Consider the following 115,343-nt stretch of genomic DNA (forward strand, 5'->3'; position numbering starts at 1 on the left):
ATAAAGTGATAACGCTATAATGATTTTAACGTGACACAGAATTCTGAACGCTCTCCTTATAACGCCCGATGGACTACATCGGGCGTTTTGTATTTCAGCGACAGTGTCACTGCCGCTGAAATAAGTTGTCACTCTGAAATGAATAAACGTCAGGTATTCATTGACCATCGCATCCAGAAAGACATTATCACCGGAAGCTTGGGATTAATTACTGCCAAATACGCGGTTTTCTTGCTCTGCTACACGGATAAACGTAGTGCGTTTGGTCAGCTCTTTTAAGTGTGAAGCACCGACGTAAGTACAGGCTGAACGCAGGCCGCCCATGATGTCACGTACTGTGTTATCAACCGAGCCACGCAATGGCAATTTAACGGTTTTGCCTTCGGCTGCACGATACTCAGCAACACCACCTACATGGCGTTTCATAGCAGATTCAGAGCTCATACCGTAGAACAGCATGAACTTCTCGCCATTCTCTTCAACAACGCGGCCTTCACACTCATCATGTCCAGCCAGCATACCACCCAACATAACAAAATCAGCACCGCCGCCGAACGCTTTTGCCACATCACCCGGTACTGAACAACCGCCATCACTGACAATCTGTCCACCCAGACCATGCGCCGCATCAGCACACTCGATAACAGCGGATAGCTGTGGATAGCCAACCCCAGTTTTCACTCGCGTAGTACAAACTGAACCTGGCCCAATGCCAACTTTAACAATATCAGCGCCCGACAGGATCAGCTCTTCTACCATCTCGCCAGTGACCACATTACCCGCACAGATCACTTTATCCGGGCAAGCTTCACGGGCTCTTTGCAGGAAAGCGACAAAATGTTCTGAGTAGCCGTTGGCCACATCGATACAGATGAATTTTAAGGCGGGTGATAACGCCAAAATTTGTTTCATTTTGTCGAAATCAGTAGAAGAGGTGCCCGTGGAGACCATAACATGGCGCAGTACTGATTCAGGAACACGTTTCACAAACTCGCCCCACTGCTCAACAGTGTAGTGCTTATGAACCGCGGTAAGGACATCGAATGAGGCCAAAACTTCAGCCATGCGGAAGGTGCCAACAGTATCCATATTAGCGGCGATGATAGGTACACCGGACCAATTCCAACCTGAGTGTTTGAAGGTAAACTGGCGCTCAAGTTCCACTTCAGAGCGGCTTTTCAGTGTTGAACGTTTAGGGCGGATTAATACATCTTTGAAACCTAACTTCAAACCTTCTTCAATACGCATGGCTTATTATTCCTGGTTAGTGGCGATAGATCGCAAAATTGATCGGGCGTAAATCACGCCATCCCAGTGAAGCTATCATACGCATGAATAATTCTTCGGCAAGACTGCGAATTCACCTTTATTTACGCTACAATCCCACAAATTATCTGAAGAGTCGCAACCACGCGTCCGTTGATATACCGACTTCACGTATTTCTCCACTCAGTTCAAACAGAATGCACTCCTTGCTATGCCTGACCACCTGCTTTCAGATACAATTCGGCCACTCACTAACAGCATGCAAGGTTAGGCAATGACCTATATTGTGGCCCTCACCGGCGGAATTGGCAGCGGCAAAAGCACCGTAGCAAATACATTCGCTAATTTTGGTGTGCCCCTTATTGATGCTGATATCATTGCCCGCCAAGTCGTTGAACCGGGAATGCCAGCATTAGCAGCTATTGCTTCCCACTATGGCAAAACTATTTTGCGAGCTGACGGCACATTAGATCGTGCAGCATTGCGCGAAAAAATTTTCAGTGAGCCGCAGGAAAAAGCATGGTTAAATTCATTATTGCATCCGCTCATTCAGCAAGAAACTCAGCGCCAATTTGCAAAGATAGATACACCATACGTACTTTGGGTTGTCCCACTACTGGTTGAAAATGGTTTACACCACCGAGCCAATCGTGTGTTAGTGGTAGATGTTACACCTGAAATACAGCTCGCTCGAACGATGGCAAGAGATGGTATTACCCGCCAACAGGCAGAACATATTTTAGCATCACAGGCTTCGCGACAGCAGCGGCTGGCCTGTGCTGATGACATTATTGACAATAGCGGCGATCCATTAATTATCGCCCCGCAAGTTGCTTCATTACACCAGCAGTACTTAAAATTAGCAGCAGCGGCCCAACAGGATCTACATCAATGAGTGACCTCACCTCAACAATACTATTTGAACACCCGCTCAATGAAAAGATGCGCACCTGGCTGAGAATGGAGTTTTTACTACAACAACTAGCAAGCCAGTGTTCATTAGATAACATCGCCAGTGCGTTAACATTTTTCCGCACTGCATCAGATTTAATTGATGTTCTTGAGCGCGGTGAAGTGCGTACTGATTTGCTCAAAGAGCTTGAGCGCCAACAACAGAAATTGCAGCAATGGAGTGATATGCCCGGCGTTGATATGTCGTTAATGGATACCCTGCGCAGTCAGCTAAAAAGCCGGGCATCAGTATTAATGTCAGCACCACGTATTGGGCAAGCATTGAAAGAAGACCGCTTAATCAGTGTTGTTCGCCAGCGGCTGAGTATTCCCGGCGGTTGCTGTAGTTTTGATTTACCCACTTTACACACTTGGTTGCACCAGCCGCAGGAACAGCGCAATCAGCACATTGGTAAATTGCTGGCAAGCTTAGTTCCACTCAATCAGTCGCTGACCCTCATTTTAGACTTAATCCGCCAGACTGGCCCATTACGCCCACAAATCAGCTTGAATGGCTTCTTCCAAGATAACGCCGAAGGTGCAGATCTGCTCCGATTACGTCTGCCGCTAGATCCCCAGCTATACCCGCAAATTTCTGGCCATAAAACACGATATGCCATTCGCTTCTTACCACTCGACAGTGAAAATGGTACTGTGCCAGCTCGTTTATCGTTTGAATTAGCCTGCTGCTGATTTAGTTATAATTATACCTAATGGATTTCAAGGGGTAGGAAAGTGACAAGTTCATTCACCTGCGACTTGAAAGATAGAGGGTAGAGAAAGATTTTGAGGAGAGAACATGGAACCCGAAGTCATCGAGGTTAACTGCCCAACTTGTGGGAAAATCGTAGTTTGGGGTGAACAAAGCCCGTACCGCCCTTTCTGCTGCAAGCGTTGCCAGCTTATTGACTTAGGTGAGTGGGCGGACGAAGAAAAACGTATTTCCAGTAGTGGCGAGTTATCTGACAGTGACGAATGGAGCGAGGAAGAACCCCCTAAGCACTGATGCTCATACCAAAAATGGAGCAAACTATGTTGCTCCATTGAGGTTATAACGCGGCGCTATGCAGTGAGTAGTTCGATGATTGCTGCATTCGCGGGTGGAAACTCTTCCGCCAACAATTCAGATTGTCTCACCCAGCGCATCGGTTGCCCTTCGCGACCAAAAGGTTCTCCGTCCCACGCTTCGACCATATAGAAGGTTAATGTCACAATACGATCAGTAAAAGTATGCTCTAGCACTTTGAGTAGCGTCGCCTTCTGCACCACAATTCCGGTCTCTTCCAACAGTTCACGTTTTAAGGCCAGTTCCGGCGTTTCACCCTGTTCAATTTTCCCGCCAGGGAACTCCCAAAAACCCGCCATATGGGAGTCAACAGCACGCCGGGTAATAAAAATCTCTTGCTGGGCGTTGCGAATAATCCCTACCGCAATATGCAAATGTTTCAATTCTTTTTCTCCTCATCAGAGAGCTGACTCATGTGACCCCCCGCTTACTTGTCCTAAGGTAGCTCGACAAAAAAACAAAATAAAAGGACGGTGTTTAGCCGCCCTTATTGTCAGTGTGACCGTGGCCTAAATATTACTGTAGGCTACCGTGACACTGTTTGTACTTTTTGCCTGAGCCACATGGACACGGATCGTTACGACCCACTTTGCGCTCAAGGTTGGCGGCAACATTGATCTCGTCCTGTGACATCAATGCGCTGTTGTCAGACTGATGGCTCAGTTGCTGCTGTTTAGCCAAACGCTCAGCTTCTTCACGACGCTGTACTTCCAGCGCCTCTACCTCTTCAGGCATCCGCACCTGTACTTTGCTCAGCACGCTAATCACTTCATATTTCAGTGATTCCAGCATGGCGGCAAACATAGCGAAGGATTCACGCTTATATTCTTGCTTAGGATCTTTTTGCGCATAACCACGTAAATGGATACCTTGACGCAGGTAGTCCATCGCAGCCAAATGCTCTTTCCACAAGGAATCAAGTGTTTGCAACATCACGCCTTTTTCGAAGTTGCGCATCATTTCAACACCAACAACTTCCTCTTTGCGGTGATAAACTTCGATCGCCTGTTGAAGAATACGCTCACGTAGTGTCTCTTCATGCAGTTGCGGCTCATCTTCCAGCCATTTTGCAATTGGCATATCAAGATCGAAATCATTCTTCAGACGCTGCTCTAGCCCTTCAACATCCCACATCTCTTCCAGTGACTGGGTTGGAATGTAGCCATCAATAACCGTTTTAAAGACATCTTCACGGATACTGTTGATGGTTTCGCTAACGTCGGACACATCTAACAACTCGTTACGCTGGCTGTAGATAGCGCGACGCTGGTCACTGGCAACATCATCATATTCCAGTAATTGTTTACGAATATCGAAGTTACGGCTTTCAACTTTACGCTGTGCATTAGCAATGGCCTTGGTTACCCATGGATGCTCAATGGCTTCGCCCGGTTTCATACCCAGTTTACGCATCATGCCAGACACACGGTCGGAGGCAAAAATACGCATCAACGCATCTTCCATAGACAGATAGAAGCGTGAAGAACCCGCATCACCCTGACGACCCGCACGACCACGCAACTGGTTATCGATACGGCGTGACTCATGGCGCTCAGTACCAATAATGTGCAAACCACCGGAGGCCAGAACCGCATCATGACGAACCTGCCATGCCGCTTTGATGGCTGCGATTTGCTCTTCAGTTGGATCTTCGAGCAAGGCAATCTCACTCTGCCAGCTGCCACCTAACACGATGTCAGTACCACGGCCGGCCATGTTGGTTGCGATAGTGACCGCACCCGGTTGGCCCGCTTGAGAAACGATATCCGCTTCCATTGCGTGGAATTTGGCGTTCAGAACTTTATGTTCAATACCCGCTTTAGTTAACTCAGCGGATACCACTTCAGATTTCTCAATCGAGATAGTCCCGACCAATACAGGCTGACCATTGGCGGTACGCTCACGGATATCTTCAATGATCGCGCCGATTTTTTCCTGCTCGGTCATATAGACCAAATCAGCCAAATCCTTACGAATCATTGGACGGTTAGTAGGGACAACAATGGTATCCAGCTTGTAGATTGAGCTAAATTCAAATGCTTCGGTATCTGCTGTACCGGTCATACCGGCCAATTTTTCGTACAAGCGGAAGTAGTTCTGGAAGGTGATGGAAGCCAGCGTCTGGTTCTCATTCTGAATTTCCACGCCCTCTTTGGCTTCAATAGCCTGATGCAGACCATCTGACCAGCGACGCCCTTGCATGGTACGACCAGTGTGTTCGTCAACGATGATAACTTCGCCGTCTTTCACAATGTAATCAACATCGCGGGTAAACAGCACATGCGCGCGCAGCGCTGCCGTTACGTGGTGCATCAACATGATGTTAGTTGGAGAATATAGTGACTCCCCCTCTTCCATAATGCCCGCTTCTACCAACATTTGCTCAATCAGAATCAAACCACGTTCTGTCAGGTGAACCTGACGTGATTTTTCGTCCACTGAGAAGTGGCCTTCACCCTGGAAGGTATCTGAGTCCTCTTTTTCCTGACGAATCAGTTTTGGAATCAGTTTGTTAACCCGAATATACATCTCGGAGCTATCTTCGGCTGGGCCAGAGATAATCAGCGGAGTACGGGCTTCATCGATCAAGATGGAGTCAACCTCATCTACCAGCGCATAATGCAGCTTACGCTGTACACGCTCTTCAGGGCTGAATGCCATGTTATCGCGCAGATAGTCAAAACCGTATTCGTTGTTCGTACCGTAAGTGATGTCAGCAGCATAAGCCGCACGCTTGGCCGGTGCCGTCATATTCGGCAGGTTGATACCAACACTCAGACCAAGGAACTCGAACAATGGACGGTTATTTTCGGCGTCACGTTGAGCCAAATAGTCGTTGACGGTAACCACGTGAACACCACGACCACTCAACGCATTGAGGTAAGCGGGCAGCGTTGCTGTCAGCGTTTTACCTTCACCAGTACGCATTTCGGCGATGCAACGCTCATTCAGTACCATCCCGCCGAGTAGCTGTACGTCGAAGTGACGCATACCAAACACACGTTTACTGGCCTCGCGCACCACAGCAAACGCCTCAGGAATCAAGGTTTCTAGCACCGCACCTTTTGCCAGGCGCTCACGGAATTCGTCTGTTTTGGCGCGTAATTCAGCGTCAGTCAGTTTTTCAACTTCAGGTTCCATGCGGTTGATTAGCTCAACCACTTTGCGCATACGGCGCAGAGTGCGATCATTACGGCTGCCAAAAACTTTGGTTAATAATTTGATTAGCATAATTCTTAATATCTCTTACAAGACCACCAAACCGGCGGTCAAAGGTTACATAAAATGAGGATAAAAAAGGGAATAATTAGCTGAAATTGGCAGGCCCGGCGCGGATGCCTTGCACTTGTGCAAGCCAAAGCCCAGGTTTGTGTAACGAAAGAACAGGCCGCTTAACCTGCTCGGTATAGCGAATGATAGCGGGTGGCTTAAACTCGTGCGTCAGGAGGGCATTCAGTGTATTCAGCAACGCAAGCTGCTGAATTTGTGATGATTCTATCTGCTCGACCTCTGCAACTTCCTGCACTCGGGCATAAGCCGCTTGAGGTGCCAGCGCAAATGAGAGGTGACGAATAACCGTCCGCAGTGCATGCTGTTGCCAGTAGTCTACGCTGATTGAAGGGCGGCGATGTATATCATGCAGCAATGCTAAACTGCTAAAGTTTGTCGCAGCATGATTCTGACGGCTTTGGCTTGACGATGTATTAGGTATCGCGGTTTGATCTGGCACGCCAGACAGATTTGAAGGCACACCAAGACTCGCCGCGACCATCCCTAATAAGAGATGCGGCCAGAAATAACGTCTACCAAATTGTCGCCAACGATTTAGAATACCGATCACGAGTTTAAAATCCGCCGGAGCCTTGTCAATGCGTGAAAACCGCCCACAATTATTAGATGTTCTGTTCGATGATGCGGTTGCAGCAGAAAACGGACCGCTACATAACGTACAACAACGCGCGACTGCACTGTTAAAACTTAACCGTGCGGTAAAAGGATTACTCCCTTCACAATTACAGCCGTGGTGCCGTGTCGCTAACTATCGACAGAGTGTTTTAGTGCTAGAAACCGCGAATGCCAGTTGGTTAATGCGCTTACGCTATGAGCAACCCGCTTTACTTTCTGCACTACGAGCGCAAATTCTACCATCATTGTCTTCAATCGACATCAGGATTAATCCATCGTTAATGGCTAAGGGTCATAACATGACGCAAGATGCCGTAAAATCGTCGGAAAATCTTGGGAAATCTCCGCCATTACGTCACTTAAGTTTGGAAAGCGCTAAGGAATTAAGAGGATTAGCGAGCCGTAGCCCTGAAAAACTGAGGATAATATTGGAACGATTAGCTGCGTTGGCCGGAGAGAGTGCCAACGCAACCAAAAGTGATGGTGATAAATAGCCTTAGTAAGCTAATACCGTAGACGGTGCTTTGAATGCCAATGGCATTTCGGCTTCGTCTTGGAACGTCACAAATTCCCAAGCTTCTTGCTTAGCTAACACAGCCTGCAATAGCTTGTTATTTAAGGCATGACCCGACTTGTACGCAGTAAATGCGCCAATAATATTATGACCACACATAAACAGGTCGCCAATCGCGTCCAGCATTTTGTGACGAACAAACTCATCTTCGAAGCGCAGGCCATCTTCATTTAATACGCGGTAATCATCAACCACGATGGCACAATCGAAACTACCGCCCAGGCACAAACCACGGGACTGTAGATACTCGATATCACGCATAAAACCAAAAGTACGCGCTCGACTGATTTGGCGGACGAATGAATCGGCCGAGAAATCCAGACGGTAACGTTGAGTACTTGAGTCAATCGCCGGGTGATTAAAATCAATGGTAAAATCTAAACGGAATCCATTGAATGGAGACAATTCAGCCCATTTATCACCGTCTTCAACCCGCACTGTCTCTTTCAGACGCAGGAATTTCTTCGCAGAGTTTAACTCTTCGATACCAGCATCTAGCAGCAAATACACGAATGGACTGGCACTACCGTCCATAATCGGTACTTCGGGAGCGTTAACTTCAATAATAATGTTGTCAATCCCTAACCCTGCCAAAGCAGCGTTGAGATGCTCAACAGTAGAAATACGCACGTCATGCTCATTGACCAGGCAAGTACAGAGCATGGTATCACGCACGGATTTTGCATCTGCCGGGAAATCAACCGGTGGATTCAAGTCAGTGCGACGATAGATGACCCCGGTATTAGCCGGCGCGGGTCGCATTGTCAGCGTGACTTTTTTACCGGTGTGCAAACCGACGCCAGTCGCCTGAACAATACGTTTTAAAGTCCTTTGTTTGATCATCGTTTTATCTCGCAATGTTATCCATCCTACCGACCTAGCTTATAACAAGATCGGCGGGACAGTTTAGCACAAAGAGCGGAGATTCCAATATTTTCGGAAATTAGTCGGCTTGCTTGCGCAAAAATGCCGGAATATCCAAATAATCGGGCTCTTTATTGGTTTGAGCAGTTGGATCATTGACCACTTTAGCCGCAGGTTTAACTTCCTGAGGTAGAGGTGACATGCCATGCTGCTGGTAACGGTGGTCCATCACAGGCTGAGTCTGTTTGTTGGTAACCAGCGTGATTTCAGGACGTTTGTCCATGCCGATACCGGTCGCCACCACAGTGACACGTAATTCATCGTTCATTTCTGGGTCTAACGATGTACCGATAACCACGGTCGCATTGTCGGACGCGAATGCACGAATGGTGTTACCCACAGTTTCGAATTCATCTAAACGCAAATCAAAACCAGCAGTGATGTTGACCAACACGCCACGAGCACCAGATAGGTCGATATCTTCCAGTAACGGGCTGGAAATCGCCATTTCTGCTGCTTCTTCCGCACGATCTTCACCGCAAGCCACACCGGAGCCCATCATGGCATAACCCATTTCGGACATCACTGTGCGCACGTCAGCAAAGTCGACGTTCATCAGACCAGGGCGGGTGATAAGCTCAGCGATCCCCTGAACAGCGCCTTTCAGTACGTCGTTAGCCGCACCGAATGCATCCAGTAAAGAGATGCCACGACCCAGAACTTTCAGCAACTTATCGTTCGGAATAGTGATCAGTGAGTCCACATGTTTGGATAACTCAGCAATACCTTGCTCAGCGAACGCCATGCGTTTTTTGCCTTCAAAATTGAAAGGCTTGGTCACCACGGCAACTGTCAAAATACCCAGTTCTTTTGCCACTTCGGCCACAACAGGGGCAGCACCAGTACCAGTACCACCGCCCATACCTGCCGCGATAAAGACCATGTCCGCGCCTTCAAGGGCAGCACGCAGAGCTTCACGGTCCTCTTCGGCTGAATTGCGGCCCACTTCTGGGTTCGCGCCAGCACCGAGACCTTTGGTAATACCGCTACCAATCTGGATGGTTTGGCCAACAGCCGTCTTACGTAGCGCCTGAGCGTCTGTATTAACGGCGAAGAATTCAACACCTTCGATGCGCTCGCGCACCATGTGTTCGACGGCATTACCACCGCCACCACCGACGCCGATGACTTTAATCACCGCGTCATTGGTTAGTTCCATAGGTTCAAACATAGTTTCTCTCCGTTTTGTGCCTGTCGCTTCGAGATCAAAAAATATGTTCAGCTTGATCTCTTTGTTGAAACATTAAAACTCTTTTCTCAGCCAGCTATTGATACGTTTAAACCAATTGCCCACTGAGGCACGTTTTTCTACTTCTGACTCACCACTGAGATGAGACTCTTTACCATAATGCAATAGTCCAACAGCAGTGGAGTAATAAGGTTCCTGTGCATAATCCGTCAGCCCGGTGATATTGAGCGGTTGACCGATGCGAACTTGGGCATGGAACACCCGTTGTGCGCATTCAGCCAGACCATCAATTTGTGCCGCACCGCCAGTCAGCACAATACCGGCTGCCAGATGGTGCTTCACGCCTTGCTGACGCAGTTGCTCCTGCAATTGTAAAATCTCGTCGTTAACTAAATTCAGCAACTCGGTGTAGCGTGGTTCTATAACCTCAGCGAGCGTCTGTCTTTGCAGACTACGAGGAGGGCGTCCGCCAACACTTGGCACTTCTACACTTTCATCCTTGCTGACTATCGACCCGAGCGCACAGCCGTGTCGAACTTTAATCGCTTCCGCATCTGTTGGCGGTGTACCGAAGGCATAAGCTATGTCGCTGGTGACCACGTTCCCGGCGTAAGGGATCACTTTGGTGTGCCGTAATGCGCCACCGGTATAAACCGCCATATCCATGGTGCCACCGCCGATGTCGACCACACAGACACCCAGCTCACGTTCATCTTCCGTCAATACCGCATAACTTGCTGCCAAACCGGCGAAAATAAGTTGGTCCACTTTGAGGCCACAACGTTCCACCGCTTTGACGATATTTTTTGCCATATCGTTATGGCAGGTAATCAGGTGCACTTTGGCCTGCATCCGCACGCCAGAAAGACCAACAGGATTTTTGATGCCCTCCTGATAATCGATGGCATACTCCTGCGGAATAACGTGCAGGATACGATGCTCATCACGCACACGTACCGACTTCGCGGTATGCACTACGTTCTCTACATCTTCCTGAGTTACTTCTTCTTCTGAAATAGGAACCATCCCTATTTCATTCTGACAACTGATATGTTTGCCCGATAACGCCAAATAGACAGATGAAATTTGGCAATCTGCCATTAACTCAGCCTGATCGATAGCGCGCTGAACGCATTTCACTACCGATTCAAGGTCGTTAACCCCACCCTTATCCATGCCACGGGATGGGCAACTGCCTACCCCAATAATATTGACCATGCCATCGGGCAGAACTTCCCCTACCAATGCGGAGACCTTTGCCGTTCCGATCTCAAGACCTACTACCAGTTTTCTGTCCGTCGACTTGATCATTGTTGTTTTGCCTGTGCCTGATTCTGTTGCGGATTACTGTTCTGCTGGCCATTTATGGGTGGCTCACCACCCTGACTGCCGATGAATACCGGAGCCCAACCTATTGCCGCCCCTGTCTCATAGCGCAAATCTACATAACTGACGCGTTTATCTGGCTGCTGTTGCAACAACGGATATAACTCGATGAAACGCTGTAAACGCCCCATCCGGTCATCCCGACCCAGCTCCAGCCGAACATCATTATCTAAGGCCAACTGCCAAGAATGCCGGGCGCTCATCGCCGCCATTTTTAGCTGATACTTGCTGGCCGCTAACACCTTGCTCATTACCCGATAGCCTTCCAGAACATCCTGTTCACTGCCTTCCGGGCCATACAGTAGTGGCAGTTTCTGATTGCCAATTCGTTCAGAGGGCACACTGAATGACCGCCCCTGCTCATCAACCATATGCAAATCATTCCAGCGGGCAAAGGGCACATACTCCACCAGATGGATTTTCAGCTCATCCGGCCACTGTTTACGCACACTGGCCTGCTGAATCCAAGGTAACCGCTCAATCTGTTGCTGGATGATATTCACATCCTGCGTCATAAAGGTACCCGGTGCGCCCAATGCCAGAATCGCCTGGCGAATATCATCATTGGTGGTGTAATGGCGTTCACCGGTCACCACCAGTTTCGACAGCGGTAGTCGGCTGGCATCTTTCATCCAACCCACCACTACCCAACCGCCCCAGAGTATGGTCCCAAGCACCATCAGCAGGAAAACCATACCCGCCAATTGACCTCCGTTACTGCGCCGGGCTGCGGTGTTTTCCGCCGCACGTTCACGCGCATTCAGGGCAGCTTGCGACATCTCAGTCAGCCAACGTCAGAATTCGGGCCACCAACTGGGAGAAACTCAACCCATATTGGCGGGCTGCCATCGGCACTAAACTGTGGCTGGTCATACCCGGTGAAGTATTCACCTCAAGCAGGTAGAAATTGCCGTCGCTATCTTGCATGACATCAACACGGCCCCAACCGCTGCAACCCAGCGCCTGATAAGCCCGCAATGCCAATGCGGCTAATTGCTGCTCCAACTCAGTGTTCAGGCCGCTTGGGCAGAAGTACTGTGTCTCATCTGACAAATATTTGGCTTCATAGTCATAAAACACGCCGGGCGCTTGAATACGGATCGACGGTAAAACGTCATCACCGAGGATCCCAACGGTAAATTCCGGGCCACTCAACCATTTTTCAATCAGCACATCAGTGTCATGGCGGAACGCCTCAACCAGCGCGCCCTGTAGCTCATTGGCGTGATCCACCTTGCTCATGCCGACACTGGAGCCTTCATGGCTTGGCTTCACGATTAAAGGCAGGCCAAGCTTAGCGACACGTGCCGCCAATTCCTCTGACGAAAGTGTTTCAAACTGTTGACGATCCAGCGCGACATAAGGCGAAATCGGTAAACCCAGAGCTTGCCACACTAATTTAGTGCGCAATTTATCCATGGTTAAGGCGGATGCCATCACGCCGCTGCCGGTATAAGGCAGGCCCATAAACTCCAAAACGCCTTGCAAGGTGCCATCTTCGCCACCACGGCCATGTAAGGCGATAAAGACCTTATCAAAGCCCTGCGCTTTAAGCTGAGTTACCGGGAACTCTTTAGTATCAATACCATGGGCGTCGATACCGGCTTCTCGCAGACCCGCTAAAACGGCCTGACCGGATAGCAATGACACTTCACGTTCGGCAGAGGTCCCCCCCAGCAGTACCGCAACTTTCTCAGCCATGATGTTCCTCGTTTTTTATCTGTGGCTGCAATTTAAGCTCAGCCAATTTACGGGCAATTTTACCAATGTTACCTGCGCCCTGAACCAGAATCAGATCATCGCCATTCAGCACTTGCGCCAACACTTCTGGTACGGTTTCACTGTCTGAAACCAAAATCGGGTCTAATTTGCCACGGTTACGGATGGTTCGGCATAACGAGCGGCTATCAGCGCCAGGGATCGGCGTTTCACCCGCGGCATACACATCCAACATCAGCAAAACATCAACTTGCGATAGCACATTAGCGAAATCGTCATACAGGTCGCGGGTGCGGGTATAACGGTGCGGCTGGAAAACCATCACAATACGTTTATCCGGCCAACCAGCCCGTGCCGCTTTAACTGTGGCATCCACTTCCGTTGGATGATGACCGTAATCATCCACCAGCATCGCGCTGCCCTCTTTGCCGTTGACCGGTGCCAGTGGGAAGTTGCCAAGGAAATCAAAACGGCGACCCGTCCCCTGGAATCCTGCCAGCGCGCGCAGGATGTCATCGTCTTCAATGCCCTCTTCCGTCGCCACCGCAACCGCCGCTGCGGCATTCAGCGCATTGTGACGGCCCGGAGCATTCAGGGTCACCGTCATCAATGGCTTATCCAAGCGCTTGAGTGTGAAGTGCCCCTGTGGGCCTTCCTGACGATAACTGGCGATCTGCACATCGGCATCATCACTGAAGCCATAAGTGGTGATATGGCGGCCAACACGTGGCAACAACTCGCGCACCACAGGATCATCGATACACATCACGGCACGGCCATAGAATGGCAAATTGTGCAAAAAGTTAATAAATGTCTGTTTTAAGTTCTCGAAGTCGCCCTGGTAGGTATCCATGTGGTCGGCTTCAATATTGGTGACAATCGCCACCATCGGTTGCAAATGCAGGAATGATGCATCGCTTTCATCCGCCTCTGCTATCAGATAACGGCTAGAGCCTAAACGCGCGTGCGTACCCGCCGCTTTAACCAGCCCACCATTCACAAATGTCGGATCTAAACCCGCTTCGGCATAAATGCTGGAAACCATGGCTGTCGTGGTGGTTTTACCGTGGGTGCCAGCAACGGCAATCCCATGACGAAAACGCATCAATTCAGCGAGCATTTCTGCGCGGCGGATCACCGGAATACGCGCCTCGCGAGCCGCGACAACCTCGGGGTTATCCGCAGAAATTGCCGTTGAAACCACCACCACACTGGCATCCAGCACATTCTCTGGGCGGTGATGGAAATAGATCTGTGCGCCCAATGAAGCCAAATGCTGAGTTACCGGGTTAGGTGCCAAATCTGAACCGCTAATCTGATAACCTTCGTTTGCCAACACTTCAGCGATACCACCCATACCGGCACCACCTATGCCGATAAAGTGAATGTGCCGGACGCGGCGCATCTCGGGCACGATAGTACGTAGTTTCGCCAGTTGCTGTGTATTCACGTTTCTCTTCACTTTTTTGTCTGTTGCACATCCATGGCCAGCATTCGCTGCCAGCCATTCATTATCTCAATCTATTTCACTTACTGGCAGCGACCACTTCAGCCGCCACGCGCTCTGTCGCGTCAGGAATGGCCACGGTTCTTGCCCGTTCAGCCATCGTCAATAAAGTCGTGCGATCCCACTCAGCCAGTAGGCTGCTAACAGCTTGCGCGGTAAATTGCGGCTGCTCGATAATTTTGGCAGCGCCCGCTTTTTCCAGCGGCAAGGCATTCCAGTACTGCTGCCGATCTTTATGCTGAAATGGCACAAAAATCGCCGGTAACCCTGCGGCAGCCACTTCGCTGACGGTCAGTGCACCTGAGCGGCAAACCACCACATCAGCCCAGGCATAGGCGGCAGCCATATCATCGATAAACTCGACAACTTGATGTTTATCGCCCTGCCCTGCTTGCTGGTAAGCCTGCAGTACGTCGGGCAGCGCGCCTTTACCCACCTGATGCCAAACAGTTACCTGCTCACCCAGTGTCGCGGCAACCTGCGGCATGGTTTGATTCAGTACCCGTGCGCCCTGACTGCCACCAATAACCAATACGCGAATCGGCCCCTCACGGCCCGCCAGGCGCTCGGCTGGCAATGGTAATGCCAACACGTCGGTACGAACCGGATTACCCACCACATCGGCATCGGGAAATGCGCCCGGAAATGCCTGCAAAACCCGCTTCGCAATGCGCGCCAGCCAGCGGTTGGTCAAACCCGCAATACCGTTTTGCTCATGTAATACCACCGGGATACCACACAGCCATGCCGCTAAACCACCGGGGCCGGAAACATACCCCCCCATACCCAGCACCACATCAGGCTGATAATCACGCATGATTTTCTTCGCCTGACGAACCGCACGATAAATTCGCACCGGTGCCGTCAGTTGGGCCATCAGCCCCTTGCCACGCAAACCAGAAATCTGGATAAAATCGATCTCAATGCCATGTTGGGGTACCAATGACGCTTCCATTCGGTCTGCGGTGCCTAACCAACGCACCTGCCAGCCTTGCGCCATCAGATGATGTGCCACGGCCAATCCGGGGAAGACATGCCCCCCAGTGCCACCGGCCATCACCATTAAACGCTTGGTCTTCCCACTCATCGGGCACTCCTTACAAACGCCTGGGCTTTTGCCAAACGTGTTTCAAAATCAATACGTAACAACAGCACTATCGCGGTTGACATAATAATCAGGCTCGAACCACCGTAACTGATCAGTGGCAATGTCAAACCTTTGGTCGGCAACATCCCAGCCGCAGCCCCAACGTTAACCAGTGCCTGAAAACTAAACCAGACGCCGATCGAACAGGCCAAAAAGCCAGAAAATCGCTGATCTATCTCTAATGCGCGACGCCCAATGGACATAGCACGAAAAGCGACGAAGAATACCATTAACAATGCAAGAACCACACCGAAATACCCGAGCTCTTCACCTAAAATCGAGAAAATGAAATCGGTATGCGCTTCCGGTAAATACTCCAGTTTCTGCACTGAATTCCCCAGGCCCTGCCCCCAGAATTCACCGCGCCCAAAAGCCATCAGCGACTGAGTTAACTGGTATCCGCTGCCGAACGGATCAGCCCACGGGTTCCAGAATGAGGTGACACGACGCATACGGTAGGGTTCGGCAACAATCAGCAGACAAACCGCAAAGACACCAGAGCCGATAATCGCCAGAAACTGCCACATTTTGGCCCCAGCCAAAAACAGCATCGCCAGTGTGGTAACAAACAGCACCACCACGGTGCCTAAATCGGGCTGCGCCAGCAATAACACCGCCAGAATGACCATCACACCCATCGGTTTACAGAAGCCCCAAAAGTTGCTGCGGACCTCCTCAACCTTACGTACCAAATAGCTCGCCAAATAACAAAATAGCGACAGCTTGGATAACTCTGCGGGCTGAATACGTAGCGGCCCCAAAGCAATCCAGCGTGATGCCCCGTTGACCGAGCTACCCACAACCAACACCACCAGTAGCATCACAAGCGAAATCAATAACATAACATTACTGTAGCGCTGCCAGACCGCCATCGGGATGCGCAACGTCACCAGTGACAGACCGAACGCCAGCGCCAGATAGAGCGCGTCACGTTTAGCAAACAGGAATGGGTCACTGGCCAGACGCTGACCAATCGGCATTGAGGCCGATGTCACCATCACAAAACCGATAATCGCCAGACCGAATGTCAGCCACAGCAAGGTTCTGTCGTAAAGCACCATGCTGGTGGTGTCGCTCTCCCGCGATCCCATCACAAAATGCTTTACGCTGTTAAACAGCCCCAGCCCCGGCATACGCATCAGCCCAACTCCTCTGCCAGACGAGCAAACTCATCACCACGTTGCTCGAAGCTGCGGAATTGGTCCAGACTGGCGCAAGCAGGTGACAACAACACCATGTCGCCCGGTGCCAGACTCTTCGACAGCAGCACCATTGCCTGCTCCATTGTCTCGGTCAATTGGGAGACTTCAGGGCGCAGTTCAGCCAGTTCTTCACCATCACGGCCAAAGCAGTAAATCTTGATGTGGTTGCCTTGCAAAAAGCGCGTCAATCCAGAGAAATCAGCGGATTTGCCATCGCCGCCCAGCAATAAATGCAAGGTGCCATCCACCTGTAAACCATCTAACGCCGCTTCAGTGCTGCCCACGTTGGTGGCTTTCGAATCATTAATCCAGCGCACGCCATGGTGCTCAAACACCAGTTGAAAGCGGTGTGGCAGACCGGTAAATGTCGTCAATGCTTTCAAGCTGGATGAGCGCGGGATACCCACGGCATCAGCCAGCGCCAACGCCGCCAGCGCATTGGTGTAGTTATGACGCCCGGTGAGTTTCATCTCACGGGTATTCAACACTTTCTCACCCCGCACTCGCAGCCAGATTTCGCCCTGCTGCTTGTTGAGGTGGTAATCACCGACATCAACCCCAAAGCTGATGCAGCGGCTATCAGCACCACGCACCGGCATAGTCAGCGCGTCATCGGCATTCACGACACAAACTTTAGCGTTTTCATACACTCGCAGTTTAGCTGCGCGATATTGCTGCAAACCGAACGGATAACGATCAGTGTGATCTTCCGTGACGTTCAGTATGGTGGCCGCACTAGCCCGCAAGCTCGAAGTGGTTTCCAACTGGAAGCTGGATAGCTCTAACACCACTAATTGGTTCTCTTGTTTCAACAGCGTGAGGGCCGGAACGCCGATGTTGCCACCGACGCCAACCTGCCAACCCGCTGCTTTCGCCATCTCGCCTACCAAGGTGGTCACGGTGCTTTTGCCGTTAGAGCCAGTAATCGCTACCACCGGAGCTTGATTCTCACGGCAGAACAGTTCGATATCACCGACAATTTCAACGCCCGCATCAGCGGCATCACTTAACGCCGGATGCGCCAGTGCAATACCGGGGCTGGCGACAATTAAATCAGCATCTAACAGCCACTGCGCATTCAGGTCACCGACATGGCGCTCGATACTTTCGGGTAATTTATCCAGCCCAGCAGGGTTGATTCGGGTATCCATCACACGCGGCGTCACACCGCGCGCCATAAAGAAATCAACGCAGGAGAGGCCGGTTAGCCCCAGCCCGATAATGACGACTTTTTTACCCTGATAATCAACCATAATTACCGCACCTTCAGCGTCGCCAGGCCAATCAGCACCAGCATCAGCGAAATAATCCAGAAGCGCACGATGACTCGTGGTTCCGGCCAGCCTTTAAGTTCGTAATGGTGATGGATCGGCGCCATACGGAAAATGCGCTGCCCACGTAACTTAAAGGACCCTACCTGCAAGATGACCGACAGTGTTTCAACCACGAACACGCCGCCCATAATCACTAATAAGAACTCTTGGCGCAGCAATACTGCGATGGTGCCGAGTGCGCCGCCCAATGCTAACGAGCCGACATCACCCATAAAGACCTGCGCCGGATAGGTGTTAAACCATAGGAAGCCCAGCCCTGCGCCGACAATGGCGGTACAGACAATCACCAGTTCACCCGCGTGGCGCAGATAAGGAATATGCAGGTAGGCCGCAAAGTTCACGTTACCGGTCGCCCAGGCAACCAGTGCAAAGCCGCCCGCCACGAAAACGGTCGGCATAATTGCCAGACCATCCAGCCCATCAGTCAGGTTGACCGCATTGCTGGTGCCGACAATCACGAAGTACGCCAGCAAGATATAGAGCAGGCCCAGTTGCGGCATGATGTCTTTGAAGAACGGCACCACCAACTCGGTGGCTGGGGTATCTTTGCCGATGCTGTACATGGCAAATGCCGCTGCCAGTGCAATTATCGACTGCCAAAAGTACTTCCAGCGGGCGATCAAGCCCTTGGTGTCTTTACGTACCACTTTACGATAATCGTCAATGAAACCGACGATGCCATAGCCCACCAAAATGAATAGCACACACCAGACATAGGGGTTGGATGGGTAAGCCCACATCAGAACTGAAATAGTAATGGAGAACAGAATCATCAGGCCGCCCATGGTCGGCGTGCCGCGTTTACTGAAATGTGACTCTGGCCCATCGTTACGCACCACCTGGCCAATTTGCAGTTTCTGCAAATAAGCAATCAGGTGCGGCCCCATCCACAATGAGATCACTAATGCAGTCAACAGACTGACGATGGCTCGGAACGTCAAATAGGAAAAGACATTAAAACCCGAGTAAAATTTCACTAAATATTCAGCCAACCAAACTAACATGATGCCTTCTCCTGTAACGCACGCACGACATTTTCCATGGCGGCGCTACGTGAACCTTTAATTAAAACTGTGATAACCGGATGTTCGTTCAGCAGTTCGCTAACACGGGCTGCCAATGCGCTCTTATCCTGAAAATGTTCGCCGTTGCCGCTAGCGTCGCTAAGTGTCTGACTTAACGTGCCGACACTCAGCACTTTATCGATACCCACTTGTTTCGCGGCTTCACCGACCTGACGATGGCAATCAATCGCGGTATCGCCCAACTCACCCATATCGCCAACCACCATGACACGGTAGCCCGGCATTTCTGCCAGCACCTGCGCCGCGGCGGTCATGGAACCCACATTGGCGTTGTAAGTGTCATCCAGCAGCAACTTGCCAGCGGCGAGTTGAATGGGGAATAAGCGCCCCGGTACGGCCTGTAACTGCATCAGCCCCTGGCGAACCGCCGCTAAATCAGCCCCAACCGACATGGCTAATGCCGCTGCGGCTAGCCCATTGGCAATGTTATGCCGCCCCGGTAGTGGCAGCTCAATGGCGACAGTGCCAAATGGCGAGTGCAGAGTGAAATGCGTCACCAGCGGGGTGATTTGCAGGTCAGTGGCATAAAAATCGATATCTTCTGCTGCCTGAGGAGCAAAACGCCAGACCCGCTTGTTATGCAGAGTTTCCTGCCAGTGAGGCCAGTCGTTGCTGTCAGCATTAATAATTGCGGTGCCGTTAGCCGGCAATCCAGCAAAAATCTCACCTTTGGCTTGCGCCACGCCGGCCAGAGAGCCAAAACCTTCCAGATGCGCGGCAGCTAAATTGTTAACCAAGGCGCTTTCCGGGCGGCTTAAATCCGTGGTGTAGGCAATTTCACCCACATGGTTGGCACCCAATTCAATAACCGCAAAATCATATTCTGGCGTCAAACGCAGTAGAGTCAGCGGCACACCGATATCGTTATTAAAGTTGCCGGCGGTATACAGCACCTTGCCGCATTGGCGCAAAATAGCCGCCGTCATCTCTTTGACTGAGGTTTTACCTGATGAGCCGGTTAAGGCCACCACGCGAGCAGGCACTTGCTGGCGAACCCAGGCCGCAAGCTGCCCCAGCGCCAGACGGGTGTCTTTAACCACTAATTGTGGCGCCCCCACCAGTAAGCGTTTACTTACCAGCAAAGCGCCAGCACCAGAGGTAACAGCATCTTCTGCGAAATCATGCCCATCAAAACGTTCGCCTTTCAGCGCCACAAACAGATAACCTGCCGTGACCTTACGGGTATCAATGGTCACTTCGGTGATCTCGATGTTATTGCCGCCTTTATCACTGGCAATAAACTCGGCGTTAAGCAGCTCGGACAAGAAATGCAGTGAGACCTTAATCATGCCACCACCCCCAACAAACGCGCGACAGTGACGCGGTCGGAGTAATCCAGCCGGCGATTGCCAACCAATTGATAATCTTCGTGCCCTTTGCCCGCGATCAGAACAACGTCGTCCTCTTTGGCTTGCATAATGGCACTGGTTACCGCTTCAGCACGGCCATGGATCGCCAGCGCATGTCCGGCATCCAGTAAGCCGCTGAGGATATCGGCCACAATTGCCTGCGGCTCTTCGCTACGCGGGTTATCGTCAGTGACGACCACCCTATCCGCAAGCTGTTCCGCGATGCCGCCCATAAGTGGGCGCTTACCTTTGTCACGATCACCACCGCAACCAAACACACACCACAACTGCCCTTTACAATGTAAACGGGCTGCTACCAGCGCTTTTTCCAGCGCATCCGGCGTATGGGCATAATCCACCACGACCGTAGGTTTACCCGGCGCGTTAAATACTTCCATCCGCCCGCAAACCGGTTGCAGATGAGGGGCGGCGGCTAAAAGTTGTGCTAACGGGTAGCCCAATGAGAGTAGCGTTGACAGTGCCACCAGCAAATTACTGACGTTAAATGCCCCCATCAGGCGGCTCTCTAGCTGACCTTCGCCCCAACTGGAGTCAAAGGCGATACTCGCGCCATTATCGTGATACTCCACCTGGCTGGTGGATAGCCACGGGCCTTTCCAGCCCGCAGGAACATGCCCTTCCATGCTGACGGCGACAGTTTGTGGCAACTGGCTTAACCAGCGGCGACCGACTTCGTCATCAGCATTGATAATTTTGTGTTCGGATTGATGGGTGGAGAACAGCAACCATTTTGCCGCCTCGTAACTCGCCATATTGCCGTGGTAATCCAGATGATCGCGGCTCAAGTTGGTGAACACTGCGGCGGCAAACGGCAATGCGGCAACGCGATTTTGAATCAAACCGTGGGAAGAGACCTCCATCGCCGCAAAAGTAGCCCCTTGATCGACCAGATTGCGCAGCAAATGTTGGATATCAACCGCTGAGCCGGTGGTATTTTCCGTCGGGATCACCTGCCCTAATAAACCATTGCCAACTGTCCCCATCACCGCACTGGTTTCGCCCAGCGCCTGACTCCATTGCGCCAGTAATTGGCTGGTGGTGGTTTTGCCGTTAGTCCCGGTCACGCCAACCAAACGGAGTGCCGCGCCCGGTTGATGGTAAAACTGCCCCGCCAGCGTGGATAAGTGCTGATTCAAATTACGCAAATAAATAACAGGAACGCCATGTATCTCTGCAACACTGGCATCCGGTGCCACACCATCGGCTTCGGCCACAATTGCCGCCACACCTTGTGCGATGGCTTGCGGGATATAGCGACGCCCGTCCGTCTGGTGGCCAACAATGGCAACAAACAGATCCCCAGCAGCGGCAACACGGCTGTCTAATGTCATTTCCCGTAGCGCACGCTCCGGGAGGTCTAGCCCCCAAGGAGCGAGTAAGTCGCGCAAGTTACGATCTGCCACCTGAACCCTCTTTTGTATTAATCACTAATTCGCTTTTATCACCAGTGGGTAACGCATCTGGCTCAATGTTCATGGTGCGCAATACGCCGCCCATGATGGCACCGAATACCGGTGCAGAAACCGCACCACCGTAATATTTCCCTGCCTGCGGGTCATTGATGACCACAACCAGAGCAAATCGAGGGTTACTCGCGGGCGCAACGCCTGCGGTGTAAGCGAGGTATCGGTCCATATATTTGCCATCCGGGCCAACTTTCTTGGCCGTACCGGTTTTAATGGCGATACGGTAACCTTTGATGGCTGCTTTGGTGCCCCCGCCGCCGGGAAGTGCCACACTCTCCATCATATGAACCACGGTGCGTACCAGCGGTTCAGGGAAAATGCGCTCACCAGCCACTGGCGGGTCAACTTTGGTGATCGACAGCGGGCGATAGATCCCCATGCTGCCGATGGTTGCATAGACTCGCGCTAGCTGTAACGGTGTTACCATTAGCCCGTAGCCGAAAGAGAAGGTGGCCCTCTCTATGTCAGACCACCGTTGTTTTTTAGGATATAAGCCACTGCTCTCTCCGACCAACCCCAAATTGGTCGCTTTCCCAAACCCAAACTTTGAATAAGTATCTACCAAAGCTGAGGATGGCATCGCTAACGCCAGTTTAGAAACACCGACGTTACTCGACTTCTGCAAGATCCCGGTCACGGATAGCTCTGCGTAACGGGCCACGTCTTTAATCTGGTGACCGTTAACAAAGTACGGCAAGGTGTTCAGCACGCTGTTCTCTTTCACTACGCCGTGCTGCAATGCCGTCATGACTACCATTGGCTTAACTGTCGAGCCGGGTTCAAAAATATCGGTTATTGCCCGGTTACGCATGGCATCTTTCGGCGTACCGGTCAGGTTATTCGGGTTGTAGGAGGGGCTGTTCGCCATCGCCAGCACTTCGCCGGTATTCACATCCACCAGCACCGCCGTACCTGATTCTGCTTTGTTGAATGCCACCGCATTGTTTAGTTCACGATACACCAGCGCCTGCAAGCGCTCATCAACACTCAACACCAGATTATGTGCCGCCTGGCTATCAACGGAAGAGATATCCTCAATGACGCGGCCATAGCGGTCTTTACGCACCGTACGCTCGCCGGGTTGCCCTGTGAGCCAGCGGTCAAAACTTTTCTCTACGCCTTCAATGCCTTGGCTATCAATATTGGTTACGCCAATAATGTGTGCCATCACCTGACCTGCTGGATAGTAGCGGCGGGATTCTTGGCGCAAATAGATGCCGGGTAATTTCAGCTTATGGATATAGTCGCCAATGGCGGGGTTAACCTGACGGGCCAAATAGACAAAGCGCCCTTTGGGATTGGCATTTATCCGCGTTGCCAATTGATCTAACGGGATTTCCAGTGCGTCAGACAGCGCTTTCCAGCGCGTATCCAGCGTAATGCCGCCGCGCTCGGTGAGCTCTTTCGGGTCGGCCCAAACCGCATTAACCGGTACGCTGACTGCCAATGGGCGGCCTGAGCGGTCGCTGATCATGCCACGGGCTGTTGGCACTGCTTGTACCCGCAGCGAGCGCATATCGCCCTCGCGCACCAGCTTGTCAGGGTTGATCACTTGCAGGTAGGCCGTGCGCAACATCAACCCGACCAATGCCAATAAAATACAGCCGCACAGCAACGCAAAACGCCAGCTAATAAAGCTGGCTTGTTCTTCTTGGCGCTTTAACTTCCCGGGGCGCGCTGCTTTCATGCGTTACCTTGGCAACGTAGAGTCATGGTGGCGACTAATTCCTTATTATTAGAAAAACCTATTGTTGAACCACAATATTTTCTTGTGATGGATCAACATGTTGCATCTTCAGTTTATCAGTTGCGATACTTTCAACACGGCTGTGGTCACCCAATGCGTTCTCTTCCAGAATCAGGTTGCGCCACTCGATATCCAACGCATCCCGCTCCAGCACCAACTGCTCGCGCTCAGCGGTTAACAAGCGCGTACGGTGGGCGGTGGTCACAACAAAAATGGCAGACACCAACACCGCGACCAGTAAAATTAACGGGAGCTTCGCATTGCGGAGTAAGTCCCCGCCGATAACCCCAACTAAACCGTGGCGTTCGTTGCCTATCACTCTTTAATCCTCTCGGCAAAGCGTAATACTGAGCTACGTGCTCGTGGGTTTTCAGCCACTTCAGCATCCGCTGGCATCATCTTGCCAATAGATTTCATCGTGCGCCCGCCCATGCTGCGTAACTGCGCTTCCGTCAATGGCAATCCCGCCGGAACCTGTGGCCCACGGCTGCGTTGACGGATAAAGTTCTTCACAATGCGGTCTTCAAGGGAGTGGAAGCTAATCACTGACAAACGGCCTTCGTCTGCCAGCACTTCATGAGCGCCATCCAGTGCGCGCTCAATTTCTTCTAACTCACTGTTAATATAGATGCGAATAGCCTGGAAACTGCGGGTCGCCGGGTGTTTATGCTTCTCGCGGAATGGGCTGGCGTTAGCAATCAAATCAGCCAGCTCTTTGGTGCGTGTCATCGGCTGCGTAAGGTTACGCTCAACAATGGCCTTGGCCAGACGCTTGGCGAAACGCTCTTCACCAAAGGTTTTTAATACCCAAGCGATATCATCAGCGCTGGCTTTCATCAGCCACTCGGCGGCAGACAACCCACGGGTAGGGTCCATCCGCATATCCAGCGGCCCGTCACGCATGAACGAGAAACCGCGTTCAGGATCATCCAGTTGCGGGGATGACACACCGAGATCCAGCAAAATACCGTCAATGCGACCCACTAAATCCAATTCCCGCACATAATGCGCCAATTCAGAAAAAGGACCGTGTACGATAGAGAAACGCGGATCCGTAATAGATTTTGCTGCTTCAATCGCTTGTGGGTCACGATCGATCGCTATCAAGCGCCCTTCTGGCCCAAGTTGGGACAAAATCAGACGCGAATGACCACCACGGCCAAAAGTTCCGTCAATATAGATGCCGTTATCGCGGATGTTCAGGCCATTTACGGCTTCATCCAGCAATACGCTGGTGTGCTTGTAGTTGTTATCTACAATTTTTTTGTTATCTACCATGCTTATAGCGATAAGTCCTGTAGCCGCTCAGACAGTGGTTCCTGAGTCGACTGTTCTGCGTCGATGTCATCCTTGACTTGTTGATACCAGGTCTGTTCATCCCACAGCTCAAACTTGTTGAACTGCCCAACCAGCATCACTTCTTTATTCAGCCCGGCGTGCTGACGCAATGTTCCTGCAATCAGTAAGCGCCCAGCGCCATCCATCTGACATTCACTGGCATGTCCTAACAGCAAACGTTGAACCCGACGTTCAGCCGGGTTCATGCTCGACAGACGAGATAATTTTTGTTCAATTATTTCCCATTCAGGGAGTGGATAAAGCAACAGGCATGGTTGGTGAAGGTCTATGGTACAGACCATCTGGCCCTGCGACTCCTCATTCAGCAAATCCCGATAACGGGTAGGTACGGCGAGCCGCCCTTTGCTGTCGAGGTTAACCATCGTTGCACCACGAAACATGACTGAGTTACCCCTTCATGACCCAATTCGCCACTTTACCCCACAAATTCCCACATTAAAGAGTTTACGGATGGTATGAAAACCTTGTCAAGCCAGAGCCGAGGCGCTTTGACAATATTTATGGGCCGTTTTTGAGATATATCTCGTAGAAGGGGCTATTTTAGTGCTTGAAATAGAAATTAACGTCATGATTAACGGGCTATTTTTCCGCCAGTAATTCCAGCTACTTAAATAAATAATTAATTGTCGATTAATTGACTCATTATTTCCTTCTGCAAGGAATGTCTCATTTTCAGTATGAAAAACATACGGTCTAAAATTCGACTGACTGAGTACAAAACCCGCGTCTGCTGGCTTCTCTAAGGAAAAACAGCGCAAATCGGTGGCAAAATCCACGACAAAACAATAATACCCTCGAAAACAACAAGTGTTATCGGCGCTGCATTTTACTTCAATTAAGCCGCAAGGATTAATCTATTTTGAAATAAATTATTGGTACATATTTTGGGGTATCACCGAAATATGAATGTCATCAGGCAGATAAATCTTAAATTAGGGAAATACCGCAAAATAGTTTTTTCTCATCGATTACTTTAAATTTGACTTAGATTCCATGCGTTTTCCTCACTATCAAAGCAAAATCATAACCTTTTGTTTTTAAATAAAAAATAGATACACCACCATTTTAAAAACCACCAAAAGCCCTATTCCTCACAGTGGAAAGTATAAAAATCAGGCAAATGTTAAAAATAAAAATTTTAAGCTGGTTATATTACAAACAATAGCACTGTAAACTGCACTGAAAGCAAAATAACAACACAATCAGCTAACATTTAAATTATGATCAACACATAAATCCTGCTATTAATCTCATTGATTAGCGTTTTAGCAGATTTTTACCCCAAGTAGGGAGTTAATGACAATGTTTTCAACTGGGTCCCGTCTGCGTAGTGCCGCAGCCGATACTTTCGCACTCGTGGTGTATTGTTTTGTCATCGGCATGATAATTGAAATAGTGATCTCGGGAATGACCTTCCAGCAATCGCTCTCTTCCCGTCTGGTCTCAATACCAGTCAATATCCTTATCGCCTGGCCTTATGGTGTGTATCGAGATGCATTTATCCGCTTTGCCTATCGTCATGCTGGAGAACATATTTTGGCTAGAAATCTGGCAGACCTACTGGCATACGTCAGTTTCCAGTCACCGGTCTATGCGCTGATTTTGTGGTCAGTAGGGGCTGATGTTGAGCAAATCACCACAGCAGTGACTAGTAATACCTTGGTTTCTATGGCGATGGGTGTGGCGTATGGCTACTTTTTGGAGTATTGCCGGAGGTTGTTCCGCGTTGCAGGTTATGTCTAATATGCCCGTCATCTTTCAAGTTGCAGGGGTGTTGGCTGCGCTCGTTACTCGGCCCATCCATGGACCTCGCCTCTGCGAGGCCGCTGCAAGCAAACGACAATCAGGGCGCATTTGGCACCCTGATTCACGATAACAGACTATTTACGGCTCAAACTGCCACGGCGGAACAGGTTACGGCGGATGCGCGTTAAACCCGGCTTCGGCTTATGCGGCTCGTCTAAACTGGCTAATACCAATTCCAATACGCGCTCAGCCACATCTCGGTGGCGCTGTGCGACCGCTAGCACCGGACACTCAAGGAAATCGAGCAGTTCGTTATCACCAAAGGTGGCGATCGCCAGATTGCTGGGTAAGCGCCCACTCTGCTTTAAGGTGACATCCATAACGCCCTGTAGCAGTTGGAATGAGGTAGTAAACAGCGCCTCTGGCATCGGGTGGGTCTTTAGCCACTCGGCAAACAGTACACCGGCGGCTTCGCGTTCGTAGCTGTTGGCATAGAGGTAATCGACCTTACGGGGATCATCTTTCCACGCCTCGCGAAAGCCCATCTCTCGCAGGAAGCTGACCGACAACTCAGGTAACGCGCCGAGATACAGTACTGATTCCGCAGGGAAAGTCCGTAGTTCTTGCGCCAACATCAATGCATCTTCTTGATCCGCACCCACCACACTGATGAAGTGTTCTCGATCAAGGGCGCGATCAAGGGCGATGATCGGCAACGGGTCATTGGCCCAGCGCTGATAAAAAGGGTGCTCTGGTGGCAAAGCCGTTGAAACGATAATGGCGTCAACCTGACGCTGCAACAGATGCTCAATGCAACGCATTTCATTATCGGGCTGATCCTCAGAACAGGCGATCAACAATTGGTAGCCACGCTGACGCGCCTGACGCTCCAAATAGTTTGCGATACGGGTGTAGCTGGTATTCTCCAGATCCGGGATCACCAGACCAATCGAGCGGGTTCTGCCCGCACGCAATCCTGCCGCAACGGCATTTGGGTGATAGTTGTGTTCTCTGACCACAGCCATAACTTTATCTACTGTTTTATCGCTGACCCGGTACTGTTTCGCTTTGCCATTAATGACATAACTGGCGGTTGTGCGCGAAACGCCCGCAAGACGCGCGATTTCATCCAGTTTCACATTGACCCCTTATAAACCCAATAAAGTAATGAAAGGCATGATCTCTGCCAGAGCGGAATATCTTAGAATTTCTCAATCCGTCGATCAGCAGTAGCACTGCGGTTAAACCATGAGATATAGACATAATTTAACTACGGATATTGCGCTATGTAGATCTAACCGCAGAACTCACTATTGAGCAACCGCTTTAACCGACATTTAACGCTACCTTGGTTAAATAATAAGAAAAAAAAAGCTCAGCATCTCTGCTGAGCCTGATAATGAGTATTAATCACTTTGGTTAACGCATGATCTTGTCGCCACGGGAGACACCGACAATACCGGAGCGGGCAACTTCAACAATTTCTGCCACTTCCCGCACAGCATTTAAGAATGCATCCAGTTTATCACTCGTCCCGGCAAGCTGGACGGTATAGAGCGTGGCAGTCACATCAACAATCTGCCCGCGGAAGATTTCAGCGCAACGCTTCACTTCTTCACGCCCGTAACCGCTGGCCTGCAATTTCACCAACATGATTTCGCGCTCAACATGTGAGCCGGAAACCAACTCACTTACTCGCAAGACATCCACCAGCTTATGCAGCTGTTTTTCGATCTGCTCCAGAACCTTGGCATCGCCCACGGTTTGGATGGTCATTCGGGACAGCGTTGGATCGTCGGTCGGCGCAACAGTCAAACTCTCAATGTTATAACCGCGTTGAGAAAACAGGCCCACAACCCGCGATAAAGCACCTGATTCGTTTTCCAGCAGAACTGATAAAATCCGGCGGCGCATAATTATGTCCTCTCCGTTTTGCTAAGCCACATTTCGTCCATGCCACCACCGCGAATCTGCATCGGGTAAACATGCTCCGTTTCATCAACAGTCACATCCACAAACACCAGGCGATCCGTCTCGGATAATTGTGACAAGGCATCGGCCAACTTACTTTCCAGCTCATCTGGCGTGCGGATCGCAATACCGATGTGCCCATAAGCTTCAGCCAATTTGACGAAATCAGGCAGTGAATCCATATAAGACTGTGAATGACGGCCTGAATAGATCATATCCTGCCACTGCTTCACCATGCCGAGATAGCGGTTATTCAGGTTCAGTACCAGCACCGGCAGGTTGTATTGCAGTGCAGTAGATAACTCCTGAATATTCATTTGGATACTGCCATCACCGGTGACACACACCACGGTTTCATCTGGTAGCGCCAGTTTAACCCCAAGGGCCGCCGGTAACCCGAAGCCCATGGTGCCTAAGCCGCCTGAATTGATCCAATGGCGTGGTTTATCAAACGGATAGTAAAGTGCGGCGAACATCTGGTGCTGACCCACATCTGACGTGACGTAAGCATCACCTTTAGTCAAACGGTGCAGTGTTTCAATAACGGCTTGTGGCTTGATCTTGCCGCTCTCTTTGTTGTAGCCCAGACAGTTGCGCGCGCGCCACTGTTCAATGGATTGCCACCAGTCACGCAAACTATCAAAATCTTGTGCGCAATCAATCTGAGGCAGCAGCTCCAGCATTTGTACCAAAACTTGTTTGGCATCACCGACAATCGGAATATCTGCATTGACAGTTTTCGAGATTGACGTCGGATCGATATCAATGTGCACCACACTGGCATCTGGACAGTATTTAGCCAGATTATTGGTGGTACGGTCATCAAAGCGCACGCCAATGGCAAAAATCAGATCCGTATTGTGCATGGCCATATTGGCCTCAAATGTCCCGTGCATCCCCAACATGCCAACACTTTGGCGATGGGTGCCAGGGAAGCTGCCCAACCCCATCAGCGAGCTGGTGACCGGAAGGTTCAGTTTCTCGGCAAACGCCAATAACTCTTCGTGGCAGGCTGAATTTATCGCCCCACCACCGACATACATAATAGGTCTTTTGGCCGCGAGAATGGTTTGCAGCGCACGTTTTATCTGACCACGGTGACCTTGCACTGTCGGATTGTATGAGCGCAAGCTAACTTGTTCTGGATAGGCGTACGGCATTTTGACCGCCGGCCCTACAATATCTTTTGGCAGATCAATAACTACCGGACCAGGACGACCTGTCGAAGCCAGATAAAATGCCTTTTTCAGTACAGTCGGAATATCTTCCGTGCGTTTAACCAGGAAGCTGTGCTTAACCACTGGGCGGGAGATCCCCACCATGTCGCACTCCTGGAAAGCGTCGTAGCCAATCAACGAGCTAGGCACCTGGCCAGAAAGCACCACCAATGGCACGGAATCCATATAGGCCGTAGCAATGCCGGTAATTGCATTGGTCGCGCCGGGGCCGGAAGTGACCAGCACTACGCCGACTTCACCGGTTGCCCGCGCATAGCCATCGGCCATATGCACCGCACCTTGTTCATGGCGCACCAGCACGTGATCGATGCCTCCGACCGTGTGCAGGGCATCGTAGATATCAAGTACGGCCCCGCCGGGATAACCGAACACATGCTTAACGCCCTGATCGATTAACGATCGGACAACCATCTCGGCTCCTGACAACATCTCCATGGGTTTTGCCTCCAGGCTTAGTTTGCTCATCGGATAACGGGAAGTCATTTCCACGGGTTCCTGTAGGAAAGGCACAACGCCCCTTATTCCTATTCTTAGTTTGTTATTGTTAGGGTAACTAACTTATTAACATAACGTCAGAATTTCTGGCAGGCAAACAGCAATTATCTGCCCTAAAGACAATTCCGTTAGTCACACACTGGATTTATTCCAGTTACAAAAATAAAACACTACCAGAGTAGCTACAACCTTGGTTTTTACGTCGCATTGGCAGGTAATTATAGAACTTAATCAGGCTAATGATTTTTACACGCTGGATGCAGCAAAATGATAAGCACTACACAGAAATGGGTAGAGGAAGAGGGCTATTGCACGTAAAAACAGCGATAGCTGGCATCAATATTAAAAATGCCCACTATCGCCGCGAGAAGATAGATGATCAATCACGGTACATGGAGTCAATTTCATTCTGATAACGCTGGAGAATGATTTTACGCCGCAATTTCATGGTAGGTGTCAGCTCACCGGTTTCCATGGTGAATGCCTGCGGTAATAGCGTAAAGCGCTTAACCTGCTCAAATAGCGCCAGCTCTTTTTGCATATCTTTCAGCCGTTGTTCAAACAAACTGACAATATGGCTATGGCGTAATAGCTCCAACCTATCGTGATACTTCAGATTTATCGAACGCGCATACTCTTCCAGTGATTCAAAGCAGGGAACAATCAGCGCCGACACAAACTTACGCGTATCCGCAATAACCGCTATCTGCTCGATAAAACGGTCCTGACCGAGGGTGCCTTCAATCATTTGTGGCGCAATATACTTCCCACCCGAGGTTTTCATCAGATCTTTGAGGCGCTCGGTGATGAATAAATTACCTTTAGCGTCCAATACACCGGCATCACCGGTTTTGAGCCAGCCATCTTCGGTAAAGGATTCTGCGGTCTCCTGCGGCTTATTAAAATAGCCGCGCATAACAATCGGGCCACGGACTTGAATCTCATTTTCAATCCCTAAGCGGACATCAATCCCCGGCAGTGGCTTGCCGATAGAGCCGAAGCAGAAGTTTTTCTCTTCCCAGCAAGAGACTGTAGCGCAGGTTTCGGTCATGCCATAACCGTACTTAATATTGATGCCGATAGCTTGGAAAAACAGAATAATATTGTCATCTAACCGCGCGCCCGCCGCCGGTAAAAAGCGCACTTTTCCGCCCAATAAGCCGCGTAACTTACTCAATACCAAGCGATCTGCCAGCTTATACATCAGCCCGGATAGCAGTGATACTGTTTGCCCAGATTGCAAATTTTGGAATTTGTGTTCGCCACGGCCAACAGCCCAACGGAACAGCATCCGGCGGTGCCATTTTGCCAGCGCGACTTTGTCATTGATGGCACTGAACACTTTCTCGTAGAACCGGGGAACTGCGCACATGACAGTAGGCTTTACGGCCTGCATTGCCGGGCGCACCCAATCCGTATCACGGATATAGACGTTTTGCGCGCCGGTATGCATTACATAGAAGCTCCAGGCCCGCTCAAACACGTGAGATAACGGCAGGAAACTAAGGGAAACATCATCGACTGTCAGAGTTAGGCGCTGATCGTGTAGGTAGAGTTGAGCCGCCATATTACGATAGTCCAGCATCACACCTTTTGGCTCACCCGTAGTACCAGAGGTATAGATCAGCGTGAACAGGTCATCCAGGTCGCAACTATCTATACGTGTAGTCAATAGATGCTGCTGTACGGCATCGGGCTGCTGCTCAAAATCAGCTAAATGCTGGGCGTATTCACAGCCACGTAACTCGACAGCAGGATCTAATACGATAATCTGAGTTAGCTGCGGACACATTGGCTTCAGCGTGATAGCCACATCAAATTGCGATTGCCCACCGACAAATAAAATACGCACATCGGCATCATTGAGCACATAAGCGGCCTGAGCCGTCGTATTGGTGGCATACAAGGGAACACTCACGCCGCGCAATTGTAAAATAGCCAAATCCGCCAACGACCAAGCCATACTATTGTTAGCAAAAATCCCAATGCGCTCTTGAATTGCTGCATCCAAAGAGAGCAGTGCGGTAGAAATCTGAGTGACGTGTTGGTCAACCTGACGCCAGGTTAGCTGTTTTTCGCCTTCTGGCGACCATTCACGGAAGGCTATCTGATCAGCACGATCGCTGATTTGCTGGCGCAGACGGCGCACAAGGTGGTATTGCTCTAGTGTGTGGGTCATAACATCGCCGCTCGCTGATCAATCATTCATTAAAGTGTACCGCAACTTTTTGCCTGTTGGCATTCAGCTTACATGTGTTCACTTTTTTTCGCGCAGTCTACCCGCTCTAGAGGTTATGGCAAATAAAATTCAGCGCAGAAATGTGAGCTAAAATAGATTTTGATGAAAAATAGAGCGGTTAGGGCCGCGACTGGGGATTTAGCAGGACAGCAGCATTTTACTGAAAGGGCTAACAAAAGAGGGAAGAAAGCAATATTGAATTCAATCTTACCCTTGCCTGCTACTGAGCTTAATATAATTTCAGCAGCAGGGCTTAACGGAAATTATTACAGCGGGATACTAAGTTGACCGAGTAATTCCTTCATCCATTGATGGCCTTTATCTCTATCAGTAGATTCATGCCATGTGAGATAACATGGCCGACTGACATTCTCTTTCCAGGGTAAAGAGATCTGTTTTAAATTAAGGGTTTCGCTGTATTTCTGAACAAGCCATCGGGGAGCAATGGCTACAAAGGATGTTTGAGACACAATATTAAGCACGCTATTCATATCCGTACTTTCATAAGCAATGCTCTGGGCACTGACTATTGATTCATAATAAAACTCACTAAAAGAACCCACTTTATCTAATGACACTACAGCGTGTGGTTCAGAAACGAGTTGTTCTTGGCTAATTGAATTATCAATACGTGGATGATCTTTAGACACAGCCAGTACTGATTCATCATTAAATAATGATATATCGTGAAAGTCAGGGCGTTCAAACTTGGTATAACCGATAACAAACTCTGTTTCTTGATAACGTAATTGATGCTCAATATTCTCATTAAGATTAGATCTGATAATGAGTTGAACATTGGGTGCCAATAGCTTAACGCGCTCTATTATTTGTGCCGTAAGCCTAATATCTAAAGGGCTACAAATAGATAAATTAAAGACTCGCCCACTATTTTTCGCTTCAAAACCGGCACCCGGCAGCTCATTTTGTACGAGTTGCAGCGCCTGCCTTACTGGCCCAAAAAGCTGACGTGCTCTGGCTGTAGGCTGAATACCTCGACCATAACGAACAAACAATTCGTCATTAAACATCACTTTTAAGCGGGCTACCGCGTTACTTACTGCTGGCTGGGACATACCCAGCGCTTGGGCTGCTCGTGTTACATTATGCATTTGCATTACTGCATCAAAAACAGTTAATAAATTGAGATCAACACTTCTTAAGTGAACTTCGTTACACTCTTTTTTAGTTGCTTGACTATCGGTGACTAAATTGTATTCAGACATGCTTAACTCCACTAAGCTTTATGCAGATGGCATGATTAATAAAAGAGCTCCGCTGATACTTATCGTTATCTCAAAATATCTTTGATTTCTTACTATTAATGACACCAATATTCTCATCATTACCGTTATAAGATAAAATGAGTCTCATCCTTGTATAAATGAAACGATATGAATTGCCTCCATGTATTTTCCGCCGATAATGCCCATAGATAAATACGTGAATAAGCCATCCACATAAAGTATCCCATATAGTACTTAAGACTAATTCATTTTAGAAATACAAGCCTATTCTTTCATACGCGTCAATAATAAGAGCAATAGCATGATCACATCACAAAATGGGATGATTGACAACTATGCCATTAACAAATAATAAATTCATCAATGAAAACTTATTAGTTATTAATTATAGTCACTAATATGTTTAATCATGGATTGAATTTCATCAAACTTAATTATGACTTTACTCCATAGTCATAACACTTTAAACAAATAAATAATCCCATTCATTAAATCAATCAATATTTATATTCACGAAACATATAAGTGAAAGATAATAAGGTTTACTGTGAATTTACTCGATTGGTGAGCAATAAATTACTCTCACTATTTTACTCTGCTCTTATAAAATCTAACTATAACCTCCAGAACAGGGGTTAATCCCTGATAAGCAAGCGGCAATGTCTTTAGAAATCTGAAAAGCACAATAACCTATATTGTTATAGTTATGCCAAACAAACAAAAAGACACAATAGTAAATATCAGCTTAATCATCCTAAAAAATAACTTATAAGGTTTTTTATTCCAAAATAAGGAATTCAAAGCCCTCGGAACCAGTTGAAGACACTACTTAAAACAAATATTGACATAACCATAGAATTAACGTATCAATTTAGATAACGCAATATCATTAACCAATGAGAAACTGAAAAATGATGTTCTACTCAAGCCGTCTACTAAGCCTACTACTAAACGCATCTCACTTGCGCGGTATGTTGGTGGACGGAAATCAGAACTGATTCAGTCATCAAGATTAACAAGCCCGCGCAAATGCGCGGGTTTTTTTTTACCCGCTAAGCGCAAATGTAAACACGACAAGGAATACCCACCATGAGCCAACAGGTCATTATTTTTGATACAACATTGCGCGACGGTGAACAAGCGTTGCAAGCCAGTCTGAGTGTTAAAGAGAAGCTGCAAATCGCGCTGGCACTAGAAAGAATGGGTGTCGATATAATGGAAGTCGGCTTCCCAGTCTCCTCTCCTGGCGATTTTGAGTCAGTACGTACTATCGCGCAGCAAGTGAAAAACAGCCGGGTTTGCGCCCTGGCGCGTTGCGTAGATAAAGATATTGATGTCGCGGCCGAAGCCTTGCGTATCGCCGAAGCTTTCCGCATCCACGTATTCTTAGCCACCTCCACCTTGCATATCGAATCCAAGTTAAAACGCTCATTTGATGATGTGTTGGCGATGGCGGTGCACTCGGTGAAACGCGCTCGCAACTATACCGACGACGTAGAATTCTCCTGTGAAGATGCGGGGCGCACCCCGATAGATAACTTGTGTCGTGTGGTTGAAGCCGCGATTACGGCGGGTGCCACAACCATCAATATCCCGGATACCGTCGGTTACACCACCCCTTATCAGTTCGGCGGGATCATCACCGACTTGTATGAGCGCGTACCTAACATTGATAAAGCGATTATCTCGGTGCATTGCCACGATGATTTGGGTATGTCAGTAGCCAACTCCATCACTGCAGTACAGGCGGGGGCGCGTCAGGTTGAGGGCACCATCAACGGCTTGGGCGAACGTGCTGGTAACTGTTCACTGGAAGAGGTGATCATGGCCATTAAGGTGCGCCATCAGATGTTGGGGGTGCATACCAATATCAATCATCAGGAAATTTACCGTACCAGCCAGTTGGTCAGCAAAATATGCAACATGCCTATTCCTGGTAATAAAGCCATTGTCGGCAGCAATGCTTTCGCCCACTCCTCCGGTATTCATCAGGATGGCGTGCTGAAAAACCGCGAAAACTACGAAATCATGACCCCTGAATCTATCGGCCTGAAAGAAGTGCAGTTGAATCTGACTTCTCGCTCTGGTCGCGCGGCGGTGAAACACCGTATGGAAGAGATGGGTTATCAGGATAAAGATTACAATTTGGACTCCTTGTACGACGCTTTCCTGAAACTGGCAGACAAAAAAGGCCAAGTCTTTGACTACGATTTGGAGGCTTTGGCTTTCATTAATAAGCAGCAGGAAGAGCCTGAATATTACCGTTTGGACTATTTCAGCGTCCAATCTGGCTCCAGTGTGATGGCGACCGCCTCCGTGAAATTGGTGTGTGGTGAAGAGATCAAGTCAGAAGCGGCCACCGGTAACGGTCCAGTTGATGCGGTATATCAGGCTATCAATCGCATTACCGACTATCCAATCGAGCTGGTGAAATATCAGTTGTCTGCCAAAGGTCAGGGCAAAGATGCACTGGGTCAGGTTGATATCGTGGTTGATCACCAAGGCCGCCGCTTCCATGGCGTGGGTTTGGCAACTGACATTGTCGAGTCATCCGCTAAGGCATTGGTTCACGTATTAAATAACATCTGGCGTGCTCATCAGGTAGAGATCGAGAAGCAGCGCTTGCAACAAAATAATCAGGAAATGGTGTGAACATGACGAAGACTTATCATATTGCCGTTTTACCCGGAGACGGTATTGGTCCTGAAGTAATGGCTCAGGCAAGTAAAGTATTGGATGCAGTGCGCCAGCGCTTTGGCATCAAGATTTCAACCAGCGTTTATGATGTGGGTGGCGCGGCCATCGACCGCCACGGCAGCCCATTGCCACCAGCAACCGTCAGCGGTTGTGAGCAGGCAGACGCGATTTTATTCGGCTCAGTTGGCGGCCCCAAGTGGGAACATTTGCCACCGGCGGAACAACCGGAGCGCGGTGCCTTACTGCCATTGCGCAAACACTTTAAATTATTCAGTAACTTGCGCCCTGCGCGTTTATATCAAGGATTGGAAGATTTCTGCCCGCTGCGCAGTGATATTGCCGCCAGAGGCTTCGACATTTTGTGTGTGCGTGAATTAACCGGCGGTATCTATTTCGGCCAGCCGAAAGGCCGTGAGGGCCAAGGCCAGTACGAACGCGCATTTGATACCGAAGTGTATCACCGCTTCGAAATTGAACGCATTGCCCGCATCGCCTTTGAATCTGCCCGCAAGCGCCGTGGCAAAGTGACCTCTATTGATAAAGCCAATGTGTTGCAAAGTTCCATTTTGTGGCGAGAGGTGGTCAACACCATTGCTGCAGACTACCCGGATGTCGCGTTGTCCCATATGTATATTGATAACGCCACCATGCAGTTAATCAAGGACCCTTCCCAGTTTGACGTATTGCTGTGCTCTAACTTATTTGGCGATATTTTGTCTGACGAGTGCGCTATGATCACCGGCTCAATGGGCATGTTGCCATCAGCCAGCTTGAACGAGCAAGGTTTTGGCTTATATGAACCCGCAGGCGGCTCCGCACCGGATATCGCCGGTAAAAACATCGCCAACCCCATTGCCCAGATCTTGTCATTAACCCTGCTGTTGCGCTTTAGTTTAGGCAAAGATGACGCCGCAGATGCCATTGAGCGCGCAATCAATCAGGCATTAGAACAAGGCTATCGCACCGCAGATTTAGCCGGTGATGGCAAAGCCATTGGCACCAACGAAATGGGCGATATCATCGCTAAATTCGTGGCGGAGGGGGTTTAACATGAGCAAAACTTTATATCAAAAACTGTACGATGCGCACATCGTTCACGAAGCGCCCAATGAAACACCATTGCTCTATATCGATCGCCACTTAGTGCATGAAGTGACCTCACCGCAAGCTTTTGATGGCTTGCGAGCCATGGGTCGCCCGGTACGTCAGCCGGGTAAAACCTTTGCCACTATGGACCACAACGTTTCAACCCAGACCAAAGATATCAATGCCAGCGGTGAAATGGCGCGCATTCAGATGCAAGAGTTGATTAAAAACTGTGCTGAGTTCGGCGTCTCCTTATATGATCTGAATCACCCGTTTCAAGGCATCGTACATGTGATTGGCCCTGAGCAGGGCATGACCTTACCGGGCATGACCATTGTGTGTGGCGACTCTCATACCGCTACCCATGGCGCATTTGGCTCATTGGCCTTTGGTATCGGCACCTCAGAAGTTGAACATGTGCTGGCAACCCAAACCCTGAAACAGGGCCGTGCCAAGACCATGAAAATTGAAGTCAATGGCGAGGTTGGCGCGGGGATCACCGCCAAAGATATCGTGTTGGCAATTATCGGCAAAACCGGCAGCGCAGGCGGCACAGGCCATGTGGTGGAGTTCTGCGGCAGCGCGATTGAAGCGCTGAGCATGGAGGGCCGCATGACATTGTGCAACATGGCTATCGAAATGGGCGCAAAAGCTGGGTTAGTGGCACCGGATGACACCACGTTCGACTATCTGAAAGGGCGTCAGTTTGCCCCGACTGGCGAACTGTGGGAGCAAGGCGTGGCTTACTGGCGCACCTTGAAATCTGATGCGGATGCCAAATTCGATACCATCGTCACCTTAGCGGCTGCGGATATCGCACCACAAGTCACCTGGGGCACCAATCCGGGCCAGGTGATTGCCGTGAACCAGAGCATTCCGGCACCGGACTCCTTCAGTGATCCGGTTGAGCGCGCCTCCGCAGAAAAAGCCTTGGCTTATATGGACTTGCTCCCCGGTATCAAGTTAACCGAGGTGGCAATTGATAAAGTCTTTATCGGCTCTTGCACCAACTCACGTATTGAAGATTTACGTGCCGCTGCCGCCATCGCGCAAGGGCGTAAGGTCGCCAGCGGTGTGCAGGCAATCGTAGTGCCTGGCTCCGGCCCGGTGAAAGCTCAGGCAGAAGCGGAAGGGTTGGATAAGATCTTTATCGAAGCCGGTTTCGAGTGGCGCTTACCCGGCTGCTCAATGTGTCTGGCGATGAACAATGACCGTCTGGAACCCGGTGAGCGCTGCGCCTCCACCAGCAACCGCAACTTTGAAGGCCGTCAGGGCCGTGGTGGCCGCACCCATTTGGTTAGCCCGGCGATGGCCGCCGCCGCCGCCGTCAGTGGTCACTTTGCTGATGTCCGCGACTTAACCGCCGCCACCCACTAACCGGAGACTCCACCATGGCTAAATTTACTCAACATATTGGTTTGGTTGTACCCTTAGATGCGGCGAACGTCGATACCGACGCGATAATCCCAAAACAGTTTTTGCAGAAAGTGACTCGCACTGGTTTTGGTCAACACCTGTTTAACGATTGGCGTTTTCTCGACGATGCGGGCAAAGTGCCGAACCCTGAATTTGTGCTGAATCAGCCTCGCTATCAAGGCGCGACCATTTTGTTGGCCCGCGAGAACTTCGGTTGTGGTTCATCGCGCGAACATGCGCCCTGGGCGCTGACAGACTTCGGTTTCCATGTGGTGATTGCTCCGAGCTTTGCCGATATCTTTTACGGCAACTCATTTAATAACCAACTGTTACCGGTCACATTAAGCGAAGCCGATATTGATACACTATTCCAGTTAGTTAAGAGCAATGAAGGCATTCAATTTGTTGTCGATCTGGAAGCGCAAACTGTGAATGCAGGTGGCAAAAGTTATGCTTTCGAAATCGATAGCTTCCGTCGCCACTGCATGATTAACGGTTTGGACAGTATTGGCCTGACCTTGCAGCACGAAAGTAATATTTCTGCATACGAAAAACAACAGCCAGAATTTCTGCGTTAATTATTTTTATAAGTGAGCAATACCAGCGCCCTACGGGGCGCTAAGCTTCTTTTACTCGCGCAAAAATGATAAGTGCGAGAATGGCGAGAATCATCGCCATGACATACACCGAATCATGTCCCCAGGTTTCCGTTAATACCCCTTGCAGCACCCCAGCCAGAATCACCCCGGTTGAAATACTGTTAGTAAACAGCGTGGTAGCGGCCCCCGCCCTGCCCGGCATTAAATCCTGGAAATAGAGCATACCGATACCGGCCACGATACCGATAAAAATGGCGTTGAAAATCTGTAGCAACATCAACGCAGTTTTGAATTTAAACAGCACCAAACCGGTATAGAACAGCACGCCAGCCAGCACGGCAAATAGCATGATTTTGCGCTTGCCAAAGTGCCGTACCGAATAGCCCGCCAGCAGCATGATGGGGATCTCAAGCCCGGCGGCGGTGCCCATCAACAAACCCGCTAAGCGCTCAGGCAGACCCAGGCTAGCGGTGATATACAGTGGCATATCAATGATGTACATGGTGTTGCAAGTCCACATCAGCATCGAGGCAATAAACAGCAGCAATACGTTTTTATCGGCAAACAAGCTGCCCTGCACCACCACTGGCGCATCCACCACCGGCTCGGCGCGCGGCACTGACGGCAGAATAAACCACACCACCAACGCACTCAGCACAAAGATACCGGCGGCAATACTGAACATCAGGGTAAAACCATAATTCAGTGCCAGCATAAACGACAGCGGTGGCCCAATAACCCACGCCAATGAGAGCTGCGCACGCATAATAGAGCTGAACATCACCACTTCACGTGCCGAGCTGTCGGCATATTCACGCGCGAGGGCAAATATCTGCGGCATGGCGGTATTGGCGACCGACGCCAGCAACACACCCGCGGTGATTAATGTCAGATAATCACGGTTAAAGGCGAATAGCAGGCAGTTGCCCACCGCCATCAGATAGCAGACCATGATGAGTTTGCGGCGATCGCCACGTGAATCGGAGCGTTTTGCCAGAATAAAGCTGACAGTAATCCCGGCAATGGCATTCACGGTATAAAACAGACCAACCCAGAGCGGGCGAACTTTCACTTCGGTGCTTAAAAACAGGCTTAATGTCGGTGCCTGCAACGCGCCAGCGATACCAGAAAGAAAAGCCACCACAAAGAAAGCGAGAAAAACCGGGTTGATACGACGGGAAAAGGTGAGTGCAGATTTCATTCCAGGCTCCAGCGCCAGAAATAGCGATTTATCTCTATGCTACAGAAGCTCTTATATAAAGCAGCATAATTTTAATGGTAAAAATCATTTTTCTGATAACTAATTTGTTGCTAGCAACACCACAGCTTCAAGTGTCAAATATATTACCCAAAGCAATTGGAGTTGTGGCTAGGCAGCAAATAAACGAATCCCGATGAGCTTACATCAGTAAGTGATTCAGGTGAGAGCATGAAGCTAACAACACCACAGCTTCAAGTGCGAAGGGTAATAAAAAAAAACCAGCGGGTTTTAACCTGCTGGCTGGTGAAATACACCATTACTCAGAAATTTTTGATACTCAATACCTTTGATACTCAATACAACAGCAGGACTCACTTCACTCAACTGACATCATCTAGAACAATCAATCACAGGGTATGCTCGGTGCGGGCAATAATATCGTCCTGCGCATCTGGCGACAGTGCAGTGAAAAAGGCCGAGTAGCCCGCCACCCTGACCACCAAATCGCGGTAACGATCTGGATGCTGCTTGGCATCGACTAATGTCTCGCGAGAGACAATGTTGTACTGCACGTGCCAGCCCAGAAACTCCTCGAAGAAAGTACGCAACATCATCATCAACTTTTCACGATCGCGAGGGTTATCCAACGTGGACGGATTCAGCTTTTGATTCAGCAACACCCCGCCCAGAATCGAGGCAGTGGGCAGTTTCGACAGTGAGTTAAACACCGCCGTTGGCCCCAAATGGTCAGTGCCAGAGGCCGGACTCGCCCCTTCCGCCAGCGGGCTGTGCGCCTTGCGTCCGTCCGGTGTTGCCATGGTCGCCGCACCAAATGGCACGTTGGCAGAGATGGATGACGTCCCGGCGTAATAGGTGCCACCAATAGGTCCGCGACCAAAACGGGTATTGTGATATTGCTTCAGCTCATCAATGTAGGTCTGATAAGCCCGCACCAGCAGTTGGTCAACATCATCAACGTCATTGCCATATTTCGGGGCTGAATTAATCAGATGCTGACGCAGCTGCTCGCCGTTCAGACCGGCGAAATCATTGGTGAGCGCCGTTGCCAGTTGTTGCTGGCCGATAAGTTGTTGTTCGAACACCAGTTTACGTACCGCAGCCAGACTGTTACCCAGATTGGCGATGCCCACTTGTAAGCCAGAAACCCAGTCGTAACGGGCTCCCCCCTGCTTGATGCTTTTACCGCGCTCAATGCAATCATCCACCAGCGCCGAGCAGACGATATCGTGGGCGTTCTCTTCCAGCACGGTATCCACCACACACTCGATTTCGATGGATTTACGGGTGTAGTAGCGGATCTGCTGATCCCACTGCGCCATCACTTGGGCAAAATCAGTAAAGTTGCCTTGCGACAGCCCCTGTTCTTGCGGCAAGAACACCTGCCCTGATGTGGCATCGCACCCCTGTTCCAGGGCCGCCAACATCACGCGAGCAAAGTTGATAAAACTCATGCCAGTACAGCGATAGCCCCACTTGCCGCCGACGGCAGTTTCAATACAGCCAATCGCTGCATAGTCGTAGGCATCCTGCGGCTCCACGCCCAGCTTAATAAATTCAGGAATAACGATTTCGTCATTATTAAAGGCGGGCATCCCAAAACCGCAGCGAATGACCTGCACACAGGCGTCGAGGAAATCGTCGCTGATCCCCGCATGGTAGCGGACACTGAGGTTTGGCTGGGTGGATTTTAAGCGCCCGCACGACTCCAGCACCGCATAAGAGAGCGGATTAACGGCATCAATGGCCTTACCTTGCACCAGTTTTTGCCCGCCAATAGTGACGTTTTGATAGAGCGGGCTACCCGCCGACGCCTTGGAGTGTGAGCCGGAACGGATTTTGTTCACTTCCAGTAATTTCAGCCAGCAGCTATGCAGCATCTCAATCGCTTGCTCGCGACTCAGGCTATTTTCCAGCTCCACATCACGGCGATACCATGGGTAGAGATACTGGTCGAGGCGACCAAAGGAGACCGAGTGACCATTGGACTCAATTTGCAAAATCAGCTGAATGAAGTAACAGAGCTGCAAAGCTTGCCAGAAGCTCTGTGGCGGTTGATGGGCAATCAGCGCGCAGTTTTCAGCAATAGCCAGCAGCTCAGCACGCCGCCATTCGCGCGTATCCTCCTCCGCCATTTGCTGCGCCACAGCCCCATAGCGCTCAATATGTTCACTCAGCGCCACCAGCGAGATATCAATCGCTTTCAGAAATTGCTCTTTGTGCAAATCACTCCAGTCAGTCAGTTGCAGGCGCTCGCGACGACTGGCGACTTTGCGGCGCAGGCCATCCAAACCTTTCTCCAGCAGCAGTGGGAAGTTAACCGCCAGATGAGCATCACCGGAGGTCATATTGCCTTCTGCTTTGATGATACCGGTCGCCAGTAGCGCTTTTTGTTCGTCGGTAAACATACCGTAGCAGCGATCCTGCACAGTTTGGCCGCGCCACCATGGGCACAACTGATGCAATACCACTTTGTCTGCTTCACTGACCGAGAAACCTGCGCCGGGGCGATCAGCCAGCTCATCAATTTCACTTTCAATCCAACCGACTGTGTATTCAGGGAAAATCGGTGCCGCTCGCAGTTGGCTGGCCTGATTGCCGATAATCAGCTCATCATTTTTGATCCACAGGGTGCGCTGCTGTAAATGGTGAGCTAGCGCCAGTGCACGGCGAACCGGCAAGGGTTTATCCTGATGCTGCTGATAAGCCTCGGTATAATGCACCGCCCGCTCGGTACACACCGGCGGTTTGACAATGTGGATCAGGGCGTTTTTATGCTGTTTTGTCCGTTCGCTTAAGGTTACCAAATCGAGTGTGGTCATTGCGTCATCCTCGTAAAATTGCGGTCAGGCCCTTGTCACGGGCATAACTTTCCGCGAAGGCCAGCAGGTCAGGGGCGTCCAAAGGGCTATTTGCGGCCCGATAGGCCTCACCCAGCAACGAATATTTATTGATACCCAGCGTGTGGTAAGGCAAAAAATGGATCTCTTTCACCCCAATCTCATCAGCGGCAAAATCGACGATCCCTTGCACCGAGTGGCAGTCCGCATTGAAATCGGGGATCAACGGCACCCGCACGGTAATAGGGGTGCCTGCGGCGGCTAACTTGCGGAAATTATCCATCACCCGCCAGGCCGAACCGCCGGTCCACTGCTGAAAACGGCGCTCATCGGTATGCTTGAGGTCCGCCAGCATCAAATCCAGCCACGGCAAAGCAGGGGCGATATAGCGCCACGGCGTGTGTAAGCAAGATTCAACCGCGGTATGAATGCCCAGTTGATGGCAGCGCTGCAAGAGTTCAGCGGCCACCTCAGGCTGCATAAAAGGCTCGCCACCGGACAAGGTCACCCCGCCGCCGCTGCGCCGATAAAATGGCAAGTCGCGCAGCAAAGTTTCCATCGTGGCGTCGAGATCAATCGGGCGGCCGCACACAGTCAGCGCACCACTGGGGCAACGAATGGTCAGCGCCTGAATATCCTCTGCCGTCAATAATTGACGCTGAATCACCAGTTGATCATCAATACGCTGGATCGCCTGCGGACAGCTCTGGTGGCACAAATCACAGCCAGCCAGGCAAACGCGCAGGTCAAATAACACTTCAGGTTTAGGTGAACGGCTCTCTGGGTTTTGGCACCAGCGGCAGCTCAGCGAACAGCCTTTGAGGAATACCACACTACGAATGCCGGGACCGTCATGAGTGGAATAGCGCTGTACATTAAAAATCATCTTATCCCTCCCATCAGCAGTGACTGCATCGGCATCGCGGTGATAACCCGCTTTCCATGGCAACCAGTATCTGCGTAATATAGGGAAAGAAAAATTGATGAAATTTGCCGTGGAGTTCCTCTTTTATGTCCGCCTCACGTTTGCAACAGCAGTTTATTCGCCTCTGGCAACGGTTTAATGGCCAGCCAACGGAAACCACCTTACAGGAGCTGGCCGACGTGCTCTGCTGTTCACGTCGTCATGTCCGATCCTTGCTGGGCAGTATGCAGCACGAGGGCTGGCTGAGTTGGCAAGCGGAAGCGGGCCGTGGTAAGCGCTCACAATTGACCTTCCTCTACTCCGGGCTGGCACTGCAACAGCAGCGGGCCGATGAGTTGCTGGAGCAGGATAATATTGATCAGCTGGTGCAGTTGGTGGGGGATAAAAAAGCAGTACGTCAAATGCTGCTATCCCAGTTGGGGCGCAGTTTCCGCCAGGGTAAACATATTTTGCGCGTGCTCTATTATCGCCCGCTCCCCAATCTACTCCCTGGCACCGCCCTGCGCCGCTCAGAAACCCACATGGTTCGGCAGATTTTTAATGGCCTGACGCGAATAAATGAGGAAAACGGGGAACTCGAACCGGACTTATCTCACCACTGGCAAGCCATCAGCCCACTGCATTGGCGCTTTTATTTGCGCCCGGCCATCCATTTTCATCATGGCCGTGAACTGGAGATGGAGGATGTCATTACCAGCCTGACCCGCCTGATCCCACAACCGCTGTTCTCGCATATCACGGCGGTGCGCTCGCCGACCCCCTATGTCATTGACGTGCATCTCAGTAGCCCGGACCACTGGTTACCCTGGTTGTTGGGCAGTGTACACGCCATGATTTTGCCGCAGGAGTGGGAGAGTCAGCCCGACTTCCCGCGCCACCCTATCGGCACTGGCCCTTACTCAGTGATGCGTAATCATCGTAGCCAATTGAAAATTCAGGCGTTTGATAACTATTTTGGTTTCCGCGCGTTGATTGATGAAGTGAATATCTGGGTGTTGCCGGAGCTGTCCGAGGAGTTGGTCTACTCCGGCGTGCAATTGCAGGCGGACGACACCAGTAAAAATGAGCTGGAGAGTCGGCTGGAAGAGGGCTGCTACTTTTTACTGTTTGACCAGCGCTCCTCCCAGACCAGTCATCCCGAGATCCGCCGCTGGCTCTGTGAGTTGATCACCCCCGTCGCCCTACTCAGCCATGCAGATCCTTTTTACCAGCGCTACTGGTCACCGGCTTACGGCATGTTGCCGCGCTGGCACCACAACCGGCTGACCACACTGGAGCCGAAGCCGGAAGGGTTGAGCGAACTGACACTCACCTTTTACAGCGAGCACTCCGAATTTGATGCCATCGGCCAGACACTGACCACGCTGCTAGCCGCCCATGGCGTCAAGCTAGTGATTCAGACCGTGGATTATGTCAGTTGGTATCAAGGCGACGCGCAGAGCGACATCTGGCTCGGCAGTGCCAACTTCTACCTGCCGCTGGAGTTCTCTCTGTTTGCCACCCTGTATGAGCTACCGCTGCTGCAACACTGCCTCGACGACGAACTGCATCACGACGTGGGATCATGGCGCAATAATAGCCTGCCGATGGCGGACTGGAGCCAACGATTAGTCAGCCAAAATCAATTCCACCCGCTGTTCCATCACTGGCTAGAATTATATGGGCAGCACAGTATGCGCGGCGTGCGCATGAACACCCTCGGATGGTTTGACTTCAAATCAGCCTGGTTTACCCCACCTGAGGTATAAACACCCTTTCACCCGCCCGAATTAATCACTACAATAGCGCCGTCTCAACGGGGTGCTAACTGGCAGTAAAACCGCCAGTTAGCTGAGAGCAAACCCGTCGAACCTGATCCGGTTAACACCGGCGGAGGGATTTGAGAAAAATAACGTATTATCATCACGATAGCGACGTTATTGACCGCCTCAGATACCTTTGCCACCTTTATTCTTAAGGAGTGCAAAGTGTTTAAATGCATGATTTCCTGCTTATTTTTGCTGTCTGCTGCCGCTGTTGCTGCCGATAAGCCCACCCTGACGGTTTACACCTATGACTCCTTTGCTGCCGACTGGGGGCCAGGACCAGCGATTAAAAAAGCCTTTGAAGCCGAATGTGATTGTCAGCTTAAATTTGTGGCGCTGGAAGATGGCGTTTCACTGCTGAACCGTCTGCGGATGGAGGGTAAAAATAGCCAGGCTGATGTCATTTTAGGCTTAGATAACAATCTGGTACAGGCGGCGGAGCAAACCGGTTTATTCGCGCCAAGTCAGGTGGATACCAGCATACTGACACTGCCTGAGCCGTGGCAGAACAAAACCTTTGTCCCTTACGACTACGGCTACTTTGCCTTTGTGTATGACAAAAACAAACTGAAAAACCCACCGAAGAGCCTGCAAGAGTTGGTCAGCAGCAAAGCGCCGTGGAAGGTTATCTATCAAGATCCCCGCACCAGTACACCGGGCCTTGGCTTAATGCTGTGGATGCAAAAAGTGTATGGCGATAAAGCCCCACAGGCGTGGCAAGAGCTGGCGAAAAAAACCGTCACAGTCACCAAAGGCTGGAGCGAAGCTTACGGTCTGTTCCTGAAAGGGGAAGGGGATCTGGTGCTAAGCTACACCACTTCGCCGGCTTACCATCTGATTGAAGAGCAGAAAAGCAACTACGCCGCCGCCGATTTCAGCGAAGGCCACTACCTGCAAGTGGAAGTCGCGGGTCAAGTGGCGTCCAGCAAACAGCCGGAGCTGGCACAGCGTTTTATGAAATTTATCATCACCCCTGCCTTCCAAAATCATATTCCCACTGGCAACTGGATGTATCCGGTGATCAAAATGGATCTTCCGGCAGGGTTTGAAACACTCAACGTGCCGCAAAAAGCATTGCAGTTTGATGCCAAAGAGGTAGCCGATAACCGTGGTAAATGGATTCAGGCATGGCAATCCGCCGTCAGCCGCTAATTCCGCCATGGTTGTGGCCGGGGCTGCTTGCCGCCGCGCTGATAGTAGGTGTCGCCTTATTGGCGTTCACCGCTATCTGGCGACATGCACCTGCGGCAGACTGGCAAAGTATCTGGCATGACAGCTATCTGTGGCATGTGATCCGCTTTACCTTCTGGCAGGCGTTTCTCTCGGCGCTGCTGTCGGTCACACCCGCCATTTTTCTAGCCCGCGCCCTGTATCGCCGCCGCTTTCCTGGCCGTCAACTGATGCTGCGTTTATGCGCCATGACACTGGTGCTGCCAGTGCTGGTGGCGCTGTTCGGGATCCTGACGGTCTATGGCCGCCAGGGCTGGCTGGCTGGGCTGTTTAGCTGGCTGGGGATGAATTACCGCTTCTCGCCCTATGGTTTACAGGGCATTTTGCTGGCGCATATTTTCTTTAATATGCCGCTGGCAACCCGCTTGTTGCTGCAATCACTGGAGAGCATTGCCGTAGAGCAGCGCCAGCTCGCCGCGCAGTTGGGTATGAATGGCTGGCAGCATCTCCGTTGGGTCGAGTGGCCCTATCTGCGCCGCCAAATTCTGCCCACTGCCGCGCTGATTTTTATGCTCTGTTTTGCCAGCTTCGCCACTGTGCTGTCACTGGGCGGCGGGCCACAAGCCACCACTATAGAGTTGGCGATTTATCAGGCGCTTAGCTACGACTATGATCTCGGGCGCGCCGCACTATTGGCGCTAATCCAACTGGGCTGCTGCCTGGGATTGGTGGTGCTGAGCCAGCGGCTAAACTCGGTGCTGGCGGTGGGGAGTACTCACGGGCAGATGTGGCGCAGCCAGCAAGATAGCTATTGGTCGCGCATCAGCGATACTTTGCTGATTGGTGCGGCTTTGCTATTGATGGTTCCCCCTTTGCTCGCGGTCGTCATTGATGGCAGCAATCAAACGATACTCACCGTGTTGCAGCAACCGCCGCTCTGGCAAGCCTTCTTTACCTCATTCACCATCGCCATTGGGGCCGGATTGCTGTGTGTCACCCTGACCATGATGCTGTTGTGGAGCAGCCGTGAGCTGAAACTGCGTCAGCAGATGGCTTACGGGCAAGCACTGGAAGTGAGCGGCATGGTGATCCTGGCGATGCCGGGTATCGTGCTGGCGACCGGCTTCTTTCTGCTGCTAAACGACACGCTGGGCTTGCCACAATCCCCTTACGCGCTGGTGATCCTGACCAATGCGCTGATGGCGGTGCCCTATGCCTTGAAAGTGCTGGATAACCCGATGCGTGATCTGGCCGAGCGCTATACGCCGCTCTGCTTATCGCTGGATATCCGCGGCTGGCACCGGTTGCGCCATATTGAGCTAAGCGCCCTAAAGCGCCCATTGGCGCAAGCGCTGGCCTTTGCCAGTGTGCTCTCCATCGGCGATTTTGGCGTGGTGGCGCTATTTGGTAATGAGCACTTCCGCACCCTGCCATTTTATCTCTATCAGCAGATAGGCTCTTACCGCAGCAACGATGGCGCAGTGACCGCCCTGCTGCTGTTGCTGCTCTGCTTCCTGCTGTTTACTCTGATTGAACGACTGCCGAGCCGCCATGCTAAAGCTTGAGAAAATAACCTATCTGTACGACCACTTACCGATGCGCTTTGATTTGCGCATTCAGCCCGGCGAGCGGGTGTCGATCCTTGGCCCGAGTGGCGCAGGTAAAAGCACCCTGCTGAGTCTGATCGCCGGTTTCTTAGCGCCAGCCAGTGGTCGTATGTTGCTGAATAATCAGGATCACACCACCACAGTACCCGCCCAAAGACCGGTATCGATGCTATTTCAGGAGAATAATCTGTTCTCGCACCTCAATGTAGAGCAGAACATCGGGCTGGGGTTGCATCCGGGGCTGAAACTCAACCAACAGCAAAAACAGTTACTCAGCCAGATTGCCCAGCAAGTGGGATTGGAGTCGTGCCTCGACCGCCTGCCCGCGCAACTCTCCGGCGGTCAACGCCAGCGGGCAGCACTCGCGCGCTGTCTGGTGCGCAGTCAGCCAATCCTACTGTTGGATGAACCCTTTTCTGCGCTGGACCCCGCATTGCGCAATGAAATGCTGCAACTGGTCGATCAGGTGTGCCACCAGCGCCAACTGACGCTGCTGATGGTGTCACACAATCTCGATGATGCCGCGCGCATCGCCGACCGCACCTTACTCGTGGTTGATGGCCGCATTTACTATGACGGTCAGACTCAAGCACTGGTCAGCGGCAGTGCGCCAGAAGCTAGTGTGCTAGGCATTACGCTATCCGACCAAGACTTTCCATAACAGATGGCGATAAATCGGCATCATCGGCTGCATATGCAGCCAGACAAAACTGGCGATCGCGAGTGCAATCGCCAGCAGCGTCAGCCAGCGCAGTCGGGCAAGGGGTAGCCACTTGCTCAGGCGATCTGGGCTACGTTTATCAAAACGCCACCAGCGCCATGATAACCAGCAGGCCAGCCAAATCAGCAGCACCACTGCCACTAACAGAGACTTAAACATAAAGCTGTTGGCGCTCGGCGGGATATCAATGGCAACACCGGCCAGTATGCCAGGGAAGAAGTAGACCGGCGGCCAGGTGAGGCAACCAATCACATTGGGTAGCGCGAATTTTGCTGGCGGCAGATTCAGCATCCCCGCCACCATTGGCACGATAGGCCGGGCCGGGCCGATAAAGCGCCCCAGCAGAACCGTGGCCATGCTGTGGTTGTGCAGCGCATGTTCGGTTTTCGCCAGCATCGATTTATGTTTTTTCAGGAAAGACCAGCGGTGCAGCGGCGCTTTGAAACGGCGACCAATAAAGTACGAGAGCCAATCCCCGGTCAGACAACCGACTGTTGCTGCGGCCCAGGCCCAATAAAAATCCATCTCTCCGCTGCCAATCAGCGCCCCCACGGTGGTCATCATGATAGTCCCTGGCAGTAGCATTCCCACCAGCGCTAAAGATTCGAGAAAAGTCACGAACATGACGACAAATAGCGCGAAAGCCAGAGATTGTGTCAGTAAATGTAATACGTAGGCTTCCATAAGTTTGTCCGTTGGTTAACAACCCTGTTTCAGGCGCGGGGGAATTGTCCGGCCCATTGAGAAATGAGTCAATGGCGAATCATCATTGAAATAGACAATCACTGTATAAATACCCATACTAAGAGAGCTTAAGCCCCAGGCGTTATTGTTGCAGCCAGTTTGGATGCGGACAGCGCGCAGAAACCGGAGCGTACACAGAGTACGTGAGGATTTCGAGCACTGCCCAAATTCAAAATGGCAAATAAAATAGCCTGTACATAATTTAAATAGTTTCTCTTACTAAAGGTAGCAGTGTGGGGCACACCCGTCAGGGCTTCCTGCTCACTCGCCACTGGCGTGACACGCAGGCAAGCACCGAAGTTGAATTCTGGCTAGCCACCGATGAAGGGCCGCAGCACGTTAGACTGCCGCCTCAGCCATCGGTCGCCTTTATCCCGGCCGAACAACGGCAACGGGTTGAAACCCTGCTGCGTGATGAACGCCGTTGGCAACTGCGCCCTCTTGAGCTGACCGATTTCCACCAACGCCCAGTCCTGGGGCTGTATTGCACCCAGCATCGCCAGTTAATCCGCTTGGAAAAACTGCTCAGGGAAAGTGGCGTGAATGTTTATGAAGGTGACATTCGCCCGCCCGAACGTTTTCTGATGGAGCGCTTTATTACCGCGCCAGTCTGGTTCAGCGGGGATGACAACAGCAACGGCCCGCTGCTCAATACCCAAATGAAACCGGCAGATGAGTATCGCCCCGTGCTAAAACTGCTGTCGCTGGATATCGAAACCAGCGAACACGGCGAGCTTTATTGCATTGGTTTAGAAGGTTGCGGTCAGCGGCAGGTTTACATGTTGGGGCCGCCCAATGGCGATGATGCGAAGAGTGCCGCACTGGATTTCAATCTGGAATATGTCGCCAGCCGCCCGCTGTTGCTGGAGAAACTGAACCAATGGCTGGAGCAGTATGATCCCGATGCCATTATTGGCTGGAATCTGGTGCAGTTTGATCTGCGCGTGCTACAAAAACACGCGGATCGCTATCAGATCCCACTGCGTTTTGGCCGTGGCGGTAGCCTGCTGGAGTGGCGCGAGCACGGCTTTAAGCAGGGGCACTTTTTTGCCTCGGCGGCCGGACGGCTGATTATCGATGGCATCGAGGCGCTGAAATCGGCGACCTGGAACTTTCCCTCCTTCAGTCTGGAATCTGTCTCGCAAACCTTGCTGGGAGAAGGGAAAGCCAGTGATAACCCCTATCAACGCATGGATGAGATCAATCATCGCTTTGCCAATGATAAGCCAGCACTGGCCCGCTATAATCTGAAAGATTGTGAGCTGGTGACGCGGATTTTTGCCAAAACCGAGCTGCTGAGCTTCCTGCTTGAGCGCGCAACCGTCACTGGGCTGGCGGCGGATCGCAGCGGCGGTTCAGTCGCGGCCTTTACCCACCTTTATCTGCCACGGATGCACCGTATCGGTTATGTGGCCCCCAATTTAGGTGAGCTACCAGAAGAGCACAGCCCCGGCGGTTTTGTGATGGATTCTCAGCCCGGTTTGTATGATTCGGTGCTGGTGCTCGACTATAAAAGCCTCTATCCCTCGATTATCCGCACCTTTCTCATTGATCCGGTCGGGTTAGTCGCGGGTATGCAGCAGCCTGATGATGAGCACTCGGTTCCGGGCTTTCGCGGGGCCTGGTTCTCCCGCGAGAAACACTGCCTGCCGGCGATTGTTAACCAGATTTGGCAGGGAAGAGAAGCAGCAAAACGTCAGCAAAATAAGCCGTTATCCCAAGCATTGAAGATCATTATGAACGCCTTTTATGGCGTGCTTGGCTCCAGCGGTTGCCGCTTCTTCGACCCAAGATTAGCCTCCTCGATCACCCTGCGCGGCCATGAGATCATGCGCCAAACCCGCGAATTGATTGAAGCACAGGGCTATCAGGTGATTTATGGCGATACCGACTCAACCTTTGTCTGGCTGAAAAATGCCCATAGCGAAGCTCAGGCAGCGCGCATCGGCAAAGAACTGGTTCAGCACGTCAATCAATGGTGGCAAAACCATATCCAGCAAATTTATAACTTACCCTGCGCACTGGAGCTGGAGTTTGAAACCCACTATCGGCGCTTTTTGATGCCCACCATCCGCGGCGCGGAGCAAGGCAGCAAAAAACGCTATGCCGGGCTGATATCAACACCCACCGGCGATCAGATGGTGTACAAGGGGCTGGAGACAGTTCGCACCGATTGGACCCCGCTGGCGCAGCAATTCCAGCGCGAGTTATATCTGCGGATTTTCCAGCGGCAGCCCTATCAGGACTATGTGCGCGATTACGTGGCGCGCACCCTGAATGGCGAACTGGATGAGCAGTTGATCTACCGCAAACGCCTGCGTCGGCGGCTCGACGACTATCAGCGCAATGTGCCGCCGCACGCCAGAGCAGCACGGCTGGCGGATGAGTTTAACCGCAAGCAGGGCCGCCCATTGCAATATCAAAATGGCGGCTGGATAAGTTACGTCATGACCACCGCTGGCCCCGAGCCACTGGAGACGCGCCAATCCCCCATCGATTACGATCACTATTTGACCCGCCAGCTACAACCGGTGGCTGACGCTATACTTCCTTTTATGCACGATGACTTCACCACGCTGATAACCGGGCAACTGGGGCTATTTTAATCGTAATTCAGCTGTTTTACAGGTGACGCAGCGCTCGCCTTCCATTACCATAGCGCCCTTGCCAAAATTCGCATCAATCACACTGACAAACACTTTTCTACTCAATAACTGTCCAACAAAAAAATCGAGCCGATAATTTATGCCTTTTACACTTGGTCAACGCTGGATCAGCGACACAGAAAGCGAACTTGGATTGGGTACTGTCGTTGCCATCGACGTACGCATGATCACCTTACTGTTCCCCGCAACCGGTGAAAACCGCCTTTACGCCAGAAATGACTCGCCGATCACCCGTGTCATGTTCAATCCGGGCGATACCATCACTCACCACGAAGGCTGGCAGCTGAAAGTGGAAGAGGTGACACACGAAAACGGGCTAATTACCTATATCGGCACCCGTCTGGATACAGAAGAGACCGGCGTCTCAATGCGTGAAGTGTTGCTCGATAGCAAACTGACTTTCAGCAAACCACAAGATCGGTTGTTTGCCGGTCAAATCGACCGCATGGATCGTTTTGCCCTGCGTTTTCGCGCCCGTAAGTATCAAAGTGAGCAGTTCCGCTTGCCATGGAGCGGCCTGCGTGGCGTCCGTGCCAGCCTGATCCCACACCAACTACATATCGCTTATGAAGTGGGACAGCGCCATGCACCGCGCGTATTACTGGCCGATGAAGTGGGCTTGGGTAAAACCATCGAAGCTGGGATGATTATCAACCAGCAACTGCTGGCGGGCCGTGCTGAGCGTGTACTGATTGTGGTGCCAGAAAGCCTGCAACATCAGTGGTTAGTTGAGATGTTGCGCCGCTTTAATCTGCGCTTCTCGCTGTTTGATGACAGCCGCTACTCCGAAGCCTTGCAAGACAGCACCAATCCGTTTGAAACCGAGCAAATGGTGATCTGTTCACTGGATTTTGTGCGCCGTAATAAGCAGCGTTTGGAGCAGTTGGCAGACGCCGCTTGGGATCTACTGGTGGTGGATGAAGCGCACCATCTGGCGTGGAGCGAAGAGGCGCCGAGCCGCGAATATCAGGTTATTGAACAGTTGGCTGAAAATATCCCCGGCGTCTTACTGTTGACCGCAACACCAGAGCAATTGGGCCAGCAGAGCCACTTTGCTCGCTTGCGTTTGCTCGATCCTGATCGCTTCCATGACTACGAAGAGTTCATCAATGAGCAGCAGAAATATCGCCCGATTGCCGATGCCGTGACACTGCTGCTGGGTGGTGAGCGCTTAGCCGACGATAAGCTAAATCTGTTGGGCGAACTGATGGCTGAGCAAGATATTGAACCGCTGCTGAAAGCCGCCAATAGCCAAAGTGAAGACAGCGAAGCCGCCCGTAAAGAGTTGGTGACCATGCTGATGGACAGACACGGCACCAGCCGGATCTTGTTCCGTAACACCCGTAACGGGGTGAAGGGCTTCCCGCATCGCGTATTGCATCAGATTAAGCTGCCGCTGCCGACTCAGTACCAAACGGCGATTAAAGTGTCGGGCATCATGGGTGCCAAAAAAACCCTGGAAGCGCGCGCCAAAGACATGCTGTATCCGGAGCAAATCTATCAGGAGTTTGAAGGCGAAAATGCCACCTGGTGGAACTTCGACCCTCGGGTTGAGTGGCTGCTCAACTATCTGATTGCTAATCGTGGTGAGAAAGTGCTGGTTATCTGCGCGCAAGCCGCCACGGCATTGCAGCTCGAACAAGTGCTGCGTGAACGCGAAGCTATCCGTGCGGCCGTGTTCCATGAAGGTTTATCGCTGATTGAACGCGACCGTGCCGCCGCCTACTTCGCCTCTGAAGAGGATGGCGCGCAGGTGTTACTCTGCTCTGAAATCGGTTCGGAAGGGCGTAACTTCCAGTTCGCCTGCCAGTTGGTGATGTTTGACCTGCCGTTCAACCCAGATTTACTGGAACAGCGTATTGGCCGTCTGGACCGTATCGGCCAGAACCGCGAAATCCAAATCATGGTGCCCTATTTGGAAAATACCGCCCAGGCGGTGCTGGTACGCTGGTATCACGAAGGTTTGGATGCTTTCGAGCACACCTGCCCAACCGGCCGCACCATCTATGATACCGGTTATCAAACACTGATTGGTTATCTGGCAACCCCGAATGAGCAGGAAGGGCTGGATGAGTTTATCCACACCTGCCGCCAGCAGCATGAAGAGCTGAAACTTCAGTTGGAACAAGGCCGCGACCGCCTATTGGAGATGCACTCTAACGGCGGCGAACATGGGCAGGAGTTGGCGCAGATTATTGAGGATCAAGATAATGACGTGAATTTAGTCAGTTTCGCTCTTAACTTGTTCGATATTGTTGGGATCAACCAAGAAGATCGCAGCGATAACCTGATCGTACTGACGCCATCGGACCACATGCTGGTGCCGGACTTCCCTGGGCTGCCGCAAGATGGCTGCACCGTCACCTTTGATCGCGAACAGGCACTGTCGCGGGAAGATGCCCAGTTTGTCAGTTGGGAGCATCCAATCATCCGCAATGGTTTGGATCTGATCCTGTCTGGCGACACCGGCAGCTGCGCAGTTTCTTTGTTGAAAAACAAAGCATTGCCTGTTGGCACTTTGCTCGCTGAATTGGTTTATGTGGTCGAAGCGCAAGCGCCAAAACATCTGCAATTGACCCGTTTCTTGCCACCGACTCCGGTGCGGATGCTGATGGATCGTAACGGCACCAATCTGGCGGCACAGGTTGAATTTGAAACCTTTAACCGCCAGTTGAATGCGGTTAATCGTCATACCTCCAGCAAGTTGGTCAATGCGGTGCAGCAAGAGGTTCACACCATGTTGCAGCAGGCGGAGGCGCTAGTTGCGGAGCAAGCACAGCTGTTGATTGATGCCGCTAAGCACGAAGCTGATGATAAGTTAAGTGCTGAACTGGCGCGTTTGGAAGCCCTAAAAGCGGTTAACCCAAATATTCGTGATGATGAGCTGGAAGCACTGGAACATAACCGTAAATTGGTACTGGAAAGTCTCAATCAAGCGGGCTGGCGTTTAGATGCTATCCGCCTGGTGGTCGTCACTCACCAGTAATCTCAAGGGTGAAAACTGAGGCAGGATGCTCAGTTTTCACCCCGCCTTAGCCACCTTACTTTCTGTATTCACATCCCCAATGGCAACGGAGCCATTAGCACCAATACGCCATAAAGTTGACCGTGGAACGATCCAGGCCACACTCACCAATGAGATAGCGGCGCAAGACTTTCACCGTTGAGGACTCCGCGGCTACCCATGCGTAGAACGCCTTCTCACCTTCGGCGCGCTCCCATAGCACCTCACCGCCCAGACTGTTTTCTGCCAATGACTGTCCTTCGACCTGCACCATAGCCGGAATCTGTACCCATTGGCGCACTGCATCAACTAACAAGCGACCATGGGCGGGGTGACGTTCCGCATCCCGTGGCAACCAGTGCACTTGTGCAAACTGAAATCGCTCAAGATTGATGCAATCACCGGCAACCGGCACCTCAAAAAAAGCCTGAACCTGTGGTGGTTTTATCTGTAATGCCAATTGTTCCAAAATCGCCACCGCCGCCGGTAACGCGGTTTCATCGGCAATCAGTAGCGCCTGCGTCATCTGTGCTGGCGGGGACCACTCATAACCCCCACTGTCGAGTTGATACTCGGCATTCGGGGCTACGACCTGAATAGCATCACCTGGTTTAGCATGTGTTGCCCAGGCAGATGCCGGGCCAGTTTCACCGTGCAGAACAAACTCCACATCCATCTCGTTACACTCCGCCCGCAATGCGCGCAGTGTGTAAGTGCGCATCACCGGACGCTGTTGCTTCGGCAAAGCCATGTAACTGCGGTACCAGTCATCGCCCTTCTCCAACTGAGGAATCTGGCCCTCTTCTGCTGGGAACAGCAGTTTGATCCGCTGATCTGGCGCTTCAAGTTTCATGCGATTCACCTCAGCCCCTTCAAAGACACAACGCATCAGCGAAGGCGATATATTCACTTTAACTTTCAATTTGATATCAAAAACTCGGTAACTTGAGGGACCGGACATATCAGTTACTCTCCCGCAGAAGGTGCTGTTTCTCGATGCTGACACCAGAGCCAGCCGCTTATACCACCCAACAGAACGGCCATCATCAGAGCTGCTGCAATTAACTGTGACTCACCGTAGAATTTTGCAACGACGGGTACCATTAATGCGCTCATGCCATAACCCAATGTATGACTGGTGGCTATCACGCCCGAACCTTTACCGGTGGACAACTTATCGTTCAGCATCAATTGATAACCCGGTGTCGCCATGGCCGCACCAAAAGAGGCTAATGCACAGCCCGCATAGAAGAGCAGCAGTGATTGAGCGCACATCAATCCTAAGCCAAACACCATCAATAAGGCCGCTATCAGCAACAACTGAGGAGCCGTAAAGCGCTGTGGACGTACCACCAAAAACTGGGCTAACAACGTACAACTGGCAGCCACACTCAATAAAATGGCGACATGGTGGCTCACCGTCGTCGCCGAATGGCTGAATAATTGACTCAGATGAGGGGCCAGCCCAAGTTGCATTAGGCTGACTGTCGCGGCCAGTAATAGCGCACAGAGCAAATAGGGCAACATGCTGATGCGTAAACGATTTTGCTGATGAGTGACCGGAGGTAGCGGCGGGTCATTGTATTGGCAGCACACCACTAATAGTGCAATCAAGGGGGCTATCGCCATCAACCAGAGAGGGGCCATCGGGTGTATTGAGAGAGCCAGTGCGGCACATAGCGGACCAAGTAGACGGCCACAACTCAAACCTGAACTGATGGTCGCCAGCGCGGCCATACGTTGCTCATAGCCAGCGCGTTGCAAAGCCCAAGTCTGACAGGCGGGGACCATGCCCGATACTGTCAGGCCGTAAATAATACGTGCTACAATCAGCGCGACTAACCCGGTCATTTGCGCTAACCATCCGACTGCCAATCCCCAAACTACCAACGCTAACAGAGCAAAACTGAGCAGGTAGCCCGCCAACGCCATGATGACAACAAATTTACAGCCGCGAATCTCCGATTGGCGGCCCCACCACGGCGATCCGACTAAAAACAGCATTGAACCGAGGGTAAGCAAGCCTGCCCATACCGCCAGTGATAGGTGAGTTTTGCTTACCAATACTGGCAACACCACCAATAAGCCGTTTTGCCCAATTCCCAATAGCCCAGAGCAAAAGGCTAATGGCCAATTGGAAGAGGGCCGATGGCTCGAACCTGTACCAAACTGTGAGTGAATTTGCATCAAAGGTGAATTAACCGTTAATAACATTAATGATTCAAGGGTGTTCAATTGACAAACTGTATCATGATTATTATTGATAATGGTAATAACTATTGATATAAGAATTGTTCTCATTTGAACTAAGGAAGATTTGGGATCATGACTATCCAGTTAGAAACCGCGACAACCAATGTGGCTGCGCAATGTTTCCTCAACGCACTGATACGTGAAACCTGGGATTGGCAAATAGTTCCGGCAGTGAACAATCAACAATATCCACAGCTTCACCTCCCCCTTTCATCTTCACACGCTATCCGCATTGCCTTGCGACATATCTCCCCGACGCAACATCATCACTATCTATTCCCGGCTTATCTGCATCAGCAGGATGACGGTACTGGTGTGGCAATCAACGTCGAGCAATTAGTCACTTTATTGCTGGAGAAACCAGCGGTGAAAGGTGAGCTCTCTGAAGAGGCCGTCGCGCGTTTCCGTCAGCGGGTGCTGGAAAGTCATGACAATACCCAACAAGCGATCAATGTGCGTCTGGATTGGCCATCACTGCGCGATAAACCGCTCAACTTTGCTGAAGCAGAGCAAGGGCTACTGGTCGGTCATGCCTTTCATCCGGCACCAAAGTCCCATGAACCCTTCGATGAGAAACAGGCGCGCCGCTACCTGCCTGACTATGCCGCCCGCTTCCCACTGCGCTGGTTTGCCGTGGATAAGCGCTATCTGTGTGGTGATAGCCTCAAGCTGACACTGCAACAGCGGCTGCAACGTTTTACCAGTGAGAGTGCGCCCCAATTGCTGCCCTACTTTACCGATAATGTTTGGCTGCTACCGATGCACCCTTGGCAAGCCGACCATCTGTTGGCGCAGGATGGGTGCCAACAGTTAGTGCAGCAAGGTCTGTTACAGGATCTGGGCGAAGCTGGCGAACGCTGGTTGCCCACCAGTTCCTCACGTTCGCTCTACAGCCCATCAAACCGCGATATGATTAAGTTTTCACTCAGTGTGCGCCTGACCAACTCGGTGCGCACCTTGTCAGTGAAAGAGGTCAAACGCGGTATTCGTTTGGCACGGCTGGCGCAAACCCCGCGCTGGCAAGCGCTACAAGCGCACTATCCAACTTTCCGTGTGATGCAGGAAGATGGCTGGGCCGGCTTGCGTTCGCTAGAGGGCACGATTCAGGAAGAGAGCCTGATGGTGCTGCGCGACAATCTGCTGTTCAGCCAACCAGAGAATCAAACCAATGTGTTGGTGACCTTGACCCAAGCCGCGCCAGATGGGGGCGACAGTTTGCTAGCTTGTGCAGTACGCCGTTTAGCTGCGCGCTTGAATCTACCCTTACAACAAGCGGCCCACTGCTGGTTAGATGCTTATTGCCAGCATGTTTTGCTACCGCTGTTCAGTACTGAGGCCGACTACGGACTAGTGTTACTGGCACATCAGCAAAATATTCTGGTGGAGATGCAACAAGATCTGCCGGTCGGCATGTTGTATCGCGACTGCCAAGGCAGCGGTTTTACCCGTGATGCGACACCGTGGCTGGAAGAGATTGGCGAAGCCGATGCAGAAAACCGCTTCAGCGAGCAGCAATTACTGCGCTATTTCCCCTATTACCTGCTGGTGAACTCCAGTCTGGCGGTGACCGCCGCACTGGCGGCTGCTAATTTCGACAGCGAAGAGAACCTGATAGCGCGAGTTCGCGATGCACTCCACGGCCTGCGCGTGACCGCCAAAAATACGCGGTGTCTGGATTACGTCCTCGACAGCTCCCACTGGAACTGCAAGGGTAATTTCTTCTGCTATCTGCACGATCACAACGAAAATACCATCGTTGATCCGGCAGTGATCTATTTTGATTTCGCTAACCCTTTCCATGTCGCGCCCCAACAGCGCCAAGAGGTGGCCCTATGATGCCATCCGCCAAATTGATGCACTCCCGTGGCAGTTTTCGCTGCGAACATCTGGACAAGAACCTCATCCTCGGTTTAGGGCTAGACGGCAGCGCAGTACTGAATTATCCGGGGCCATTACCTCAGGGCTGGTTGGTACAAGCCTTGGATCAATTATTCGTCGCCGCCCCGCAGTTAACCGGCATTGCTTTGCCCTATGCCGAGTGGTGTGAAGAGCCGCAAGCGCTGGCGCTGTTTGCATTGGCAAGCGGCGACTATCTGGCGCGGGAGCCGTTTTATCAACTACCGCTGTGGCTGGGAGCAGAACGCCACCCGGCTTCAAGTCAAATGCAGTATGACGCCGAGCGTAATATCTGGTTCCCGCAGCGGCCCGCCCGCCCTCACGGGGAAGTTTATCGCCGTTTTGACCCACAAATTAAGCGCACGCTGAGTTTTCGCTTACCGGAGATTGACCGTGACGCCGAGCAATTCACTCGCTGGATGAACTCACCGCGCGTGGATGCTTTCTGGGAGATGCGCGGCCCACTTGAAGCCCAAGTGGAATACCTACAACGCCAGTTGGACTCCAGTTATTGCTACCCGTTATTGGGCTGTTTCGACGACCAACCCTTTGGCTATTTCGAAGTTTATTGGGCGGCGGAAGACAGAATTGGCCGCCATTACCGCTGGCAGCCTTTTGACCGTGGGCTGCATATGTTGGTTGGCGAGGAGTGCTGGCGTGGGGCGCAATACATTCGCAGTTGGTTACGTGGCCTGACGCATTATCTCTATCTGGACGAGCCGCGCACGACACGCGTGGTGGCTGAGCCGCGCGCCGATAACCAGCGTTTATTCCGTCACCTGCCAGCGGCGGGCTACCACACATTGAAAGAGTTTGATTTCCCACATAAACGCTCGCGGCTGATCGTCAATCAGCGCACTGAATTTTTCCGAGAGGAGGCGATATGATCACTCACGATTATACCGCCTGGGAGCGCGTTAACCGCCAGATGGTCGCCAAGATCCTTGCCGAGCTGGAGTACGAGCGCACATTGTGTGCTGAGCCACAGGGAGAAGCATGGCGCATCGCCTTACCGAGTGCGGTTTATACCTTTAACGCCGAGCGGGGTATTTGGGGCTGGCTGCATATTGATCCCAGTTCATTAGGCTGCGATGGGGTACCGCTGACGGCTGACTACCTGCTGCGCCAATTGGCTCAGGTTCTGGCGATGGATGATGCTCAGGTTGCTGAGCACTTGGAAGATTTATACGCCACGCTTCGTGGTGACATGCAGCTGCTCTCGGCTCGCCACGGCATGAGCGCCGAGGATCTGATCGCCCTTGATGCTGATGCACTGCAATGCCTGCTCGCCGGTCACCCAAAATTTATCTTCAACAAGGGCCGCCGTGGTTGGGGGCTAACCGCCCTGCAACAATATGCCCCCGAATATCAGGGCCAATTCCGCCTGCACTGGGTGGCTGCGAAACGGGGCAGTTTTGTGTGGTGTACCGATACTGACCTCGCACTGGATACCCTGCTCGACAGCGCCATGTCGCGGGCTGAACGTCAGCGCTTTGAGGGCCGTTGGCGTGAGCTAAAATTGAGCGATGAGTGGATCCCCGTGCCTCTGCACCCATGGCAATGGCAGCAAAAAATCGCCCTGCACTTCCTGCCGCAGCTGGCGGAGGGTGAACTGGTCGAACTGGGCGAGTTTGGCGATCATTATTTGGCGCAACAGTCACTGCGTACATTGACCAATGTCAGCCGCCGTGTGCCATTTGATATCAAACTCCCCCTCACCATCTACAACACCTCTTGCTATCGCGGCATTCCCGGTAAGTACATCAGTGCCGGTCCGGCGGCTTCCCGCTGGTTGCAGCAGATATTTGCGCAAGACAGTACGCTGCGTACAAGCGGTGCCGAGATCCTCGGTGAGCCTGCGGCCGGTTATATGACGCACCAAACCTATGCAGCGCTGGCTAAAACGCCCTACCGCTATCAGGAGATGCTCGGCGTTATCTGGCGGGAAAATCCATCCTGCTATTTACAACAGGGTGAACAAGCCATTTTGATGGCAACGCTGATGGAGACCGATAATCAGGGCCATCCACTGATCGCGGCCTATATTGCCAGTTCGGGATTAAGTGCTGAAGCTTGGCTGACACAAATGTTCCGTGTGGTGGTGGTGCCGATGTATCACCTGATGTGTTGTTATGGTGTGGCACTGATTGCTCACGGCCAAAACATCACATTGGTGATGAAAGACCATGTGCCGCAACGCATCTTATTGAAAGACTTCCAAGGTGATATGCGTCTGGTAGACAAGGAGTTTCCGCAAGCGGCCTCCCTGCCCAAGATAGTGAAAGACGTGACGGCGCGCTTGTCTGCCGACTATCTGATTCACGATCTACAGACCGGGCATTTTGTCACCGTGCTGCGATTTATCTCACCACTAATGCAGGCTTACGGTGTCAGTGAACAGCGATTCTATCAACTGCTGGCGCAGGTGCTGGAGCGCTATATGGCGCAGCACCCAGACATGGCAGACCGCTTCATTTTATTCAGTTTATTCAAACCACGCATTATTCGTGTGGTCCTCAACCCGGTGAAACTCACCTATTCAGAGCAAGACGGCGGCAATCGCATGTTGCCGAACTACTTGCAGGATCTGGATAACCCTCTTTATTTGGTCACCAAGGAGCTAGCCCAATGAATCAGACTCTGGATTTCATCGGCATTGGCATCGGTCCATTCAACCTCAGCATTGCCGCACTCGGCAGTGAAGTTCCCGGCTTTAACTGCAAATTTTTTGAGCGCAAGCCGTTCTTTTCCTGGCATCCCGGCATGATGGTGCCGGACTGCCACATGCAGACCAGTTTTCTGAAGGATTTAGTCAGCGCGGTATCGCCGACTAACCCATACAGTTTTCTGAACTATTTAGTGCAGCGGAAAAAATTCTACCGCTTCTTAACCACCGAGCACCGCACGGTTTCACGGGAAGAGTTCGCAGACTACCTCAGTTGGGCCGCCAATGACCTGAGTTCATTGGAGTTCAGCCAGGATATTCAGAGTGTGAATTTTGACGATCTACAGCGCCATTTTGTCGTCACTACACCACGGAAAGTCTACCATGCGCGCCATATTTGTCTGGGGATCGGCAAACGTATCAAACTGCCGGCCTGCGTGACTGAACAAAATGACCACTGTTTCCACGCCAGTGAGATGGCGCTACATAATCCGGATCTGACAGGCAAACGTGTCACCATCATTGGTGGGGGCCAGAGTGGCGCGGATCTGTTCCTGAACATCTTCCGTGCCGAATGGGGTCAACCGAAACAGCTGAATTGGATTTCACGCCGCAACAACTACAACGCGCTGGATGAGGCCGCTTTTGCTAATGAGTATTTCACGCCGGAATACGTGGAGAGTTTCTATAGCCTGAACGACAGCGCCAAGCAACAGATGCTGGCCGAGCAGAAAATGACCTCTGACGGCATTACCAGTGAGTCACTACTGGCTATCTATCGGGCGATGTATCATCAATTTGAAGTTTTGCGTGAGCAGCCTTGGGCGAGTTTGCTACCCAGCCGTTCGCTGACAGCGATGCATCCGCAAGGCAGCGGTTATCAGTTAGTGACTCATCACCATCTCGATCATGGCAAAGAGACCTTCGATACCGATGTGGTTATCTTTGCGACCGGTTATCAGCAGGATCGCCCCGCGTTCCTCGAGCCATTGACCAAGCGCCTGACAATGACCGCCGATTATCAATACCGTATCGCACCCGACTTCACCCTCGACTGGCGAGGACCACACGATAACTGCTTGTTTGCCGTAAACATGGGTATGCACAGCCACGGCATCGCCGAACCCCAGCTCAGTCTGATGGCTTGGCGATCAGCTCGCATCCTCAACCGGGCTTTAGGGCGTGAGCAGTTCGATTTAACGTCCACTCCGGCGGTGATCCAGTGGCGCAGCCAGCAATCGGGGGTGACAATCCGCGCTGAACATGCCATGACATCGTACTTGAAGCCGCAGGGCTGTTAGCTTCCCGCGCCACCGATGGCCTTGGGTATAGCACCATTTTTAAGTCAACTTTGCATTTTTAACACCACACCAATATGAGAGTACAGGGAGTTATATGAAACACCTCTGGGTATTAAATTCGTGCCTGCTGACCATGCTCACACCCGCAGCTTGGGCTGAGGATCAAATGGTGGTTTCCGCCAGTCGATCACACCGCAGCGTGGCAGAAATGGCACAAACAACTTGGGTAATTGAAGGCCCAGAACTCGAACAGCAGGTTCAAGCGGGCAAAGAGATCAAAGATATCCTCGCACAATTAATTCCTGGCATGGACGTCAGCAGTCAGGGCCGCACCAACTACGGTATGAACATGCGCGGCCGTTCAATGATGGTGATGATTGATGGCGTGCGCCTGAACTCTTCACGCAGCGATAGCCGCCAGCTCGACTCGATTGATCCTTTCAATATTGGACACATTGAAGTGATCTCCGGTGCCACCTCGCTTTACGGCGGTGGCAGTACCGGAGGTCTGATCAATATCGTGACCAAAAAAGGCCAGCCGGAAAAACAGGTTGAGCTACAGGTTGGCGGCAAAACAGGCTTCAATAGCCGTGATGATCACGATGAGAATATCGCAGCAGCCGTGAGTGGCGGAACCGAACAAGCATTCGGACGATTTTCTGTCTCTTACCAACGTTATGGCGGCTGGTACGACGGCAAAGGCAACGAAGTCTTAATCGATAACACCCAGACTGGTTTGCAATATTCTAACCGTTTGGACGTGATGGGCAGCGGCACGTTCAATATCGATGACCACCAGCAGTTACAATTGACCGCCCAGTATTTCAACAGTGAATCCGACGGCAAACACGGGTTGTATCTGGGGAAGGATTTCTCGGTAGTGACTGGTTTAGGACAGGCATCAAACAGCTCAAATCTACACTCAGATCGTATTCCAGGTACAGAGCGCCATCTTATCAATCTGCAATACTCCAACACCGATCTCTGGGGGCAGGATTTAGTCGCTCAGGTGTTTTATCGTGATGAGTCTTTAACCTTCTATCCGTTCCCCACTTTGAACAAGGGCGGCACCGCGGTGACCAGTATTGGTGCATCGCAGCAGAAAACCGATTTTTATGGCGGTAAACTGACGCTAAACAGTAAACCTATCGACAGCCTAACACTGACTTATGGTGTCGATGCTGAACATGAAAGCTTCAACGCCAATCAGCAGTTTTTCAATCTGCCACTGGCGCAGCAGACGGGCGGTATGACGTTGCAAAATGCCTACAATGTTGGCCGTTATCCAAGTTATACCACCACGAATCTTGCGCCATTCCTGCAAACTAGCTATGACATCAATCCTATATTCACCCTGAGCGGCGGGGTTCGTTATCAATATACCGAGAACAAGGTGGATGATTTCGTTGGTTACGCGCAGCAACAAGCCATTGCTCAAGGGACTGCGACCTCAGCAGATGCAGTGCCAGGGGGAAAAACCAATTACAACAACTTCCTGTTCAATACCGGTTTACTGGCACATCTGACGGAGAGCCAACAAACTTGGGTGAACTTCTCACAAGGATTTGAGATCCCGGATCTGGCGAAATATTACGGTTCCGGTACCTATAAGTTGGTCAACGGCCACTATCAGTTGCAAAACAGCGTCAACGTCAATGACTCCAAACTGGAGGGTATCAAGGTCAACGCCTACGAACTGGGTTGGCGCTATACCGGTGATAATCTGCGCACACAAGTCGCCGGTTATTACTCACTCTCTGACCAGACTATTTCAATTAATAAAACCGATATGACCATCAATGTGTTGCCGGATAAGCGCCGAATCTACGGGGTCGAAGGTGCAGTGGATTACTTCTTCGAAGATAGCGAGTGGAGCACTGGGGGAACATTTAACCTGATCAAGTCTGAAACCCAAACTGACGGCAAATGGCAGAAATTGACTGTTGACACCGCTAGCCCATCAAAAGCCACCGCTTATGTTGGCTGGGCGCCGGGTGACTGGAATCTGCGGGTACAGTCCCAACAAACCTTCGATGTCTCCGACAGTAAGGGGCGTAAAATCAACGGTTACAACACTATCGATGTCCTAACCAGCTATGCCTTGCCAGTGGGTAAAATCAGCTTCAGCATTGAAAATCTGCTGGATAAAGACTACACCACGGTTTGGGGCCAGCGCGCGCCGATTCTGTATAGCCCAACCTACGGCTCACCGGATCTGTATACCTACAAAGGTCGCGGCCGTACCTTTGCTGTGAACTACTCCGTGTTGTTCTGACAGAAGCGGTTCCGGTAAAGAGAAATCACAATAATGCCACGCTGGGCATAACTCTGCGGTCACCCTGATATGGGTACATGCAATACGACCGACAGTCACTTCTTGCCCAGCTTTCTTTTTTGCACTGGGAATAATTTTCCCGTTTTTTGTTATCATAGGTTTCAATGTTGCAATAGCTTTGGTTGACCGTGGTTTTAAGTGAGATTTAATCAAACAGTCAAAACTATCAGTGAAAATTAAAAACATATAAAATCAAACGATTAATCCAATAAACCTCATAAACAGCAGTTGGAAAAAGTATATATGATAGTTTTGTATCAAGATGAGCACATCATGGTGGTCAATAAACCGAGCGGATTACTTTCCGTACCCGGTCGCGCGCCAGAGAACAAAGACAGTGTTATGACCCGTATTCAGGCCGATTATCCGACGGCGGAATCTGTTCATCGGCTGGATATGGCGACCAGTGGCGTGATTATCGTGGCGTTGACCAAGGCCGCTGAGCGCGAACTTAAGCGTCAGTTTCGTGAGCGCGAGCCAAAAAAATCTTATATTGCGCGGGTATGGGGCCATCTGGCACAAGATGAGGGCCTGATTGACTTGCCTTTAATCTGCGACTGGCCGAATAGGCCAAAACAGAAAGTCTGCTATGAGACCGGTAAATCCTCCCAAACTGAGTATCGGGTGCTTTCACGAGATGCGGATGGCAGTACACGGGTGAAATTGTCACCTATCACTGGTCGCTCACATCAGTTGCGGGTTCATATGTTGGCAATGGGTCATCCAATCCTCGGCGATGGCTTCTACGCCCATCCTGAAGCCAAAGCAATGGCACCCCGGTTGCAGTTACATGCACAGGAATTATGTATTACTCACCCAGAGTTTGGCACCCTGATGCATTTTAAGTGTGAGGCAGGTTTTTGATATTTATTAGTTTGCATGATAATTTTTGAATTGTGCTGATGTCTTTTAAATATGACGTTAACCATTAAAAATAAATATATTTAAGAATATAAAACAACAATTAAATAGCAAGCCAGATAATAATATTCCATCAATCACAGATGAAATGAAGGAATATTATTATGTCTACAGTAACACCCCGTACTGAAACTTCTGACAAACCAGTCATCCTCCAAGGGGAGAAGATCAGAAGCCATATGCATAGATTTAATCAAAATAGTGTAACGGCATTATCAGGGTATTCGGTCAGTATGAATACTCGCACACAGAACTGGCACCCCAAAAGAAACACCACTTTGGCTAAAATAAAAAATGAAAATACCAAAGCCCTGGAGACTCAGCACATAACTATCCAGTCGAAAAATGGAACAGATGAAAAAGATAAAGCCATTACTTTTTATTTGCCCAAAGAACAAGGCAATTATCGTGCTGAGATCACAAACTTCAGTCCCATTGATGTAGCGGCAAAATCAATATACTTATTTTATTTCAAAGCAATACAGCTCCCAGACGATCTTGTTCTCTTTCAGGTAAGAGAGTTAGGGGGCAGCATGCAAGTGTTGGGTGGCGACCGCCCTCCCTTCTCATTACATATCAAACAAGATGGCACATTAGTTGCCACAATAAATACCGTTAATCAAAATTCCGGCCCCACCGCACCTGATAATAAAACCTATCAAAATGAGAATATTCCGTTAAATAAAATTAAATTAGGTGAATATCATCATTTCACTATCGAGATGGTCATGCATCGAGATCACCCCTCAATTAAAATATCCATTGGCGATGAGAAAATATATCAACGTGACACTCCTTTTGGAGCTTCAGATTCAAAAACGTTTTATAGCAAACTTGGCGCTTATGTTCCGCAGCAGAAAGATAGAGCGGGAGTGAATGACTCTGAAATCAGTTTCGATAATATTAAAGAGGCACATTACCAATACATTCCCCCAATAATAATAATAGAAGAAAACAGTGCTTATTTGGCTGGCTCAGAAACTCATAATTCATTGCCCGTGGCTATGACAGTCTTTGATGCCGAACAAGATGGCCTGGCAAATGTCGATTTACCAAGTGTTGGGGAACACTTACTGGTTCTCGCTACAACGATAATGGCCCCGACCAGAATATTTTAATGCGAGTTTAAGTGGTGAGATAAAGCGAAAGATGCCTGATAACAGGCATCTTTATAAAACTAGCCAATCTTATTTAAATCCCTTCTCGCGCTTAATTAAATCATAAGCGGCTTGAATTTCTTGGGCTTTTTGCTTCGCCATCTCCATCATTTCTGGTGGCAAACCTTTCGCCACCAACTTATCCGGATGATGCTCCCCCATTAGCTTGCGGTAAGCACGTTTGATGACCACACTGTCGTCAGTGCTACTCACCCCCAGCACCTTGCAGGCATCTTCCAGTGTTGGGCCATTCGACGCTTGCTGGTAACCACCTTGAGAGTATCCTCCCTGCTGGCCCTGCCATCCGCCGTGACCACCAAACTGGCGACCGCCCTCAATCATGCTCAGGAACTGATCAAATTGACCACGGGAGATCCCCAGCTCTTCAGCGATGACATACAGCACCTGTCGCTCATTGGGATGCAACGAACCATCGGCAAATGCGGCCTGCAACTGAATTTCCAGAAACATCCGAATTAAATCAAAGCGACCAAAGCAGACACCACGCAACTCCTGCAATCTTTCACGCAACGGGAATCCGCTCTCTTTCCCCTCACGGAACGCTTGCTGTGCCGCTGCCCGGGCCTCGCCATGCAATTGCATTCTATCCATCAATTGACTGGCAAGCTGAATATCAACCTCCGTCACCCGCCCTTTGGCCTTGGTTAAGTGCCCCATCACCTGAAAAGTGGCGCGGAAAAAAATTAATTGTCGTGTTTGTTGATCGGCAAAATAGCCGCGGCGCTTCGTGCTTCGCACCCTGTCAACCATATGGCCGACAAGCAACCCCAGTACCACACCCCAGAAACCAGTACCTGACATTAAGCCCAATACCAGACCGAGCAGTTTTCCCCAATACTGCATATACTCCTCAATTCATCATGCCGTCAGTCAAAATTTGCATTATCATACTCGGCATTCAGCTCAGCGCCTAACAGCGAGACGTGTAAGCGGCCGGATTTAACACTAGCGCAACTGTGATGAGTAATATAGTCTCAGACCGTTTGCCGGCATGATGCCCCCCGATGACGGAACACCAAAACCGCGTATGAAAAAAAGATTCCCAACACTGCTGGCCACATTGATATGGACGGCACTATATAGCCAGCAATCGCTGGCTGACCTCGCTGAGCAATGTATGCTCGGTGTACCTACCTATGACCAGCCATTGGTCACAGGCGATCCGAATCAGCTACCGGTCCGCATTAATGCGGCTAAAACCGAAGCCAATTACCCGGATAACGCACTGTTCACTGGCAATGTTATTGTCCAGCAAGGTAATCGCACGTTAACCGCTAATCAGGTTGAGCTGACGCAAGTACAAAAAACCGGTGAAGCTATCCCGGTGCGTACTGTCACCGCCACTGGCGACGTGAATTATGACGATCCGCAAATCAAGCTAAAAGGCCCGAAAGGCTGGTCAAACCTGAATACCAAAGACACTGATATGGATAAAGGTAACTATCAGATGGTCGGTCGGCAGGGGCGTGGTGATGCAGATTTGATGAAATTACGGGGTCAGAATCGCTATACCATTCTAGAGAATGGTACTTTTACCTCCTGTCTGCCGGGTGATAATAGCTGGAGCGTCGTGGGTTCCGAAGTCATACACGACCGTGAGGAAGAAGTAGCAGAAATCTGGAATGCCCGCTTTAAAATTGGCAAAGTGCCGGTGTTCTACAGCCCGTACATGCAATTGCCGATCGGTGATAAGCGCCGCTCAGGTTTCCTGATCCCTAATGCTAAATACACCAGTAACAACGGCATCGAGTTTATGCTGCCGTACTACTGGAATATTGCGCCAAACTTTGATGCAACCATTACCCCGCACTATATGGAGCGCCGTGGGTTGCAGTGGCAGAATGAGTTCCGCTACCTGCTGGCACCCGGTTCAGGCACCATGGCGTTAGACTGGTTGCCAAGTGATCGTTTATACCACGGGCAAGATGGCAAAGAGCAAGACCCTACCCGCTGGTTATACTACTGGGGCCATTCCGGTGTGATGGATAAAGTCTGGCGTTTCAACGTCAACTATACCCGAGTGAGTGATCCGAATTACTTCACCGATTTAACGTCGCAATATGGCTCGACCACTGACGGCTATGCCACGCAAATATTCAGCGCCGGCTATGCCGACCAGAACTGGAATGCCACCCTGGCCTCAAAACAGTTCCAGGTGTTCAGTGATGCCGGTAATAGCAATGCTTACCGTGCCCAGCCGCAGCTGGATATGAATTACTACAAAAATGATATTGGCCCATTTGACCTGCATGTCTACGGGCAGGCCGCCAAATTCACTAGCGTTAATCTGAATAATCCGGAAGCCAGTCGTTTCCACATTGAGCCCACGGTTAACCTGCCACTATCCAACAGTTGGGGGAGTTTGAATACCGAAGCCAAATTACTGGCGACGCATTACCAGCAGGATACCCCGACCGGTTTTGCCAACTACTATTCCAGCGTGAATAATGGTGAAAAAGCCCCAGATCTAAAAGACTCAGTTAACCGGGTGATGCCGCAATTTAAAGTTGACGGCAAAATGGTATTTGATAGACCGATGGATTGGAGTGAAGGATTCACCCAAACACTGGAACCGCGCGTACAATATCTCTACGTTCCCTACCGGGATCAGGATGATATCTATATTTACGACACCACGTTGATGCAGTCGGACTACTCTGGCCTATTCCGTGACCGTACCTATAGTGGGCTGGACCGCATCGCATCCGCGAATCAGGTATCTACCGGTTTAACCACTCGCATATATGATGATTTGCTGGTTGAACGTTTTAATGCTTCTGTGGGTCAAATCTATTACTTCAGCCGTTCGCGTACCGGTAATAGCGAAACTATTGATAATAGTGATGATACCGGCAGCCTTGTTTGGGCTGGCGATACATTCTGGCGAATCAGCGATCAGTTTGGCCTGAAAGCTGGTGCTCAGTATGATACCCGTTTAGGGAATTTGACCCTGGGTAACGCAGTAATGGAGTATAGGAAAGACTCAGAGCGTATGATTCAATTGAATTATCGCTATGCCAGCCCAGAATATATTCAGGCCGCAGTCTCTAACGTGACCAGCCCAGGTTACCAACAGGGTATATCTCAGGTTGGTGCCACCGCCAGCTGGCCAATTGCCGACCGCTGGGCGTTGGTGGGATCTTATTACTACGATACCAAAGCTAATCAGCCCGCCAGCCAGCTCGTTGGCGTACAATACAACACCTGCTGTTGGGCGGTAAACTTGGGTTATGAGCGTAAAATCACTGGCTGGAACTCACAAACTGAAGCCAGTAAATATGATAACAGAGTCAGTTTTAACATCGAATTACGTGGTCTGAGTAGCGACCATAACCTGGGGACTGCACAAATGCTGCGCTCAGGTATTCTGCCTTATCAAAGTGCATTCTGATACTGTGTAACACACTGAATACAGTGAATTTTAACCCGCTAAAGCGGATTACATAAATGGAAAAGGTATGAAGAACTGGAGAACGCTTATTCTCGGATTGGTTGTCTGTGCCAATACCGCGTTCGCAGCACCACAAGAAGTTGATAAAGTTGCCGCAGTGGTCGATAACGGCGTTGTTCTGCAAAGTGATGTCGATGGCCTGTTACAGTCAGTGAAACTGAATGCACAGCAGGCCGGGCAGCAGGTTCCGGATGATGCTACCTTGCGCCATCAGATTCTTGAGCGCCTGATTATGGATAATATCCAGTTGCAGATGGCCAAGAAAATGGGCATTACCGTCAGTGACGAAGCTCTGGATAAAGCTATCGCGGATATTGCAGCACAAAACCGCATGACACCTGCCCAGATGCGCAGTCGCTTAGCGGCTGATGGCTTGAATTACGACACTTACCGCGAACAGATCCGTAAAGAGATGCTGACTTCAGAAGTGCGTAACAACGAAGTGCGCCGCCGGATAACCATCCTGCCGCAGGAAGTTGAATCATTGGCCAAACAGATTGGTAACCAGACCAGTGGTGATGCTGAGCTCAACCTCAGCCACATTTTGATCCCGCTGCCAGAGAATCCCTCTCAGCAGCAAGTTGACCAAGCTGAAGAGCTAGCGAATAAATTAACGTCCGACATTAAAGGCGGCGCTGATTTTGGTAAATTGGCTATCGCCAACTCCGCTGACTCTCAGGCGCTGAAAGGCGGCCAGATGGGTTGGGGTAAATTGCAGGAGCTGCCTTCTCTGTTTGCTGAAAAGCTACAATCTGCAAACAAAGGTGATGTGGTCGGCCCTATCCGTTCCGGTGTTGGTTTCCATATTCTGAAAGTGAATGATATCCGTGGTGCAGATAAAACGGTTTCCGTGACTGAAGTTCACGCACGCCATATCTTGCTCAAACCGTCACCGGTAATGACTGACGATCAGGCGCGCGCTAAGTTAGCGGCTGCGGCTGCTGACATTAAGAGCGGGAAAGCGACCTTCGCCAATATTGCCAAAGAGATCTCTCAGGACCCAGGTTCTGCGGTGCAAGGGGGGGATCTGGGTTGGGCATCACCAGACATTTATGATCCTGCGTTCCGTGATGCTTTGATGAAGCTGCAAAAAGGCGAAATCAGCGCACCGGTTCACTCCTCTTTCGGCTGGCACTTAATTCAGGTTGTCGATACCCGTCAGGTCGACAAAACTGATGCCGCGCAGAAAGATCGTGCCTACCGTATGCTCTTTAGCCGTAAATTCGCTGAAGAAGCGCAAACCTGGATGCAAGAGCAGCGAGCTGCTGCTTACGTAAAAATTCTTGATGGTAGTAATGCACAACCACAATAACCGTATTGTCATTACCCCCGGCGAGCCTGCCGGGGTTGGGCCGGATTTAGTCGTCGCCCTGGCTCAACAGGATTGGCCTGTTGAGTTAGTGGTGTGCGCTGATCCGGCCTTGCTACTTGCACGTGCCAACCAGTTAAATCTGCCTTTGCAACTGCGTGAGTATCAGCCAGGTCAGCCAGCATTAGCACAGCAAGCTGGCTCCCTCACTATTTTGCCAGTGAAAACAGCGGCCGAGGTGATACCAGGCCAGCTTGATGTCAATAATAGCCACTATGTTGTGGAAACCTTGGCAAAAGCTTGTGATGGCGCGATAAGCGGCGAATTTGCCGCATTGGTGACAGGCCCAGTACAAAAAAGCATTATCAATGATGCCGGTATCCCTTTTATCGGGCATACCGAATTCTTTGCTGATCGTAGCCACTGTCCACGGGTGGTGATGATGCTAGCAACAGAAGAGCTACGAGTTGCTCTGGCAACCACCCATCTGCCGTTGTTGGCAGTGCCGGGGGCCATCACTCAGGCTAGCTTGCACGAAGTCATCACCATTCTTGATGGTGACCTGAGAACCAAATTTGGCATTAAGCAGCCACAGATTTATGTCTGTGGACTTAATCCTCATGCGGGTGAAGGTGGTCATATGGGCCATGAAGAAATCGATACTATTATTCCTGCGCTGAATGCATTACGTCAGCAGGGGATAAACCTTATCGGCCCACTTCCTGCAGATACCCTATTCCAGCCCAAATATCTGCAACACGCCGATGCGGTGCTTGCGATGTACCATGATCAGGGGCTACCGGTGCTGAAATATCAGGGGTTTGGCCGCGCAGTCAATATCACTCTCGGTTTGCCTTTTATCCGCACTTCAGTGGATCACGGTACCGCTTTAGAACTCGCCGCAACCGGATCTGCCGATGTCGGCAGTTTCATTACGGCATTAAACTTAGCCATTAAAATGATAAATAACAGCAATGAATAATAGAGTCCACCAAGGGCATTTTGCCCGCAAACGCTTTGGACAAAACTTTTTAAACGATCAGTTTGTCATCGACAGCATTGTCTCTGCTATCCACCCCGTTCCCGGTGAAGCGGTGGTTGAGATAGGCCCCGGTTTAGGTGCATTAACCGAGCCAGTCGCAGCACGTATGGATCGCATGACGGTTATTGAGCTGGATCGTGACTTAGCCGCTCGACTGGCTAGCCATCCTCAGTTAAAAGACAAGCTCACCATCCATCAACAAGACGCGATGAAGGTCAATTTCGCTGAATTGGCGGAGCTTGCAGGGCAGCCATTGCGGGTGTTTGGTAACTTGCCATACAACATCTCCACCCCGCTGATGTTCCATCTTTTCAGCTATACTAATGCTATTCGTGACATGCATTTCATGTTACAAAAAGAGGTCGTTAACCGCTTGGTTGCCGGGCCTAACAGTAAAGCTTATGGCCGTTTGACCGTAATGGCGCAATACTATTGCAACGTTATCCCTGTGCTGGAAGTACCGCCAACTGCATTTACCCCGGCCCCGAAAGTTGATTCGGCCGTGGTGCGCTTGATTCCACATGTGAACATGCCAAACCCGGTGGGTGATGTGCGGATGCTTACCCGCATTACCACACAAGCATTCAACCAACGCAGAAAAACGGTGCGCAACAGCTTAGGTGATCTATTCACTGCAGAGCAGTTAATAGAGTTAGGCATTGACCCAATATTGCGGGCAGAGAACATTTCGGTAGCGCAGTACTGCAAGCTGGCGAACTGGCTTTCAGCCCAATCGACACCGCAAGAATAAGCAGGAGCAGATCATGATTGAACAGCCTCGCGTTTGTGTACAGGTGCAAAGTATCTATGTGGAAACCCAATCGATACCAGATGAAGAACGTTTCGTCTTTGCCTATACCGTGACAATTCGTAATTTAGGCCGTTCAAATGTGCAACTGATGGGTCGTTATTGGTTAATCACCAATAGTAATGGCCGGCAGACTGAAGTTCAGGGCGAAGGGGTTATCGGCGAACAGCCGCTGATCCTGCCAGGTAATGAGTTTCAATATACCAGCGGCGCTGTTTTAGAGACCCCGCTGGGTACCATGGAAGGGCACTATGAGATGGTTGACCACCTTGGTCAGGCTTTCCGTACTGCGATTCCGGTGTTCCGCTTAGCGATCCCTACCCTGATCCATTAATCCTGACCTCAACTATGTCTACTTATCTTATTGGCGATGTTCATGGCTGTCTTGATGAGTTGCTTGCGCTATTGGCGCAGGTAAACTTCGATCCACAGCAGGATAGGTTGTGGCTAACCGGTGATTTAGTCGCCCGTGGCCCAGCTTCACTGGATGTTTTACGTTATGTTCGCTCATTAGGGCCAGCCGTTCGTATGGTTCTGGGTAACCATGATCTCCATTTACTGGCCGTTTTTGCAGGCATCAGCCGCAATAAACCTAAAGATCGTATCACACCGCTGCTAGAAGCACCTGATGCTGACGAATTGATTAATTGGTTACGTCGCCAACCGGTTTTACAGGTTGATGACGAGCTAAAATTAATCATGGCCCACGCCGGGATCACCCCACAATGGGATATCGAAACCGCCAAGATGTGCGCCCGTGAAGTCGAATCAGTATTAGGCAGTGACAGCTATCCGCTATTCCTTGATGCAATGTACGGCGATATGCCGAACAACTGGTCACCCGAATTGACCGGGCTGGGGCGCTTGCGCTTTAGCACCAATGCACTGACCCGTATGCGTTTCTGCTTCCCTAATGGGCAGTTGGATATGATCTGCAAAGATACGCCAGATAATGCCCCTGCCCCACTTAAACCTTGGTTCGAACTGCCAAGGCTTGTCGACCCTGAATATTCGATTATTTTTGGTCACTGGGCATCACTGGAAGGTAAAGGTGTTCCGGAAGGAATTTATGGATTGGATACGGGTTGTTGCTGGGGTGGCGATCTCACTATGCTCCGTTGGGAAGATAAACGCTATTTCACTCAACATGCATTCAAAGTTGCAGCAGAAACCAATAACGTTGATGACTTAGCCGCAGCATCAAAAGATCCCTCTAATTATTTGTAAAATATAAATAATTAGAGAAAAAAATCAGAAAAAAGCCTGTTGATAAACAGGCTTTTTTAACTTGAGATTGCAGCTGCACTTAGCGGCGCTCGAGGATCTCGAAGCAATAACTGTGAGAGTTGGCTTCATCTGCATCATGGAACTCGCTGAATGTGCTTTCCCACTCATCTGGTTCATAGTCAGGGAAATGGGTATCACCACCGACTTCAGCATCAATATGGGTTAGATACATGCGATTCGCACGGTCTAAAAATTGGTTATAGACTCGCCCACCGCCCATGACCATCACCTCTTCCGCATCACCAGCGAAAGAGAGCGCTTCATCAATAGAGGTCGCCCAAGTCACACGGTCATCAGTGCCAGGTTGACTGCTGATAACAATATTCAAGCGCCCCGGCAGAGGGCGACCAATGGATTCGAAAGTTTTACGACCCATAATGACCGGCTTATTTAGCGTGTTGCGTTTGAACCAGGCTAAATCCGCAGGTAAGTGCCATGGCATGGCGTTTTCCATACCGATAACGCGATCCGCTGCCAGTGCAGCGATCAGGCTGATAATCATTGTTAAACCCTGTAGGCTACAAGAGCCAGTACCGAAAAATTGCTCACACTATACGTAAAGCCGAAACCAGCGTCGATAGCGATAAGCAAGCTAATCACACATATAAGACAGCTCTTAGCCCGATACCAAAACAGAGAACAAAAAAAACCTTATACACCAGGACGTTTGCGATATAGCCATAATCCAGGCAAGGATAAACCAATCGACAACGCGCCAACAATAAATGATGCTTTCAAGAAATTAGTCACCATAGTGGACATCAATGCCTCGGTGTAACCCATATGCGAAATCTCCACCACTGATATCATCGCGGTATAAGCAGAGATCCCAGGGAACATTGGGATCACTGCGGCAACAGTGAAAACTTTGGGGTGCGCCAGTAACCAACGTGACCAGTTAATCCCGATGACACCAATCATAATCGAGGCCAATAACGAAGCCAGTTCGATATTCATGCCAAAATGAACCATCAACATGCGCGAACCGTGACCAATTGCCCCCAGTAGTGCGCAGTAGCGCAATGCACGCACAGGCACATTAAACACCATCGCAAAACCCAATGCCGGAATGGCGGCCAGCACCATATCTTGCAGTAACGCCCAGAGTAAACTCACGACCACCCCCGCAATCCCCAAAGCGCCATAGCAAAAATCACCCCAATACAAGTGGATAGAGTGAGCAAACTGGCCATAGCCCAACGTGCCAACCCAGTATTAACATGCCCTTTGAACATATCAGCGACAGCATTAATCAGCGGGAAACCGGGGACCAAGAGCAATACACTGGCGGCCATTGCCACACTGGATGCCTCATGGAAAAAGGGCAGCCGCATCAATAAGCCAGATGCCGATGTCGCGACAAATGCCGTGATGCAGAAATTAATCAGCGGATTCATATGGCGAGCCGTCAGACTTTGGCGCACAAACATCGCCAACCCACTGGCAATAAAGGCGATGGAAAATGCATCCCAACCGCCGCCATTGAGTTTACTAAAGCAGCCACAAGACAGTGCGACCATCACAACCACCAGCCAGCGCGGATAACGCAGCGGTTTGATATTCTCAAAACGCTTATCTACCCCCTTCGCATCCAGCAGATGATGCTCCACCAAAATGACAATATGCTGAACCTCAGTGACCACCTGCATATTGATACCGCGGTCAGCATTTTTACGGGTAGAGGTCAGGCAATTACCCTGACTAATGGTGGTCAAAACAACCGCATTGGCTGAGATGGAGCTTTCGACACTGTCCATTCCCAGTGCGATACCCAAACGGGCAGATAGCTGCTCAACCAGCATACTTTCTGCGCCATGTTGCAACAGTAGCAGAGCGCATTTGATGCACAATCGTGTAATCTCCCGCTGCTGCTGGTGCGGCACTTCACTGCTTATTACATTCTCCAGGTTCATATTTGTGCATCACTATCCGTCAAAAGAGTAAAAAACCGTCAAAAGGGTAAACGAAAAATGCTCAATACCATCACTGCCGACAATCAAACCACCACAGATAACCAATAAGGATAATGCAAGGTGTGCCCAGTGGCGCTATTATCGCCAGAACGCACCACACTTACTCGGTAATCCTTATGCTTGAAACTTCGTTATTCGTCGCAACTATTGCTACTTTAGGGATGATCTCCCCCGGCCCTGATTTTTTTCTGGTGATTAAAAACGCCGCCCGCTATCGCCGCCCCGCAGCCATGATGACAGCACTCGGCGTCATTTTGGGTGTAGCGACACATATGTCTTACTGCGTGGCGGGTCTGGCCGTGGTTATCACCACCACCCCCTGGCTATTCAATCTACTGAAATATGCCGGCGCCTGTTATTTGATTTGGATTGGTATCCAGGCCCTGCTGTCGCGGGGAGAGAGCAAACTCAGTATTGATAACGCAACACAGTCTCCCATCACGCTGAAAGCCGCATTCTTGCAGGGATATCTTTGCAACTTATTGAATCCCAAAGCAACACTGTTCTTCCTCGCTGTTTTCACTCAAATATTGCAGATAAACTCCGGCGTGGGTGAAAAACTGTGGTACGCCTCAATCATCTGGGTACTGGCCGTGATCTGGTGGCCTCTGCTGGTGATCCTGATCCAAAGTGCGCCAGTGCGGCGTGGTTTGGCAAAAGCGCAAAAAGTGGTCGATAAATTGCTAGGTGGCCTGTTGATCGGCTTGGGTATCAAAGTGGCGTTAAGCTAGCTGAACCGGCTGTTAGCCGCTGCCTAAATACCCTAAATAATTCGAGTTACAGGAAGGCGGCAAGCAGTGGCCTCGCAGAGGCGAGGTCCATGGATGGGCCGAGTAACGAACGTAGCCAACGCACATGCAACTTAAAGTATGACGGGTATAAGTTACTATCCACAATATGGCGGGGGTTAACATTGGTGAAGATCAATGTTGTTTATAAACAATACTATCGTTTATGAATAATACTTCTGTTTATAATAAACACTGCTTATGAGGCTAAAACCCACGATTTTATAATCTCTCAGCATGAAAAAGGGCGATGTCTCCATCGCCCTGCCGCTTTATTGATTCTCGATGACAACCAACATTAGCCTTTCATATTCTTAATCTTGGCGTGCATCTCTTGCACTGAAATCACTTGTTCTGTTGGGTCTGCATTTAAGGCCATTGCCGTTGCGAAGCCGCCATTCAAGGTGGTGTCGTAGTGCACCTTATATTGCAAAGCACTACGGCGGATCAGTTTGGAATCTTCAATCGCCTGACGCCCTGCCGTTGTATTCACGATATAGGTGTACTCGCCATTCTTAATACGGTCCTGAATGTGTGGACGACCTTCATGCACCTTGTTGACCAAGCGCGGATTGATCCCTGCTTCGCCCAGCACCACCGCAGTACCGTGAGTCGCATCCAGCTCAAAGCCCTGTTTCAGCAGTTTTGCCGCCAGATCAACCACCCGATGCTTATCACCCTCACGAACCGATAACAGCGCCCGACCACTCTTTTTCATGCCTGATTGACTGCCCAGCATCGCTTTAGAGAAAGCTTCTGCGAAGGTACGGCCAACCCCCATGACTTCACCGGTAGAGCGCATTTCTGGCCCTAAAATCGGGTCAACACCAGGGAATTTATTAAACGGCAATACCACCTCTTTTACCGAGTAATAAGGCGGAATAATCTCTTCGGTGATACCTTGCTCAGCCAGTGACTGCCCCACCATCACGCGCGCGGCAATTTTTGCCAGTGGCATACCGGTCGCTTTAGAGACGAATGGTACGGTACGGGCCGCTCGTGGGTTAACTTCAATCAGGTAAACTTCATTGTTCTTGACCGCAAACTGCACGTTCATCAGGCCACGAACACACAATTCGAAGGCCAGTTTTTCTACTTGCTGGCGCATCACATCCTGAATCTCTTTGCTCAGGGTGTAGGCAGGCAATGAGCAGGCTGAGTCACCGGAGTGAACCCCGGCTTGCTCGATGTGTTCCATAATGCCGCCGATGAGCACCCGCTCACCGTCGCAAATGGCATCCACATCCACTTCAACCGCATCATCAAGGAAGCGGTCCAGCAGCACCGGGGCATCGTTCGAGACACTCACCGCATTTTGGAAGTAACGGCGCAGGTCGACTTCGTCATACACTATCTCCATTGCGCGCCCACCCAAGACATAGGATGGGCGAACCACCAGCGGATAACCCAGACCGGTCGCTTTCTCTACGGCCTGTTCAATCGTGGCAACAGTGGCGTTCGCTGGCTGTTTCAGGCCCAGACGATTGACCGCCTGTTGGAAACGTTCACGGTCTTCAGCACGGTCGATAGCATCCGGGCTAGTCCCAATCACTGGCACACCAGCCGCTTCCAACTCACGGGCCAATTTCAATGGCGTCTGGCCACCATACTGCACGATAACGCCCTGCGGCTTCTCGATACGCACGATTTCCAGCACATCCTCCAGTGTAACTGACTCGAAGTAGAGGCGATCAGAGGTGTCGTAGTCGGTTGACACTGTTTCTGGGTTGCAGTTCACCATAATGGTTTCGTAACCATCTTCACGCAGCGCCAGTGAGGCGTGCACGCAGCAATAGTCGAACTCAATCCCTTGGCCAATACGATTCGGCCCGCCCCCCAGCACCATCACTTTTGGACGATCGCTGGTTGGATTGGATTCACACTCTTCCTCGTAGGTCGAGTACATATAGGCAGTATCGGTAGAGAACTCCGCAGCACAGGTGTCTACTCGCTTGTAGACAGGATGCAGACCATGCTTGTAGCGCAGTTTACGCACTTCGCTCTCCGCCGCGCCGACCAATTTCGCCAGACGAGCATCGGCAAAACCTTTGCGTTTCAACTGGCGCATAAACTCGGCATTCAGGCCATTAATGCCGCACTCTGCCACGTTCTCTTCCAGGCGAACCAGCTCTTCAATCTGCACCAGGAACCAGCGATCAACGTTGGTCAGATTGAAAACGCCATCAACCGACATCCCAGCACGGAAGGCATCAGCGATGTACCAAATACGATCAGAACCCGCTTCTTTCAATTCACGACGAATTTTGGTCAGCGCTTCAGGATCATCCAAACTCACTTTAGGGTCAAAACCGGTCGCGCCCACTTCCAAACCGCGCAGTGCTTTTTGCAGTGATTCCTGCAACGTGCGGCCAATAGCCATGACTTCGCCGACAGATTTCATCTGCGTAGTCAGACGGTCATTAGCGCCGGCAAACTTTTCGAAGTTAAAGCGAGGGATCTTGGTCACAACGTAGTCAATGGATGGTTCGAAGGAGGCTGGGGTACGACCGCCAGTGATGTCATTCATCAACTCATCCAACGTATAACCCACTGCCAGTTTGGCGGCAATCTTGGCAATTGGGAAGCCCGTTGCTTTAGAGGCCAGCGCGGAGGAGCGGGAGACCCGTGGATTCATTTCAATCACAATCAAACGGCCATTCTTCGGGTTAACCGAGAACTGCACGTTAGAACCGCCAGTTTCTACGCCGATTTCACGCAGTACTGCCATCGAGGCATTACGCATGATTTGATACTCTTTATCGGTCAGTGTTTGAGCAGGAGCTACAGTGATGGAGTCACCGGTATGGATACCCATGGCATCGAAGTTTTCGATGGCGCAGACGATGATACAGTTGTCGTTTTTATCGCGAACAACTTCCATCTCATACTCTTTCCAGCCAATCAGTGACTCATCGATCAGCAACTCTTTAGTTGGCGACAAATCCAGACCGCGCTCACAAATTTCTTCAAACTCTTCGCGGTTATAAGCAATACCGCCACCCGTGCCACCCATGGTAAAAGAGGGGCGGATGATGCAAGGGAAGCCCACATCTGCCGCGACGGCCAGCGCTTCTTCCATATTATGGGCAATACCGGAGCGGGCGGTATCCAGACCAATTTTCTTCATCGCGATATCAAAGCGACGGCGGTCTTCCGCTTTATCAATGGCATCGGCGGTGGCACCAATCATGGTGACGCCAAATTCAGCCAGCACACCTTGGCGCTCCAGTTCCAGCGCGCAGTTCAGTGCTGTTTGACCACCCATGGTTGGCAAAACGGCGTCTGGGCGCTCTTTTTCGATGATCTTACGCACCACTTCCCAGTGGATCGGCTCGATATAGGTCGCATCGGCCATCTCTGGGTCAGTCATGATGGTCGCCGGGTTTGAGTTCACCAGAATGACGCGGTAACCCTCTTCACGTAGAGCTTTACAAGCCTGAGCGCCGGAGTAGTCAAACTCACAAGCCTGGCCGATAACGATAGGGCCTGCGCCCAGAATCAGGATGCTTTTTATATCTGTACGTTTTGGCATGGTAATCGCTCCTGATTATTTATGGGTATGGCTAGCGGCTGTAGCGCGATAAGCTTCAATCAGCTCGATAAAGTGATCAAACAACGGGGCGGCATCATGCGGCCCAGGGCTGGCTTCTGGGTGGCCCTGGAAGCTGAAGGCTGCTTTATCGGTACGGTGAATACCTTGCAGAGAACCATCAAATAGCGAAACGTGCGTCTTACGCAGGTTGGATGGCAATGTGGTTTCATCTACAGCGAAACCGTGGTTCTGTGCAGTAATCATCACGCAATCTGCATCCAAATCTTTCACTGGATGGTTGCCACCATGGTGACCAAACTTCATTTTTACCGTTTTTGCGCCACTGGCCAGTGCCAGTAATTGGTGACCTAAGCAGATACCAAACACTGGGATATCGGTTTCCAGGAAACGCTTAATCGCCGCGATCGCATAGTCGCATGGCTCTGGGTCCCCTGGGCCGTTGGACAAGAAAATGCCATCTGGATTTAGCTTTAGAACGTCTTCAGCGGGGGTTTGCGCCGGAACCACCGTCAGGCGGCAACCGCGATCCACCAACATGCGCAGGATATTGCGTTTCACGCCGTAATCGTAGGCCACGACGTGGAAGGGCAAATCGTCTGGCTGCTTCGCCGCAGGCAGATCATCTTCCAGAGTCCAGCTGCCTTGCAGCCACTCATAGCTATCCTTGGTGGTCACTTCTTTCGCCAAATCCATCCCTTTCAAGCCAGGGAAGGCTTTCGCTTTTTCCAACGCCAAAGCGGCATCAGATAAGTCACCCACAATAATGCAGCCGTTTTGCGCACCTTTCTCACGCAGCAACCGCGTCAGCTTACGGGTATCGATATCAGCAATCGCAACAATGTTGTGACGCTTGAGATACTCAGCTAAGCCTTCTTCACTGCGGTAGTTGCTGGCGATTAATGGCAGGTCACGAATAACAAGACCTTGGGCGTGTACTGCGGAGGATTCTTCATCGGAGGCATTAGTGCCGACATTGCCGATATGAGGATAAGTAAGAGTAACGATCTGGCGGGAGTAGGAAGGATCAGTGAGGATTTCTTGATAACCGGTCATCGACGTATTGAAGACCACTTCCCCCACTGCCGTACCCTCTGCCCCGATGGCCCGACCGTGAAATTGGGTTCCGTCTTCGAGAACCAATAGCGCTGACTTAATCAAAACACCCTCCAAGGAATAAACAGTCACATTATTTGCATATTAATTCACATCTAGCGATCTAAATCAATGCAAAAACCGCCCTCAAAGCTAATTTTTGGCAAATTGGGCGCATTTTAATGATGAGTGATGCTCTTGTCTAGCCAAAATGCCACTTTTTCTCTATTTTTTGCCGTTCTCATCAAAAATAGTGGGTTATAGCGACAAAAACAGATGCTAACTTAACATAGTAAACGGTTGCGAGGGTAAGTGACTGGAAAATATCCTTCTGGGGAGATAAAAATCAGTGCCAGTGCCTAATGAGAGGATAAAAAGATAGGAAATCAAATGAAAACATGAAAAAACAGAGTTTACATAATGAATAACTTACAAAACACTCTATTTAATTAGAAAATAAAAAAGGACAATAAAATATTGCCCTATTATCAAATGATTATGATAAAAACAACCACATCACTGGCTGTGCTTTACACCTTTAAAGTTGATTCAAATTCAGTACATCTCGCATATCAAACTGACCATTATCATGCTCAGATATCCAAATAGCAGACTTAACCGCACCATTGGCAAATGTCATGCGGCTGGTCGCTTTATGCGTGATTTCAACACGCTCGCCAATATCAGCAAACATCGCGGTATGTTCACCAACGATATCGCCAGCCCGCACCGTCGCAAAGCCTATGGTGCCGGGCTTACGCTCACCGGTATGACCTTCACGACTATAGACTGCATGATCTTTCAGTGACCAGCCCAATGAATCGGCAATGGCTTCGCCCATGGCAAGAGCCGTCCCTGAAGGCGCATCAACTTTATGTCGGTGGTGCGCTTCAATAATCTCGATATCGGTGTAGTTGCCCATCACTTTCGCTGCTTTTTCGAGCAATTTGAGCACTACATTCACCCCAACACTGAAGTTGGCCGCGAATACAATGCCAATATCAGCTGCCGCTGCACTAATGGCCGCCTTACCTGCATCATCAAAACCAGTTGTGCCGATAACCATAGATTTACGGTGCTGACGGCAAATGGCTAAATGTTCCAGCGTACCTTCTGGCCGAGTAAAATCGATCAACACATCAAAATGATCAATTACCTTGGATAAATCATCACTTACAGAAATACCTAACAAACCCGTTCCGGCCAACTCGCCAGCATCACTGCCCACCAAAGTGGAGCCAGCGCGCTCAACTGCCGCCCCCAATACAACGCCATCTGTCTGGGTAATTGCCTGGATAAGTTGCCGGCCCATACGGCCACCCGCGCCGACAACAGCGATACGAATAGTTGAATTGGTCATAATTGCTCCTAATGTTGTGTCATCTACCCTGACAAGAGTTCAGATTAGCCGCCCATTATGGACTCTGCCAGTCTATTTAATCTGTATTAGAAAAAAATGATATACGTTCACTTTTATCAGCGATACCAATTAGCAGCTTAAATAGCGTTAATTAACCTTAGTCCAGCAGCGCCCAATCCATCCAGCCCTGATGCCATAGCGCTTAATCTGCCATTTTGCTGTTATTCCGCATATTCATTCAGTTAGGATGCAATATGTTCCATCATTCACGGGTATGGGTTCTACCAGATATGGGTTGCCATCATAGTAAAAAACGCTGTTTTACTGATAAAAAAAGCAGCCACTAAGGGCTGCTTGATATCACTTAACGAATACGTGCTGAGAAATTAAAAGCGGGGTCAATCGATCTGCTTAATATCAACACGTAATTCTTTGGGTACTTCGAAGACGATACTCTCTTCACGGCCACTGAGTTCAACGGCACCGCCCGCGCCAAGCCCTTGCAAGCGCTCAATCACTTGCTGCACCAGTATATCCGGTGCCGATGCGCCAGCCGTCACACCAACCCGCGCCGCGCCCTGCAACCATGACTCTTGGATATCAACCGCAGAGTCAATCAGGTAGGCCGGTTTCCCCATGCGCTGTGCCAGTTCGGCTAAACGGTTGGAGTTAGATGAATTTTTCGAGCCAACCACCAGCACCAGATCGGCATCATTCGCCAAATTCCGTACCGCTTCTTGCCGGTTGGTGGTGGCGTAGCAGATATCATCTTTACGCGGGCCGACAATCTTCGGAAAACGCTTATGTAAGGCATCGATAACTGCAGAGGTGTCGTCGACAGACAAGGTCGTCTGTGTCATAAAGCACAGATTATTCTCGTCTTTTACATTCAGCGCCCAGACGTCATCAGGTGACTCGACCAGATACATCCCCCCTTTCGGGTTACTGTATTGCCCCATCGTCCCTTCGACTTCCGGATGCCCGGCATGGCCTATCAGGATAGCTTCTTTACCTTTACGGCTGGCGCGCGCAACCTCCATGTGCACCTTAGTCACCAACGGGCAGGTCGCATCAAACAGCATCGTCAGCTTGCGCTCACGGGCTTCTGCGCGAACCGCCTGCGAAACGCCATGGGCCGAAAAAATCAGGATGGAGCCATCAGGCACCTCAGAGATCTCTTCGATAAAGATAGCCCCGCGTTCACGCAGGCTATCAACCACATAGCGGTTATGGACCACTTCATGCCGCACATAAATTGGCGCGCCATACATCTCGATCGCACGCTCAACAATACTGATAGCCCGATCAACGCCTGCGCAAAAGCCGCGTGGATTAGCCAGCAATATCTGCATGGATAGCCTCCTGTTGAGGGTCAATCTCCAGCACTTCTATTTCAAAGCTGACGACATGCCCTGCCAACGGGTGATTAAAATCAACAGTAATGGACTCTTCTGCAACCTCCCGCACCACACCTGGCATTTCACTGCCATCGCGAGCGGTAAACAGCATGATGGTGCCAGCATCTGGCACCCCGGTTAACGCAAAGTCACGTTGAGTAAAATACTGAACCAGATCAGGACTTTCCAAACCAAACGCATCTTCAGGTTGTAAGGTAAAAGTGTGCTTATCTCCCACTTTCAAACCAATCAACTGCTGCTCAAGCGCGTCAGAAAGAGTGTCATCACCTAAACGGAACAGCGCTGGCTTCCCGTGAATACGGGTTGATTCAGCCGTTGAGCCATCTTCCAGCTTCAGAGTGAAGTGCACCAGTACGGCACTGCTATCTTGTACTTGATAGCCTTGTACAACCTCGGACATATCACTCACCTTTATCAATCGCCGTTTTATCAGCCGGACTCAAGAAGCCTTCAAATATCACCAACGCAGCACCGATGCAGATCGCGACATCGGCCAGATTGAACGTCGGGAAGTGCCAGTTATTGACGTAAAAATCGATGAAGTCGTTCACTGCGCCATGCACTAAGCGGTCAAATAAATTCCCTAGTGCACCACCGATAATCAATGCGTAAGCACAGTTTATCAGGCGTTGTTTTGCCGTTGAGCGATACATCATCACCATCAATACAACTGAGATGCCGATGGCTATTCCAGCAAAGAACCAGCGCTGCCAGCCACTTTTATCCGCCAGAAAGCTAAATGCCGCGCCATAATTCTGAGCGTAAGTCATATTGAAAAAAGGAATCAGTGGCATAGACTCATACAGCGCAAAGTGGGTCATGACCCACTGTTTGCTGCCAAGATCCAAAATTACCACCAGCACCGCCAGCCATAGCCAGCGCAATCCGGTCGAACAAATTGGCTTACTCATTAGGCAAATTTACGCTCTTCACCGTCACCGGCAACGTTAGTGACACAGCGGCCGCACAGCTCAGCATGTTCCGCTACCAAACCGACGTCTTGAGTGTAGTGCCAGCAACGTGGACACTTCTCACCGTCAGCTTTATTAAAGGTAATTTTTAGCCCCGTAATCAGTTCACTTTGCAGCGCGTCATCACCAGCTTCGACATAATCTGCGACTTTCGCGGCAGAGGTCAGCAACACAAAGCGCAATTCGTCCTGCAAGCTGTTCAGACGCGCAGCCAATTCAGGCTCTGCGTATAAGGTCACTGCGGCTTCCAGAGAACCACCGATACGTTTATCACTACGGGCTTGCTCCAAGACTTTGTTCACTTCGCCGCGGACTTTCAGCAGCTCGGCCCAGAAAGTATCGTTCATGCTTTCATCGCCCGCCAATCCGAACAGACCGTCATACCACTCTTCAGTGAAGACGAATTGCGGACGTTCGCCTGGCAGTTGATTCCAGATCTCGTCTGCAGTGAAGGACATAATTGGTGCCATCCAGCGAACCAATGCTTCGGCGATATGGAATAGCGCAGTCTGGCAGCTACGGCGGGCTACGCTGTCGCCTTTCGCAGTGTACTGGCGGTCTTTGATGATATCCAGATAGAAGGAGCCCATCTCAACCGAGCAGAATTGCATCAAACGCTGCACCACCAAATGGAAATCGTAATTTTCATACGCTGCCATGATCTCGGCTTGAGCGGCTTGAGCACGGCCCACGGCCCAGCGATCTACCACCACCATATCTTCGGGTTTTACCTGATGCTGCGCAGGATCAAAACCATTCAGGTTAGCCAGCAAGAAGCGCGCGGTGTTACGAATACGGCGATAGGAGTCAGCGGAACGTTTCAGAATTTCGTCAGAAACAGCGATTTCGCCAGTGTAGTCAGTCGATGCCACCCACAGGCGCAGGATGTCGCCACCCAGTTTGTTCATCACATCTTGCGGGCTGATGGTGTTACCGATGGATTTAGACATTTTACGGCCCTGACCATCAACGGTGAAGCCGTGGGTCAGCACCTGACGATAAGGCGCTTTGCCCTTCATCGCAGTTGCAATCATCAGTGACGACATAAACCAACCACGGTGCTGGTCAGAACCTTCCAGATACATATCTGGGCTATGGCCACCAAACTCTGGGCGCACGTCAACCACAGAAGAGTGAGTTGAACCCGAGTCAAACCAGACGTCTAGCGTGTCTGGCACTTTGATGTAATCGGCAGCATCGGCACCTAAAATCTCAGCAGGATCCAGATCCCACCATGCTTGAATACCGTCTTGCTCAACACGTTTGGCCACTTCTTCCATCAGCTCAGTGCTGCGCGGGTGAAGTGCTTCGGTCTCTTTGTGCACAAACAGAGACATCGGCACGCCCCAAGTACGCTGGCGCGAAATACACCAATCTGGGCGATTAGCCACCATGGTTTCGATACGCGCCTGGCCCCAATCTGGGATCCACTGCACACCTTTGATCTCTTCCAGTGACTGCTTACGCAAACCTTTCTGATCCATGCTGATAAACCATTGTGGCGTAGCACGGAAGATAATTGGCGTTTTGTGACGCCAGCAGCATGGGTAGCTGTGGACCAGTTTTTCAACTTTCAGCAGTGCGCCTTTCTCGCGCAGCAGCTCAACGATCACATCGTTGGCTTTAAACACAAACAGACCATCTAGCGTTGGATAAGTCCCCGCCAAATAGCAGCCGTTCGGACCAACCGGATTCGCTACTTCCAAACCATATTTTTGACCGATAACAAAGTCATCTGGGCCATGGCCTGGTGCCGTGTGGACCGCGCCAGTACCAGCATCCAGTGTCACGTGATCACCTAAAATCGCCGGGACGTCAAAGCCCATAAACGGATGGTTAAAACGTAGCAGCTCAAGATCAGCGCCTTTACAGCTTCCCAACACCGTCCATTCAGCGATACCGGCGCGCTTCATAACACTCTCAACCAGATCTTCCGCCAGAATCAGGCATTCGCCGTCAACCTGCACCAGTTGATAGATGTACTCAGCATTCAGCGAAATTGCACGGTTGGCGGGCAGGGTCCATGGCGTGGTAGTCCAGATAACCAGTGAAATTGGGCCGTTGACCTGAGTTGCGCCAAATTTTGCACTCACGGCGGCGGCATCGACGGCATTAAAACGCACATCAATAGAAGGTGAGGTTTTGTCGTAATATTCAACTTCAGCTTCAGCCAATGATGAACCGCAATCAGTACACCAATGTACCGGCTTAGCGCCTTTGTGCAGGTGGCCGTTATCAATGATTTTGCTTAACGCACGAATGATATTGGCTTCGGTTTTGAAATCCATCGTCAAATAAGGATGGTCCCAATCGCCCAATACGCCCAGACGGATAAAGTCCGCTTTCTGGCCTTCAACCTGTTCAGCTGCATACTTACGGCAGGCAGCACGGAACTCCGCAGCACTAACTTTCTCGCCCGGCTTACCAATTAGCTGCTCAACTTTTAACTCGATCGGCAGACCGTGGCAGTCCCAACCTGGAATATAAGGTGAGTCGTAGCCAGCCATTCCTTTCGATTTAACAATAATATCTTTGAGAATTTTGTTAACAGAGTGACCAATGTGAATGTTGCCGTTCGCATAAGGAGGGCCGTCGTGCAAAATAAAGGTCTTTTTACCTTTCTTGGCCGTACGAACAATCCCATACAGATCCTGCTCATACCAACGTTTCAGCATGTCAGGTTCACGCTTAGCCAGATCGCCGCGCATCGGGAACCCTGTTTCAGGTAAATTCAGGGTATTCTTGTAGTCACTCATTAGATTCTCGGTTCCGTTTCGGCTAGAAATATTAAACCGGTGTCTTTAGCCCGAAAAATATTCGGGCCGTCACCACATCATTGGCGATTTGCTGCTTCAGGGCATCGAGCGAAGCAAAACGCTGTTCATTGCGCAGTTTTGCGCGGAGCACCACATCAATATGACGCCCATAAAGATCCATTGTGACATCAAGCAGATGAACCTCTAGCTGCTGGCGAACACCGGCAACAGTAGGCCGGGTGCCAATATTGGCAACACCGGGTAATGGCTCTGGACCCAAGCCATAAACATCAACCGCATACACTCCTTTTACTGGAGCGACTAAACGTTTTAACGGCAAATTCGCCGTGGGGAAGCCAATCGTCCGCCCCAGTTCATCACCGTGAACCACACGGCCAGAAATACTGTACGGGTGACCAAGTAACACCTCAGCCTGCACCAGATCGTCGTCATGAAGCGCCTGACGAATCGCGGTGCTGCTAATGCGCAACCCGCTGTCACAGAAGCTGTCAGTGCTGATGACATCAAAGCCAAATTCAGCCCCCGCCTGTTGTAACAGCTGAAAATCCCCCTGACGCTCTGCGCCAAAGCGGAAATCATCGCCAACCGTTAAAAACTTAACACCCAACTTCTCTACCAGCAACTGAGCAACGAAAGCTTGCGCAGTATTCGCTGCAAAACGCGGATCAAATTTAACGCACAATAAATAGTCAACACCCGCTCCGGCCAGATATCGAGCTTTATCACGCAAGCGCGTCAGCCGTGCTGGTGCTTTATCCGCTGCAAACAATTCCAGTGGTTGCGGTTCAAATATCATGACCATAACGGGCAGCTCTAAACGCTGACCTTCACGCTTTAACTGCTCCAATAAGGCTTGATGTCCGCGATGGACACCATCAAAGTTACCGATAGTTAGCACGCAACCATGGTGGCGTGCCCGGATATTATGTATACCGCGAATTAGCTCCATAGCTGGCTCAAAACAGTGGAAATCGCCGGATTATACCTTGTACAGCGGTTAAGGTTAACCCGCGATTGGCACCTTTAATCGAAAGTCATACCATTTTGCCAATATTATGCAGGTAAAATCCCTTTTACTGACTTTATCCTGTAGAATACGCTCGCCGTTGAATACAGAAGCAGGCTGAGATTTTTACAAGAACCACCGTCGAATCCCTTCGAGGCAGTGAACTGTGGAATTTTCTTTCGAAAGACTGTATTCCACAGCGCGAAGCTGGTAAAATCCCGCTCCATCACAACGTAGCAAGTGCCGCCCGTACAAACGGCGCTTATTTGCACAAATCCATTGACAAACGAAGGCTAAAAGGGCATATTCCTCGGCCTTTGAATTGTCCTCAATAGAATATATTTGGGAGTTGGACCTTGGCTAATATCAAATCAGCTAAGAAACGCGCCGTACAGTCTGAGAAACGCCGCAAGCATAACGCTAGCCGTCGCTCAATGGTGCGTACCTTCATTAAGAAGGTGTATGCGGCAATTGCAGCTGGCGATAAAGACGCAGCGCAAAAAGCATTTAATGAAATGCAACCAATCGTGGATCGTCAGTCCTGTAAAGGTCTGATCCACAAAAACAAAGCAGCACGTCATAAGTCAAACTTAGTCGCGCAAATCAACGCAATGCAGTAATGCATTATGTTGGTTGCTTAGTAAAAAGACCGGCCTAGGCCGGTTTTTTTATGTCCATCGTTTGGCTATCATCCCACTTTTTTCACTACCTCACCGCCAGCAGAACAATAATGCCCATCACCAAACCGCACATATTTTAGCCACTCAATCACCAAAACCATTCATTAGCCGGTAAAAAGTGCTGAAAAATCCTTATTACATACCCGCTGTACTGCAGGATGTTGGATCATTCGCTCGGCAAAAATGACGTAATACTCTTCTTGCACATTATCCAGCCGGCCAATTTCAACAATTTGATCATCTTTGGCATAGGTATCAGCAGCGTAAATTGTGGGTGCAACGAAAATGGCATTGTTATAGATAGCAAAAGCATTCATCAGCGCCGCATCATCAAACTCCCCCAAAATTTCGACTTGCAGCCCTTTGCTGTTAATCCAGTTCAGCAATTTGCGCCCGAGCATTGAACGGCGGCCGGGGATCAACAGACGTTTTTGTTGCAAACAGGCAGGGAAAGGTAAATCTGGGATGGGTTGACGACAATAAAAACTCACACTACATTCGCCAAGTTTGACCGAAAATAACCCCTCTTGCTGACTAGAATCTACTGGGCAATCTGACAGGATCATATCCAACTTATGCTGGCTTAACTGCTCAAGCAGCATCTCATGGGTCGATTCGAAACAACGCAGATGAATTTTTTCATTATCAACTACCGCCGTTTCCAGCACCTGGCTCACCAAGCGCTTGGATAAAGCATCGGCAACACCCACGTCGAAGAGCAGATTGGACTCTTTGCGATAGTTAACAATATCCAGCATTTCATGACTGAGCATGAACATTTTATCGGCATAGCGGAAGACCAACTGCCCCAACTCCGACGGCACTAAGCCTCGCCCCTGGCGCTTAAACAATTTACCGCCCAGCCGCTCTTCCAAGGCTTTAATTTGGCCGGTAATGGTTTGTGGCGTCAGAAATAATGCGCCAGCAGCTCCCACAACGGAGCCTTCTTTGCAGACCTGCCAAAAATAGTAAAGATGATTGAAATTGATATGTGACACTCGCATGTTGTTATCTCCTTAACATATCGCGAAGCCAGATATAGGGCCCCATGCACGATAAAACACTCCCTGTTTTAGACTTCACAGACTGTGAGCCAGGAATTCCATCAAGTAAAACTGCCGATGCCTTTGTCTGACATCGGCAATACCAATACATTGGGTAGCTATTACATTGAACTCTTTAGCCGTTTTTTTTATTCGCCGGTAACACCAGGCGCAACAAGCTGTAACCCACAATCGCTGCAGCGGTCGAACCTAGCAATATCCCCAGTTTGGAATAGGTGGTCAGAGCAAGATCCGCGCCTTCAAACGCCAGTGAAGCAATAAATATCGACATTGTAAAGCCGATACCACAGAGCACTGAAACGGCGAAAATCTGCTTAAAGTTTATCGCATCAGGCAGTTTAGCAATCCCTAACTTAACCGCGAGCCAACTAAAGATGAAAATCCCCAGTGGCTTACCAATAAATAGACCACTCGCAATCCCCAGAGGCAGTAACGATGTCAGCCCGGAGAGAGAAACACCCTGTAGCGAGACCCCGGCGTTGGCAAAAGCAAATAGTGGCAGAATCAAATAAGCAACCCACGGATGCAAACCATGTTCCAACGATTCCGAAGGTGAATGCTTATCTTTGGTATGCAGCGGGATCATAAAGCCAACAATGACTCCGGCTAAGGTTGCATGTACACCTGACTTGAGAATGCAGACCCACAGTATCAACCCCACCAGTAAATAGGCAGAGGTTTTCCCGACGCCACGCCAGTTCATGTAGCCTAGCAGCGCAATGGCCGCAGCGGCGATCCCCAAGGCTTGCACTGAAACCTCATGGGTATAAAACAGCGCAATAATAATGATGACACCCAGATCATCAATAATTGCCAGTGCCAGTAAAAACACTTTCAAGCTGGTCGGTACTCGGTTACCCAAGAGTGCCATGACCCCAAGGGCAAACGCGATATCTGTTGCGGCCGGAATTGCCCAACCTTGGCGGGTCACTTCATCCGCCCCATTAAATAGCAAATAGATCAGAGCAGGTGCCAACATACCGCCCAATGCTGCAATCGCAGGGAAAACCGCTTTATCGCGGCCTGCCAATGAGCCTTCCATCAGCTCGCGCTTAACTTCCAAGCCAACAACAAGAAAGAATACCGCCATTAAGCCATCGTTAATCCACAGCAATAGCGGCTTACTGATATCCAGCGACGCAATTTTTACGGATACCGGCACATCAAGAAATGATTGGTAAATCCCTTGTAGCGGGGTGTTAGCCATAAATAGGGCCACGATGGCGGCAAAGATTAAAATCAAGCCACCCGCAGCCTCTTGGCGCAAAAATTGACGAATCATGTTTGTCACAATGAATACTCCCTACATCGGACAGAAAAACCAGTCAGAGTGGCTGGCAAATGATTTATAAATTCTAGGCTAATTATTAGCTCGTAAAAAGTCGTTTTTATAGCAATTATTACTCGGAATTATCGATCTATTTGTAATATCAATCACATTAATTTGCGGCTAAAGCGCAAAGTCTCTGCTGATATATGTACGTAATAGAGAAAAAAAAGCCCACCAGTAATAAAATGTGGGCTTAAAAGATAGCTGCATCTGGAGTGTGGTAGCTCATACACCAATCATTAACACGCAACAGCCTCAACAATCGTCAGATAAGTGCCGGTGTCAATAATGCGGTTTATTTTCAAGTCGGCATTAGCTAGCAACTCTTTCAGCTCAACTTCTGTACGCTCTCTCCCGCCATCAAAACTGCCCAGCATCAGGATATCCATGCTTTTGCCGAAATGAGGTTGATTATCTTCCTGAATGAGGGTGTCCATGATCAGCACTTTCCCATTTGGCAGCATCGCCTTACGACAATTTCGCAGTATTTCTGTCGCTTTTTCATCAGGCCAGTCATGGACGATATATTTCAGTAAATAAAAATCAGCCGGTGGGCATGACTCAAAGAAACTACCGGGTTGGAGTCTCCAGCGGGAATCATCCCCTAATTCACCAAGGCGGGTTCGTTGCAGCACCGGTTCCCTATCAAATAAAATACCATGCAGTGTTGGATTGGCCTGCAACACCCTTAGCAACAATCCCCCCATGCCCCCTGCCACATCAACTACGGTCGCATTTTTCGGGAAATCATAGCTGCGCACCAGACAAGGATTTTCCACTTCTGACATCGATGACATGCCAGCGTGAAAATCATTTTCCTCGGTGTGATTTTCAGGCCGTGACCAATATTCGAAGAAAGAAGTGTTAAATATCTTCTTAAAAGCGGAGTGGCCGCGAACACTTTCTGCAATGATCCCCGCAGGACGCCAGAATGTTTCATCCGTTATCATTATTGCTGCCTGACGAAGTGAATAAGAAGATGATTTGCAGAGGCACTCTGCCACCGGAGTGAGCATAAATCGCTGCCCATCTATCTCTTTAAAAATATCTCGTGTCGCTAATAGCCGCATCACCCGATGTAAGGGTAGCGCATCAACACCCAGTTCCTGCGCCAGTTCCTGCGCTGTTTTTGGCCCATCTAAAAGATGATCAGCTACCCCCAAAAGGGCCACAGCACGAAGTGATGCCTGATAGCTGTAACCCATGAGTAAATCCATTAAATATAATGCAGCTGTTTCATTTTCATGTGTAAAATTCTTATTAGTTATCATGCTAACAATGCCTCTAATAGAGTATTAAGCAAGAGTGACAATCAACATTTCCGAGCAGACCAGCCCTCTGCTTATGACAGATAGGGTAGATAACTTGCTCGGCATATAATTATTGTCAAAATAAATAATAACTCAAATTAGGTATTAAACAGATTAACATAACTGTTGTGGTTTTTTATTTACATTTATATTTTAATATTTACACTGCACTGTATTTATCTTTAAAAATAGCTTATCAGATTGATTTAACTGAACTAATAAAAACCACGACCACATTAGTTAATATCACATACATTAATAACAGCAATGACATATATTCTGTCACTTATGAAAAACATAATATAAGCAGATAAATTTTAAATTAAGTGAAGAGTTAAGCATGAAGGAATTGCATATAGTTTTTAAATTAAATTATATTAATAGCAAGAAATAAATAATCAGGATAAATCAATTAAGTACAGATAGCAGAGTGAATCAATTCGTGGAAAGTCAATTTATTATTAAGTTAAATTACTTAGTCGTACTAAGTTCTGGAACTGCAAAAAACACTTTGCAAACTAATCTACCGGGCACTGAGCCAACCAAATGTGCTGTCACTTATGGCGACAGATGGCCAAATCAACTTACCGCACTGCGGCAACACATCATGACAAATAACTTAATCGAATCGATTTCAGCATCAAATAAGACAATAAATAAAAACCAGCCATAAAGCACAATGCCGACCAACTAAGGAGCTTTTGGCTCATCCTTAATTGATCGGCATTGTGCTGTTGGTGGCTTAAGCTGCATAACTCACAGGCTAAGCTATTTATTAACGGGTTAAATCATCAAAGAATTTTTTCACGCCATCGAGGAAGCTTTTAGAGCGGGGGCTATTTTTCTCACCCGCAGCGCCGACAAAACTCTCCTCCAGTTCGCGCAGTAGCTGTTTCTGCTTTTCGCTCAGATGGACTGGTGTTTCAACCACGACGCGGCATAACAAATCACCTTGACTCCCGCCACGAACGGATTTAACACCTTTGCCACGCATACGGAACAGCTTGCCAGTCTGGGTTTCCGCAGGCACTTTCAGCTTAACGCGACCATCTAGCGTTGGAACTTCAATCTCGCCACCCAAGGCTGCCATGGCAAAGTTAATTGGCACTTCGCAATACAGATTGTTGCCTTCGCGCTCGAAGATTGGGTGCGCTTTGACTTGCACCTGAACATATAAATCGCCTGCTGGTGCACCGTGCTCACCCGCTTCACCTTCGCCCGTTAAGCGAATGCGGTCACCGGTATCAACACCCGCCGGGATCTTAACCGACAGCGTTTTTGATTTCTCAACGCGACCATGCCCATGACACTTGTTGCAGGGATCTTTAATGATTTGGCCATTACCATGACAAGTAGGACATGCCTGCTGTACGGTAAAGAACCCTTGGCGCATATGCACCTGGCCCGCACCACGGCAAGTCGAACAGGTGACCGGAGAGCTTCCCGGTTTAGCACCGCTACCATGGCAAACGTCACACTCATTTAGCGTTGGGATGCGGATCTCTTTAGTTACACCGCGTACCGCTTCTTCCAGTGTCAGATCCATGTTGTAGCGCAGATCCGAACCACGGGATGCACGCTGACGACGCCCACCACCAAATATATCGCCGAAAACATCACCAAAGATATCGCTAAAATCAGCACCGCCACCCCCACCGAAACCGCCGCCGCCCATGCCACCTTGTTCGAAAGCGGCATGACCATACTGATCATATGCTGCGCGTTTTTGTGGGTCGGTCAGAATTTCGTAGGCTTCTTTAACTTCCTTAAAGTTTTCGCCGGTATCGTTCTCGTCCTGATTACGGTCCGGATGATACTTTACTGCCAGGCGTTTATAGGCCTTTTTGATTTCACGTTCATCGGCGTTCTTTTGAACACCCAGAACCTCGTAATAATCTCTCTTCGCCATTCTCTTATTTTCCTACCCTTAACATGCGTGCACGGGCGTAGAGTTTCCTCGACGCCCGTGCTGGTTTCCAGCAACAGTAAGGCCTACCACTGCTGTGCCCGCTTAAGGGCGATTATTTTTTGTCTTTTACTTCTTCGAATTCGGCGTCTACAACGTCGTCTTCTTTCTTGGCACTGGTATCACCAGCATCACCGCCTGCGGCAGCTTGCTGCTGCTGAGCCATCTCCAGCAATTTGCCAGAAACCTGCACCAGAGCCTGAGTTTTTGCTTCGATTTCAGCTTTGTCTTCACTTTTCAGAGCAGCTTCCAGCGCTTTCAAAGCATCTTCGATTGCAGTTTTATCTTCTGCTGGCAGTTTGTCACCGGCTTCTTCCAACTGTTTACGTGTACCGTGAATCAGATGGTCAGCTTGGTTGCGGGTCTGTACCAGCTCTTCAAACTTACGGTCAGCTTCTGCGTTAGCTTCCGCATCGCGCACCATTTTCTGGATCTCTTCTTCGTTCAAACCAGAAGATGCCTTGATGGTGATCTTCTGCTCGCGACCGGTATTTTTGTCTTTAGCAGACACATGTAAAATACCATCGGCGTCGATATCAAAGGTCACTTCGATTTGCGCCATACCACGAGGTGCCGCCTGAATACCATCCAGATTGAACTGACCCAGAGACTTGTTATCCTGAGCACGTTTACGCTCACCCTGTAGCACATGGATGGTTACCGCAGACTGGTTGTCTTCTGCAGTAGAGAACACCTGGCTGTGCTTAGTTGGGATAGTGGTGTTTTTGGTGATAAGCGGCGTCATTACACCACCCATAGTTTCAATACCCAGTGACAGTGGAGTCACGTCCAACAACAGAACGTCTTTCACTTCACCAGACAGAACACCACCCTGCACTGCCGCACCAATCGCTACAGCTTCATCTGGGTTCACGTCTTTACGTGGTTCTTTACCGAAGAAATCAGCTACTTTCTTCTGAACCATTGGCATACGAGTCTGACCACCCACCAGGATAACATCCTGAATATCGGAAACAGACAAGCCAGCATCCTGCAGAGCCACTTTCAGTGGTTCAATAGAACGGTTGACCAAATCTTCTACCAGTGACTCCAGTTTAGCGCGGGTCACTTTGATGTTCATATGTTTTGGACCGCTACCATCAGCCGTGATGTACGGCAGGTTAACGTCGGTCTGTTGAGCTGAAGAGAGCTCAATTTTTGCTTTTTCAGCGGCTTCTTTCAGGCGCTGCATTGCCAGTGGATCGGTACGCAGATCCATACCTTGGTCTTTCTTGAACTCATCAACCAAATAGTTGATCAGGCGGCTATCGAAGTCTTCACCACCCAAGTGGGTATCACCATTGGTTGCCAGAACTTCGAAGGTTTTTTCGCCATCAACATCATCGATTTCGATAATAGAGATATCGAAAGTACCACCACCGAGGTCATAAACCGCGATAGTGCGGTTACCCATCTCTTTGTCCAGACCGTAGGCCAGAGCCGCAGCAGTCGGTTCGTTGATGATACGTTTTACTTCCAGACCTGCGATACGGCCCGCATCTTTCGTTGCCTGACGCTGAGCATCGTTGAAGTACGCCGGTACAGTGATAACAGCTTCAGTGACGGGCTCACCCAGAAAATCTTCAGCTGTTTTCTTCATTTTCTTCAGCACTTCAGCAGAGATCTGCGGTGGTGCAACTTTCTGGCCTTTAACTTCAATCCAGGCATCACCATTGTCAGCTGCCACGATTTTGTACGGCATGATGTCCTTATCACGCTGTGCTTCTTCATCCTGGAAACGACGGCCAATCAAACGTTTGATAGCAAACAGTGTATTTTGTGGGTTAGTGATAGCCTGACGTTTAGCAGGTTGACCAACCAGAATTTCACCATCTTGGGTATAAGCGATGATAGAAGGTGTAGTACGGTCACCTTCGCTGTTCTCCAGCACACGCGCTTTTGTGCCATCCATAATAGCTACACAAGAGTTGGTAGTACCCAAGTCGATACCAATAATTTTACCCATCTAAAACGCCTCCACTAAAAAGTCATATTCGGTCAAGTTACTAATCTATATGTGGGCGGATTGCTTATTTTCAACTGCCCGTATTTTCTTAATCAATGTTTTCACGCCCAACATTCTGTTGATGCATGTCTCCGCTGATCCACGATTAGCTCCTGCGGTTGGGAATAAGATGGGGCCAGGAAACGCAGCATCAAGGGGGGAGATGAAAAAAAATTACTTTTTATCACCCTCAAGATCATTGTTTCCTACCGCGCGGATCATTATGATGCCGCGCGCACTGACGGAATAGACCACTTTTTGGTCATTCAGGCGCTTTATATTTATTTAAATAATTATACCAAATTTGCAGAGGACTTATGAACACCACCAAGTTGGCGAATCCTGGCCCATTAGGCCTAATGGGCTTTGGGATGACTACCGTCTTGCTTAACCTGCACAACGCAGGCTTCTTTCCCCTGACCTCTGTCATTCTGAGTATGGGGATTTTTTACGGCGGCCTGGCACAAATTTTAGCCGGCTTATTGGAGTACAAAAAGGGGAATACTTTTGCCGCAACCGCCTTTACCTCATATGGCGCATTCTGGTTGAGTCTGGTTGGCTTGCTGATGTTACCTAAAATGGGTCTGGCGGAGGCCACTGACGCACAGTTTCTCGGCGTTTATTTAGGTCTGTGGGGTATCTTCACGCTGTTTATGTTCTTCGGCACCTTACCTGCTAACCGTGCCTTACAGTTTGTTTTCGGCAGTCTGACACTGCTATTTGCACTACTGGCCGTGGGCAATTTCACTGGTAACCATTCGTTGCTGGTCTTTGCTGGCTTCGAAGGCATTATTTGCGGTGCCAGTGCAATTTATCTGGCAATGGCTGAAGTTCTGAACGAACAATATGGCCGTACCGTACTGCCAATTGGTGAGCCAAGCCAAAGTTTACAAGTGCAACCAGTGATTTAATTGCAACATTAGCAAAAGTTTTAGGCTTAACAACACACTGAATATCAGAGAGTATCTAATATTCAGTGTGTTTTACTATTCATAATTAAAGCCCCCTTAATACTATAATTATATATTATGTAAATAGAATTATCTTTTTAATATATACCACCACAAAAGACACAGCATAATATTATCATCAAGAATGATTTAAAAATAGATAAGGTGAATTTCACAATATCTCATATAATCCCAAAGCTCAGATAATAATAAGTCCAATTTTAATTAACGCAGTTAAGGGGATGCTTATGAAAATAGCAACTAAACTATTAGCCTGCATTATATTGGCACTATCGAAATCAGCCTACCCATATGATGACAACGTCTGTTTCTATATGGATGACGAGTATCAAGGTGAGAGCACTTGTTTACATCCCGGTCAGGAAGTAGATTTATATCTTGAGTATAAAAAATTATTCCATTCAGCCTACCCTTCACCGATCATTGATAATGACAGTGTAAACTCAATAAAAATCCCATCAGGTATGATGGCTAAGATATATAAAAATGATAATTTCAACCCACCATTTTTTTCATTAACAGAAAGTATTAGAGCTAAGGAATTAGGTATTATAGGAATGAACAATGAGATAAGTAGCATAAGAGTATCAAAAAACAACAAACTCAATTGCAATCAAAACTGTATTATATTAGAAGCATACGAAATAAAAATACCTGAATCCTTCGGTAAATACTGGGATGACAACCGTTTGGTTAATAAACAAATCCTACTTGTCTTTGATAATAAAACTAGTGGGGATGGCGATGGCTATAGTATTAATTTGATGAACGGACCAAGTATTAGTATTAATAAAAAAGGCATCATTTTTGCCGATTATAACATTTTCAATGAATTTATCTTTGAATACAGAGACAATGCAGATGAACTTGCTTTTATCATACAGTTAAATAATAACATCGTACAATTTCAATATATTAAGACGTTAGAAAAACAGTTAGTAGATATATCACCTATTATCTCATTCAAGTGGCAAGAACCTTTTGGTATAGAACCAAAAATAATCATCGGGAATCACAATAGTAATGGCCCATTGATATTAAACAGATCTATACTGACCGCCGATACTGGTGAGCAACATTGGGAGAAAAGAGATTTATCTGAAACGAGTAAGATAATATGTTCATTTACGCCTTTTCTCAATATCTATAACTATATTACTCAAGGTTCGTGTCGACAACTTGATAGAATCATATTCAGTGCCAAAGAGTACTTTGATAGTAATACAAAAGAAAAAACATTGCATATTGCCGGAGATAGTCTTCCACTCAAAGCTGAGTTATCAAAAGAAGAGACATCAACAGAAAAAAACAGTGATGAGCCCGTTGAAAATTATATGATGCTAAGTTATATCGATAGTACAAATCATCGGCAATCATTGAGCCTACCCGCAGTGGCAAAAACTTGTATGGCATCGATCTACTCGTTAATGAACCCACGTTTACCACGCCAAATAAGACCCCCTTGTATTGATTGGACGTTAGAGATCATGACTGATTTTACTCTGTTATTTGGCAACGATCTACGAACCTGGAATTCCGAGTATTTTAGCAAAGTTATAGATTCAATTATAAAAACAGGGGATACAGGTGCGGTAGTAGAAGATGCAGAAATAGAAAAACGATTCAGTACAGCTGTAAAAGAGAAAATCGCAGACAGAAGCGCTGGCAACGCCCTTAGTGATATTAAGACCGCATTTGATTATGCCCAATTAAGTTATTTGTCCTATAGCTTTTATTACTCTTCTGATGACATGCCTGCCCATGTAGAACAGCTACCACTGGGCGTTTATGAGCTGCTATTAGAAACATATGTCTATAAGCCAACAACACCTATGGTTATTGAAGATGGTCAGTTAGTTGCGCAATCTCAGTCAGATTTTGAAATAGAGATAATTACCACCCCCTCTCACGAAGAAGCAGAGAAACTATCAGATGCGGAAATTGAAAGAAATCGAGCCTTACGAGCAAAACTCATTGAGATTATTGAGCAATGGGGGCAACAATATCAAGGAACTCATATTGTTGATCTCGATGCTGATCCCGATATGACTGTGCAATTAAGTAAGACCCTTCATGCAGGGCATATTGTGACCGGGATAATTCACCGCAGATTGATAATTAAGCGCCCTGGTGAAATTTATGTCGTTGTCAGATTCCGGGGAGATATTATCGCGATTGTTCTGGCGGATCGTTTCAATAATAGAAACCAAGTAGAGCTGGTCGCTTCTGCAACACAGCCAGACTATATCTTAACACCAAATAGTGAAGGAACCGTAAGAGGGGCGGGAACAGCTGCCGTTAACGAATTAGCGCGATATTTACAGCAGGAAGGTGCCAGCACACTATTTTCTGAAGTGATCTCCCAACCCTCAGCACGCGTCAAACAAAAGGTCGGATTTACCTTTAAATCAGAATTCTAATGGGCATAACTAAAACAAAAGCCCATAACGTTTGATCACATTATGGGCTATTTTTCAAGGCGACTTAGCTTTAATGAGTGATAACTTAGTTAGCTCATTACCTTCTTCGTCATGTTGATTTTAACTTCGCTGTTAATATCGTTACGCAGATATACCCCGAGCAACAATCCTACTAGCGATAGCAGCAACATATAATATGCTGGCGCCATAGGAGTTACCTTCATCAATAGGGTTACCAAAATAGGTGTCAGGCCGCCGAATATGGCGTAAGCCACATTATAAGAAAATGAAATCCCGGTGAAGCGAACCTCTGCTGGGAAAGCGCGCACCATCACATAGGGCACCGCCCCGACAATCCCGACACAAAAGCCCGCCATCATATAATGGGTAAACAGCTGGGTCGGATCAGTTAAATTGGTGTGGTAGAACGACCATGTTGATAGAGCCAACATTAGGCTGCCGACAATAAAGGTTTTACTGGCACCGAAACGGTCGATGGCAAGACCGGCAATCACGCAACCACAAACCAGTGCAACAATCGCTAAACTGTTCGCCTGCAGTGCCAGCGCGGGTAATACACCGAACTGTTTCTGTAAATAAGTCGGGGTCATCAGGATAACCACCACAATACCGGCAGAAAGTAGCCAGGTGAGTAGCATCGAAACAACCACCTCTTTTTTGTAATTGACCACCACGGATTTCAGTGGCAACTCTTCAGCCAAGGCTTTGCGCGCCTGCATCTCTTTAAAGATAGGTGTCTCCTGCAACCAGCGGCGCAAATACATGGCGAACAGACCAAAGATCCCACCGAGGAAGAACGGCACACGCCAGCCACCATCCAAAATAGCCTGATGACTCAACGAGGTGTTCATTGCCGTTGCAACCAGCGACCCCAGTAAGATCCCCGCCGTTAAACCAGCAGTTAAGGTGCCACAGGCAATCCCGATACGTCGGCGCGGTACATGCTCCGCCACAAAGACCCAGGCACCGGGGACTTCACCACCAATTGCCGCCCCTTGCAACACGCGCATAAGGAGCAACAGCAGTGGTGCGGCGATGCCGATAGAGGCGTAAGTCGGCAGCATACCGATCGCCAGCGTTGGCAGTGCCATCAATAGAATACTGAGAGTAAACATCTTCTTACGGCCAACCAAGTCACCAAAATGCGCCATGATGATGCCGCCGAGTGGGCGGGCCAGGTAGCCAGCGGCGAAAATACCGAATGTCTGTACCTGACGCAGCCATTCAGGCATATCCGTCGGGAAGAAGAGGTCGCCAATTACCGCGGCAAAAAAGACAAAAATAATAAAGTCATAAAATTCTAGCGCCCCACCTAATGCAGCCAGCGTCAGGGTTTTATAATCTTGCTTATTTAACCGACGATTATAATTATGTTGTTGAGCAACATCATGTTGGGATAAGTCACTTTGAGATGAGTTGTGTTCTTGAGACATATGACACCGTAGTAAACCAGAGTTGGGGAAGAAAAATATTTTCAGCTTTTTGTAAAGTAAACATGACTATACCGTACAAAATTCCCCACACTCGCACAATGACATCTAATGCTGTATAAACTTTCAATTTAGCGTTTTATTTCAATTATGGCACTCTTAGGACGAAAAGCTGCTACTACTGCGCTGTTCGTTTCGATATAAGGTCCGTCCAGTAATTGAATGCAATAAGGCACGCTGGCAAAAATCCCCGCGACGATGACGTTAGATTGCGTATCTTTCACCCCTTCCAGCGTCTCTTTAATCGATTTAGGCTGCCCCGGTAAGTTGATGATCAATGCCTGCTTGCGGATAACCCCTACCTGACGGGATAAAATAGCGGTAGGAACAAAATGAAGACTAATTTGACGCATTTGCTCGCCAAAACCTGGCATCTGTCGATCGGCGATAGCCAGAGTAGCATCAGGAGTGACATCGCGCCTTGCCGGGCCAGTTCCTCCGGTGGTCAACACCAAATGACAGCCCATTTCATCGACTAACTCACACAGTGTGTGTTCAATCAGTGTTTGTTCGTCAGGAATAAGGCGCGTTTCTATTTCAAAGGGGGTGGTTAGCGCGCTTGCCAGCCACTCTTCCAGCGCCGGAATGCCTTTATCCTGATAAACCCCACTCGACGCCCGATCAGAGACGGAGACTAAGCCTATACGTAATGTATTCATGCGACTACCTCAACGAAATGCCTTTATCTGGTCGAATGATAACATACCCAAAGTGATTGCAGTGGCGGCCCGGGGAGTAAACTTTTCGAGCGAATAAGCCGTAGACAACAAAAAAGGCGGCTTACGCCACCTTTTCGTCAAATCTCGCGTGATCTGCTCAGATTACAGCAGGTCTGAGATCATTTTCTCAAGTTTGCCCTGATCGATAGCAAACTTGCGAATACCGTCAGCCAGTTTATCAATCGCCATTGGGTCCTGATTGTGCTGCCAGTAGAATTCAGCTTCAGTCAGTGGCGTAGGTTTCGGCTGAACTTCACCGGTGTAGGAGAGTTTACGCTCTACCGGGCCTTCGCTTTCTGCCAGCTCTTTCAGCAGAGATGGGGCGATTGTCAAGCGGTCACAGCCAGCCAATTCAATGATTTCGCCCAGATTACGGAAACTTGCGCCCATCACCACAGTCTTATAACCGTGTTGTTTGTAATACTGGTAGATCTCAGTCACTGAAACCACACCTGGATCTTCGTTTGGTGCAAACTCTTTTTTGTCGCCATTGGCTTTGTACCAGTCAAGAATACGGCCAACAAACGGAGAGATCAGGAACACACCCGCTTCAGCACAAGCACGTGCTTGAGCAAAGGAGAACAGCAGTGTCAGGTTGCAGTTGATGCCCTCTTTTTCCAGCTGTTCTGCAGCACGGATACCCTGCCAGGTAGAGGCCAGTTTGATCAGGATGCGCTCATTGCTGATGCCCGCTTCGTTATACAATTTGATCAGGCGCTTAGCTTTTGCCACGCTCGCAACGGTGTCGTAGGAGAGGCGCGCATCAACTTCGGTAGAAATACGCCCTGGGATCAGTTTCAGAATTTCCAAACCAATATTGACGGCCAGTTTGTCCGTTGCGTCGACAATCTGCTGAGCATGATCGCTGCTTTGTTCGCGCGCCCAAGCAATGGCTTCATCGATCAGTTTGCGATATTCAGGAATTTGAGCGGCATTCAGAATAAGGGATGGGTTGGTGGTTGCATCTTGCGGCTGATACAGCTTCATTGCCGCGATATCCCCCGTATCTGCGACTACAGTGGTGATTTGACGTAGGGAAGTAAGTTTATCGGTCATGTTGTCGTTTCTCGTCGTTTGTGCATGAACTTTTGGCATTGCGCAGCCCTGCCTTGTTCTGATAATAACATGCGTAAGCTTCGGTGCAAGGCAGTTAAACTGATTAAAAAAAGCGCAACCTTGCGCTCTCCGCTTCGCAACCGTTTTCGCCTTTCAAAACAGCTGGAAATCATCTAATTAATAGCAAATTCGTCCATTATTGTGATGCTGAGACGATTTAGCTAAGCTATATATCCTTTAAAAACTATACCCCCGATAAAGGAAACAGCCTACCTATCTTAGCAATCGTCCAATCTTCTTTTTGCTGACGCGCGCTTTTTGCTACAGTGTACCATTTGGATATACCCTAAGTAATTCGAGTGGCAGGAAGATGGCAACTGAGCAAATCCCCAAGAGCTTACATCAGTAAGTGACTGGGGTGAACGAAGACCGCCAGCGCACATGCAGCTTGAAGTATGACGGGTATAAATAGGATGCCGTGATGCTTATTATTATCTCCCCAGCCAAAACCCTCGATTATCAAAGTCCATTAGCGACCAACAAGTTCACTCGACCTGAAATGTTGGATAAATCACAAGCGCTTATCGAAATCTGCCGCGAGCTGACGCCGGCTAAAATTAGCAGCCTAATGGGGATTAGCGACAAACTGGCGGGCTTAAATGCGGCTCGCTTCAGTGAATGGCAGCCTGATTTCACACCAGAGAATGCCCGTCAGGCCATTCTGGCCTTCAAAGGTGATGTCTACACTGGGATGCAGGCACAGACTTTTAGCGATGCCGATTTTGATTTCGCCCAACAGCATTTACGGATGCTCTCTGGCCTATACGGCGTGCTACGCCCGTTGGATTTGATGCAGCCCTATCGGCTGGAAATGGGCATTAAGTTGGCGAATCCACAGGGCAAAGATCTCTATACATTTTGGGGTGATCAGATAACCGAAAAACTGAATCAGGCGCTGGCACAGCAAGGGGATAACGTGCTGATTAATCTGGCGTCTGATGAGTATTTCAAGGCCGTAAAAACGGCCAAAATAGCCGGTTCACTGATTAAGCCGGTATTTTTAGATGAGAAAAACGGTAAATATAAAATCATCAGTTTCTACGCCAAGAAAGCCCGTGGCTTGATGAGTCGTTTTATTATTCAGAATAAGTTAACCAAACCTGAACAACTGGTTGATTTTAATCTGGAAGGTTATGAGTTTGATGCAGGGCTGTCAGCGAAAAACGAGCTGGTATTTAAGCGGGCTGAACAGCACTGAAAATTGAAAGGGCCATCAGTTGAACTGGCCCTTTCACCTCTATACTAGCGGTAGATTACTTTGGTAGAGCCATTAAGAACGCCCGCATTGTCGCAAAATCTGCTGGTAAATCATGGGATAGCAACGGTAATTGCGCCCGTATCGCCAGTGGTTTTGGCAAAGGTAACTCCTGGCCCAAAATGGCTTCCACACTCTCTTTGAACTTCGCCGGGTGTGCAGTACCAATGAACAGCCCGAATTCACCATCTTGCAACTGATCACGCAATACACGGTAAGCAATAGCGGCGTGAGGCTCTGAGATGTAACCCAGTTTCGCCAGCTCGCGCAGAGTCTCTTTTGTCACTTCATCACTCACCGCCCCGTGGCCCAAATCCTTCAACTGCCAGACCTTACGGCGATATAACTCCTCCACGCGCGGCCAGTTATTCGGCTGGCTGACATCCATGGCATTCGATAAGGTCGCGACCGTGGATTTTGGCTGCCATTGGCCGTTGACCAAGAAACGCGGCACGGTATCGTTGGCATTGGTGGCCGCGATAAAGCGCTTCACCGGTAAACCTAAGGATTTAGCCAGCAGACCTGCGGTCAAATCACCAAAGTTACCGCTTGGCACAGAGATAACCAGTTGATTACGCGCTTCTTGTGGCAGTTGGGCGACCGCTTCAAAGTAGTAGCAAATCTGAGCCAGTAAGCGGCTGATATTGATTGAGTTCGCCGAGTTAAGACTCAGTTCCTGTTTTAACTCTTCATCATCGAAAGCTTGCTTGACCAGCGCCTGACAGGCATCAAAATCGCCATCAATCGCCACGGTGTGAATATTGCCCCCCAGCGTGCAGAACAATTTCTCTTGCAGCGGGCTGATTTTTCCGCGTGGATAGAGGATAACCACACGCACATTTTTCAGGCCGTAGAAAGCATGAGCCACCGCCGCACCAGTATCACCGGAGGTCGCCGTTAAGATGGTCACTGGTTGGTCGCCAGCGACTTCGGCCAGCATTTGCGCCATAAAACGAGCGCCAAAATCTTTAAACGCCAACGTCGGGCCGTGGAACAGCTCCAGTGTGGCGATATCATTCTCAACTTGCGCTATCGGTGCCGGAAACTCAAAGGCCGCCTGAACGCGCTTGGTCATCACTTCAGGGGCAATTTCACTGCCAATAAAAGCGGACAAAATACGGCTGCTGCGCGTCACAAAGTCCAGATCTAGCAGTTGGTCAATCTCTGTTACGTTAAATTCGGGCAACTCCAGCGGGAAAAAAAGCCCCTGCTGCTTACCCAGGCCCTGCTTGATCGCTTGCGAGAAGCTGACCTGCTCGTTGTGATCTTTAAGGTTATACAGTTTCATGCGTTATCCCAGTAGTCGTGCGCCTGCGGTATCCAGACGGCAAATATGAACAAAACCTTCATCGTTTTGCAGGTAGTGATTTTGTAACCAGCTCGCCATGCGCTGCGCGGTTTCAGTGTCGTTACAGACAGCAAACAGCGTCGGGCCGGAGCCAGAAATGCCACAGGCCAGCGCGCCGATATCCTGTGCTGCTTGTCGTGCAGCCGCAAAGCCTGGCAGCAATTGGGTGCGGTAAGGTTCCGCAATAACATCTTTCATCATTTTGGCGGCTAAATCTGGCTGCTGCGTATGGCAGGCATGAATGAATCCCGCTAGGTTGCGCCCATGTGCAATGCAATCCTGACGGCGATATTGTGCCGGTAAAATGGCGCGTGCCTCAGCCGTTGAGACTTTAATGCCCGGATAGGCCATCACCCACAACCAGTCGTCAAAACCTGGGACGCTCTGGCTGATGTAGCCTTCCTGCTCAAGAATTAGCTGCATCCCGCCCAAATAACAGGGCGCGACATTATCAAAATGGACACTTCCAGAGACACGCCCTTCTAACTCGCCCATCAGCCCCAACAGCGTCACTTCATCCAGCGGCTTGCCACAGAATTCGTTCATTGCCATCAAACCAGCCACCACCGAGCAAGCACTGGAACCCAGCCCTGAACCAATCGGCATGTTCTTTTCCAGCACCATTGCCACAGGGATGGTTTTGCCGATCTCCTGACAAAAACGCTCCCAACATTGATAAACGATATTCTCTTTTGGGTCATCAGGCAGTTTGCTGACAAAGCGGCCTTCATTGCGCAGACTAAAACTATCAGCCGCAGTCACACTGACGCAATCGCCAAGCAGAGTGCCGTCTATCGGTGTCACTGCCGCGCCCAGCACATCAAAGCCGACGCTGACATTGCCAATCGATGCCGGAGCATAGATTTTAACCATATTTAAACTCCCAACTTCCATGATAATGTGCGTAAAAGATCGGCAAACACCCCAGCAGCAGTCACGTCATTACCTGCGCCATAACCGCGTAATACCAACGGAATCGGCTGATAATAGCGGGTATAGAACGCCAATGCGTTTTCACCATTCTTAACTTTATACAGTGGATCGTTACTATCAACCGCATCCATCCGCACTTTACAACGCCCGTCCTCAATGGCCCCGACATAGCGCAACACTTTCCCCTGCTCTGCGGCATTGGCCACCAAACGGGTAAACTCCGCGTCCAATGACGGTAGACGTGTCAGGAAGCTGTTTACGTCACCCGAAGCATCAAAACTTGCTGGCAGCACGGACTCGACCTCAATATCCGCCAGTTCAAGTTTGTACCCCGCTTCACGGGCCAAGATCAACAATTTACGGGCAACATCCATCCCAGACAGGTCATCCCGTGGATCTGGCTCGGTATACCCCATCGCCTTGGCCTGCAATGTGGCCTCTGATAATGTCATCCCTTCGTCCAGTTTGCCGAAGATAAAGGAGAGCGATCCTGACAGGATGCCAGAGAAGCGCATCAGTTCGTCACCGGCATTGAGCAGATTCTGTAAGTTCTCGATCACCGGCAAACCCGCACCGACATTGGTGTCATACAAGAACTTACGGCATGATTTTGCCGCCGCCGCGCGCATCTGGCGGTAGTAGTTCATTGATGAAGTGTTGGCTTTCTTGTTTGGCGTGACCACATGGAAACCATCTGCCAGGAAATCAGCATATTGATCCGCCACGGCCTGGCTGGAGGTGCAGTCAACAATCACCGGATTGAGCAAGTGATACTCTTTCACCAAGCGAATCAGGCGGCTCAGGTTAAACGGCTCCTGCACTTCAGCCAATTCGTGACGCCAGTTATCCAGCGCAATCCCATGCACATTGGTCAACATGGCTTTGGAGTTGGCGATGCCGCAAACGCGCAGATCAATGTGGCGCTGTTTCAGCCATGGTTGCTGGCGATAGATTTGCTCAATCAATGCCCCACCCACACCGCCGACACCAATCACGAACACTTCAATCACTTGATCGGTGTTAAACAGCATTTGGTGACAGACACGCACGCCAGTTGTCGCCGCCTCATTACTGACCACCACCGAAATAGAGCGCTCGGACGAACCCTGAGCGATCGCAATGATATTGATGTTGGCACGGGCCAACGCCGAGAAGAAGCGGGCTGAGATCCCACGCAGGGTGCGCATACCGTCGCCGACGACAGAGATAATCGCTAGATGCTCCATCACATCCAGCGGCTCCAATACGCCATCTTTAAGTTCCAGATAAAACTCCTCTTCCAGTGCCTTACGGGCGCGCAGAAGCTCCCCTTGTGGCACACAGAAGCTGATGCTGTATTCGGAAGAAGACTGAGTGATCAGTACCACAGAGATACCACTGCGAGACATCACGGCAAAGACGCGGGCAGCCATACCGACCATCCCTTTCATTCCCGGCCCTGACACGTTAATCATCGCCATGTTATTCAGGTTGGTGATGCCTTTTACCGGGAAACCGTCGTCACTGCTCTCGCCGCCAATCAGTGTGCCGGGAGCTTGCGGGTTAGCAGTGTTTTTTATCAGGCAAGGGATCTGGAACTGGGCGATGGGGGCGATAGTGCGGGGGTGAAGAACCGAAGCGCCAAAGTAGGATAGCTCCATCGCCTCCTGATATGACATCGATTTCAATAATCGCGCATCAGGGACAACACGGGGGTCGCAAGTATAAACCCCATCAACATCAGTCCAGATCTCACAACAGTCCGCGCGCAAGCAGGCGGCCAGTACAGCGGCTGAGTAGTCGGAACCATTACGCCCCAACACCACCAACTCACCTTTGTCATTACCGGCAGTGAACCCTGCCATCAGGATGATATGGTCGGCAGGAATATTGCTGGAGCCAATACGGCGAGTCGATTCAGTGATATCCACCGTGGATTCGAGATAGTGGCCTTGAGCCAGCAGTTTCTCGACCGGATTAATCACGCTGACTTGATAACCTTTCGCCTGGAATAACGCTTCCATAATAACAATGGAGAGTTTTTCGCCACGACAAATGATAGCCGCATTGATGCCGTCCGGACACTGTCCCAGCAAGGAGATACCGTGTAAAACGTGCTTGAGTTGCGCAAACTCATGGGCTACCAAGGCTTTCAAACGCTCATAGTCAAAGCCCGGTTGGGCATCTGCTAGCCCACGCAATAGTTCGGAAAAAATCCGCTCGGCATCACTGATGTTTGGCGAGATATCTTGCCCAGCGACCATTTTGTCGATCATCGCGACCAGATGGTTGGTAATTTTAGCGGGCGCGGATAATACCGTAGCCACTTGTCCCTGACGCACATTACTTTCAATGATATCGGCAACACGCATAAAGCGTTCTGCATTTGCTACTGATGTCCCGCCAAATTTCAGCACTCGCATTTCTGGTTCTCTCCCGCTTTCGCGCTTTTTTATCGCAAACTTTTTTTGCAAAGATTTGATTGAAAAAAAAAGCCCGCACTGTCTAGGTGCGGGCTTTTTTCTGTTGTTTCCTGTACGCGTCAGCCCGCCCCGTAACCTGTGGTTTCGGTGGTGGTAATAATCGTTGTAATCAGGCTGATGTATCGCATGTCGTCTGTCTGTCTCATAAATGAAGCTCTCCCTCTATTGGTTAAAGCAATCGCCCTATGAAGTCAAATTTTTTCATCTAATGGCCCTAATTGACTTACTACTCCATCAGGGTTAATCCTCTAAACCTACAGCGGTTATCCGGCAATACAATTAAAAATAATGGTTAATAGCCAGATAATAAAACTGAAATATTCACTTTAATCGCTATTATTAACTTTAACATTTTTTTTCAACTTAATGATAGAACCCCCTGACAGGCCATTGATACCAGCTCTATGATAAAATCCGCTTAAAGCAACGAAATAGTCATTTTCTGACTCGCTATTCAGACTAGCTTTCTAAAAAGTAGCAAAAAATGCCTCTGGCCCTTGTTGCTTTACATTTGGCTAACATTGGCGATAATTCTTCTTATGCTTTTATGCGAAATAGCGCGCTGGCAAGAAAAATCGGTTCATTGCCGTCATGGTGGAAGAATATTGATTTTAAACAATAAAAATCAATAGATTAGAAAAGTGTTTTTTTTGTTACGTCTGACAATCAATTTTTAATATTAATTACACTGAATCGATCACATATTTTAGCCCATCATCGCTTAAGCTGGTATTCTTGTAAGTCTTTTTCACAAAAGTGTTAACGTGCTACAATTGAATTTGATATATGTCAACAAAGCGTAGTTTTGTTGGGTGGTAGATTCGGCTCACACTGTTATATTGCTGTTAATAGGGTTAGGATATGCGCCGCTTTTGTCACCTTTGGGGCTGTAGGGAGTAACACCCCGACCAAGCTAGTGATGTTGTTGACGTTGATGGAAAGTGCATCAAGAACGCGTTTACGTACTTTAGTCATGTGATGAACGGGATGACGAGTAACAAGTCAATAAAAATCCTAATATAACAAAGACTTCTGTACTTCCTATTTCTATTTTGTTGGCAATTTTAGGTAGCAAACATGCAGACCCCGCACATTCTGATCGTAGAAGATGAGATAGTTACTCGTAACACCCTGAAGAGCATTTTCGAGGCGGAAGGCTATGTTGTTCATGAAGCCAATGATGGCGCAGAAATGCACCACATTCTGTCTGAGAATGATATTAACTTAGTTATCATGGACATCAATCTGCCGGGCAAAAATGGCCTGCTGCTGGCACGGGAACTTCGTGAACAAGCCAGTGTTGCCCTGATGTTCCTGACCGGTCGTGATAACGAAGTAGATAAGATCCTTGGCCTGGAAATTGGCGCTGATGATTACATCACCAAACCTTTCAATCCGCGCGAATTAACTATTCGGGCACGCAACCTGCTGTCTCGTACCATGAATCTGGGTAGCGTCGGCGAAGAGCGCCGTTTGGTTGAGAGCTATAAATTTAATGGCTGGGAGCTGGATATCAATAGCCGCTCACTGATAAGCCCTGCTGGCGAGCACTATAAGCTGCCACGTAGTGAGTTCCGCGCCATGCTGCACTTCTGCGAAAACCCGGGCAAAATTCAATCCCGTGGTGAATTGCTGAAGAAAATGACCGGTCGCGAGCTGAAACCGCATGACCGTACAGTTGACGTGACCATCCGTCGTATTCGTAAGCATTTCGAATCTACGCCGGACACGCCTGAAATCATCGCCACTATCCACGGCGAAGGTTATCGTTTTTGTGGTGATCTGGAAGAGTAATCTTTCGCTAACACACAAAGATAAAAAGGCCAGCTTAAATGCTGGCTTTTTTATGCCTCTAACCTGTTAAATCAGATAGTTACCACGGCATAATCGGCACTGCGCTGATAGCATTTTTCGGTGAGCCATCAACCACACGATCCGAATAGGTCAGATAGATTAACGCATTGCGTTTTTGATCATAGAAACGCACCACCTGTAACTTTTTAAATACCAGTGAAGTCCGCTTCTGGAAAACCACCGTACCGTCAGATTTCTTATTCCGAATCTTGTCACTTAGCTCTATCGGCCCCACTTGCTGGCAAGATATTGCTGCGTCAGACGTATCTTCCGCCAACCCTAACCCGCCTTTGATACCACCGGTTTTTGCCCGGCTGATATAACAAGTTACATTTTTAACATCAGGGTCATCGAAGGCTTCAACCACGATTTTATGATCCGG

Annotated in this window: 91 protein-coding genes, 1 riboswitch and 1 other annotated feature (1 of these 93 running past the window's edge); of the genes, 34 read left to right on the forward strand and 57 right to left on the reverse strand. The window is 49.8% G+C overall.

Annotated elements, in window-relative coordinates; all coding sequences use genetic code 11:
- Positions 1–204: 204 nt before the first annotated feature.
- Positions 205–1,248 (reverse strand): GMP reductase, encoded by a 1,044-nt coding sequence (locus AACW11_RS17270; protein ID WP_212584920.1) that lies wholly within the window; start codon positions 1,246–1,248, stop codon positions 205–207.
- Between the two features lie 292 nt (positions 1,249–1,540).
- Here AACW11_RS17270 and coaE point away from each other — a divergent pair, with 292 nt between their 5' ends.
- From coaE to yacG, 3 genes are all read left to right on the forward strand, one after another.
- The gene (gene coaE / locus AACW11_RS17275) at positions 1,541–2,161 is read left to right on the forward strand and encodes a dephospho-CoA kinase (RefSeq protein ID WP_212584921.1); all 621 of its coding nucleotides are present in this window, start codon (positions 1,541–1,543) and stop codon (positions 2,159–2,161) included.
- Positions 2,158–2,910, forward strand: a complete 753-nt coding sequence (gene zapD / locus AACW11_RS17280; protein WP_212584922.1) for a cell division protein ZapD — start codon at positions 2,158–2,160, stop codon at positions 2,908–2,910. Before coaE ends, zapD begins: the two co-directional genes overlap by 4 nt.
- 106 nt (positions 2,911–3,016) lie before the next feature.
- Positions 3,017–3,223: a DNA gyrase inhibitor YacG gene (gene yacG, locus AACW11_RS17285; RefSeq protein ID WP_032814702.1), complete on the forward strand. Its 207-nt coding sequence runs from the start codon at positions 3,017–3,019 to the stop codon at positions 3,221–3,223.
- A 56-nt stretch (positions 3,224–3,279) separates the two neighbouring features.
- Here yacG and mutT read toward each other — a convergent pair whose 3' ends face one another.
- The 3 genes from mutT to secM form a co-directional block, all read right to left on the reverse strand.
- Positions 3,280–3,666: an 8-oxo-dGTP diphosphatase MutT gene (gene mutT, locus AACW11_RS17290; protein WP_212584923.1), complete on the reverse strand. Its 387-nt coding sequence runs from the start codon at positions 3,664–3,666 to the stop codon at positions 3,280–3,282.
- Between the two features lie 133 nt (positions 3,667–3,799).
- Positions 3,800–6,514: a preprotein translocase subunit SecA gene (secA, locus tag AACW11_RS17295; protein ID WP_212584924.1), complete on the reverse strand. Its 2,715-nt coding sequence runs from the start codon at positions 6,512–6,514 to the stop codon at positions 3,800–3,802.
- A gap of 76 nt (positions 6,515–6,590) precedes the next feature.
- Positions 6,591–7,124, reverse strand: coding sequence for a secA translation cis-regulator SecM (gene secM / locus AACW11_RS17300; protein ID WP_212584925.1), 534 nt, complete (start codon positions 7,122–7,124; stop codon positions 6,591–6,593).
- 28 nt (positions 7,125–7,152) lie between these two features.
- On the opposite strand from secM, the gene AACW11_RS17305 reads away from it, so the two are divergent.
- Positions 7,153–7,683, forward strand: a complete 531-nt coding sequence (locus tag AACW11_RS17305; RefSeq protein WP_212584926.1) for a DUF721 domain-containing protein — start codon at positions 7,153–7,155, stop codon at positions 7,681–7,683.
- A 2-nt stretch (positions 7,684–7,685) separates the two neighbouring features.
- On the opposite strand, the gene lpxC is transcribed toward AACW11_RS17305, so the two are convergent.
- From lpxC to mraZ, 16 genes are all read right to left on the reverse strand, one after another.
- Positions 7,686–8,606 (reverse strand): UDP-3-O-acyl-N-acetylglucosamine deacetylase, encoded by a 921-nt coding sequence (lpxC, locus tag AACW11_RS17310; protein WP_004389005.1) that lies wholly within the window; start codon positions 8,604–8,606, stop codon positions 7,686–7,688.
- A gap of 100 nt (positions 8,607–8,706) precedes the next feature.
- On the reverse strand, positions 8,707–9,858 hold the full coding sequence (gene ftsZ, locus AACW11_RS17315; protein ID WP_004389003.1) for a cell division protein FtsZ: 1,152 nt from the start codon (positions 9,856–9,858) through the stop codon (positions 8,707–8,709).
- Positions 9,859–9,930: 72 nt separating this feature from the next.
- Positions 9,931–11,187, reverse strand: a complete 1,257-nt coding sequence (gene ftsA, locus AACW11_RS17320; protein WP_002210431.1) for a cell division protein FtsA — start codon at positions 11,185–11,187, stop codon at positions 9,931–9,933.
- Positions 11,184–12,041 carry a cell division protein FtsQ gene (gene ftsQ / locus AACW11_RS17325; protein WP_212584927.1) on the reverse strand — a complete coding sequence of 286 codons (858 nt, stop codon included), beginning with the start codon at positions 12,039–12,041 and terminating at the stop codon, positions 11,184–11,186. The genes ftsA and ftsQ overlap by 4 nt, the downstream gene beginning before the upstream one ends.
- 1 nt (position 12,042) lies before the next feature.
- Entirely contained in the window at positions 12,043–12,963 is a 921-nt protein-coding gene (locus AACW11_RS17330; protein ID WP_212584928.1) for a D-alanine--D-alanine ligase, read from the reverse strand.
- Positions 12,956–14,431, reverse strand: a complete 1,476-nt coding sequence (gene murC, locus AACW11_RS17335) for a UDP-N-acetylmuramate--L-alanine ligase (RefSeq protein ID WP_212584929.1) — start codon at positions 14,429–14,431, stop codon at positions 12,956–12,958. Before murC ends, AACW11_RS17330 begins: the two co-directional genes overlap by 8 nt.
- A 76-nt stretch (positions 14,432–14,507) precedes the next feature.
- Positions 14,508–15,575, reverse strand: coding sequence for an undecaprenyldiphospho-muramoylpentapeptide beta-N-acetylglucosaminyltransferase (gene murG / locus AACW11_RS17340; RefSeq protein WP_212584930.1), 1,068 nt, complete (start codon positions 15,573–15,575; stop codon positions 14,508–14,510).
- Positions 15,572–16,774 (reverse strand): cell division protein FtsW, encoded by a 1,203-nt coding sequence (gene ftsW / locus AACW11_RS17345; protein ID WP_212584931.1) that lies wholly within the window; start codon positions 16,772–16,774, stop codon positions 15,572–15,574. The genes murG and ftsW overlap by 4 nt, the downstream gene beginning before the upstream one ends.
- Complete coding sequence (gene murD / locus AACW11_RS17350) at positions 16,774–18,090, reverse strand: UDP-N-acetylmuramoyl-L-alanine--D-glutamate ligase (protein WP_212584932.1); 1,317 nt, start codon at positions 18,088–18,090, stop codon at positions 16,774–16,776. Before murD ends, ftsW begins: the two co-directional genes overlap by 1 nt.
- Positions 18,091–18,092: 2 nt before the next feature.
- Complete coding sequence (mraY, locus tag AACW11_RS17355; RefSeq protein ID WP_032814707.1) at positions 18,093–19,175, reverse strand: phospho-N-acetylmuramoyl-pentapeptide-transferase; 1,083 nt, start codon at positions 19,173–19,175, stop codon at positions 18,093–18,095.
- Positions 19,169–20,545: a UDP-N-acetylmuramoyl-tripeptide--D-alanyl-D-alanine ligase gene (murF, locus tag AACW11_RS17360; protein WP_212584933.1), complete on the reverse strand. Its 1,377-nt coding sequence runs from the start codon at positions 20,543–20,545 to the stop codon at positions 19,169–19,171. Before murF ends, mraY begins: the two co-directional genes overlap by 7 nt.
- Positions 20,542–22,029 carry a UDP-N-acetylmuramoyl-L-alanyl-D-glutamate--2,6-diaminopimelate ligase gene (murE, locus tag AACW11_RS17365; RefSeq protein WP_212584934.1) on the reverse strand — a complete coding sequence of 496 codons (1,488 nt, stop codon included), beginning with the start codon at positions 22,027–22,029 and terminating at the stop codon, positions 20,542–20,544. The genes murF and murE overlap by 4 nt, the downstream gene beginning before the upstream one ends.
- Positions 22,016–23,779, reverse strand: a complete 1,764-nt coding sequence (locus AACW11_RS17370) for a peptidoglycan glycosyltransferase FtsI (protein WP_212584935.1) — start codon at positions 23,777–23,779, stop codon at positions 22,016–22,018. The genes murE and AACW11_RS17370 overlap by 14 nt, the downstream gene beginning before the upstream one ends.
- 58 nt (positions 23,780–23,837) lie before the next feature.
- Positions 23,838–24,158: a cell division protein FtsL gene (ftsL, locus tag AACW11_RS17375; protein WP_212584936.1), complete on the reverse strand. Its 321-nt coding sequence runs from the start codon at positions 24,156–24,158 to the stop codon at positions 23,838–23,840.
- Entirely contained in the window at positions 24,155–25,117 is a 963-nt protein-coding gene (rsmH, locus tag AACW11_RS17380; protein ID WP_005275251.1) for a 16S rRNA (cytosine(1402)-N(4))-methyltransferase RsmH, read from the reverse strand. Before rsmH ends, ftsL begins: the two co-directional genes overlap by 4 nt.
- Before the next feature lie 2 nt (positions 25,118–25,119).
- Positions 25,120–25,578, reverse strand: a complete 459-nt coding sequence (gene mraZ / locus AACW11_RS17385; RefSeq protein ID WP_004875568.1) for a division/cell wall cluster transcriptional repressor MraZ — start codon at positions 25,576–25,578, stop codon at positions 25,120–25,122.
- 922 nt (positions 25,579–26,500) lie between these two features.
- Here mraZ and AACW11_RS17390 point away from each other — a divergent pair.
- On the forward strand, positions 26,501–26,941 hold the full coding sequence (locus AACW11_RS17390) for an L-alanine exporter AlaE (protein ID WP_212584937.1): 441 nt from the start codon (positions 26,501–26,503) through the stop codon (positions 26,939–26,941).
- A gap of 137 nt (positions 26,942–27,078) precedes the next feature.
- On the opposite strand, the gene cra is transcribed toward AACW11_RS17390, so the two are convergent.
- From cra to leuO, 5 genes are all read right to left on the reverse strand, one after another.
- Positions 27,079–28,083, reverse strand: a complete 1,005-nt coding sequence (gene cra, locus AACW11_RS17395) for a catabolite repressor/activator (RefSeq protein WP_212584938.1) — start codon at positions 28,081–28,083, stop codon at positions 27,079–27,081.
- Positions 28,084–28,363: 280 nt separating this feature from the next.
- The gene (ilvN, locus tag AACW11_RS17400; RefSeq protein ID WP_004388986.1) at positions 28,364–28,858 is read right to left on the reverse strand and encodes an acetolactate synthase small subunit; all 495 of its coding nucleotides are present in this window, start codon (positions 28,856–28,858) and stop codon (positions 28,364–28,366) included.
- Positions 28,859–28,860: 2 nt separating this feature from the next.
- On the reverse strand, positions 28,861–30,588 hold the full coding sequence (gene ilvI / locus AACW11_RS17405; protein WP_212585051.1) for an acetolactate synthase 3 large subunit: 1,728 nt from the start codon (positions 30,586–30,588) through the stop codon (positions 28,861–28,863).
- Positions 30,589–31,027: 439 nt separating this feature from the next.
- The gene (locus AACW11_RS17410) at positions 31,028–32,827 is read right to left on the reverse strand and encodes an AMP-dependent synthetase/ligase (RefSeq protein WP_212584939.1); all 1,800 of its coding nucleotides are present in this window, start codon (positions 32,825–32,827) and stop codon (positions 31,028–31,030) included.
- A gap of 326 nt (positions 32,828–33,153) precedes the next feature.
- Positions 33,154–34,113, reverse strand: a complete 960-nt coding sequence (leuO, locus tag AACW11_RS17415) for a transcriptional regulator LeuO (RefSeq protein ID WP_212584940.1) — start codon at positions 34,111–34,113, stop codon at positions 33,154–33,156.
- 1,110 nt (positions 34,114–35,223) lie between these two features.
- Here leuO and leuA point away from each other — a divergent pair.
- The 4 genes from leuA to leuD are packed head-to-tail and all read left to right on the forward strand — an operon-like array spanning position 35,224 to position 39,911.
- Positions 35,224–36,786 carry a 2-isopropylmalate synthase gene (gene leuA / locus AACW11_RS17420; RefSeq protein WP_049599779.1) on the forward strand — a complete coding sequence of 521 codons (1,563 nt, stop codon included), beginning with the start codon at positions 35,224–35,226 and terminating at the stop codon, positions 36,784–36,786.
- A 2-nt stretch (positions 36,787–36,788) separates the two neighbouring features.
- On the forward strand, positions 36,789–37,880 hold the full coding sequence (gene leuB / locus AACW11_RS17425; protein WP_032898088.1) for a 3-isopropylmalate dehydrogenase: 1,092 nt from the start codon (positions 36,789–36,791) through the stop codon (positions 37,878–37,880).
- Position 37,881: 1 nt separating this feature from the next.
- Complete coding sequence (gene leuC / locus AACW11_RS17430; protein WP_212584941.1) at positions 37,882–39,294, forward strand: 3-isopropylmalate dehydratase large subunit; 1,413 nt, start codon at positions 37,882–37,884, stop codon at positions 39,292–39,294.
- Positions 39,295–39,308: 14 nt separating this feature from the next.
- Positions 39,309–39,911, forward strand: coding sequence for a 3-isopropylmalate dehydratase small subunit (gene leuD / locus AACW11_RS17435; RefSeq protein WP_005275269.1), 603 nt, complete (start codon positions 39,309–39,311; stop codon positions 39,909–39,911).
- A 40-nt stretch (positions 39,912–39,951) separates the two neighbouring features.
- Here the strand turns inward: leuD and AACW11_RS17440 are convergent, their stop codons facing one another.
- From AACW11_RS17440 to AACW11_RS17450, 3 genes are all read right to left on the reverse strand, one after another.
- Positions 39,952–41,133, reverse strand: a complete 1,182-nt coding sequence (locus AACW11_RS17440) for a sugar efflux transporter (RefSeq protein WP_212584942.1) — start codon at positions 41,131–41,133, stop codon at positions 39,952–39,954.
- A gap of 407 nt (positions 41,134–41,540) precedes the next feature.
- The gene (locus tag AACW11_RS17445; protein ID WP_212584943.1) at positions 41,541–43,973 is read right to left on the reverse strand and encodes a formate C-acetyltransferase/glycerol dehydratase family glycyl radical enzyme; all 2,433 of its coding nucleotides are present in this window, start codon (positions 43,971–43,973) and stop codon (positions 41,541–41,543) included.
- Between the two features lie 4 nt (positions 43,974–43,977).
- Positions 43,978–44,877, reverse strand: coding sequence for a glycyl-radical enzyme activating protein (locus AACW11_RS17450; protein WP_212584944.1), 900 nt, complete (start codon positions 44,875–44,877; stop codon positions 43,978–43,980).
- A gap of 125 nt (positions 44,878–45,002) precedes the next feature.
- Here AACW11_RS17450 and sgrR point away from each other — a divergent pair, with 125 nt between their 5' ends.
- From sgrR to thiQ, 4 genes are all read left to right on the forward strand, one after another.
- Positions 45,003–46,664, forward strand: a complete 1,662-nt coding sequence (gene sgrR, locus AACW11_RS17455) for an HTH-type transcriptional regulator SgrR (protein WP_212584945.1) — start codon at positions 45,003–45,005, stop codon at positions 46,662–46,664.
- A gap of 38 nt (positions 46,665–46,702) precedes the next feature.
- Positions 46,703–46,812: riboswitch (TPP riboswitch) on the forward strand.
- A gap of 71 nt (positions 46,813–46,883) precedes the next feature.
- Complete coding sequence (gene thiB / locus AACW11_RS17460) at positions 46,884–47,873, forward strand: thiamine ABC transporter substrate binding subunit (RefSeq protein ID WP_212584946.1); 990 nt, start codon at positions 46,884–46,886, stop codon at positions 47,871–47,873.
- Positions 47,849–49,456: a thiamine/thiamine pyrophosphate ABC transporter permease ThiP gene (gene thiP, locus AACW11_RS17465; protein ID WP_212584947.1), complete on the forward strand. Its 1,608-nt coding sequence runs from the start codon at positions 47,849–47,851 to the stop codon at positions 49,454–49,456. Before thiB ends, thiP begins: the two co-directional genes overlap by 25 nt.
- On the forward strand, positions 49,443–50,159 hold the full coding sequence (thiQ, locus tag AACW11_RS17470) for a thiamine ABC transporter ATP-binding protein ThiQ (RefSeq protein ID WP_212584948.1): 717 nt from the start codon (positions 49,443–49,445) through the stop codon (positions 50,157–50,159). The genes thiP and thiQ overlap by 14 nt, the downstream gene beginning before the upstream one ends.
- On the opposite strand, the gene AACW11_RS17475 is transcribed toward thiQ, so the two are convergent.
- On the reverse strand, positions 50,136–50,903 hold the full coding sequence (locus tag AACW11_RS17475; RefSeq protein ID WP_212584949.1) for a DedA family protein: 768 nt from the start codon (positions 50,901–50,903) through the stop codon (positions 50,136–50,138). The two genes, thiQ and AACW11_RS17475, sit on opposite strands and share 24 nt — an antisense overlap.
- 293 nt (positions 50,904–51,196) lie before the next feature.
- Here AACW11_RS17475 and AACW11_RS17480 point away from each other — a divergent pair, with 293 nt between their 5' ends.
- Positions 51,197–53,569 carry a DNA polymerase II gene (locus AACW11_RS17480; protein ID WP_212584950.1) on the forward strand — a complete coding sequence of 791 codons (2,373 nt, stop codon included), beginning with the start codon at positions 51,197–51,199 and terminating at the stop codon, positions 53,567–53,569.
- A gap of 139 nt (positions 53,570–53,708) precedes the next feature.
- Positions 53,709–56,615, forward strand: a complete 2,907-nt coding sequence (rapA, locus tag AACW11_RS17485) for an RNA polymerase-associated protein RapA (RefSeq protein WP_212584951.1) — start codon at positions 53,709–53,711, stop codon at positions 56,613–56,615.
- Positions 56,616–56,709: 94 nt separating this feature from the next.
- Here the strand turns inward: rapA and AACW11_RS17490 are convergent, their stop codons facing one another.
- Both AACW11_RS17490 and AACW11_RS17495 read right to left on the reverse strand, forming a co-directional pair.
- Positions 56,710–57,594 carry a siderophore-interacting protein gene (locus tag AACW11_RS17490; protein ID WP_212584952.1) on the reverse strand — a complete coding sequence of 295 codons (885 nt, stop codon included), beginning with the start codon at positions 57,592–57,594 and terminating at the stop codon, positions 56,710–56,712.
- A gap of 5 nt (positions 57,595–57,599) precedes the next feature.
- Positions 57,600–58,820, reverse strand: a complete 1,221-nt coding sequence (locus tag AACW11_RS17495) for an MFS transporter (protein WP_212584953.1) — start codon at positions 58,818–58,820, stop codon at positions 57,600–57,602.
- Between the two features lie 138 nt (positions 58,821–58,958).
- Between AACW11_RS17495 and AACW11_RS17500 the strand changes: the two genes are divergently transcribed.
- From AACW11_RS17500 to AACW11_RS17530, 7 genes are all read left to right on the forward strand, one after another.
- Positions 58,959–60,722 (forward strand): IucA/IucC family protein, encoded by a 1,764-nt coding sequence (locus AACW11_RS17500; RefSeq protein ID WP_212584954.1) that lies wholly within the window; start codon positions 58,959–58,961, stop codon positions 60,720–60,722.
- A complete protein-coding gene (locus tag AACW11_RS17505) occupies positions 60,719–61,669 on the forward strand; it encodes a GNAT family N-acetyltransferase (protein WP_212584955.1) in 951 nt (316 codons plus the stop codon). Before AACW11_RS17500 ends, AACW11_RS17505 begins: the two co-directional genes overlap by 4 nt.
- On the forward strand, positions 61,666–63,414 hold the full coding sequence (gene iucC / locus AACW11_RS17510; RefSeq protein WP_212584956.1) for an aerobactin synthase IucC: 1,749 nt from the start codon (positions 61,666–61,668) through the stop codon (positions 63,412–63,414). The genes AACW11_RS17505 and iucC overlap by 4 nt, the downstream gene beginning before the upstream one ends.
- On the forward strand, positions 63,411–64,748 hold the full coding sequence (locus tag AACW11_RS17515) for a lysine N(6)-hydroxylase/L-ornithine N(5)-oxygenase family protein (RefSeq protein ID WP_212584957.1): 1,338 nt from the start codon (positions 63,411–63,413) through the stop codon (positions 64,746–64,748). Before iucC ends, AACW11_RS17515 begins: the two co-directional genes overlap by 4 nt.
- A gap of 94 nt (positions 64,749–64,842) precedes the next feature.
- On the forward strand, positions 64,843–67,023 hold the full coding sequence (locus AACW11_RS17520; RefSeq protein ID WP_212584958.1) for a TonB-dependent siderophore receptor: 2,181 nt from the start codon (positions 64,843–64,845) through the stop codon (positions 67,021–67,023).
- Positions 67,024–67,326: 303 nt separating this feature from the next.
- Positions 67,327–67,947, forward strand: a complete 621-nt coding sequence (gene rluA, locus AACW11_RS17525) for a bifunctional tRNA pseudouridine(32) synthase/23S rRNA pseudouridine(746) synthase RluA (protein WP_212584959.1) — start codon at positions 67,327–67,329, stop codon at positions 67,945–67,947.
- Between the two features lie 161 nt (positions 67,948–68,108).
- Positions 68,109–69,122, forward strand: coding sequence for a polysaccharide lyase (locus AACW11_RS17530; protein ID WP_249192774.1), 1,014 nt, complete (start codon positions 68,109–68,111; stop codon positions 69,120–69,122).
- Between the two features lie 69 nt (positions 69,123–69,191).
- On the opposite strand, the gene djlA is transcribed toward AACW11_RS17530, so the two are convergent.
- Positions 69,192–70,025 carry a co-chaperone DjlA gene (gene djlA / locus AACW11_RS17535; protein ID WP_048619184.1) on the reverse strand — a complete coding sequence of 278 codons (834 nt, stop codon included), beginning with the start codon at positions 70,023–70,025 and terminating at the stop codon, positions 69,192–69,194.
- 184 nt (positions 70,026–70,209) lie between these two features.
- Here djlA and lptD point away from each other — a divergent pair, with 184 nt between their 5' ends.
- From lptD to apaH, 6 genes are all read left to right on the forward strand, one after another.
- Positions 70,210–72,573, forward strand: coding sequence for an LPS assembly protein LptD (lptD, locus tag AACW11_RS17540; RefSeq protein WP_212584960.1), 2,364 nt, complete (start codon positions 70,210–70,212; stop codon positions 72,571–72,573).
- A 67-nt stretch (positions 72,574–72,640) separates the two neighbouring features.
- On the forward strand, positions 72,641–73,945 hold the full coding sequence (gene surA, locus AACW11_RS17545; protein WP_212584961.1) for a peptidylprolyl isomerase SurA: 1,305 nt from the start codon (positions 72,641–72,643) through the stop codon (positions 73,943–73,945).
- The gene (gene pdxA / locus AACW11_RS17550; protein ID WP_212584962.1) at positions 73,929–74,924 is read left to right on the forward strand and encodes a 4-hydroxythreonine-4-phosphate dehydrogenase PdxA; all 996 of its coding nucleotides are present in this window, start codon (positions 73,929–73,931) and stop codon (positions 74,922–74,924) included. The genes surA and pdxA overlap by 17 nt, the downstream gene beginning before the upstream one ends.
- Complete coding sequence (gene rsmA, locus AACW11_RS17555) at positions 74,917–75,735, forward strand: 16S rRNA (adenine(1518)-N(6)/adenine(1519)-N(6))-dimethyltransferase RsmA (protein ID WP_032814549.1); 819 nt, start codon at positions 74,917–74,919, stop codon at positions 75,733–75,735. The genes pdxA and rsmA overlap by 8 nt, the downstream gene beginning before the upstream one ends.
- A gap of 13 nt (positions 75,736–75,748) precedes the next feature.
- Complete coding sequence (gene apaG, locus AACW11_RS17560; RefSeq protein ID WP_005270600.1) at positions 75,749–76,126, forward strand: Co2+/Mg2+ efflux protein ApaG; 378 nt, start codon at positions 75,749–75,751, stop codon at positions 76,124–76,126.
- 14 nt (positions 76,127–76,140) lie between these two features.
- Entirely contained in the window at positions 76,141–77,019 is an 879-nt protein-coding gene (gene apaH / locus AACW11_RS17565) for a bis(5'-nucleosyl)-tetraphosphatase (symmetrical) ApaH (RefSeq protein ID WP_212584963.1), read from the forward strand.
- A 79-nt stretch (positions 77,020–77,098) separates the two neighbouring features.
- On the opposite strand, the gene folA is transcribed toward apaH, so the two are convergent.
- From folA to AACW11_RS17580, 3 genes are all read right to left on the reverse strand, one after another.
- Positions 77,099–77,581, reverse strand: coding sequence for a type 3 dihydrofolate reductase (gene folA, locus AACW11_RS17570; protein WP_049607164.1), 483 nt, complete (start codon positions 77,579–77,581; stop codon positions 77,099–77,101).
- A gap of 149 nt (positions 77,582–77,730) precedes the next feature.
- Positions 77,731–78,195, reverse strand: a complete 465-nt coding sequence (locus tag AACW11_RS17575) for a threonine/serine exporter (protein WP_032814552.1) — start codon at positions 78,193–78,195, stop codon at positions 77,731–77,733.
- Entirely contained in the window at positions 78,192–78,992 is an 801-nt protein-coding gene (locus AACW11_RS17580) for a threonine/serine exporter family protein (RefSeq protein ID WP_212584964.1), read from the reverse strand. Before AACW11_RS17580 ends, AACW11_RS17575 begins: the two co-directional genes overlap by 4 nt.
- 176 nt (positions 78,993–79,168) lie before the next feature.
- Between AACW11_RS17580 and AACW11_RS17585 the strand changes: the two genes are divergently transcribed.
- Positions 79,169–79,783, forward strand: a complete 615-nt coding sequence (locus tag AACW11_RS17585) for a LysE family transporter (RefSeq protein WP_212584965.1) — start codon at positions 79,169–79,171, stop codon at positions 79,781–79,783.
- Positions 79,784–80,138: 355 nt separating this feature from the next.
- Here the strand turns inward: AACW11_RS17585 and carB are convergent, their stop codons facing one another.
- From carB to ribF, 8 genes are all read right to left on the reverse strand, one after another.
- Positions 80,139–83,372 carry a carbamoyl-phosphate synthase large subunit gene (gene carB / locus AACW11_RS17590; RefSeq protein WP_005270612.1) on the reverse strand — a complete coding sequence of 1,078 codons (3,234 nt, stop codon included), beginning with the start codon at positions 83,370–83,372 and terminating at the stop codon, positions 80,139–80,141.
- A gap of 15 nt (positions 83,373–83,387) precedes the next feature.
- Entirely contained in the window at positions 83,388–84,551 is a 1,164-nt protein-coding gene (carA, locus tag AACW11_RS17595; RefSeq protein ID WP_212584966.1) for a glutamine-hydrolyzing carbamoyl-phosphate synthase small subunit, read from the reverse strand.
- Positions 84,552–85,023: 472 nt separating this feature from the next.
- On the reverse strand, positions 85,024–85,845 hold the full coding sequence (dapB, locus tag AACW11_RS17600) for a 4-hydroxy-tetrahydrodipicolinate reductase (RefSeq protein WP_212584967.1): 822 nt from the start codon (positions 85,843–85,845) through the stop codon (positions 85,024–85,026).
- Between the two features lie 398 nt (positions 85,846–86,243).
- A complete protein-coding gene (gene ispH, locus AACW11_RS17605) occupies positions 86,244–87,197 on the reverse strand; it encodes a 4-hydroxy-3-methylbut-2-enyl diphosphate reductase (RefSeq protein WP_212584968.1) in 954 nt (317 codons plus the stop codon).
- Positions 87,178–87,663, reverse strand: a complete 486-nt coding sequence (gene fkpB, locus AACW11_RS17610) for an FKBP-type peptidyl-prolyl cis-trans isomerase (protein ID WP_212584969.1) — start codon at positions 87,661–87,663, stop codon at positions 87,178–87,180. The genes ispH and fkpB overlap by 20 nt, the downstream gene beginning before the upstream one ends.
- 1 nt (position 87,664) lies before the next feature.
- Positions 87,665–88,174 (reverse strand): signal peptidase II, encoded by a 510-nt coding sequence (gene lspA, locus AACW11_RS17615; RefSeq protein ID WP_048619171.1) that lies wholly within the window; start codon positions 88,172–88,174, stop codon positions 87,665–87,667.
- Positions 88,174–90,990, reverse strand: coding sequence for an isoleucine--tRNA ligase (gene ileS, locus AACW11_RS17620; protein ID WP_212584970.1), 2,817 nt, complete (start codon positions 90,988–90,990; stop codon positions 88,174–88,176). The genes lspA and ileS overlap by 1 nt, the downstream gene beginning before the upstream one ends.
- 31 nt (positions 90,991–91,021) lie before the next feature.
- Positions 91,022–91,960, reverse strand: a complete 939-nt coding sequence (ribF, locus tag AACW11_RS17625; RefSeq protein WP_212584971.1) for a bifunctional riboflavin kinase/FAD synthetase — start codon at positions 91,958–91,960, stop codon at positions 91,022–91,024.
- A 413-nt stretch (positions 91,961–92,373) separates the two neighbouring features.
- Here ribF and rpsT point away from each other — a divergent pair, with 413 nt between their 5' ends.
- A complete protein-coding gene (rpsT, locus tag AACW11_RS17630; RefSeq protein ID WP_002220715.1) occupies positions 92,374–92,637 on the forward strand; it encodes a 30S ribosomal protein S20 in 264 nt (87 codons plus the stop codon).
- A 164-nt stretch (positions 92,638–92,801) separates the two neighbouring features.
- Here the strand turns inward: rpsT and nhaR are convergent, their stop codons facing one another.
- From nhaR to dnaK, 5 genes are all read right to left on the reverse strand, one after another.
- Positions 92,802–93,701: a transcriptional activator NhaR gene (gene nhaR / locus AACW11_RS17635; protein WP_212584972.1), complete on the reverse strand. Its 900-nt coding sequence runs from the start codon at positions 93,699–93,701 to the stop codon at positions 92,802–92,804.
- A 175-nt stretch (positions 93,702–93,876) separates the two neighbouring features.
- Positions 93,877–95,052, reverse strand: a complete 1,176-nt coding sequence (gene nhaA, locus AACW11_RS17640) for a Na+/H+ antiporter NhaA (protein WP_212584973.1) — start codon at positions 95,050–95,052, stop codon at positions 93,877–93,879.
- Between the two features lie 278 nt (positions 95,053–95,330).
- Positions 95,331–96,362 (reverse strand): methyltransferase, encoded by a 1,032-nt coding sequence (locus tag AACW11_RS17645; protein WP_212584974.1) that lies wholly within the window; start codon positions 96,360–96,362, stop codon positions 95,331–95,333.
- An 814-nt stretch (positions 96,363–97,176) separates the two neighbouring features.
- The gene (dnaJ, locus tag AACW11_RS17650) at positions 97,177–98,310 is read right to left on the reverse strand and encodes a molecular chaperone DnaJ (protein ID WP_004875371.1); all 1,134 of its coding nucleotides are present in this window, start codon (positions 98,308–98,310) and stop codon (positions 97,177–97,179) included.
- 112 nt (positions 98,311–98,422) lie between these two features.
- Positions 98,423–100,333, reverse strand: coding sequence for a molecular chaperone DnaK (dnaK, locus tag AACW11_RS17655; RefSeq protein ID WP_212584975.1), 1,911 nt, complete (start codon positions 100,331–100,333; stop codon positions 98,423–98,425).
- Positions 100,334–100,689: 356 nt separating this feature from the next.
- Here dnaK and satP point away from each other — a divergent pair, with 356 nt between their 5' ends.
- Both satP and AACW11_RS17665 read left to right on the forward strand, forming a co-directional pair.
- Positions 100,690–101,283, forward strand: a complete 594-nt coding sequence (satP, locus tag AACW11_RS17660; RefSeq protein WP_212584976.1) for an acetate uptake transporter — start codon at positions 100,690–100,692, stop codon at positions 101,281–101,283.
- A gap of 287 nt (positions 101,284–101,570) precedes the next feature.
- Complete coding sequence (locus tag AACW11_RS17665) at positions 101,571–103,763, forward strand: GNAT family N-acetyltransferase (protein WP_249192775.1); 2,193 nt, start codon at positions 101,571–101,573, stop codon at positions 103,761–103,763.
- 89 nt (positions 103,764–103,852) lie between these two features.
- Here the strand turns inward: AACW11_RS17665 and AACW11_RS17670 are convergent, their stop codons facing one another.
- The 3 genes from AACW11_RS17670 to tal all read right to left on the reverse strand — a co-directional run bounded on the left by AACW11_RS17670 (position 103,853) and on the right by tal (position 107,049).
- Positions 103,853–105,217, reverse strand: coding sequence for an MFS transporter (locus AACW11_RS17670; RefSeq protein ID WP_212584977.1), 1,365 nt, complete (start codon positions 105,215–105,217; stop codon positions 103,853–103,855).
- A gap of 128 nt (positions 105,218–105,345) precedes the next feature.
- A complete protein-coding gene (gene mog, locus AACW11_RS17675; protein WP_212584978.1) occupies positions 105,346–105,933 on the reverse strand; it encodes a molybdopterin adenylyltransferase in 588 nt (195 codons plus the stop codon).
- A gap of 162 nt (positions 105,934–106,095) precedes the next feature.
- Positions 106,096–107,049: a transaldolase gene (gene tal / locus AACW11_RS17680; protein WP_212584979.1), complete on the reverse strand. Its 954-nt coding sequence runs from the start codon at positions 107,047–107,049 to the stop codon at positions 106,096–106,098.
- A gap of 481 nt (positions 107,050–107,530) precedes the next feature.
- Here tal and yaaA point away from each other — a divergent pair, with 481 nt between their 5' ends.
- Positions 107,531–108,307 carry a peroxide stress protein YaaA gene (gene yaaA / locus AACW11_RS17685; protein ID WP_212584980.1) on the forward strand — a complete coding sequence of 259 codons (777 nt, stop codon included), beginning with the start codon at positions 107,531–107,533 and terminating at the stop codon, positions 108,305–108,307.
- Positions 108,308–108,362: 55 nt separating this feature from the next.
- On the opposite strand, the gene thrC is transcribed toward yaaA, so the two are convergent.
- The 5 genes from thrC to AACW11_RS17710 form a co-directional block, all read right to left on the reverse strand.
- Positions 108,363–109,652 carry a threonine synthase gene (gene thrC / locus AACW11_RS17690; RefSeq protein WP_212584981.1) on the reverse strand — a complete coding sequence of 430 codons (1,290 nt, stop codon included), beginning with the start codon at positions 109,650–109,652 and terminating at the stop codon, positions 108,363–108,365.
- Between the two features lie 3 nt (positions 109,653–109,655).
- Positions 109,656–110,585 carry a homoserine kinase gene (gene thrB / locus AACW11_RS17695; RefSeq protein ID WP_212584982.1) on the reverse strand — a complete coding sequence of 310 codons (930 nt, stop codon included), beginning with the start codon at positions 110,583–110,585 and terminating at the stop codon, positions 109,656–109,658.
- 2 nt (positions 110,586–110,587) lie between these two features.
- The gene (gene thrA / locus AACW11_RS17700) at positions 110,588–113,047 is read right to left on the reverse strand and encodes a bifunctional aspartate kinase/homoserine dehydrogenase I (RefSeq protein WP_212584983.1); all 2,460 of its coding nucleotides are present in this window, start codon (positions 113,045–113,047) and stop codon (positions 110,588–110,590) included.
- Positions 113,048–113,109: 62 nt separating this feature from the next.
- Positions 113,110–113,228 (reverse strand) — a sequence feature (Thr leader region).
- On the reverse strand, positions 113,167–113,253 hold the full coding sequence (gene thrL / locus AACW11_RS17705) for a thr operon leader peptide (RefSeq protein ID WP_071822419.1): 87 nt from the start codon (positions 113,251–113,253) through the stop codon (positions 113,167–113,169). (Overlaps the previous feature by 62 nt.)
- Before the next feature lie 688 nt (positions 113,254–113,941).
- Positions 113,942–114,082: a hypothetical protein gene (locus AACW11_RS17710; protein ID WP_004706054.1), complete on the reverse strand. Its 141-nt coding sequence runs from the start codon at positions 114,080–114,082 to the stop codon at positions 113,942–113,944.
- A 102-nt stretch (positions 114,083–114,184) separates the two neighbouring features.
- On the opposite strand from AACW11_RS17710, the gene arcA reads away from it, so the two are divergent.
- The gene (gene arcA, locus AACW11_RS17715) at positions 114,185–114,901 is read left to right on the forward strand and encodes a two-component system response regulator ArcA (RefSeq protein ID WP_004706052.1); all 717 of its coding nucleotides are present in this window, start codon (positions 114,185–114,187) and stop codon (positions 114,899–114,901) included.
- 79 nt (positions 114,902–114,980) lie between these two features.
- On the opposite strand, the gene creA is transcribed toward arcA, so the two are convergent.
- Positions 114,981–115,343, reverse strand: partial view of a protein CreA gene (gene creA, locus AACW11_RS17720; protein ID WP_212584984.1) — the 3' portion only. 105 nt of this gene lie beyond the right edge of the window; the window shows 363 of its 468 coding nt (coding positions 106–468); its start codon lies off the right edge, out of view; the stop codon is at positions 114,981–114,983.

It is taken from the genome of Yersinia sp. Marseille-Q3913 (assembly GCF_963892745.1).
GTDB classification, from domain to species: Bacteria; Pseudomonadota; Gammaproteobacteria; order Enterobacterales; family Enterobacteriaceae; genus Yersinia; species Yersinia bercovieri.

Bases quoted from the DNA above. Each gene is read 5' to 3' on its own strand.
- ilvN (WP_004388986.1), bottom strand. From the start codon at position 28,858: ATGCGCCGCCGGATTTTATCAGTTCTGCTGGAAAACGAATCAGGTGCT.
- AACW11_RS17515 (WP_212584957.1), top strand. From the start codon at position 63,411: ATGAATCAGACTCTGGATTTCATCGGCATTGGCATCGGTCCATTCAAC.
- AACW11_RS17440 (WP_212584942.1), bottom strand. From the start codon at position 41,133: ATGAAATCTGCACTCACCTTTTCCCGTCGTATCAACCCGGTTTTTCTC.
- mraY (WP_032814707.1), bottom strand. From the start codon at position 19,175: ATGTTAGTTTGGTTGGCTGAATATTTAGTGAAATTTTACTCGGGTTTT.
- folA (WP_049607164.1), bottom strand. From the start codon at position 77,581: ATGATTATCAGCCTGATCGCTGCACTGGCAGCGGATCGCGTTATCGGT.
- lspA (WP_048619171.1), bottom strand. From the start codon at position 88,174: ATGAGTAAGCCAATTTGTTCGACCGGATTGCGCTGGCTATGGCTGGCG.
- thrB (WP_212584982.1), bottom strand. From the start codon at position 110,585: ATGGTTAAAATCTATGCTCCGGCATCGATTGGCAATGTCAGCGTCGGC.
- ribF (WP_212584971.1), bottom strand. From the start codon at position 91,960: ATGGAGCTAATTCGCGGTATACATAATATCCGGGCACGCCACCATGGT.
- leuD (WP_005275269.1), top strand. From the start codon at position 39,309: ATGGCTAAATTTACTCAACATATTGGTTTGGTTGTACCCTTAGATGCG.
- lpxC (WP_004389005.1), bottom strand. From the start codon at position 8,606: ATGATCAAACAAAGGACTTTAAAACGTATTGTTCAGGCGACTGGCGTC.
- dnaJ (WP_004875371.1), bottom strand. From the start codon at position 98,310: ATGGCGAAGAGAGATTATTACGAGGTTCTGGGTGTTCAAAAGAACGCC.
- AACW11_RS17410 (WP_212584939.1), bottom strand. From the start codon at position 32,827: ATGACCCACACACTAGAGCAATACCACCTTGTGCGCCGTCTGCGCCAG.
- AACW11_RS17490 (WP_212584952.1), bottom strand. From the start codon at position 57,594: ATGTCCGGTCCCTCAAGTTACCGAGTTTTTGATATCAAATTGAAAGTT.
- dnaK (WP_212584975.1), bottom strand. From the start codon at position 100,333: ATGGGTAAAATTATTGGTATCGACTTGGGTACTACCAACTCTTGTGTA.
- AACW11_RS17305 (WP_212584926.1), top strand. From the start codon at position 7,153: ATGCGTGAAAACCGCCCACAATTATTAGATGTTCTGTTCGATGATGCG.
- AACW11_RS17580 (WP_212584964.1), bottom strand. From the start codon at position 78,992: ATGAACCTGGAGAATGTAATAAGCAGTGAAGTGCCGCACCAGCAGCAG.
- AACW11_RS17710 (WP_004706054.1), bottom strand. From the start codon at position 114,082: ATGACTAAAGTACGTAAACGCGTTCTTGATGCACTTTCCATCAACGTC.
- leuO (WP_212584940.1), bottom strand. From the start codon at position 34,113: ATGTCTGAATACAATTTAGTCACCGATAGTCAAGCAACTAAAAAAGAG.
- ispH (WP_212584968.1), bottom strand. From the start codon at position 87,197: ATGCAGATATTGCTGGCTAATCCACGCGGCTTTTGCGCAGGCGTTGAT.
- AACW11_RS17475 (WP_212584949.1), bottom strand. From the start codon at position 50,903: ATGGAAGCCTACGTATTACATTTACTGACACAATCTCTGGCTTTCGCG.
- secA (WP_212584924.1), bottom strand. From the start codon at position 6,514: ATGCTAATCAAATTATTAACCAAAGTTTTTGGCAGCCGTAATGATCGC.
- apaG (WP_005270600.1), top strand. From the start codon at position 75,749: ATGATTGAACAGCCTCGCGTTTGTGTACAGGTGCAAAGTATCTATGTG.
- AACW11_RS17530 (WP_249192774.1), top strand. From the start codon at position 68,109: ATGTCTACAGTAACACCCCGTACTGAAACTTCTGACAAACCAGTCATC.
- djlA (WP_048619184.1), bottom strand. From the start codon at position 70,025: ATGCAGTATTGGGGAAAACTGCTCGGTCTGGTATTGGGCTTAATGTCA.
- yaaA (WP_212584980.1), top strand. From the start codon at position 107,531: ATGCTTATTATTATCTCCCCAGCCAAAACCCTCGATTATCAAAGTCCA.
- leuA (WP_049599779.1), top strand. From the start codon at position 35,224: ATGAGCCAACAGGTCATTATTTTTGATACAACATTGCGCGACGGTGAA.
- AACW11_RS17270 (WP_212584920.1), bottom strand. From the start codon at position 1,248: ATGCGTATTGAAGAAGGTTTGAAGTTAGGTTTCAAAGATGTATTAATC.
- tal (WP_212584979.1), bottom strand. From the start codon at position 107,049: ATGACCGATAAACTTACTTCCCTACGTCAAATCACCACTGTAGTCGCA.
- fkpB (WP_212584969.1), bottom strand. From the start codon at position 87,663: ATGTCCGAGGTTGTACAAGGCTATCAAGTACAAGATAGCAGTGCCGTA.
- murF (WP_212584933.1), bottom strand. From the start codon at position 20,545: ATGATTAAGGTCTCACTGCATTTCTTGTCCGAGCTGCTTAACGCCGAG.
- AACW11_RS17330 (WP_212584928.1), bottom strand. From the start codon at position 12,963: ATGGCTGAGAAAGTTGCGGTACTGCTGGGGGGGACCTCTGCCGAACGT.
- lptD (WP_212584960.1), top strand. From the start codon at position 70,210: ATGAAAAAAAGATTCCCAACACTGCTGGCCACATTGATATGGACGGCA.
- AACW11_RS17445 (WP_212584943.1), bottom strand. From the start codon at position 43,973: ATGACCACACTCGATTTGGTAACCTTAAGCGAACGGACAAAACAGCAT.
- ilvI (WP_212585051.1), bottom strand. From the start codon at position 30,588: ATGGAGATGTTGTCAGGAGCCGAGATGGTTGTCCGATCGTTAATCGAT.
- rsmH (WP_005275251.1), bottom strand. From the start codon at position 25,117: ATGGTAGATAACAAAAAAATTGTAGATAACAACTACAAGCACACCAGC.
- nhaR (WP_212584972.1), bottom strand. From the start codon at position 93,701: ATGCGAGTGTCACATATCAATTTCAATCATCTTTACTATTTTTGGCAG.
- AACW11_RS17665 (WP_249192775.1), top strand. From the start codon at position 101,571: ATGAAAATAGCAACTAAACTATTAGCCTGCATTATATTGGCACTATCG.
- iucC (WP_212584956.1), top strand. From the start codon at position 61,666: ATGATCACTCACGATTATACCGCCTGGGAGCGCGTTAACCGCCAGATG.
- AACW11_RS17585 (WP_212584965.1), top strand. From the start codon at position 79,169: ATGCTTGAAACTTCGTTATTCGTCGCAACTATTGCTACTTTAGGGATG.
- AACW11_RS17520 (WP_212584958.1), top strand. From the start codon at position 64,843: ATGAAACACCTCTGGGTATTAAATTCGTGCCTGCTGACCATGCTCACA.
- apaH (WP_212584963.1), top strand. From the start codon at position 76,141: ATGTCTACTTATCTTATTGGCGATGTTCATGGCTGTCTTGATGAGTTG.
- yacG (WP_032814702.1), top strand. From the start codon at position 3,017: ATGGAACCCGAAGTCATCGAGGTTAACTGCCCAACTTGTGGGAAAATC.
- AACW11_RS17495 (WP_212584953.1), bottom strand. From the start codon at position 58,820: ATGCAAATTCACTCACAGTTTGGTACAGGTTCGAGCCATCGGCCCTCT.
- AACW11_RS17390 (WP_212584937.1), top strand. From the start codon at position 26,501: ATGTTTTCAACTGGGTCCCGTCTGCGTAGTGCCGCAGCCGATACTTTC.
- murG (WP_212584930.1), bottom strand. From the start codon at position 15,575: ATGAGTGGGAAGACCAAGCGTTTAATGGTGATGGCCGGTGGCACTGGG.
- ftsQ (WP_212584927.1), bottom strand. From the start codon at position 12,041: ATGTCGCAAGCTGCCCTGAATGCGCGTGAACGTGCGGCGGAAAACACC.
- surA (WP_212584961.1), top strand. From the start codon at position 72,641: ATGAAGAACTGGAGAACGCTTATTCTCGGATTGGTTGTCTGTGCCAAT.
- thrA (WP_212584983.1), bottom strand. From the start codon at position 113,047: ATGCGAGTGCTGAAATTTGGCGGGACATCAGTAGCAAATGCAGAACGC.
- thrC (WP_212584981.1), bottom strand. From the start codon at position 109,652: ATGAAACTGTATAACCTTAAAGATCACAACGAGCAGGTCAGCTTCTCG.
- arcA (WP_004706052.1), top strand. From the start codon at position 114,185: ATGCAGACCCCGCACATTCTGATCGTAGAAGATGAGATAGTTACTCGT.
- pdxA (WP_212584962.1), top strand. From the start codon at position 73,929: ATGCACAACCACAATAACCGTATTGTCATTACCCCCGGCGAGCCTGCC.
- zapD (WP_212584922.1), top strand. From the start codon at position 2,158: ATGAGTGACCTCACCTCAACAATACTATTTGAACACCCGCTCAATGAA.
- AACW11_RS17500 (WP_212584954.1), top strand. From the start codon at position 58,959: ATGACTATCCAGTTAGAAACCGCGACAACCAATGTGGCTGCGCAATGT.
- sgrR (WP_212584945.1), top strand. From the start codon at position 45,003: ATGTCCGCCTCACGTTTGCAACAGCAGTTTATTCGCCTCTGGCAACGG.
- AACW11_RS17450 (WP_212584944.1), bottom strand. From the start codon at position 44,877: ATGATTTTTAATGTACAGCGCTATTCCACTCATGACGGTCCCGGCATT.
- AACW11_RS17670 (WP_212584977.1), bottom strand. From the start codon at position 105,217: ATGTCTCAAGAACACAACTCATCTCAAAGTGACTTATCCCAACATGAT.
- ftsA (WP_002210431.1), bottom strand. From the start codon at position 11,187: ATGATCAAGTCGACGGACAGAAAACTGGTAGTAGGTCTTGAGATCGGA.
- murD (WP_212584932.1), bottom strand. From the start codon at position 18,090: ATGGTTGATTATCAGGGTAAAAAAGTCGTCATTATCGGGCTGGGGCTA.
- AACW11_RS17370 (WP_212584935.1), bottom strand. From the start codon at position 23,779: ATGAAAGCAGCGCGCCCCGGGAAGTTAAAGCGCCAAGAAGAACAAGCC.
- satP (WP_212584976.1), top strand. From the start codon at position 100,690: ATGAACACCACCAAGTTGGCGAATCCTGGCCCATTAGGCCTAATGGGC.
- dapB (WP_212584967.1), bottom strand. From the start codon at position 85,845: ATGACCAATTCAACTATTCGTATCGCTGTTGTCGGCGCGGGTGGCCGT.
- mog (WP_212584978.1), bottom strand. From the start codon at position 105,933: ATGAATACATTACGTATAGGCTTAGTCTCCGTCTCTGATCGGGCGTCG.
- AACW11_RS17505 (WP_212584955.1), top strand. From the start codon at position 60,719: ATGATGCCATCCGCCAAATTGATGCACTCCCGTGGCAGTTTTCGCTGC.
- thiP (WP_212584947.1), top strand. From the start codon at position 47,849: ATGGCAATCCGCCGTCAGCCGCTAATTCCGCCATGGTTGTGGCCGGGG.
- coaE (WP_212584921.1), top strand. From the start codon at position 1,541: ATGACCTATATTGTGGCCCTCACCGGCGGAATTGGCAGCGGCAAAAGC.
- thrL (WP_071822419.1), bottom strand. From the start codon at position 113,253: ATGAGACAGACAGACGACATGCGATACATCAGCCTGATTACAACGATT.
- thiQ (WP_212584948.1), top strand. From the start codon at position 49,443: ATGCTAAAGCTTGAGAAAATAACCTATCTGTACGACCACTTACCGATG.
- ftsW (WP_212584931.1), bottom strand. From the start codon at position 16,774: ATGCGTATGCCGGGGCTGGGGCTGTTTAACAGCGTAAAGCATTTTGTG.
- leuC (WP_212584941.1), top strand. From the start codon at position 37,882: ATGAGCAAAACTTTATATCAAAAACTGTACGATGCGCACATCGTTCAC.
- rluA (WP_212584959.1), top strand. From the start codon at position 67,327: ATGATAGTTTTGTATCAAGATGAGCACATCATGGTGGTCAATAAACCG.
- leuB (WP_032898088.1), top strand. From the start codon at position 36,789: ATGACGAAGACTTATCATATTGCCGTTTTACCCGGAGACGGTATTGGT.
- ftsZ (WP_004389003.1), bottom strand. From the start codon at position 9,858: ATGTTTGAACCTATGGAACTAACCAATGACGCGGTGATTAAAGTCATC.
- rapA (WP_212584951.1), top strand. From the start codon at position 53,709: ATGCCTTTTACACTTGGTCAACGCTGGATCAGCGACACAGAAAGCGAA.
- ileS (WP_212584970.1), bottom strand. From the start codon at position 90,990: ATGAGTGACTACAAGAATACCCTGAATTTACCTGAAACAGGGTTCCCG.
- rsmA (WP_032814549.1), top strand. From the start codon at position 74,917: ATGAATAATAGAGTCCACCAAGGGCATTTTGCCCGCAAACGCTTTGGA.
- carB (WP_005270612.1), bottom strand. From the start codon at position 83,372: ATGCCAAAACGTACAGATATAAAAAGCATCCTGATTCTGGGCGCAGGC.
- mraZ (WP_004875568.1), bottom strand. From the start codon at position 25,578: ATGTTTCGTGGTGCAACGATGGTTAACCTCGACAGCAAAGGGCGGCTC.
- AACW11_RS17645 (WP_212584974.1), bottom strand. From the start codon at position 96,362: ATGATAACTAATAAGAATTTTACACATGAAAATGAAACAGCTGCATTA.